General features: G+C 71.7%; 110 protein-coding genes and 4 pseudogenes (1 of these 114 running past the window's edge). 66 read left to right on the plus strand and 48 right to left on the minus strand.

Annotated features, from left to right (window positions below):
* Positions 1 to 44 precede the first annotated feature (44 nt).
* Both FL583_RS18890 and FL583_RS18895 read right to left on the minus strand, forming a co-directional pair.
* On the minus strand, positions 45 to 869 hold the full coding sequence (locus tag FL583_RS18890; RefSeq protein ID WP_142706011.1) for an alpha/beta hydrolase: 825 nt from the start codon (positions 867 to 869) through the stop codon (positions 45 to 47).
* On the minus strand, positions 869 to 1693 hold the full coding sequence (locus FL583_RS18895; RefSeq protein ID WP_142706012.1) for an alpha/beta fold hydrolase: 825 nt from the start codon (positions 1691 to 1693) through the stop codon (positions 869 to 871). Before FL583_RS18895 ends, FL583_RS18890 begins: the two co-directional genes overlap by 1 nt.
* A 126-nt stretch (positions 1694 to 1819) precedes the next feature.
* Between FL583_RS18895 and FL583_RS18900 the strand changes: the two genes are divergently transcribed.
* Entirely contained in the window at positions 1820 to 2683 is an 864-nt protein-coding gene (locus tag FL583_RS18900; RefSeq protein WP_142706013.1) for an alpha/beta fold hydrolase, read from the plus strand.
* Here FL583_RS18900 and FL583_RS18905 read toward each other — a convergent pair.
* The 9 genes and pseudogenes from FL583_RS18905 to FL583_RS18945 all read right to left on the minus strand — a co-directional run bounded on the left by FL583_RS18905 (position 2667) and on the right by FL583_RS18945 (position 14401).
* A complete protein-coding gene (locus FL583_RS18905; protein WP_142706014.1) occupies positions 2667 to 5795 on the minus strand; it encodes an ATP-binding protein in 3129 nt (1042 codons plus the stop codon). The two genes, FL583_RS18900 and FL583_RS18905, sit on opposite strands and share 17 nt — an antisense overlap.
* Positions 5796 to 5933: 138 nt before the next feature.
* Complete coding sequence (locus FL583_RS18910; RefSeq protein ID WP_142706015.1) at positions 5934 to 8297, minus strand: ATP-binding protein; 2364 nt, start codon at positions 8295 to 8297, stop codon at positions 5934 to 5936.
* Positions 8298 to 8306: 9 nt separating this feature from the next.
* A complete protein-coding gene (locus tag FL583_RS18915; RefSeq protein WP_142706016.1) occupies positions 8307 to 9095 on the minus strand; it encodes a sigma-70 family RNA polymerase sigma factor in 789 nt (262 codons plus the stop codon).
* 11 nt (positions 9096 to 9106) lie between these two features.
* The gene (locus FL583_RS18920; protein WP_205752262.1) at positions 9107 to 10126 is read right to left on the minus strand and encodes an alcohol dehydrogenase catalytic domain-containing protein; all 1020 of its coding nucleotides are present in this window, start codon (positions 10124 to 10126) and stop codon (positions 9107 to 9109) included.
* A gap of 35 nt (positions 10127 to 10161) precedes the next feature.
* Entirely contained in the window at positions 10162 to 11190 is a 1029-nt protein-coding gene (locus FL583_RS42995) for an alpha/beta hydrolase family protein (protein WP_205752289.1), read from the minus strand.
* Between the two features lie 37 nt (positions 11191 to 11227).
* Positions 11228 to 12172 carry a fumarylacetoacetate hydrolase family protein gene (locus FL583_RS18930; protein WP_142706017.1) on the minus strand — a complete coding sequence of 315 codons (945 nt, stop codon included), beginning with the start codon at positions 12170 to 12172 and terminating at the stop codon, positions 11228 to 11230.
* Entirely contained in the window at positions 12172 to 13110 is a 939-nt protein-coding gene (locus FL583_RS18935) for a VOC family protein (protein WP_142706018.1), read from the minus strand. The genes FL583_RS18930 and FL583_RS18935 overlap by 1 nt, the downstream gene beginning before the upstream one ends.
* A 20-nt stretch (positions 13111 to 13130) precedes the next feature.
* A pseudogene (locus FL583_RS40975) lies at positions 13131 to 13355 on the minus strand (2-polyprenyl-6-methoxyphenol hydroxylase); the annotation flags it as partial.
* Between the two features lie 80 nt (positions 13356 to 13435).
* On the minus strand, positions 13436 to 14401 hold the full coding sequence (locus FL583_RS18945; protein WP_142706019.1) for a cyclase family protein: 966 nt from the start codon (positions 14399 to 14401) through the stop codon (positions 13436 to 13438).
* Between the two features lie 106 nt (positions 14402 to 14507).
* Between FL583_RS18945 and FL583_RS18950 the strand changes: the two genes are divergently transcribed.
* The 9 genes from FL583_RS18950 (at position 14508) to FL583_RS18990 (ending at position 24462) form a co-directional block, all read left to right on the plus strand.
* A complete protein-coding gene (locus FL583_RS18950; protein WP_142706020.1) occupies positions 14508 to 15452 on the plus strand; it encodes a LysR family transcriptional regulator in 945 nt (314 codons plus the stop codon).
* 165 nt (positions 15453 to 15617) lie between these two features.
* Positions 15618 to 16763: an acyl-CoA dehydrogenase family protein gene (locus FL583_RS18955; RefSeq protein WP_142706021.1), complete on the plus strand. Its 1146-nt coding sequence runs from the start codon at positions 15618 to 15620 to the stop codon at positions 16761 to 16763.
* Positions 16760 to 17689, plus strand: coding sequence for an acyl-CoA dehydrogenase family protein (locus FL583_RS18960; protein ID WP_142706022.1), 930 nt, complete (start codon positions 16760 to 16762; stop codon positions 17687 to 17689). Before FL583_RS18955 ends, FL583_RS18960 begins: the two co-directional genes overlap by 4 nt.
* Positions 17686 to 18471: an enoyl-CoA hydratase/isomerase family protein gene (locus tag FL583_RS18965; protein WP_142706023.1), complete on the plus strand. Its 786-nt coding sequence runs from the start codon at positions 17686 to 17688 to the stop codon at positions 18469 to 18471. Before FL583_RS18960 ends, FL583_RS18965 begins: the two co-directional genes overlap by 4 nt.
* On the plus strand, positions 18468 to 19619 hold the full coding sequence (locus FL583_RS18970; RefSeq protein ID WP_142706024.1) for an acyl-CoA dehydrogenase family protein: 1152 nt from the start codon (positions 18468 to 18470) through the stop codon (positions 19617 to 19619). The genes FL583_RS18965 and FL583_RS18970 overlap by 4 nt, the downstream gene beginning before the upstream one ends.
* Positions 19612 to 20574 carry an acyl-CoA dehydrogenase family protein gene (locus FL583_RS18975; RefSeq protein WP_142706025.1) on the plus strand — a complete coding sequence of 321 codons (963 nt, stop codon included), beginning with the start codon at positions 19612 to 19614 and terminating at the stop codon, positions 20572 to 20574. Before FL583_RS18970 ends, FL583_RS18975 begins: the two co-directional genes overlap by 8 nt.
* A 246-nt stretch (positions 20575 to 20820) precedes the next feature.
* Positions 20821 to 23148: a xanthine dehydrogenase family protein molybdopterin-binding subunit gene (locus tag FL583_RS18980; RefSeq protein WP_205752264.1), complete on the plus strand. Its 2328-nt coding sequence runs from the start codon at positions 20821 to 20823 to the stop codon at positions 23146 to 23148.
* Complete coding sequence (locus FL583_RS18985; RefSeq protein ID WP_142706027.1) at positions 23145 to 23999, plus strand: FAD binding domain-containing protein; 855 nt, start codon at positions 23145 to 23147, stop codon at positions 23997 to 23999. Before FL583_RS18980 ends, FL583_RS18985 begins: the two co-directional genes overlap by 4 nt.
* Positions 23992 to 24462, plus strand: a complete 471-nt coding sequence (locus FL583_RS18990; RefSeq protein ID WP_142706028.1) for a (2Fe-2S)-binding protein — start codon at positions 23992 to 23994, stop codon at positions 24460 to 24462. The genes FL583_RS18985 and FL583_RS18990 overlap by 8 nt, the downstream gene beginning before the upstream one ends.
* A 16-nt stretch (positions 24463 to 24478) precedes the next feature.
* Here the strand turns inward: FL583_RS18990 and FL583_RS18995 are convergent, their stop codons facing one another.
* Genes FL583_RS18995 through acuI form a run of 5 tightly spaced genes read right to left on the minus strand, consistent with a single transcriptional unit; the run spans position 24479 to position 29642 of the window.
* Positions 24479 to 24664, minus strand: a complete 186-nt coding sequence (locus tag FL583_RS18995) for a ferredoxin (RefSeq protein WP_142706029.1) — start codon at positions 24662 to 24664, stop codon at positions 24479 to 24481.
* Positions 24661 to 25917 carry a cytochrome P450 gene (locus FL583_RS19000; RefSeq protein ID WP_142706030.1) on the minus strand — a complete coding sequence of 419 codons (1257 nt, stop codon included), beginning with the start codon at positions 25915 to 25917 and terminating at the stop codon, positions 24661 to 24663. The genes FL583_RS18995 and FL583_RS19000 overlap by 4 nt, the downstream gene beginning before the upstream one ends.
* Positions 25907 to 27505 carry a class I adenylate-forming enzyme family protein gene (locus FL583_RS19005; protein WP_170323740.1) on the minus strand — a complete coding sequence of 533 codons (1599 nt, stop codon included), beginning with the start codon at positions 27503 to 27505 and terminating at the stop codon, positions 25907 to 25909. Before FL583_RS19005 ends, FL583_RS19000 begins: the two co-directional genes overlap by 11 nt.
* On the minus strand, positions 27505 to 28665 hold the full coding sequence (locus FL583_RS19010; protein WP_142706032.1) for an FAS1-like dehydratase domain-containing protein: 1161 nt from the start codon (positions 28663 to 28665) through the stop codon (positions 27505 to 27507). The genes FL583_RS19005 and FL583_RS19010 overlap by 1 nt, the downstream gene beginning before the upstream one ends.
* Positions 28662 to 29642 (minus strand): acrylyl-CoA reductase (NADPH), encoded by a 981-nt coding sequence (acuI, locus tag FL583_RS19015; protein ID WP_142706033.1) that lies wholly within the window; start codon positions 29640 to 29642, stop codon positions 28662 to 28664. Before acuI ends, FL583_RS19010 begins: the two co-directional genes overlap by 4 nt.
* A gap of 169 nt (positions 29643 to 29811) precedes the next feature.
* Here acuI and FL583_RS19020 point away from each other — a divergent pair, with 169 nt between their 5' ends.
* The 8 genes from FL583_RS19020 (at position 29812) to FL583_RS19055 (ending at position 39217) form a co-directional block, all read left to right on the plus strand.
* On the plus strand, positions 29812 to 31407 hold the full coding sequence (locus FL583_RS19020) for an SMP-30/gluconolactonase/LRE family protein (RefSeq protein WP_142706193.1): 1596 nt from the start codon (positions 29812 to 29814) through the stop codon (positions 31405 to 31407).
* A 3-nt stretch (positions 31408 to 31410) separates the two neighbouring features.
* Positions 31411 to 32256, plus strand: a complete 846-nt coding sequence (locus FL583_RS19025) for an SDR family NAD(P)-dependent oxidoreductase (protein ID WP_142706034.1) — start codon at positions 31411 to 31413, stop codon at positions 32254 to 32256.
* Positions 32253 to 33161 carry an SDR family NAD(P)-dependent oxidoreductase gene (locus tag FL583_RS19030; RefSeq protein WP_142706035.1) on the plus strand — a complete coding sequence of 303 codons (909 nt, stop codon included), beginning with the start codon at positions 32253 to 32255 and terminating at the stop codon, positions 33159 to 33161. Before FL583_RS19025 ends, FL583_RS19030 begins: the two co-directional genes overlap by 4 nt.
* Positions 33162 to 34859, plus strand: coding sequence for a thiamine pyrophosphate-binding protein (locus FL583_RS19035; RefSeq protein WP_142706036.1), 1698 nt, complete (start codon positions 33162 to 33164; stop codon positions 34857 to 34859).
* Entirely contained in the window at positions 34859 to 36274 is a 1416-nt protein-coding gene (locus tag FL583_RS19040) for an aldehyde dehydrogenase family protein (protein ID WP_142706037.1), read from the plus strand. Before FL583_RS19035 ends, FL583_RS19040 begins: the two co-directional genes overlap by 1 nt.
* A gap of 74 nt (positions 36275 to 36348) precedes the next feature.
* Positions 36349 to 37080 (plus strand): SDR family NAD(P)-dependent oxidoreductase, encoded by a 732-nt coding sequence (locus tag FL583_RS19045; RefSeq protein WP_142706038.1) that lies wholly within the window; start codon positions 36349 to 36351, stop codon positions 37078 to 37080.
* On the plus strand, positions 37077 to 37646 hold the full coding sequence (locus FL583_RS19050; protein WP_142706039.1) for a carboxymuconolactone decarboxylase family protein: 570 nt from the start codon (positions 37077 to 37079) through the stop codon (positions 37644 to 37646). Before FL583_RS19045 ends, FL583_RS19050 begins: the two co-directional genes overlap by 4 nt.
* A 32-nt stretch (positions 37647 to 37678) precedes the next feature.
* Positions 37679 to 39217, plus strand: a complete 1539-nt coding sequence (locus FL583_RS19055; RefSeq protein WP_142706040.1) for a class I adenylate-forming enzyme family protein — start codon at positions 37679 to 37681, stop codon at positions 39215 to 39217.
* Here the strand turns inward: FL583_RS19055 and FL583_RS19060 are convergent.
* Positions 39214 to 40296 carry a hotdog family protein gene (locus FL583_RS19060; protein ID WP_142706041.1) on the minus strand — a complete coding sequence of 361 codons (1083 nt, stop codon included), beginning with the start codon at positions 40294 to 40296 and terminating at the stop codon, positions 39214 to 39216. The genes FL583_RS19055 and FL583_RS19060 overlap by 4 nt on opposite strands.
* A 119-nt stretch (positions 40297 to 40415) precedes the next feature.
* Between FL583_RS19060 and FL583_RS19065 the strand changes: the two genes are divergently transcribed.
* Both FL583_RS19065 and FL583_RS19070 read left to right on the plus strand, forming a co-directional pair.
* Positions 40416 to 41786, plus strand: coding sequence for an aromatic ring-hydroxylating oxygenase subunit alpha (locus FL583_RS19065; RefSeq protein WP_142706042.1), 1371 nt, complete (start codon positions 40416 to 40418; stop codon positions 41784 to 41786).
* 4 nt (positions 41787 to 41790) lie between these two features.
* Positions 41791 to 43614 carry a flavin-containing monooxygenase gene (locus tag FL583_RS19070; RefSeq protein ID WP_142706194.1) on the plus strand — a complete coding sequence of 608 codons (1824 nt, stop codon included), beginning with the start codon at positions 41791 to 41793 and terminating at the stop codon, positions 43612 to 43614.
* Between the two features lie 64 nt (positions 43615 to 43678).
* Here the strand turns inward: FL583_RS19070 and FL583_RS19075 are convergent, their stop codons facing one another.
* From FL583_RS19075 to FL583_RS19095, 5 genes are read right to left on the minus strand one after another with little or no spacing between them, the layout of a single operon-like run.
* A complete protein-coding gene (locus FL583_RS19075; RefSeq protein ID WP_142706043.1) occupies positions 43679 to 44446 on the minus strand; it encodes an enoyl-CoA hydratase/isomerase family protein in 768 nt (255 codons plus the stop codon).
* On the minus strand, positions 44440 to 45690 hold the full coding sequence (locus FL583_RS19080) for an acetyl-CoA hydrolase/transferase family protein (protein WP_142706044.1): 1251 nt from the start codon (positions 45688 to 45690) through the stop codon (positions 44440 to 44442). The genes FL583_RS19075 and FL583_RS19080 overlap by 7 nt, the downstream gene beginning before the upstream one ends.
* A complete protein-coding gene (locus tag FL583_RS19085) occupies positions 45687 to 46553 on the minus strand; it encodes an HpcH/HpaI aldolase/citrate lyase family protein (protein WP_142706045.1) in 867 nt (288 codons plus the stop codon). Before FL583_RS19085 ends, FL583_RS19080 begins: the two co-directional genes overlap by 4 nt.
* A gap of 11 nt (positions 46554 to 46564) precedes the next feature.
* Entirely contained in the window at positions 46565 to 47731 is a 1167-nt protein-coding gene (locus FL583_RS19090) for an acyl-CoA dehydrogenase family protein (RefSeq protein ID WP_142706046.1), read from the minus strand.
* On the minus strand, positions 47716 to 48849 hold the full coding sequence (locus tag FL583_RS19095; protein WP_142706047.1) for a CaiB/BaiF CoA transferase family protein: 1134 nt from the start codon (positions 48847 to 48849) through the stop codon (positions 47716 to 47718). Before FL583_RS19095 ends, FL583_RS19090 begins: the two co-directional genes overlap by 16 nt.
* A 43-nt stretch (positions 48850 to 48892) precedes the next feature.
* On the opposite strand from FL583_RS19095, the gene FL583_RS19100 reads away from it, so the two are divergent.
* From FL583_RS19100 to FL583_RS19115, 4 genes are read left to right on the plus strand one after another with little or no spacing between them, the layout of a single operon-like run.
* Positions 48893 to 50362, plus strand: coding sequence for a class I adenylate-forming enzyme family protein (locus tag FL583_RS19100; RefSeq protein ID WP_142706048.1), 1470 nt, complete (start codon positions 48893 to 48895; stop codon positions 50360 to 50362).
* A 58-nt stretch (positions 50363 to 50420) separates the two neighbouring features.
* Positions 50421 to 51179 (plus strand): FadR/GntR family transcriptional regulator, encoded by a 759-nt coding sequence (locus FL583_RS19105; RefSeq protein WP_205752269.1) that lies wholly within the window; start codon positions 50421 to 50423, stop codon positions 51177 to 51179.
* Positions 51176 to 51940, plus strand: coding sequence for an SDR family NAD(P)-dependent oxidoreductase (locus tag FL583_RS19110; RefSeq protein ID WP_142706050.1), 765 nt, complete (start codon positions 51176 to 51178; stop codon positions 51938 to 51940). The genes FL583_RS19105 and FL583_RS19110 overlap by 4 nt, the downstream gene beginning before the upstream one ends.
* 34 nt (positions 51941 to 51974) lie before the next feature.
* Positions 51975 to 53006, plus strand: a complete 1032-nt coding sequence (locus FL583_RS19115) for an NAD(P)H-dependent amine dehydrogenase family protein (protein ID WP_142706051.1) — start codon at positions 51975 to 51977, stop codon at positions 53004 to 53006.
* Between the two features lie 14 nt (positions 53007 to 53020).
* On the opposite strand, the gene FL583_RS19120 is transcribed toward FL583_RS19115, so the two are convergent.
* Both FL583_RS19120 and FL583_RS19125 read right to left on the minus strand, forming a co-directional pair.
* Positions 53021 to 53215, minus strand: coding sequence for a ferredoxin (locus FL583_RS19120; RefSeq protein WP_170323741.1), 195 nt, complete (start codon positions 53213 to 53215; stop codon positions 53021 to 53023).
* Positions 53215 to 54411 (minus strand): cytochrome P450, encoded by a 1197-nt coding sequence (locus tag FL583_RS19125; protein ID WP_142706052.1) that lies wholly within the window; start codon positions 54409 to 54411, stop codon positions 53215 to 53217. Before FL583_RS19125 ends, FL583_RS19120 begins: the two co-directional genes overlap by 1 nt.
* Positions 54412 to 54574: 163 nt before the next feature.
* Between FL583_RS19125 and FL583_RS19130 the strand changes: the two genes are divergently transcribed.
* Positions 54575 to 55393: a mycofactocin-coupled SDR family oxidoreductase gene (locus FL583_RS19130; RefSeq protein ID WP_142706053.1), complete on the plus strand. Its 819-nt coding sequence runs from the start codon at positions 54575 to 54577 to the stop codon at positions 55391 to 55393.
* A gap of 6 nt (positions 55394 to 55399) precedes the next feature.
* On the opposite strand, the gene FL583_RS19135 is transcribed toward FL583_RS19130, so the two are convergent.
* From FL583_RS19135 to FL583_RS19185, 12 genes and pseudogenes are all read right to left on the minus strand, one after another.
* Complete coding sequence (locus FL583_RS19135) at positions 55400 to 55945, minus strand: hypothetical protein (protein WP_205752270.1); 546 nt, start codon at positions 55943 to 55945, stop codon at positions 55400 to 55402.
* A gap of 5 nt (positions 55946 to 55950) precedes the next feature.
* The gene (locus tag FL583_RS42465) at positions 55951 to 56085 is read right to left on the minus strand and encodes a hypothetical protein (protein WP_276611631.1); all 135 of its coding nucleotides are present in this window, start codon (positions 56083 to 56085) and stop codon (positions 55951 to 55953) included.
* 67 nt (positions 56086 to 56152) lie between these two features.
* A pseudogene (locus tag FL583_RS43000) lies at positions 56153 to 56329 on the minus strand (ABC transporter permease); the annotation flags it as partial.
* Positions 56330 to 56522: 193 nt separating this feature from the next.
* On the minus strand, positions 56523 to 56930 hold the full coding sequence (locus FL583_RS19150; protein WP_142706054.1) for a hypothetical protein: 408 nt from the start codon (positions 56928 to 56930) through the stop codon (positions 56523 to 56525).
* A gap of 120 nt (positions 56931 to 57050) precedes the next feature.
* Positions 57051 to 57530 carry an EAL domain-containing protein gene (locus FL583_RS43005; protein ID WP_420843166.1) on the minus strand — a complete coding sequence of 160 codons (480 nt, stop codon included), beginning with the start codon at positions 57528 to 57530 and terminating at the stop codon, positions 57051 to 57053.
* 128 nt (positions 57531 to 57658) lie between these two features.
* Positions 57659 to 57904, minus strand: a pseudogene (locus tag FL583_RS43010) (hypothetical protein); the annotation flags it as partial.
* Positions 57905 to 58082: 178 nt separating this feature from the next.
* The gene (locus FL583_RS19160) at positions 58083 to 58718 is read right to left on the minus strand and encodes a DedA family protein (protein ID WP_142706055.1); all 636 of its coding nucleotides are present in this window, start codon (positions 58716 to 58718) and stop codon (positions 58083 to 58085) included.
* 4 nt (positions 58719 to 58722) lie between these two features.
* The gene (locus FL583_RS19165; RefSeq protein WP_170323742.1) at positions 58723 to 59406 is read right to left on the minus strand and encodes a phosphatase PAP2 family protein; all 684 of its coding nucleotides are present in this window, start codon (positions 59404 to 59406) and stop codon (positions 58723 to 58725) included.
* Between the two features lie 746 nt (positions 59407 to 60152).
* The gene (locus FL583_RS19170) at positions 60153 to 60521 is read right to left on the minus strand and encodes a PepSY domain-containing protein (protein ID WP_205752271.1); all 369 of its coding nucleotides are present in this window, start codon (positions 60519 to 60521) and stop codon (positions 60153 to 60155) included.
* A 71-nt stretch (positions 60522 to 60592) separates the two neighbouring features.
* Positions 60593 to 61963, minus strand: a complete 1371-nt coding sequence (locus tag FL583_RS19175; protein WP_142706057.1) for a sensor histidine kinase — start codon at positions 61961 to 61963, stop codon at positions 60593 to 60595.
* A complete protein-coding gene (locus tag FL583_RS19180) occupies positions 61963 to 62634 on the minus strand; it encodes a response regulator transcription factor (RefSeq protein ID WP_142706058.1) in 672 nt (223 codons plus the stop codon). The genes FL583_RS19175 and FL583_RS19180 overlap by 1 nt, the downstream gene beginning before the upstream one ends.
* 17 nt (positions 62635 to 62651) lie before the next feature.
* The gene (locus FL583_RS19185; protein WP_205752272.1) at positions 62652 to 63431 is read right to left on the minus strand and encodes a COG4705 family protein; all 780 of its coding nucleotides are present in this window, start codon (positions 63429 to 63431) and stop codon (positions 62652 to 62654) included.
* 141 nt (positions 63432 to 63572) lie between these two features.
* On the opposite strand from FL583_RS19185, the gene FL583_RS19190 reads away from it, so the two are divergent.
* From FL583_RS19190 to FL583_RS19210, 5 genes are all read left to right on the plus strand, one after another.
* The gene (locus FL583_RS19190; protein ID WP_142706059.1) at positions 63573 to 63893 is read left to right on the plus strand and encodes a PadR family transcriptional regulator; all 321 of its coding nucleotides are present in this window, start codon (positions 63573 to 63575) and stop codon (positions 63891 to 63893) included.
* The gene (locus tag FL583_RS19195) at positions 63890 to 64714 is read left to right on the plus strand and encodes a hypothetical protein (RefSeq protein ID WP_142706060.1); all 825 of its coding nucleotides are present in this window, start codon (positions 63890 to 63892) and stop codon (positions 64712 to 64714) included. Before FL583_RS19190 ends, FL583_RS19195 begins: the two co-directional genes overlap by 4 nt.
* A gap of 4 nt (positions 64715 to 64718) precedes the next feature.
* Positions 64719 to 65441, plus strand: a complete 723-nt coding sequence (locus FL583_RS19200; RefSeq protein WP_142706061.1) for an ABC transporter ATP-binding protein — start codon at positions 64719 to 64721, stop codon at positions 65439 to 65441.
* Positions 65428 to 66225, plus strand: coding sequence for an ABC transporter permease (locus FL583_RS19205; RefSeq protein WP_142706062.1), 798 nt, complete (start codon positions 65428 to 65430; stop codon positions 66223 to 66225). The genes FL583_RS19200 and FL583_RS19205 overlap by 14 nt, the downstream gene beginning before the upstream one ends.
* Before the next feature lie 65 nt (positions 66226 to 66290).
* The gene (locus FL583_RS19210) at positions 66291 to 67175 is read left to right on the plus strand and encodes an undecaprenyl-diphosphate phosphatase (RefSeq protein WP_142706063.1); all 885 of its coding nucleotides are present in this window, start codon (positions 66291 to 66293) and stop codon (positions 67173 to 67175) included.
* Positions 67176 to 67311: 136 nt separating this feature from the next.
* Here the strand turns inward: FL583_RS19210 and FL583_RS19220 are convergent, their stop codons facing one another.
* From FL583_RS19220 to FL583_RS19230, 3 genes are all read right to left on the minus strand, one after another.
* Entirely contained in the window at positions 67312 to 68112 is an 801-nt protein-coding gene (locus FL583_RS19220) for an SAM-dependent methyltransferase (RefSeq protein ID WP_205752273.1), read from the minus strand.
* A 59-nt stretch (positions 68113 to 68171) separates the two neighbouring features.
* Positions 68172 to 68498, minus strand: coding sequence for a hypothetical protein (locus FL583_RS19225; RefSeq protein WP_142706065.1), 327 nt, complete (start codon positions 68496 to 68498; stop codon positions 68172 to 68174).
* 64 nt (positions 68499 to 68562) lie between these two features.
* On the minus strand, positions 68563 to 69384 hold the full coding sequence (locus FL583_RS19230; RefSeq protein ID WP_142706066.1) for a nuclease-related domain-containing protein: 822 nt from the start codon (positions 69382 to 69384) through the stop codon (positions 68563 to 68565).
* 252 nt (positions 69385 to 69636) lie between these two features.
* Here FL583_RS19230 and FL583_RS19235 point away from each other — a divergent pair, with 252 nt between their 5' ends.
* The 8 genes from FL583_RS19235 to FL583_RS19270 all read left to right on the plus strand — a co-directional run bounded on the left by FL583_RS19235 (position 69637) and on the right by FL583_RS19270 (position 77326).
* On the plus strand, positions 69637 to 70464 hold the full coding sequence (locus tag FL583_RS19235) for an alpha/beta hydrolase (protein ID WP_142706067.1): 828 nt from the start codon (positions 69637 to 69639) through the stop codon (positions 70462 to 70464).
* Positions 70461 to 70697 carry a hypothetical protein gene (locus FL583_RS19240; protein ID WP_142706068.1) on the plus strand — a complete coding sequence of 79 codons (237 nt, stop codon included), beginning with the start codon at positions 70461 to 70463 and terminating at the stop codon, positions 70695 to 70697. Before FL583_RS19235 ends, FL583_RS19240 begins: the two co-directional genes overlap by 4 nt.
* Positions 70698 to 70701: 4 nt before the next feature.
* The gene (locus tag FL583_RS19245; protein ID WP_142706069.1) at positions 70702 to 71217 is read left to right on the plus strand and encodes a hypothetical protein; all 516 of its coding nucleotides are present in this window, start codon (positions 70702 to 70704) and stop codon (positions 71215 to 71217) included.
* Positions 71214 to 71753, plus strand: coding sequence for an HdeD family acid-resistance protein (locus tag FL583_RS19250; protein WP_142706070.1), 540 nt, complete (start codon positions 71214 to 71216; stop codon positions 71751 to 71753). Before FL583_RS19245 ends, FL583_RS19250 begins: the two co-directional genes overlap by 4 nt.
* A gap of 18 nt (positions 71754 to 71771) precedes the next feature.
* Positions 71772 to 72968 carry a PucR family transcriptional regulator gene (locus tag FL583_RS19255; RefSeq protein WP_142706071.1) on the plus strand — a complete coding sequence of 399 codons (1197 nt, stop codon included), beginning with the start codon at positions 71772 to 71774 and terminating at the stop codon, positions 72966 to 72968.
* 99 nt (positions 72969 to 73067) lie between these two features.
* Positions 73068 to 75725, plus strand: coding sequence for an MGH1-like glycoside hydrolase domain-containing protein (locus FL583_RS19260; RefSeq protein WP_142706072.1), 2658 nt, complete (start codon positions 73068 to 73070; stop codon positions 75723 to 75725).
* The gene (locus FL583_RS19265; RefSeq protein ID WP_142706073.1) at positions 75722 to 77104 is read left to right on the plus strand and encodes an alpha-amylase family protein; all 1383 of its coding nucleotides are present in this window, start codon (positions 75722 to 75724) and stop codon (positions 77102 to 77104) included. Before FL583_RS19260 ends, FL583_RS19265 begins: the two co-directional genes overlap by 4 nt.
* Before the next feature lie 27 nt (positions 77105 to 77131).
* The gene (locus FL583_RS19270; protein ID WP_142706074.1) at positions 77132 to 77326 is read left to right on the plus strand and encodes a hypothetical protein; all 195 of its coding nucleotides are present in this window, start codon (positions 77132 to 77134) and stop codon (positions 77324 to 77326) included.
* A gap of 30 nt (positions 77327 to 77356) precedes the next feature.
* On the opposite strand, the gene FL583_RS19275 is transcribed toward FL583_RS19270, so the two are convergent.
* Positions 77357 to 78031, minus strand: a complete 675-nt coding sequence (locus FL583_RS19275; RefSeq protein WP_142706075.1) for a hypothetical protein — start codon at positions 78029 to 78031, stop codon at positions 77357 to 77359.
* Positions 78032 to 78051: 20 nt separating this feature from the next.
* Positions 78052 to 79584 (minus strand): PLL family lectin, encoded by a 1533-nt coding sequence (locus tag FL583_RS19280; RefSeq protein ID WP_142706076.1) that lies wholly within the window; start codon positions 79582 to 79584, stop codon positions 78052 to 78054.
* Positions 79585 to 79819: 235 nt separating this feature from the next.
* Between FL583_RS19280 and FL583_RS19285 the strand changes: the two genes are divergently transcribed.
* The 12 genes from FL583_RS19285 to FL583_RS19340 are packed head-to-tail and all read left to right on the plus strand — an operon-like array spanning position 79820 to position 90224.
* A complete protein-coding gene (locus tag FL583_RS19285) occupies positions 79820 to 80521 on the plus strand; it encodes a carboxypeptidase-like regulatory domain-containing protein (protein WP_170323743.1) in 702 nt (233 codons plus the stop codon).
* Positions 80514 to 81680, plus strand: coding sequence for a phage tail sheath family protein (locus tag FL583_RS19290; protein ID WP_142706078.1), 1167 nt, complete (start codon positions 80514 to 80516; stop codon positions 81678 to 81680). Before FL583_RS19285 ends, FL583_RS19290 begins: the two co-directional genes overlap by 8 nt.
* Before the next feature lie 3 nt (positions 81681 to 81683).
* Positions 81684 to 82163, plus strand: coding sequence for a phage tail protein (locus FL583_RS19295; RefSeq protein ID WP_142706079.1), 480 nt, complete (start codon positions 81684 to 81686; stop codon positions 82161 to 82163).
* Positions 82138 to 82971: a hypothetical protein gene (locus tag FL583_RS19300; protein ID WP_142706080.1), complete on the plus strand. Its 834-nt coding sequence runs from the start codon at positions 82138 to 82140 to the stop codon at positions 82969 to 82971. The genes FL583_RS19295 and FL583_RS19300 overlap by 26 nt, the downstream gene beginning before the upstream one ends.
* Complete coding sequence (locus FL583_RS19305; protein WP_142706081.1) at positions 82971 to 83696, plus strand: CIS tube protein; 726 nt, start codon at positions 82971 to 82973, stop codon at positions 83694 to 83696. The genes FL583_RS19300 and FL583_RS19305 overlap by 1 nt, the downstream gene beginning before the upstream one ends.
* Positions 83693 to 85195, plus strand: a complete 1503-nt coding sequence (locus FL583_RS19310; protein ID WP_142706082.1) for a phage baseplate assembly protein V — start codon at positions 83693 to 83695, stop codon at positions 85193 to 85195. Before FL583_RS19305 ends, FL583_RS19310 begins: the two co-directional genes overlap by 4 nt.
* Before the next feature lie 47 nt (positions 85196 to 85242).
* Positions 85243 to 85581 (plus strand): hypothetical protein, encoded by a 339-nt coding sequence (locus FL583_RS19315; RefSeq protein ID WP_142706083.1) that lies wholly within the window; start codon positions 85243 to 85245, stop codon positions 85579 to 85581.
* Complete coding sequence (locus FL583_RS19320) at positions 85578 to 85991, plus strand: GPW/gp25 family protein (RefSeq protein WP_142706084.1); 414 nt, start codon at positions 85578 to 85580, stop codon at positions 85989 to 85991. The genes FL583_RS19315 and FL583_RS19320 overlap by 4 nt, the downstream gene beginning before the upstream one ends.
* Positions 85988 to 88564 (plus strand): putative baseplate assembly protein, encoded by a 2577-nt coding sequence (locus FL583_RS19325; protein ID WP_142706085.1) that lies wholly within the window; start codon positions 85988 to 85990, stop codon positions 88562 to 88564. The genes FL583_RS19320 and FL583_RS19325 overlap by 4 nt, the downstream gene beginning before the upstream one ends.
* On the plus strand, positions 88545 to 89039 hold the full coding sequence (locus FL583_RS19330; protein WP_142706086.1) for a phage tail protein: 495 nt from the start codon (positions 88545 to 88547) through the stop codon (positions 89037 to 89039). The genes FL583_RS19325 and FL583_RS19330 overlap by 20 nt, the downstream gene beginning before the upstream one ends.
* Entirely contained in the window at positions 89036 to 89491 is a 456-nt protein-coding gene (locus FL583_RS19335) for a hypothetical protein (RefSeq protein ID WP_142706087.1), read from the plus strand. The genes FL583_RS19330 and FL583_RS19335 overlap by 4 nt, the downstream gene beginning before the upstream one ends.
* Positions 89484 to 90224, plus strand: coding sequence for a hypothetical protein (locus FL583_RS19340; RefSeq protein ID WP_142706088.1), 741 nt, complete (start codon positions 89484 to 89486; stop codon positions 90222 to 90224). Before FL583_RS19335 ends, FL583_RS19340 begins: the two co-directional genes overlap by 8 nt.
* A 67-nt stretch (positions 90225 to 90291) precedes the next feature.
* Here FL583_RS19340 and FL583_RS19345 read toward each other — a convergent pair whose 3' ends face one another.
* The gene (locus FL583_RS19345; protein ID WP_142706089.1) at positions 90292 to 92061 is read right to left on the minus strand and encodes an FAD-dependent oxidoreductase; all 1770 of its coding nucleotides are present in this window, start codon (positions 92059 to 92061) and stop codon (positions 90292 to 90294) included.
* A gap of 166 nt (positions 92062 to 92227) precedes the next feature.
* Complete coding sequence (locus FL583_RS19350) at positions 92228 to 93022, minus strand: MerR family transcriptional regulator (RefSeq protein WP_142706090.1); 795 nt, start codon at positions 93020 to 93022, stop codon at positions 92228 to 92230.
* 78 nt (positions 93023 to 93100) lie between these two features.
* Here FL583_RS19350 and FL583_RS19355 point away from each other — a divergent pair, with 78 nt between their 5' ends.
* Together FL583_RS19355 and FL583_RS19360 are read left to right on the plus strand one after the other, a co-directional pair.
* Positions 93101 to 93436, plus strand: coding sequence for a nuclear transport factor 2 family protein (locus tag FL583_RS19355; protein ID WP_142706091.1), 336 nt, complete (start codon positions 93101 to 93103; stop codon positions 93434 to 93436).
* Positions 93429 to 94122: pseudogene (locus tag FL583_RS19360) on the plus strand (oxidoreductase). The gene FL583_RS19355 and the pseudogene FL583_RS19360 overlap by 8 nt, the downstream one beginning before the upstream one ends.
* Before the next feature lie 21 nt (positions 94123 to 94143).
* Here the strand turns inward: FL583_RS19360 and FL583_RS19365 are convergent.
* Both FL583_RS19365 and FL583_RS19370 read right to left on the minus strand, forming a co-directional pair.
* Positions 94144 to 94806 (minus strand): GntR family transcriptional regulator, encoded by a 663-nt coding sequence (locus FL583_RS19365; RefSeq protein WP_205752275.1) that lies wholly within the window; start codon positions 94804 to 94806, stop codon positions 94144 to 94146.
* A gap of 5 nt (positions 94807 to 94811) precedes the next feature.
* A complete protein-coding gene (locus FL583_RS19370) occupies positions 94812 to 95306 on the minus strand; it encodes a VOC family protein (RefSeq protein ID WP_142706093.1) in 495 nt (164 codons plus the stop codon).
* 101 nt (positions 95307 to 95407) lie between these two features.
* Between FL583_RS19370 and FL583_RS19375 the strand changes: the two genes are divergently transcribed.
* Together FL583_RS19375 and FL583_RS19380 are read left to right on the plus strand one after the other, a co-directional pair.
* Positions 95408 to 97579, plus strand: coding sequence for an alpha-ketoacid dehydrogenase subunit alpha/beta (locus FL583_RS19375; protein WP_142706094.1), 2172 nt, complete (start codon positions 95408 to 95410; stop codon positions 97577 to 97579).
* Between the two features lie 4 nt (positions 97580 to 97583).
* Positions 97584 to 98837: a dihydrolipoamide acetyltransferase family protein gene (locus tag FL583_RS19380; RefSeq protein ID WP_142706095.1), complete on the plus strand. Its 1254-nt coding sequence runs from the start codon at positions 97584 to 97586 to the stop codon at positions 98835 to 98837.
* A gap of 44 nt (positions 98838 to 98881) precedes the next feature.
* On the opposite strand, the gene FL583_RS19385 is transcribed toward FL583_RS19380, so the two are convergent.
* On the minus strand, positions 98882 to 99739 hold the full coding sequence (locus tag FL583_RS19385) for a mycofactocin-coupled SDR family oxidoreductase (protein WP_142706096.1): 858 nt from the start codon (positions 99737 to 99739) through the stop codon (positions 98882 to 98884).
* A gap of 146 nt (positions 99740 to 99885) precedes the next feature.
* Here FL583_RS19385 and eboE point away from each other — a divergent pair, with 146 nt between their 5' ends.
* The 12 genes from eboE to FL583_RS19445 all read left to right on the plus strand — a co-directional run bounded on the left by eboE (position 99886) and on the right by FL583_RS19445 (position 113260).
* A complete protein-coding gene (gene eboE / locus FL583_RS19390; RefSeq protein WP_142706097.1) occupies positions 99886 to 101091 on the plus strand; it encodes a metabolite traffic protein EboE in 1206 nt (401 codons plus the stop codon).
* A gap of 102 nt (positions 101092 to 101193) precedes the next feature.
* Positions 101194 to 101937 carry a helix-turn-helix domain-containing protein gene (locus FL583_RS19395; RefSeq protein ID WP_142706098.1) on the plus strand — a complete coding sequence of 248 codons (744 nt, stop codon included), beginning with the start codon at positions 101194 to 101196 and terminating at the stop codon, positions 101935 to 101937.
* Between the two features lie 183 nt (positions 101938 to 102120).
* The gene (locus FL583_RS19400) at positions 102121 to 103101 is read left to right on the plus strand and encodes an ABC transporter permease (protein ID WP_142706099.1); all 981 of its coding nucleotides are present in this window, start codon (positions 102121 to 102123) and stop codon (positions 103099 to 103101) included.
* Positions 103098 to 104201 (plus strand): substrate-binding domain-containing protein, encoded by a 1104-nt coding sequence (locus tag FL583_RS19405; RefSeq protein WP_205752276.1) that lies wholly within the window; start codon positions 103098 to 103100, stop codon positions 104199 to 104201. Before FL583_RS19400 ends, FL583_RS19405 begins: the two co-directional genes overlap by 4 nt.
* Position 104202: 1 nt before the next feature.
* The gene (locus FL583_RS19410) at positions 104203 to 106767 is read left to right on the plus strand and encodes an ATP-binding cassette domain-containing protein (protein ID WP_142706100.1); all 2565 of its coding nucleotides are present in this window, start codon (positions 104203 to 104205) and stop codon (positions 106765 to 106767) included.
* Positions 106764 to 107822, plus strand: a complete 1059-nt coding sequence (locus FL583_RS19415; RefSeq protein ID WP_142706101.1) for a 2,3-butanediol dehydrogenase — start codon at positions 106764 to 106766, stop codon at positions 107820 to 107822. The genes FL583_RS19410 and FL583_RS19415 overlap by 4 nt, the downstream gene beginning before the upstream one ends.
* Positions 107819 to 107983 carry a VOC family protein gene (locus tag FL583_RS19420; protein ID WP_142706102.1) on the plus strand — a complete coding sequence of 55 codons (165 nt, stop codon included), beginning with the start codon at positions 107819 to 107821 and terminating at the stop codon, positions 107981 to 107983. The genes FL583_RS19415 and FL583_RS19420 overlap by 4 nt, the downstream gene beginning before the upstream one ends.
* Complete coding sequence (locus FL583_RS19425; RefSeq protein WP_142706103.1) at positions 107976 to 109034, plus strand: SDR family oxidoreductase; 1059 nt, start codon at positions 107976 to 107978, stop codon at positions 109032 to 109034. The genes FL583_RS19420 and FL583_RS19425 overlap by 8 nt, the downstream gene beginning before the upstream one ends.
* Complete coding sequence (locus FL583_RS19430; RefSeq protein ID WP_142706104.1) at positions 109035 to 110003, plus strand: zinc-dependent alcohol dehydrogenase; 969 nt, start codon at positions 109035 to 109037, stop codon at positions 110001 to 110003.
* Complete coding sequence (locus FL583_RS19435) at positions 110000 to 111046, plus strand: zinc-dependent alcohol dehydrogenase (RefSeq protein ID WP_142706105.1); 1047 nt, start codon at positions 110000 to 110002, stop codon at positions 111044 to 111046. Before FL583_RS19430 ends, FL583_RS19435 begins: the two co-directional genes overlap by 4 nt.
* On the plus strand, positions 111043 to 111903 hold the full coding sequence (locus FL583_RS19440) for an NAD(P)-dependent oxidoreductase (protein WP_142706106.1): 861 nt from the start codon (positions 111043 to 111045) through the stop codon (positions 111901 to 111903). Before FL583_RS19435 ends, FL583_RS19440 begins: the two co-directional genes overlap by 4 nt.
* Before the next feature lies 1 nt (position 111904).
* Complete coding sequence (locus tag FL583_RS19445) at positions 111905 to 113260, plus strand: M24 family metallopeptidase (RefSeq protein ID WP_142706107.1); 1356 nt, start codon at positions 111905 to 111907, stop codon at positions 113258 to 113260.
* A 55-nt stretch (positions 113261 to 113315) separates the two neighbouring features.
* On the opposite strand, the gene FL583_RS19450 is transcribed toward FL583_RS19445, so the two are convergent.
* A complete protein-coding gene (locus tag FL583_RS19450) occupies positions 113316 to 113891 on the minus strand; it encodes a hypothetical protein (protein WP_142706108.1) in 576 nt (191 codons plus the stop codon).
* Positions 113891 to 113897: the final stretch of an acetamidase/formamidase family protein gene (locus tag FL583_RS19455; RefSeq protein ID WP_142706109.1), read on the minus strand. The gene runs 1115 nt beyond the window's last position; only the last 7 of its 1122 coding nucleotides appear in the window; its start codon lies beyond the right edge, outside the window; it ends in the stop codon at positions 113891 to 113893. Before FL583_RS19455 ends, FL583_RS19450 begins: the two co-directional genes overlap by 1 nt.

The raw sequence follows: 113897 nt of genomic DNA on the forward strand, positions 1-113897 counted from the left end.
AGGCGACCCGGTTGTGAAGGGTGAGGCTTCACAACCGGGAAGCACTACTTCTGCGGGCTCGGCGCTTCCCTGACCCGCCGCTCGAGCCAGCCCTCGATCCGCCCGGCGACGTCCGCCCATCCGTGGTCGAACACGCACGAGTGCGCCTTCCCGGACAGCTCGAGCAGCTCGGTGACCGCGGGCGAGTCCCGGTACAGCCGGTAGGCCGCACGGGTCACCACGGCCGGCACCGTGTGGTCGTGCTCCGCCGCGACGAACAGCAGCGGAGCTCGGCTCGCGGTCCTGGTGTCGACCGACGCCGGTGACCGGCGGCGCAAGTTGGAGGTGGCCACCTCGAAGATCGGCCGGCCCGGCCCGGGAATGGCGTAGGCCTCGTACAACTCGTCGGACTCGGACCTCGACAACGCGTTCCCGAAGCCGTAGCGGAACTGCTCGACGGTCAGCGCGACCGTCCGCTTCGTGTTGCCCGGGTTCCTCAGGACCGGAAACGACGAGCGGAGCTGCGCCAACGGCAGCGCCCGGACGCCTCTCACCGGCGCGGGGCTGATGACGACGGCCGCACGCAGCGAGGCCAGGCCGTTGAGCTTCTGCACCACCGCCCCACCGACCGAGTGGCCGATCACGATCGGTGGCTCGTCCAGCCCGGCGATGATCCCGGCGTAGTGCGCGGTGATCTCGTCGAGGCCGACGCCCGCCAGCCGGCCCGGGTGGGCGCGGGTCTCCGTGGCCGTCTCGCCGTCCCCCGGCCACCCCGGGGCGATCGGCCGGTAGCCGGCGTTCCGGTAGAGCTCGATCCACGGCGCCCACGAGGAGGCCTGGATCCACAGGCCGTGGACGAAGACGACGGGTATTCCGGCTTCGCTCGTCATCAGGAGCGGAAAAACGACAGCAGATCGGCGTTGATCGTGTCCGCGTGCGTCGTCGGCATGCCGTGCGGATACCCGGGATAGGACTTCAGCGTGCCGTTCTGGAGCAGTTCCACGGCCCGCGGCGCGGTGTTCTCGAACACGACGATCTGGTCGTCCTCCCCGTTCATCACGAGGACGGGGACGCTGATCTTCTGGAGGTCGGCGGTGAAGTCGGCGTGGGCGAACGCGTACACGCCGTCGTAGTGGGCCTGGGCCGAACCGGTCATGCCCTGCCGCCACCAGTTGCGGATGATCGGCTCGGACGGTTCGACGCCCGGCCGGTTGAAGCCGTAGAACGGGCCGGCCGCGACGTCCTGGTAGAACTCCGGGCGGTTGGCGGCCAGCGCGGTCCGGAAGCCCTCGAACACCGAGGCCGGCAGCCCGATCGGGTGGTCCTCGTCCTGCATCACGTACGGGGTCACCGACGAGATCAGGGCCGCTTTCGCGACCCGGGCCTCGCCGTGCCGGCCGAGGTAGCGCGCGACTTCACCGCCGCCGGTGGAGTGGCCGACGTGGATGGCGTCGTGCAGGTCGAGGTGCTCGGTCAGCGCGGCCAGATCGTCGGCGTAGTGGTCCATGTCGTGGCCCTCGCTGCCCTGCGACGAGCGGCCGTGGCCTCGTCGGTCGTGGGCGATCACCCGGTAGCCGTGGTCCAGGAAGAACAGCATCTGGGCGTCCCAGTCGTCGGACGTGAGCGGCCATCCGTGGCTGAAGACGATCGGCTGACCGGTTCCCCAGTCCTTGTAGAAGATCTCGGTGCCGTCGCTCGTGGTTATCGTGGGCATGGGTCCCCTCGCTTCGTTCCGGCTGCTCGGACCCGTGGAGTAGACCCGGCGCGAGGTGACAGGCGCTGGACGCGGCCTTCACTGCTCGTTCAGTAGCCGTCCACTGCGCCGGTCCAGGTTGTTGTCATGGCTGAGATCCACTACCGGTACGCCACCGTCGAGGGCAGGCGGCTGTTCTACCGCGAGGCCGGGCCGCCCGACGGCCCGGTGGTGGTACTGCTCCACGGGTTTCCCTCGAGCTCGTTCATGTTCCGCAACCTGATCCCGCGGCTGGCCGACCGGTGGCGTCTGATCGCCCCCGACCACCTCGGTTTCGGCCATTCCGACGCTCCGCCGGTGAGCGAGTTCGACTACACCTTCGACGCGCTGGCCGACCTCACCCGGGGACTGCTCGGACAGTTGGGTGTCGACCGGTACGGGATGTACGTCCAGGACTTCGGGGCGCCGATCGGATTCCGGCTCGCGCTCCGTGACCCGGCCGCGGTCACGGCGATCATCAGCCAGAACGGCAACGCGTACGAGAAGGGCATGCAGCCCGGCTTCTTCGAGGGCATGCGGGCGTACTGGACGGACCAGAACGCCGAGACCGAGGCCGGTGTGCGCCGGGCGTTGAGCCTCGATGTGACGCGCTGGCAGTACCTGACCGGGGTGGCCGACGAGTCCCTGGTGGACCCGGACACCTGGGAGCACGACTTCGCGTTGCTGTCCCGTCCCGGGATGGACCTGGTGCAGCTGAAGATGGCGTTGGATTACCGAACGAACGTGCCGCTCTATCCGGTCGTGCAGGCGTACTTCCGCGAGTACCAGGTGCCGCTGCTGGCGGTCTGGGGTGCAGGTGACCCGGTCTTCGCTCCGGACGGCGCTCGCGCGTTCGCCGACGACCTCCCGAAGGCCGAGATCCACCTGCTGGCGGGAGGCCACTTCCTGCTGGAGAGCGCCTTGGACGACGTCGTCCCGCTGATTCGTACGTTCCTCACGAACCACCGGTGAGCGCGATGCCTTCTGCGCGTCGTGCGAACACGTGCGTGCCGCGTCGGGCGGTGACTTCTCGGGCCCGTTCCACGGCGGCCCGCACGACCTCCACCGGCTCGCCGCGGGCCTGCAGCAACCGAGCACGCTGCACGAGGACCAAGCCTTCCGGATAGCGCTGGCGGTAGGCCTCGAGGAACTGGTCGGCGCGGTCGAGAGCGTCTGCGGCATCGTCCGGATCACCGGCCGCCAGCCGCATCTCCGCCAGCAGACCGAACCACGTGGCGACGCACGACAGCGGCGGGTCCAGCAGGTAGTCGGAGATGAGGCGTCGCACCTCGGCTGCGGATCCCTCCGGGTCCTGGCCGGTGAGCGCCCTGGCCCAGTGGTAGGCCAGGCGCTGGTAGGCGCCGAGGAAGACGAACGAGAACTCGGGATCCACCGCCATGCCCCGCTCGGCTGCGCGTAGCGCCCAGCCCGGGTCTCCGGCCGTCGCCGCGATCCTGGCCGAGTGCGTCGCCCAGATCGTCGTCCGGTACCGGTCACCGCCCGGGCCGGGGTCCAGCTGGTCCAGGAGCGTCCGAGCCAGGTCGAGGTCGCCGTGGAGTGCCGCGGTCTCGGCGAACTTCCCCAGGCCGAGCCGCAGCAGATCGCGACGGAGCGGATTGTCCTCGCGCCGGACGGCCCCGTTCGCCCGTCGCCGGTCGAACGCGACCAGGAACGGCAGCGCGTCCTCGACGTGGCCGAGCTGCCACTGCTGGTCGCCCCAGGCGAGCAGGCCGTAGGCCTGGATCAGTGGATCGTCGGACGCTTCGCCCTGATCGCGCAGCTCCCGCGCCAGCACGTCGCCCCGGTCGAGATCGAGGGCCTGCACGTGGACGACCCAGCGGGTGAAGAGGAAGTCCGCCGCCTCGGAGTTCCGGTCGAGCTTGCGTGCGAGCTGCTCGGCCCGCTCCAGCCGGTCGAGCGCCGTGACGCCGTACATCGACTTCATCCCGGCCACGGCGATCAGCTGGGAGAGCGCGGCCAGCTCCAGCTCGTCCAGGCCGGCGGCCCGGGCGACCTGCGCGGCGGCCGCCAGTTGCTCCTGCGCGGCGTCCAGCGCGGACTTCGCCGACGCGTTGCGCGCCGTGTTCATCAGTGCGCCCGCCGTCCGGGCCGGGTCGGCGAGGGGACCGGCGGCCCACCGGTGGTGAGCCAGCTGTTCGGCGACGGACTCCTGATCGGGCCGGGAGGACTCGATCGCCTCGGCGATCCGGAGGTGGAGCAGGTGGGCCCGGAGCGGAGGCGTGCTCTCGCTGATCGTCTCGCGGATCAGGTCGTGAGCGAAGCGGTAGGAGTAGGGGTCGTCCGGAACCGGTTCTACGAGCCCGAGCGCCTGCACGGGGTCGAGATGGTGGAGGCAGTCCCTGACCTCGAGGCCGGCCGCGCGGGCGAGCACCAGCAGGTCGATCGTCCGGCCGAGGAGCGCGGCGAGCTGAATGACGTCGCGGGAGCGCTCCGGCAGGCCGGTCAGGCGGTCGCGGACGACATCGCGAACGGTGGCGGGAACGCCGGCGCGCATCACCGCGTCCGGGGTGATCACCCCGCCATCGCCGGAGAGCAGCCGAGCGAGTTCCCGGACGAAGAACGGGTTGCCCGCGGTACGGGCACGGAGCAGACGAACGGCATCGGACGCGGGCAGCCGGCCGGTTCCCCGACGCACGAGCTCGGTGACCTCGTCGTGGTCGAGGGGGCCCAGAACGATGCGACGGTGGCCGATCACCCGGCTGGCCGCGGCCAGCATCCGGGTCAATTCCGATCCGGGAACCGGCGCGTGGGTACGGAGCGCGCCGGCGACGACGGCCCCGGCCGGCAACCGGGACACCAGGTGGCCGAACAGACGCAGCGAATCGGCGTCGGCCCATTGGAGGTCGTCCACGATCAGCAGCACCGGCCGGGTCGCCGCGCTTTCACCGACCAGGGCGACGACGGTCTCGAAGAGCCGGAACTGACCGGTGTCCGGTAGGAGCAGCGACGCGGCGACGGCGTCACGGGGCTCGAGCAGCCGGCCGATCTCACCGGCCAGCCAGTTGTGCCTGGCCCGGTCAGGCAGGTCGGCCAGGAGCGCGCGGACGATCTCCACCCAGGGCCACATCGAGGGTGTTCCGCTGCCCTCGTGACAGCGCCCCCAGACGACGAGGCCGCCGGCGCGATCGGTCTCGATCCCGGCCTGCTCGAGCAGACAGGTCTTGCCCGCTCCCGGCTCTCCCTCGACGAGAACCAGTCCGGTCTGTCCTTCGATCGCCGCGCCGATGCTCCGCCTCAGCGTCGTCAGCTCGGCGGCCCGCCCGATCATATCGGTCGGCGGCGCCTGATCCAGCGCGGAGCGACGAGCCGCATGCAGAGCCCGGCCGGGAGCGATCCCGAGCTCGTCGGAGAGCCGGGCGCGCGCCCGCTCGAACTGTGCGAGCGCTTCGGTCCGGCGTCCGACCCGGGCCAGCGCGACGATCAGCGCCGCCTGCACCGGTTCGTGCAGGGGTGCCATCGACGTGGCCAGCGTGAGGGCCGCCAGGACGTCGGCGCTGCGTCCGGCCGGCGTGGCCAGCTCGGCCGCGGTGACACAGGCCTCGAAGAACTCGCGGTCCAGCGAGGCGAACTCTGCCTTCGCGGCCGGACTGCGGTCGAGGCCCTCGCCGGCCGGGCCGCGCCAGTAGCTCAGGGCGGCCAGGTAGCGGTCGAGCGCGGCGTCGGAGCGTCCCTCGGTCAGCGCCGTCCCGGCCTCGGCCACCAGCTCCCGGAAGGCCGCGAGGTCGAGCACGTCCGGGCCACCGTCGAACTGGTAGCCGTCGTCGACGTGCCGCAGGTACGAGCCGGGCTCGCGGGCCGCGCGGCCCGGCTCGAGCAGCCGGCGGAGTGCGCCGACGGACTGCTGGATCCCGTTCACCGCGGTGGGCGGGGGATCCGCGTCCCAGAGCAGGCCGACGAGCTCGTCGACGCTGACCGACCGGCCCACCCGGGCCAGCAGGATCCCCAGGAGCAGCTCGTGCTGGGGCGGGCCGGGCTTCACCTCGACGCCGTCGCGCTGGATCCGCAACGCGCCCAGGATGCCCAACCGCAGTCCGGTGCCCGTCCGGTCGGACGTCTCAGTCATCAGACGTGGCGGCCCTCGGGCCGACGTCACCGCGCCGGGCGCGCATCGGACTCACCTCCGGCTCCCGGAAGGACTGCCCCGATCGTAATGGGCCGGGGTCGGTTCCGCCGCTCGGGCACGGTGACCCGCGGCTCCCGGTCACCAGGGAGCGCCGTCGATCTCGTCCAGCAGGTCGTCCGCGCGTTGCGCGTAGAGGTACGCCTCCCGCTCGACGGAGAGCGCTCGGGCGCGCTCAGCGGCGACCCGGACGACCGCGGACGCCTGGCCCGACGCCCGGAGCAGCCTCGCGCGCAGCAGCAGGTTCAGCCCCTCGGCATAGCGCTGGCCGAACCGCTCCAGGAAATGATCGGACCGGTCGAGTGCCTCGGTGGCCTCGTCCAGCGCCCCGACGGCCAGCCGCATCTCGGCCAGCAGAGCGTGGGCGCTGCTGATCGACGTGATCGGCGGATCGACGAGGTTCGTGGCGATGATCTGCCGGGCCTCGACGGCGGCGCCGTCCGGGTCCAGCCCGACGACCGCCCGGGCCCAGCAGCCGGCGAGCCGCTGATGGATGCGGTGCCACGCGAACGAGGAAGCCGATTCCACCGCGATGCCCCGCGCCGAGGCGTACAACGCCCACTCCGGCTCGCCCACCAGCGCGGCGGTGCGGGCGGAGAGAGTCGCCCAGGCGGTGATCGCGTGCGGATCGTCGCCCGCCTCGGCCTCCAACTGGTCGAACAGCGTCCGCGCCGCGCCGACCTCGCCGTTCAGCGCGGTCGATTCCGCGATCATCCCGCCCAGAAGAATTCTGAGGTCGTGGCGGATCGGATCGTCCTCCCGTCCCGGGAGGCCCCCGAGGAGGTTCGTCCGCAGCCGGTTCAGATAGCGGCAGGACTCCCCGATGCGGCCGACGGACTGCTGGTGGAGACCCCAGGCGTACCAGCCGTACGCTCGCTCGACGGGGTCGGAGGACTCCTCGGCGCGGCGGCGCAGGCGGAGTGCGACCTCTCCGGCCCGGCCGAGCTCGAGAACGTTGGTGAGCGAGCTCCAGTAGGTGAAGAGGTTGGCGGCGGCCTCGCGCCCCCGGCCGAGGCCGGCCGCCAGGTCGGCCGCCCGCTCCGGGAACTTCAGCTGCTCGACGCTCGCGGCCCACGACGGTTGGACGCCGATCAGTGCTTGGAGATACGTCAGAGCCGACAGCTCGGCCTCGGCCACGTTCGCCGCGCGGGCGAGCCGCACGGCCGACAGCAGCTGCCGTTCGGCGGCCTCGAACGCGGATTTCGCGGCGGCGTTGCGGCCCGCCCGGATCAGTGCGCGGGCGGTGCGGGCCGGATCGGCGAGCGGCCCCGCGGCCCACAGGTGGTGGGCCAGGCGTTCGGCCGGCGGGTCGCCGTCCGGAGCGAGCCGCTCCAGCGCGTCGGCCACCCGGAGGTGCAGGTAGGGCACCCGGTTCGGCGACGCCTCCGCCGCGATCGACTCGCGCACCAGGTCGTGGGTGTACCGGTACGAGTACGGATCACCGGGTACGGGCTCGAGCAGGTCGAGCGCCTCGACCGGCTGCAACCGGTCGAGACACCCGGCGACGTCGAGATCGGCCGCATCGGCCAGCACCCGGACGTCGATCTGCCTACCGATCAACGCGCCGAGCCGGAGCAGGTACCGGGTGTCGTCCGGCAACCCCGCCGTGCGGTCGCGGACGACGTCGCGCACGCTCGACGGCACCCCGACCCGCGCGTCGCGGTCGACGAGGAGCCGGGCGAGCTCCCGCACGAAGAAGGGGTTCCCGGCCGTGCGGGCGTAGACGATCCGGATCAGGTCGGGCGAGGGGGTGCGTCCGATCTCTCGGCGGACGAGTTCGCAGACCTCGTCCGGGTCGAGGGCCTCGAGCCGCAGGCGCCGATGACCGGGCACCCCGCTGGCCGCGGCGAGCGCCCGGGTCAGGTCCGGGACGGGGGCCGGCGCCTGAGTGCGGAGGGCGCCGATCAGCATGGTTCCGGGCGGCAGGCGCTTGACCAGATGCTCCAGCAGGTGGAGCGAAGCCGCGTCGGCCCAGTGCAGATCGTCGATGATCAGCATCAGCGGACGCCGGGCCGCAGCGGCCGCGACGAGCCCGACGATGCGCTCGAAGAGCCGGAACCGGGCGACGCTGTGCGGCAGCGTCGCCGCGTCGAGAGCAGCCCCGTCCGGTGCGAGCAGGCCGCGTAGTTCGGCGGAGTGCTGTTCGTTCCGCACGTGGTCGGGCAGGCCGGCGAGGATCGCGGTGACCGCGTGCACCCAGGGCCACATGGTCGGCGTGCCGTCGCCCTCCAGGCACCGCCCCCAGACGACGAACCGCCCGCCCGCGAGATCGGCGAAGTGGTCGAGCAGGTGGGTCTTGCCGACCCCGGGCGCGCCCTCGACCACGACGAGACCGGTGCCGCCCGACCGCGCGCGGTCCCACTCCGAGCGCAGGACGGTGAGCTCCTCCTCCCGGCCGACGATCTCCGGTGGCTCGCCGGGCATCGCCACGTATCTCGTCGTCACCGGTCCGGCTCAATCGTCGAAGAGGAGACGGTGGCGGAGCCGAGCGAGGATCTTGGCGAGGAGGCGCGAGATCTGCATCTGCGAGACTCCCACGTCGGCGGCGATCTGGGACTGGGTGAGCTCGTGGACGTATCGCAGCCCGAGAATCCGGCGGTCCCGTTCGGGTAGGTCCGCGAGCGCGGCCTCGAGTGACAGCATCTGTTCGACCAGTTGATGCCCCCGGTCGGCCTCCCCGAGCGTCTCGCCGAGCGGCCGACGTCCTCCCTCTCCGCGGGGCGGCGCGTCCAGCGAGGCCGGGGCCCGGGCCGAGGTGATCAGAAGCCCTTCGGCGACGGTGCCGACGGGGACGCCGAGATGGCGTGCCAACGTCCGCGTGGTCGGGCTCTGGCGGCCGCTGCGGTAGAGGTCGGTCATCGCGACGGTGATGTCCTGATGAAGTCGGCGAAGGCGCCGGGGCGGGCGGACCGACCAGGTGACGTCCCGGAAATGGTGCTGGATCGCGCCGGTCATCGAAGGGACGGCGAAACTCAGGAAGGCAGTTCCGCGGTCCGGGTCGAACCGGTCGATCAACCTCACGAGTTCGAGGGACGCCACCTGGACCAGATCGTCGAGCGGCTCGCCGCGCCGGGCGAAGCGGCGCCCCACGTGCTCGGCCAGCGGGAGGTGCAGCAGGATCAGCCGCTCGCGCAGCTCACTCCTCTCCGGACCCGATCCCAGTTCCGCGTAGCGGCGGAACAGCGGTTCGACCTGCGCGTACTCGGAGTAGTCCGGACCCTCCCCGGCGGTCGCGCGGAGCATCGGTGGACCGCTCAGTACTGGATGACCGCCCGGAACCGGAGTTGACCCTGGCGGAGCTTCTGGTAGGCGTCGCCGATCTTCTCCTTCGGGAAAACCTCGATCATCGGCTTCACGGCCCCGCTCGCGACGATCTCCAGCGCCTCGTTCAGGTACTCCGGTGAGTTGTGCGCCGATCCGACGATCTGCAGGCTGTGGGCCGTCATGGCCAGCGCCGGGATCGGGAACTCGTCGTCGGCCGAGATGCCCATGAGGACGAGCTTTCCCCACGGATTCATGCCCTTGATCGCGTCGACGGCCGGGCCGTGCGACGGCGCGGTGTGCAGCACGACGTCCGCACCGCCCACCTTCTTCAGCTCCTCCCCGTTGGCCACGACCTCGTCGGCCCCGAGCTCGCGGGCCAGGTCGTGCTTGGCGGGGGAGTGCGTGATCGCGACGACGCGGTAGCCGGCCGCCTTCGCGAACTGGATGCCCAGGTGTCCCACGCCGCCGATGCCCACCACCGCGACCGTGCCACCGGGCTTGCCGGCCGCCCGGCGGAGCGCGGCCCACACGGTGTAGCCGGCGCACACCGTCGGAGCGGCGTTCTCGTAGGAGAGGTTGTCGGGCAGCAGGATCGTGCCGAGCTCGTCTACGGCGACGTATTCGGCCTGCCCACCGTCGACGTTGACGCCGGTGAGAATCGGCGCCACGCAGTTGTTGGCGGTCACGAAGCTGTAGGGGTGGTTCCCGTGGCAGAACTCGCACCGCCCACAGGGCAGCTGGGTGATCGGCATCCCGACGCGGTCGCCGACCTTCCGGGTGACGACCCCCTCGCCGACGGCCACGATCTCGCCGACCCCCTCGTGGCCGGGGATCAACGGGAAGGGCCGGAAGTTCAGCACGTTCTCGGCGAGCAGGGAGTCGGTGTAGCAGACGCCGCAGGCGTGGACCTTGACCAGGACCTGATGCGGTCCGGCTTCGGGCTTGGGGACGTCCCGGAGCTCCCAGGCAGCGTGCGGTTCGGAAACGACGCCGGCTTTCATCAGGCTCATGCGGTCCTCCTTCGAAGTGTCTCCGGGGGCCGAAGCTAGGGAGCGACTCTGAAGGAGGAGTGGACAGACAGTGGATGTCCGAGCCGCATCGCCGAGGACCTCCACCACGGTCGGGCTACCGCGTGTCGAATCGGTCCGCGACCCAGTCGGCGATGAACGTGCTGACGTGCGGGAGGTGATCCAGCCCAATGTGCTTGGTCGCGCCCTCTTCGAGCGTGAACACCCGCAGCTCCCGCAGCGGCGCGTTGACCGCCTGGTCGTACGACCGGTGCGCGTACTCCAACGGTATCTGCCGGTCCTCGGCCCCACCGCCTCCGTTGCACCGCTCCCCAGTTGTGGTTCGCACCCCAGGCGACGCAGAGCGCGTACCGCTTCTCGAACGCGGCCACCCGAGGTGCGTAATAGCCACCGAGCGACCAGCCGACGATGCCGATGCGGCTGGGGTCCACGTCGGACCTGGTCGACAGGTGGTCCAGCGCAGCGGAGCCCCAGGCCTCGGCGTCGATCCGGGCGGTGAGGCCCTGCAGGCGCAGCGCCTCACCGCTCCCGGGCTGGTCGAGCATCAGGCACGAGATCCCACGGGCGGCCAGCTCCTCCCAGTGCCCGGAGGAGTACTGATGCTCCTTCGTCGAGTCGAGCCCGTTGACCAGCACGATCACCGGGTGCGGCCCGTCGCCGGGAGCGGCGCTGAAGTACGCCGGCAGCGTGGTGCCGAGATAGGGAACGGCCACGCGTTCCACCGAAGCGGGGAACGCCCGCTCCTGCAGCTCCAGCACCCGCCGGTACGTCGGGATCCGGCTCTCGTCGGAGTTGGCGAGCATCCGCTCGGCCTGGCACAGGTAGTTCGTGGCCCGGCGGTAGAGCTGCCGGGCGGTCCGCTCGTGGCCGGCCTTCGACGCGTCCTCGGTCTGGGCGACGAGTTGATCGGTGAGCGCCGTCCACGCCCGCAGGAAGTCGGGCGTCCCGGCGTCCTCGCCCTTGGAGGCGGCCTCGCGAATCGGGCGGCAGGCCCGGTCGACCTCGTCGATCAGGCCGCCGGAGTTCAGCGTCGCGACGACGCCCAGGTTCCAGACTTAGTTGCCGGGAAAGTACTCGAACATCTCAGACGTCCCTTCTGCGGATCCGTGGCCGCGGGCGGGCCGCCTGCACCGGCGGCAGGTCGACGCCGGACACGACCCGGTTGCGGATCGTCCCGATGCCTTCGACGGTCATCTCGACGACGTCCCCGGGCACCAGCGGTGGCACGTCGTGACCGCGGCCCCAGAGCTCGGCCAGGCAGCCTCCGTTGCCGCACGTCCCGGACCCGAGCACGTCACCCGCTCGTACCCAGGTACCACGGGAGGCGTACGCGACCAGCTCCTCGAACGGCCAGCCCATGTTGGACAGCAGGTCCTGTCCGACGAGCGTGTCGTTCACCGACACCCGGAGGTCGAGCGCGAGGAACCCGTCGGCGTCCCGGTAGGGCTCCAGCTCGTCGGCCGTGACGAGCCACGGTCCGAGCGTGGTGGCGGAGTCCTTGCCCTTGGCTGGTCCGAGTCCGACCTTCATCTCCCGGGCCTGGAGGTCGCGCGCCGACCAGTCGTTCATGATCGTGTACCCGAAGATGTCGACGTCCCCGGGCGCCAGCGACGTCCCGTCCCGGCCGACCACGAGCGCCACCTCCAGCTCGAAGTCGAAGCGCTCCGACCCCGGCGGGACCGGGACGTCGTCGAAAGGACCGACCACCGCGTACGGGTTGGTGAAGTAGAAGGTCGGCGCCCGGTACCACTCCGGTGGTACGCCACCGACCCCGTCGATCGACTTCCGGACGCCCTCGACGTGTTCTTCGAACGCGACGTAGTCCCGGACGGTCGGCGGCGTCAGCGGTGCGAGCAGCCGGACGGAGGCCAGCGGGACGGGCGGCCCGGCCAGCGCGGACGAGCCGGCCTCCAGCGCCGCGGGCAGCCCGGAACACACCAGATCGAGGACGGAGACACCGGACGGCAGCGGGTGGAGCCCGGCATCGGACACGACACCCGCCCCGCCGGCCCAGGTGGCGAACCTCATCAGACCGGGGGAGCGAGGTAGAGACCCTTGTCGGGGTCGTTGAACGAACGTTGTGCGACGAACTCGTTCATCTGGTTCGCGATGCCCCACTGGTCGGCGATCTCGGGCTGGGTGAAGTCGTAGAGGTGCGGGTGCCAGGTGTCCTCGTCGATCAGCTCCAGCTCGGTCGTGTACTCCATCGTGTTGCCGGAGGGATCGAGGAAGTAGCTGAACGTGTTGTTGCCCGCGGTGTGGCGGCCGGGGCCCCAGATCTTCTCGACGCCCGCGCGGAGCACCCGGCCGGTGCCGCGCAGGTACTCGTCGATCCCGCGCATCTCGAACGACGCGTGGTGCAGCGACGGGTGCGGGCCGCGGGCGATCGCGACGCTGTGGTGCCAGGCGTTGACCCGCATGAACCACATCATCTTGCCCAGGTGCGGGTGCAGGAGGGTGTCCGACAGCGCGAACCCGAGGTGCTTCTCGTAGAACGCGCGGGTGGCCTCCGGGTCGGCCGAGTTGATCACGACGTGCGACAGCCGCACCGGGATCGACTCGCCTTCCTCGATCGTCCGGTGCTTCCGCACGGCGACGTCGGCGGAGACCTCGACGGTGCGGCCCTCGTTGTCGAAGAACCGGAAGCCGTACCCGCCGCCGGGCGTGTGGAGCGGGCCTGGTTCGGTGATCAGGCGGACGCCGTCGGCGCCCAGCCGCTCGGCGATGACGTCCACGTCGGCGCGGGTCGCGACGCCGAACGCGAGCAGGTCGATGCGCTTGTCCGCGGCGCGGCGCAGCCGCACGGCGTACTGCTCCGGCGAGCCCTCCGCGGCCAGGAACGCCAAGCCGGAGTCGGTGTGCTCGGTGCGGAGTCCCCAGGTGTCGGTGTAGAAGGCCAGCTGGGCGTCGAAGTCCGGTACGGCCAGGTCGACGTGCCGCAGGTGGGTGATCAGACGGTCGGTCATGGAATCGGCTCCGGGGGTCAGGCGGGTGTGCTGACGAGCGCGTGGAACTCGTCCCACAGCGGCTGGTCGACGGCCGGCCGCTCGGTGAGCAGCTCGGCCAGCGAGATCATCGTCGTGAGCTGCTCGTCGGGCGTCAGCGTGGAACGGTCCCGAGCGGCCTCCACGATGTACGCGTAGAGCGAGTCCTCACCGGTGGGGCAGTAGCCGGCGATGAACGACGGCCCGCCGTAGTACAGGTCGGTGCGACGTCGTAGCGCGATCCCGGAGCCCAGCCCGCCGCCGACCACCAGAACCGAGTTCACAGCGGACACGAGAGACTCCTTCGTCACTTGACGGCGAGAGGGTTGACCGGGGCGCCGACGGCCCCGGTCACCGGCAGCGGCGCGGCGGCCAGGAAGAACTCGTGGACGCCGTCGGCCGCGCAGTCGGCCGCCAGCGCGTCGAAATCCCACATCTCACCGATGAACAGGCCCATGTTCGGGATGCACACCTGGTGCAGCGGCTGGAACGCGTCGTCGAACTCGTTCGGACGCACCTCGAATCCCCAGGTGTCGGTCGCGATCCCGGCGATCTCGGTGTCGTGGAGCCACTCGGCGGTGGTGAACGACAGGCCGGGGGACGCTCCGCCCGCGTAGTCGTTCCAGCCTTCCCGGCGGGCCCTGGCCAGCCGTCCGGTGCGGACACACACCAGGTCGCCGCGGCCGACGGTGACGCCGTGGGCCGCGATGGTCGCCTCCAGGTGCTCGGTGGTGATCGCGAACCCGTCGGGCAGCTCGCCGTCCGGACCGACGACCCGCGCGACGTCGAGCAGGACGCCGCGCCCGGCGATGCGGGCGGCGGCGGTCTCGATGCCGGTGACCAGGTCACCGTCGCTGGTCACGACGTCGCCCGCGCGACGGCCGTTCCAGGCGTGACCGTGATCGAAGATGTGGCCGAGGCCGTCCCACTGCGTGGAGGCCTGCAACGGCATGAAGACGACGTCGTCCGCGCCGCCGAGACCGTGCGGGAAGCCCTGGGAGCCGCGCTCGGCGTCGGTGCCGGTGTCGAGCATCGTGTGCACCGGGTTGGTGCGCCGCCGCCAGCCCTTCTGCGGGCCGTTCATGTCGAACGACTGGGCCAGCGAGAACACGGCGCCGCGCCGGATGCAGGCGGCCCCGGCCAGGCGCGCCGACTCGTCGAGGAAGTTGAGCGTGCCGAGCACGTCGTCGGCGCCCCAGCGCCCCCAGTTCGAGCACCGCTTCGCGGCGGCGGCGATCGCGCCTTCCGGATCGGTGCGGTCGAGCGCAGTCATCCGATGGCTCCTTTGCCCTGGCCTGCGCACCACTCTCAGGCATCCAGGAGCCATCGGGAACCCAAATCTAGTGATGCTTGCTATTGGCCATTCCTATGGTGAACGGATGACGGTCGATCGAATGCTGCTGGATCTTGATCTGAATCTGCTGGTCACGCTGGACGCTCTCCTGCGTGAGCGGAACGTCACCCGGGCCGCCGAACTGCTCGGGTGCAGTCAGCCGACGATGAGCACCGGGCTCGGCCGGCTGCGCCGGTACTTTGACGACGAGCTGCTCCACCGCGTCGGCAACCGCTACGAGCTGACGCCGCTGGCCGTGACGCTGGCGGTGCGCACGCCGCCCGCCATCGAGGGTGTGCGGCGGGTGTTCGATCTCCGCAGTGAGTTCGACCCGGCGAAGATCGAGCGCGAGTTCACGATCGTCACGTCCGACTACGCGGCGGCCGTCTTCGGCCCGCTGATGACGAGGCGGGTGGCGGAGCGGGCGCCCGGCGTCCGGCTGCGCTTCCAGCAGACGTCGCCGGCCGCCGTCGACAACGCCCAGGACATGCTGCGCTCGGTCGACGGCATCCTCCTGCCGCACGGGTTCCTCGCCGACGTCCCGCACACCGATCTGTTCGAGGACCGCTGGGTGTGCATCGTCGATCGGGACAACCCCACGATCGGTGACACGATCACGCTCGATCAGCTGCAACAGGCGCCGTGGGTCGTGGTGTTCAACCGGCCGACCGCGTTCGCGCCCGCGACCCAGCAGCTGCGCATGATCGGTGTGGAGCCGCGCGTGGAGGTCGTGGTCGACGGCTTTCTGCAGATGCCGTTCATGGTGGCCGGCACCGCGCGGGTCGCGATGCTGCAGGCGCATCTGGCCTCTCGGCTGGCCGAGGCGGCCGGCGTCCGCGTCGTCGAGTGCGGCTTCGACGTGGTGCCGCTGGCCGAGGCGTTCTGGTGGCATCCGATGTACCGCACCGACGCGGCACACACCTGGCTCCGCGAGCTGCTGGTCGAGACCGCGGGTGAACTGCGCACCGACGTCCCGGACACGTTCCGCTGATTCTTCGATGGGGTGCCCCGTGATGGGCACCCCCATCGCTCCCCGGTGCCGCCTCCCACCGGCTGTGGTCTTCCGACGACGCGGCCTCACGTGGCTGTCGGCGATGTCCGGCGACCGGCTACTCAAAAGCTAGCAATACTTATAAGGATTGATTATCCTCCCCCCATGGATTTCGGGATGGGTAGGGCGGCCGAGGCGCTCCGGTCGGAGTTGCGGCAGTTGGTAACCGATCATCTGCCCGCCGGTTTTCTCGGAGCGTTCACCGACGATCCGGACGATCTGGCCACCGCCCAGCGGTTCTGTGGCGTCCTGGCCGACCGCGGGCTGCTCTGCCCGGCTTGGCCGTCGGAGTTGGGCGGCCGCGGGGCGTCGGTCTGGGAGCAGACCGTGGTGCGCGAGGAGATGTGGGCTCATCACGAACCGCGGGGCGCGCAGTACATGGGCGTCAACTGGGTCGGTCCCACGATCATGCGGCACGGCACCCCGGCCCAGCAGGGCGAACACCTCCCGCCGATCGCCAGCGGCGAGGTCATCTGGTGCCAGGGCTTCAGCGAGCCGGACGCCGGTTCCGACCTGGCGTCGCTCCGGATGGAGGCCAGAGCCGACGGCGACGGCTGGCGTCTGCGGGGCCAGAAGATCTGGACGTCCTACGCGACGATGGCCCAGTGGTGCTTCCTGCTGGCCCGCACGTCCCGCGGTGAGAAGCGCCAGCAGGGCCTGACCGTCTTCCTGACCCCGATGACGACCACCGGCATCGAGGTGCGACCGATCCGCAGCCTGATGGGCCCGCACCACCTCAACGAGGTCTTCTTCGACGACGTCCGGGTCGGGCCGGAGAACGTGCTCGGCGAGGTCGGCGACGGCTGGCGGATAGTCCAGGAGGTGCTGGCGTTCGAGCGGGTCGGCATCGCCCGGTATGCGCGGTGCGAGCGGCTGCTGCAGGAGGCGCCGCTGGTGCTGGGTCCGGCCTGGGACGCGTTGCCGGCCGACCTCCAGGCCCGGTGGGCCCGGATGCTCGTGCACTGCCGCCGGGCGCGGCTGCTCGCGTACCAGGTCGTCTCGGGCCAGGACTCGGGGCGGGTGAAGCCGGTCGACTCCGCGGCCTACCGGATCGCGGTGACCCGGCTCGATCAGGAGAGCGCGGAGGTGCTCCGGGAGATCAGCGCGTCCGCGCCGGCGACCGACGAGGGGCGCTGGTTCGCCGTCGAGGTCGAGGACCACTGGCGCTACTCGCAGGCGTCCACGGTCGCCTCCGGGAGCGTCGAGATCCAGCGCGTGCTGCTGGCCCGGGCCCTGCTGGCGGCCTCGTGAACCTCGAGCTGACCGCGGAGGCGGTCGCGTTCGGCCGCGATGCCCGACAGGCCTTCGGAGCCGCCGGCGGCGATGCGCTGATCCAGGCGGCCGAGGCGGACCCGGCGGGCCGCGAGGCGCTGGTCGAGCCGGTGCTCAAGGAGCTCGGCGCCTGGGAGCTCGCGCCCCGCGCCGACGCCGACGAGCTGGAAGCCGCGGCCGTGCTCTGCCGGAGCGCGGGCTACTGGGGGCTGCCCTACCCGGTGGCCGAACGTCTGGCCCGGCCGACCGACCTCGACGTCGACGGTCTCCTGGTGGTGGCCGACGCGTCACCGAGGGGCGCGGTCTCGGACCTGGAGCTCCGGTGGGCCGCGGTCACGCTGGACGGTGACCGCAGCCTGGCCTGGGCCCGTCCGGCCGCAGCGTCGCCGCGCACCTCGGCGTTCGTCTGCGGGCTCGACCTGCGTCCGGTCGACGACGGACGAGTGGCCGACGTCGCCCTCGCGCTGATCTTGCCCTGCTGGACGCTGCTCGGAATGCTCGATCGGGCCCTCGATCTGGCCCGCGAACACGTCCTGGTCCGGACCCAGTTCGGGCGCCCGCTGGCCGACTTCCAAGGCGTCCAGTTCCCGCTGACCGACGCCGAGGTCGAGCGCAGCGGGCTGGACGTCCTGGCGCGATACGCGCTCTGGAGTGCGCAGAACGGTGGGTCCGAGGCGCTGGTGGACGCGGTCGCGCTGCGGGTCGCCGCGATCGAGGCGGCCGAGCTCGTGTTCCGGGTCGCGCACCAGGTGCACGGCGCGATCGGCTTCTGCGACGAGGTGCCGCTGTCCTGGCTCTCGCGCTACAGCCGCCCGCTGCGCGAGCTGCCGTACGGGGCGTGCGGGTCGCGCGACCGGCTGGCGCGCCTGGCCGCGCGGGACGGCTTCGCCGGGCTGTTCGGATGAAGCCGTACGACTTACCCCGGGGGCTCACCGTCGAGATCGACGGTCCGGTGCGGACCGTGGTGCTCGACCGGCCGGACGCGCTCAACGCGGTGGACGCCGACCTGCACCGAGCCCTGGCCGTGGTGTGGGCGCAGCTGGCCGCCGACCCGGACGCCCGGGTCGTCGTGCTCACCGGGGCCGGGACCGCGTTCTCGGCCGGGGGAGACCTGGACTGGATCACGTCGTTCCTCGACGACCCGGTCGCCCGCGACGACAGCCTGCGCGAAGGCGCCCAGATCATCGACGAGCTGCTGCGGTTCCCGCTGCCGGTCGTCGCCGCGGTCAACGGGCCCGCGGTCGGCCTCGGGTGCAGCCTGGCCGTGCTCTGCGACATCCTGCTGATCTCCGAGACCGCGTTCCTGGCCGACCCGCACGTCAGCGTCGGGCTGGTCGCCGGAGACGGCGGCGCCGCGTTCTGGCCCCTGCTGACGCCGATCCTGCGATCGAGGGAGTACCTGTTCACCGGGCGCCGGATCCCGGCCGCGGTGGCCGTCGAACTGGGGCTGGCGACGCGGACCGTGCCGCCCGCCAACCTGGCCTCGGAGGCGCGTCGCTGCGCCGAGCAGCTTGCCGACCTGCCCCTGGAGGCGCTGCGCGGGACGAAGCGCGTCGTGAACATGTACCTGGCGCAGGCACTGAGTGGCGCCGTGCAGGCCGGGTTCGCGGCCGAGGCGGAGACCATGCGCTCGGCCGGCCACCGCGAACGGCTGCTCGCCCTGCGCACGAAGGCGGGCGGCGCATGAACTGGCCGTCCGAACAGGCGGAGTTCCGAGACGCGGTGCGCGGCTGGTGTTCGGCGCACGTGCCCGCGGACTGGCGGTCCGCGCAGACCGGCGTGCCCGACGAGGAGTTCGTGCGGTTCCAGCAGGACTGGTTCGGGGAGCTGCGGCGGGCCGGGCTCGCGGTGCCGCACTGGCCGGCCGAGTGGGGTGGCGGGCTGTCGGTTGCCCAGCAGGTCGTGCTCTACCAGGAGCTCGCGGCCGCGGACGCACCCCGGCTGGTGCTGGCGTTCGTCGCGATCCACCACGCGGCCGCGACGCTGCTGGCCGCGGGCACGTCCGAGCAGCGGGAACGGCACCTGCCGGCGATCCTCGACGGCGAGATCTGGGTGCAGGGCTTCTCCGAGCCGGGCGCGGGCTCCGATCTGGCGTCGCTGCGCACGTCGGCCCGTCGCGACGGAGATCACTACGTCATCGACGGTCAGAAGCTCTGGGCCAGCGGCGCCGCCCACGCCGACTGGTGCCTGCTGCTGGCCCGCACCGATCCGGCCGCCCCGAAGCGTCGCGGGATCTCGTACTTCCTGCTCGACATGCGCAGCCCCGGCATCGACGTCCGCCCGATCCGGCAGGCCACCGGGGAGTCCCACTTCTGCGAGCTGTTCCTGGACGACGTCGCCGTGCCGGCCGCGAATCTGATCGGGGCCGAGAACGACGGCTGGCGGGTGGCCGGTGCGACGCTCGGGGCCGAGCGCGGTACGACGATGCTGGAGCTGGCCGAGCGGCTGGGCAACGCCGGGTTCCGGTGGCTGGTCGAGGCCTGCCGTCCGCTCGACGATCCGGTGGTGGCCGACCGGCTGGCCCAGTTCGAGACCGAGATCGAGGGGCTGCGGGGGCTCTGCCGATCCGTCGTCGAGGGCTCGCCGGGGCCGGCCGACGCGTCGGTGGTGAAGCTGGTCTACAGCGAGTTGCTACAGCGGCTGATGGACTTCGGCACCGAGGTCGGCGGTCTCGCGACCCACACCGTGCTGCGGAAACCGGCGTCCAGCGGGTGGGAGTCCGGGGCCTGGGCGCTGGACTTCCTGGGCTCGTGGGAGTGGACGATTCCCGGCGGGACCAGCGAGATCCAGCGCACGATCGTCGCCGAGCGCGGGCTGGGGTTGCCCCGTGGGTGAGCTGGCGGAGTTCCACGACGAGTTGCGAGCGGTGGCGCGGGAGCTGCTCGGTAAGCCGGTCGAGTGGCCGGCACTGGCCGCGGCCGGGTGGTGCGGGCTGGAGGTGCCGTCGCGACTGGACGGTGCCGAGGCCACGTTCGCCGAGGTGGCGGTGGTGCTGGCCGAGCTGGGCCGGGCCGCGGCCGGGACGTCGTACTTCGGGACCGCGGTCCTGGGCGTCGGCGCGCTGCTGGAGCTGGAGCCGTCCGCGGAGCGGGACGAGTTGCTCCGCGGGGTGGCCCAGGGCACCCGCCTCGCGGTGGGGGACGGGTTCCGGCTGGAGGGCTCGCGGGTGTCCGGGCGGGCCGAGTTCGTGGCCGACGCCACCGAGGCCGACCACCTGCTGCTGGTAGTCGGCGATCAGGTGGTCGTACCGGCTCCGGGTGCCAGGGTCGAGCCGCAACCGACTCTGGACGCGACCCGACGGTTCGGCGTCGTCGACGTGGACGGCGTTCCCGCTGTTTGGGTGGGGCGCTTCGCGGCCGACGGGGCTGTGCAGCGGCTGCGCGACCGGGCCGCCACCGCGCTGGCCTGTGACAGTCTCGGACTCGCCGAGGCGATGCTGGACGCGACCGTCGCCTACGTCGGTACCCGCGAGCAGTTCGGCGTCCCGGTCGGCTCGTTCCAGGCGGTCAAGCACGCCTGCGCCGACATGCTGGTCCGCGTCGTGATCTCACGCACGCTGGTCGCCGCCGCGACCCGCGACGATGCCGGCTGGGTGGCCGCGGCCCGCGCGAAGTCCTACGTCACCGCGGCCGCCGTCGACGTCGTCGGCAAGGCAATGCAACTGCACGGCGGCATCGGCTACACCTGGGAGAGCGGCCTCCACACGTACCTGAAACGGGCGACGCTGAACCGCGCGCTGTTCGGCTCACCGGCGGCCCATCGTCGCCGCCTGGCCCAGCGGTACCGGTGACCACAGTATGGGCGTACTACGTCTACGCCGCGTACCCGTCCGCGCTGCTGGCGCTGACGCTGGATCTGGGCCGCCTCGCGCGCCGGCCCGAGGTCATGCGTCGTGCGGTGCGCAACTACGTCCGCCCGGTGGCCGCGCTCCGACTTCCACGCCGACATGGTCTCGGTCGTCCTGAACGGACTGGGCGCCGGCGCGGACCCGTCAATGTACCGTTAGACAGTTCTCAATTCATCTATGCTGAGCGGCATGGCCTTGCCCGTCTCGGCTGCCCGCTACGCGGGCGCCCGGGTTCCCCGCGTCGAAGACCTGCGTCTGCTCACCGGCCGCGGCACGTTCGTGGACGACGTCGTGCGGCCGGGCATGCTCCACGTCCACTTCGTCCGCAGCCCGATGGCCCGGGCCCGGATCCTCTCGATCGACGCCTCCGAGGCGCTCGCGCTCGACGGCGTCCACGCGGTGTTCACGGCCGAGGACCTCAACCCCGGCGTGCACGAGCACTGGTACTCGCTGATCGGCCAGGACGTTCCGGACACCCCGCGCCCGCCCCTGGCCCAGGACGAGGTCCGGTTCGTGGGCGATCCGGTGGCGCTCGTCGTCGCCGAGGACCGGTATGTCGCCGAGGACGCGGCCGAGCTCGTCGTCGTCGACCTCGAGCCGCTGGCGCCGGTCGTCGACTACGCGACCGCCACCGCGACGGACGAACGGGTGCACGAGGCGTACCCGGACAACGTCGTCGGCGAGCTCGGCGGCCGGCCGGTCGAGCAGATCGACGAGATCTTCGCGGCCGCCCCGCACGTCGTGCGGGAGACGATCTACCAGCAGGCCTACTCGGCGGTTCCGCTGGAGACCCGCGGGCTGGTCGCCGAGTACTCCGGCCCCACCCGCGAGATGACGATCTGGGCCTCGACCCAGGTGCCGCACGAGATGCGGTTGTTCACGTCCCGGCTGCTCGGGCTGCCCGAGCACCACGTCCGCGTCGTCATGAAGGACACCGGCGGCGGCTTCGGGCAGAAGGCGATGCCGCAGCGCGAGGACATGTGCGTGATGCTGGCCGCGACCAAGGTGCCGGCCGCGCTGAAGTGGATCGAGGACCGGCAGGAGAACCTGATGTCGGCCGGCCAGGGCCGGCACGAGCACGGGACGGCGCGGCTCGCGTTCGACGACGACGGCCGGATCCTGGCCGCCGCGATCGACCACGTCCAGGACGCCGGCGCGTACCCGGTGCCCTGGCCGGTGCAGACGGCGATGGTCGTCGGCCTGCTCTTCCCCGGGCCGTACCGGGTCCCGGACGCGACGTTCAGCTGCCGGTCGGTGTTCTCCAACACGACCGCGCGGACGGCCTACCGCGGCCCCTGGCAGTTCGAGTCGCTGGCCCGGGAGGTGCTGCTCGACATCGCGGCCCGGCAACTGGACGTCGATCCGATCGAGTTACGCCGGAAGAACCTGCTCCGGGCCGACGAGATGCCGGTAGCCAACCCCTGCGGCATGCCGTACAGCGACGTCACGCCGCTGGAGACGTTCGAGCACGCGATCGCGCTACTGGACTACGAGGCGTTCCGCACGGAGCAGGAGCAGGCCCGCAAGTCCGGCCGCTACCTCGGCGTCGGCACCAGCTCCTACATCGAGCCGACGACGAGCGGCATGGGCTTCCTCGGCACCGAGGGCGCAACGATCCGGGTCGAGCCGACCGGCAAGGTCAACGTCTACGTCGCCGGCGGATCGACCGGTAACAGCCTGGAGACGACCGTCGTGCAGCTCACCGCCGACGCGCTGGGCGTCGACATCAGGGACGTCGGCACGATCCAGGGCGACACCGCGGTGACGCCGTTCGGCGGAGGCACCGGCGGCAGCCGGTCGGGGTCGATGATCGCCGGCGCGGTCGCGCGGACGGCCGAGGGCCTGCGGGAGCGGATCGCGACGATCGCCGCGCACCAGCTCGAGGCGAACGTCGACGACATCGAGCTGGCCGGAGGCCGGGCCGGGGTGCGGGGCGCGCCGGACACGGCCGTGACGCTGGCGGAGATCGCCACGATCGCGTACTTCGACACGAACAAGCTGCCGCCCGGCGTGCCGCCCGGGCTGGAGGCCAGCGGCCGGTACCGCGGCCAGGCCCCGATGATCTGGGCCAACGCCACCCACGTCTGCACCTGCGAGGTCGACGTGGTGACCGGTGCGGTGACGCTGCTGCGGTACATCGTGAGCGAGGACTGCGGGCCGATGATCAACCCGAACGTCGTCGAGGGACAGATCGCGGGTGGAACCGTGCAGGGCATCGGGGGCGCGCTCTACGAGCACTCGGCCTACGACGACGCGGGCAACCCGATCGCGACGACGTTCCTGGACTACCTGCTGCCGACCAGCACCGAGGTGCCGACGATCGAGTACGGGCACGTCGAGACGCCGGGCCCGGGGGAGGGCGGCTACAAGGGCGTCGGCGAGGGCGGCGCGATCGGGGCACCACCGGCCGTCGTGAACGCGGTGGCCGACGCACTCGCGCCGCTCGGCGTCCGCATCGCCCGGACGCCGCTGAGCCCGGCGTCGATCGTCGCCCTGATCGAGGAGGCCGGAACGTGAAGGCCGCCGCGTTCGAGTACCACGCGCCGGACACCGTGGACGAAGTCGTCCGGCTTCTCTCCGACCTGGGCGACGACGCGAAGGTCATCGCCGGCGGTCAGAGCCTGGTGCCGATGCTGGCGTTCCGGCTGGCCGTCGTCGAGCACCTCGTCGACCTGCGGAAGCTCACCGCGCTGCGCGGGGTGCGGGAGGTCGGAGACTCCGTGTGGGTCGGCGCCGGGACCACGCAGGCGACGATCCTGCGGTCGTCCGGACTGGCGTCCGCGGTGCCGCTGCTGACCCGGGCCACCCCGCTGATCGGCCATCACGCGATCCGCAACCGCGGGACGCTGGGTGGCTCGCTGGCGCACGCCGACGCAGCCGCCGAGTACCCGGCGGTGGCGGTCGCACTGGGCGCCTTCATCGAGACGACGCGGCGGGTCGTGCCCGCGACCGACTTCTTCACCGGCCTGTGGACCACGGCCCTGGAGCCGGACGAGCTGATCACCGGGGTGACGTTTCCCCGGCGGGGGCCGCGCTCAGGGTTCGCGATCGAGGAGTTCGCCCGGCGCGCGGGCGACTTCGCGCTGGCCGGCGCCGCCGTCGCGATCGAGCTGGACGAGGACGGCCGGATCGCCGGCGGGGGTATCGGGTTGTTCGGGCTCGCGCCCGTGCCACAGCGGGTGCCGTTGGCGATCGGGGACGACCCGGCCGGGCTCGACGCTTCCGCGATCGGGCGCGCCGCGGTCGACCAGCTGCCCTCGATCCGTGCCGACCAGCACGGATCGTCGGGGTACCGCCGCCGGGTCGGCGTCGAGATGGTCGTTCGGGCCTGGACCCGCGCGCTCCGGGAGGCGACGGCGCATGACTGACGTCAGCATTCGGGTTTCGGTGAACGGCATCGCGCGGCGGGCCACCGTGCCGGCGCGGCTCACGCTCGCCGACTTCCTCCGGGTGAACTGTGGCCTGACCGGCACGCACCTGGGGTGCGAGCACGGCGTCTGCGGCGCCTGCACGATCCTGGTCGACGGTGACGCGGTCCGCGCCTGCCTGATGTTCGCGGTGCAGGCCGACGGCGCCGAGGTGACGACGATCGAGGGGATCGGCGAGCCGGACGGCACGCTGTCGCCGGTGCAGGCCGCGTTCCGGGATCACCACGGCCTGCAATGCGGCTTCTGTACGCCCGGCTTCGTCATCTCGGCCACCGCGCTGCTCCGGGAGAACCCCTCGCCGAGCGAGCACGAGATCCGGGACGCGCTGTCGGGGAATCTGTGCCGCTGCACCGGCTACCAGGGAATCCTCGCCGCCGTGCGGGCCGCCGCGTCGGAGTCGTGACCCGCGTCGCCGAGAACTACGTGCTGATCGCGTGCTCCGGGCAGCTGCCTACCGCCGACTTCACCGCGGCCTCGAGCTCCGGCGGGACGCCGCCGGGGGCGGCGACCGCGTAGCCGTCGTCGGTGAGCGTGAACACCTCCGGGCAGATCGTCCAGCAGATCCCGTGGCCCCGGCAGGCCTCGTCGTCGACGTGCGCTTTCACGAATCGAACTCCAGGTTCAGGTGGGTGAGGCCGCGCAGGATGAACGTCGGCAGGTAGGAGTACCGGCGGGCGCCGGCCGGGCCGTGGACCGCCTCGGAGATGCGGATGTCCGACGTGCGGTCCAACAGCCGCTCCAGGCAGGCCCGCGCCTCGGCCCGGGCCAGCGGGGCTCCCGGGCAGGTGTGGATCCCGCGCCCGAACGCCATGTGGTGGCGGGCGTTCGTCCGGTCGAGGTCGAACGTCTCCGGGTCGTCGAAGTGCCGCGGGTCGCGGTTCGCGGCCGCGTTCACGACCATCACGGTCGTGCCGGCCGGGATGTCGACGCCACCGACCGTGGTCGCGGTCCGGGAGACCCGGAAGTCGCCTTTCACCGGGCTCTCGAACCGCAGGGTCTCCTCGATGAACTGCGGGATCCGATCGCGCTCCCGCCGCAGCAGAGCCTGCAGCGGGGCGTCCTCGGCCAGCCGCTGCACGGCCGCACCCAGCAGCCGCACGGTCGTCTCCTGTCCGGCCGCGAAGACGTTCGCGGCGACCCGGACGACCTCGATCACCTCGGGCTGCGACCCGTCCGGGAACGTCGCCGACGCCATGCCGGTGAGCACGTCGTTCCGGGGGTTCTCCCTACGGCCCGCGATGTACGTGCTGAACTGCGAGTACAGGAACTCCAGCGGCGAGTGCTGCATCGAGTCGCCGCCGGTGCCGCCGATGTTGCCGGCCTGGCCCATGCCCCGGCTGAACTCGGTCTGGTCCTCGGCCGGCACGCCGAGCAGGTCGGAGATGACCAGGAAGCTGAACGGCTGGGCGAACCCGCTGATGAACTCCGCTTTGCCGGCGGCCAGCAACGGCTCGAGCAGCCCGTCGGCGAGACGCCAGATCGCCTCCTCGTTCTCTTTGAGCCGCCGGGGCGTGATCAGCCGCATCAGCAGTGCCCGGTGCTTCGCGTGCGTCGGAAGGTCCATCGTGATGATCTGGTCGCTCATCGGGAGCCCGGACCGGTGCTCCTCGATCAGGTCGCTGACGTCGTCGCCCTCCAGCGGAACCGGGAAGCCCGGGAACGGGCCGGTCACCGACGACGCCGAGGAGAACGTGGTGGTGTCCGAGTAGACCGCCATCGCCTCGTCGTACCCGGTCACCATCATGACGTCGTGGTGGGGCTCGCGGAGCACCGGGCAACGGTCCCGCAGTGATCGGTAGTACGGGTACGGGTCTTCGACCAGTTCGTTCCCGAGGAAGAAGTCGTACTCAGTGGTCACGAGAGGTGTCCAATCGCTGAGCGGCCAGGGCCCGCAGGTCGGCGGATTTGATCTTCGCGCTGCCGGTCAGCGCGATCTCGTCCGAACGGAACAACAGCAGGTGCCGGGGAACCTTGTACGCGGCCAGGTGCTCGCGCAGGTACGCCAGCACCTTCTCGGAGTCCAACGAGGATCCGTCGTGCGGCACGACGCACGCGACGACCACCTCGCCGAGCGTGTCGTGCGGCACGCCGACGGTCTGCGCCACCTTCACGCCGGGGTACGAGACGAGCGCCTCGTCGACCTCGAGCGGGGAGACGTTCGCGCCGCCGGTCTTGATGATGTCGGTGAGGCGCCCGGTCCAGAACACCCGGCCCCCGTCGTCGAGGTGGCCGCCGTCGCCGGTGTGGAAGTAGCCGTCCGGGTCGAGCGTCTCGTCGAGCGGGGTGCCGAGGTAGCCGAGCATCAGCGTCGGCCCCTTGACGCAGATCTCGCCGGGCGCACCCCGGGGCAGCACCTCGCCGGAGAGCGCGTCGACGATCTTGAACGTGTTGCCGGGCAGCGGCTCGCCGCTCGAACCCCCCGCCACCTCGGCAGGAGTGTTCGCCGGGTAGCAGGCGCTCAACGTGAACGTCTCGGTGTTGCCGTAGGCGTGCGACGGTTCGTACCAGGTGCCGGAAACCGTGGGGTGCGCCGCCAGCGCGGTGCGGGCGTCCACGAAACGCAGCGCCGACAGGTCGACCGAATCCCAGTTCGGCGCACCGGCCAGCTGGGCCCACTGGTGCGGCCAGGCCAGCGGGAAGTTCACCTTCTCGGCCTGCATCAGCTCGAGCGCTTCGGCCGCGGCGAACGTCCGCTGGAGGACGATCGCCCCGCCGGCCGCGAACGTCGCCCCGATCGCCATCCCGAAGTTGCCCGACCAGAACAGGCCGTTCGCGGGCCAGCAGCGCGGGAGGTCGTCGGGCGTGAACCCGTACATCCGGGAGAAGCGCCACGACTGGATCGACACCGCCCGGTGCGCGCTGAGCACGCCCTTGGGCTTGCTGGTCGACCCGGACGAGAAGAACACGACCGCGGGATCGCTCGGCTCCACCGCGTCGGCCATCGCCTGCACGGCCGACGGGTCCTCTCGGGACCCCAGCCCGACGAAGTCGTCGTCGACCGAGAACCGGTGCCGCAGATACGGCAGCGAGATCCCGCTCAGGATCTCGGCGAAGTCCCGCTTCGGCGCGAACCGCTCGTACAGCAGCACCGACACGCCGGACTTGGCCAGCAGGTACTCCAGCTCCGACGGCGTCGAGAACGTGCTCAGCGTGACCGCGACCCCACCGGCCATCGTGATGCCGAACACCGACGACACCCACTCCGGCCGGTTCGTCATCAGCACGCCCACGCGGGTGCTCTTGCCGACTCCCAGCGCCCGGCACGCCGCCGCCACCTCGACCGACCGCTCCCACAGGTCGGAGTAGGTCCACCGGGCGGACCCCTGCACGAGCGCCTCGCGCGGCCCGAACCGCGTGCAGACCTCGCGCAGGAGCCCCGGCAGCGTCAATGCTCCGAGGCCGGGTTCCGAGGCCAGCGCGGCCCCCGACGCGATAGCGGCACCCATCAGAACGGCAACTCGACTTCAGCGGTGCACGTCACCAGCGTGCCGCCGTCCTGATTGGTGAGCCGGAGCTTCACCTGGACGATCGGCACGCCCCAGCTCGACGTCGCCTCCTTGCCGACGACCTCGGCGTCGAAGTACGTCACGTCGCCCTCGAACGCCGGCCCGCGGAAGTCGGCCTTCGTGTGCCGCACGAGCCCGTCAGCACCGGCCCAGTAGGCCAGGTAGTCCGTGCACCAGGCGCCCATCGTCGCGCCGTAGCCGTACGCCCGGGCCATCCCGACCGCCCCGGCCTTCTCCTCGTCGATGTGCCCGCGCGACGGACCGACGTACAGCCCGTCCCGCTTGCGCGGGTCGATGCGGGCGCCTTCCTCGTCGAACTCGAAGCCCGCGGTCCAGCCCGGGTCCTGGTTGATCCACGGGTCCTCGACGCCCGGGGGAGCCGTCCACCCGAACGTCCCCCAGATGTTGAACAGGAACGCCCGGTACTCGGTCGTGAACGTCGCGATGCTGTGCGGCCCCAGCACCCGCCGAGGCAGCGTGTCGCCGACGGACACGGCGTCGAAGTGCGGCGACACACCGTCCCGCCCCGACAGCAGCCACTCGTGCCGGAGCTTCTCCACCTCGTCGAGCTCGGTGGAACTCCACTTCTTCACCGGCGCGAGCTGGTCGGCGTACATGCCCCGCTTCTCGGCCTCGGCGGCCAGGTACCGGATCGCGGTCGAACGTTCCCGCGCCACCAGCGCCCCGTGCTGGTTCCGATGAACGGTGTCACCGCGGGAGAACATCGTCGGACCGGCGAACTTCGTCTCGGTCACCTTGTAGTCGTGGAAGCGGCGCTCCTGCAGCAGCGTGTCGCCGGGCCGGATCGGCACCCCGTAGAACCACCACTCCTCGCCACCGAAGATCAGGTGGCTGCCCGGGATGTGGCCGACGCAGGCCGGCTGTGCACCGTGCCCGTAGTCCAGCGCCACCGCCATCGACTGCGGGGCCACCAGGCCCCCGAACTGGTCGGCGTACTCCTGGTCCCAGTGCCGCGGGTTCGGGTAGTCCATCGCCATCACCCAGCGGCGGATGTCCGACGTGCTGCACGGGTCCCACAGTTGCCCGCCGCCGACCGGCTTCCCGACGCGGTGGTCGACGTCCGACAAGTCAAGGTTCATGACGTCCTCACAAGCACTCGACCGCGGATCTTTCCGTCCATGAGCTGCTGCGCGGCGGACACCACGTCCGCCAGCGCGACCTCGTCGGCGATCGCGTCGATCACCGACGCGTCCAGATCGCGGGCCAGTCGCTCCCAAGCGGCCACCCGGCGCGCGCGGGACGCCCGGACGCTGTCGATGCCCAGCAGCGACACCCCGCGCAGGATGAACGGCGCGACCGTGCCGGCGAAGTCCATGCCCTGGGCCAGGCCGCAGGCCGCCACCGCGCCGCCGTAGCGCGTCTGCGCGCAGGCGTTCACCAGCGTCGTGCTGCCGACCGAGTCGACGACGCCGGCCCACCGTTCCTTCTGCAACGGCTTCCCGGGCTCGGACAGCTCCGCGCGGTCGATGACCGCCGTTGCTCCCAGCCCCGTCAAGAATGCTTCTTCGGACGTCGACCCGGTGGACGCCGTGACCGAGAAGCCGGCCCGGGCCAGCAGCGCGATCACCACCGTGCCGACGCCCCCGGTCGCGCCGGTCACCAGCACGTCACCCGAGTCACTGGAGACACCGTGGGCGACCAGCGCGTCCACGCAGAGGGCGGCGGTGTACCCGGCCGTGCCGAGCGCCATGGTCTGGCGGGTCGTCAGGCCGGCGGGCAGCGGGATCAGCCAGTCGCCGTTCACCCGGGCCCGCTGCGCGAGCCCGCCCCAGTGCGTCTCACCGACGCCCCAGCCGTTCAGCACGACGACGTCACCGGGCTGCCAGGACGCGTGCGTGCTCGCCGACACCACCCCGGCGAAGTCGATGCCCGGAACCATCGGGTACGTCCGCACGACCGGCGACGTCCCCAGGATGGCCAGGCCGTCCTTGTAGTTCAGCGTCGAGTACTCGACGTCGACCGTCACGTCGCCGTCCGGCAGGTCGCTGTCGTCGAGCGCCGACACGCCGACGGAGCGCCCGTCGTCGTCCTTCTGGATCACCACGGCGGAGAACACGAGGTCGGCATTCCTCTCTAGGAAACTGAGACAGAAAGTATGGAACCGTAGTCCAAACTGCAAGGCTTTCCGTAGGCTTCTATCCAGTGAATCCTTACAAGGATTGTGATATCAAGTCCCTGTGTCAGCACGGACGCTGGACAACGACGAGGTTGCCGGGAGTCGTCAGATGTCGCTGCAGGCCCGCCACACCCCCACCGCCCCGATCGGCCTGGCCGGGGGCTGGAGTCTCGACCGGCTCACCCCGCCCAGCCGGCTGTTCGGCGCCAACGGATTACGCACCGGCCCCGACGGCCGGATCTACATCGCCCAGGTCTCCGGCAGCACGATCAGCGCGCTGGACGTCGAGACCGGCGAACTCGAGACGGTCAGCGCCAAGGGCAGCGCGATCGTCGGCCCGGACGACATCGCGTTCGACGCCGACGGCAACCTCTACGCCACCGAGTACTACCAGGGCCGGGTCACGGTCCTCGATACCCGGGGAAACACCCGCGTCCTGCGTGACGACCTCCCGGGCGCCAACGGGATCACGTTCCACCAGGGACGCCTGTTCGTGAACGAGTGCCGCATCGGCGGTCGCCTGCTCGAGCTGAACACCGCGGGCGAGATCGTCGGCGTCCTCCTCGACGGCCTGATGATGCCCAACGCGATGGAGGTGGGCCCGGACGGCCTGCTCTACTACCCGCTGCTCGGCACCAACGAGATCTGGCGCATCCACCCCGACGGTGGCGAGCCCGAGCGCGTCGCCGCCGACCTGGGCGGCCCGGACGCGGTGAAGTTCGACCCGCAGGGAAACGTCGTCTCCACCCAGTGCGGCACCGGTGACGTGCTCCGGATCGACCCGCGCACCGGTGAGAAGACCGTGCTGGCCACCGTCGGCCCCGGCCTCGACAACCTGACGTTCGTCGGCGACCGGCTGTTCGTCTCCCGCTTCACCGGCGCGATCGTCGAGATCCTCCCCGACGGCACCACCCGGGACGCACTCCCGGCCGGTCTGAACGGCCCGCTCGACGTGGCCGCGAGCTCCGACGGCCGGCTCTACGTCGCCGACGGCGCGTTCTTCTACGGGCTCACGCCGGGTCGCGCACCCGAGGTCGTCGCGATGCTGTTCACCCCCGGCTACCCCGGTTACGTCCGCGGGGTCACCTCACCGGCCGCGGGTGAGTTCCGGGTGACGACCTCGACCGGCCAGGTCTCCCGCTACCGCCCGGCCGACCAGTTCAGCGAGGTGCTGGCCGAGGGCTTCGATCAGCTCTACGGCATCGACGTCGCCCCCGACGGGTCGGTCGCGGTCGCCGACCTGGGCGCCGGCCGTGTGCTCGCGGTGCGCACCACCGGCGTCGAGGAACTGGCTTCCGGGCTCGACCGGCCGCTCGGCGTCGCGTTCGGGCCGGACGGCACGCTCTACGTCTCCGAGTCCGGGGCCGGCCGGATCGTGACGGTGGGACCGGCCGGCGTCGACACGGTCGCCGACGGGTTCGAGCAGCCGCACGGCGTCCTCGTGCGCGACGGTCAGCTGCTCGTCGTCGACGCCGGAGCGAAGGAGCTCGTCGGCGTCGACCTGGGTAGTAAGGCGCGGCAGACGATCGTGGCGAACCTGCCGGTCGGCGTGCCGCCCGGCGTGACGCCGAAGCCGCTCGTCGGGATCGCGCCGTTCTCCGGGCCGGAAGGCCCGTTCGCCGGGATCACCGCCGGTCCCGACGGCGCGCTGTACCTGTCCGCGGACGCCGACGGCAGCGTCCTCGTCCTCCGTCCCGGGAGCTGAGCCGTGGGGTACGACCTGGAGTTGAACGGCCGGATCGTCGTCGTGTCGGGCGCCGCAGGCGGCGGCATCGGCACCACGGTGACCCGGATGGTCGCCGAGGCCGGAGCCACGGTCGTGGCCGTGAGCCGGTCGGCCGACAACCTCGGCAAGCACATCGAGCCGCTGGCCGCCGAGGGTCTCGACGTGGTGCCGGTGGCCGCCGACGCGTCCACCGACGAGGGCATCGCGGCGACGATGGACGCGGTCGCGAGGGCCGACGGACACCTGCACGGCCTGGTCAACGTGGCCGGTGGCATGGAACCGGCCGAGTGGATGCCGGCCACCCGGGTGAACCGGGACGACTGGCGACGGCTGTTCGCCCAGAACCTGGAGACGATGTTCTTCATGAGCCAGGCGGTCGCCGCCCGGCTCCGGCAGGAGGAGCGGCCGGGATCGATCGTGTCGATCTCGTCGATCAGCGGGATGAACACCGCGCCGTTCCACGTCGCCTACGGCACCGCGAAGGCCGGGATGGTGGCGGCGACCCGGACGATGGCCGTCGAGCTGGCCGCCCACGGCATCCGGGTGAACGCGGTCGCGCCCGGCGTCACCGCGACCCCGGCGTCGCTGACCTACGTCGAGGACGACCCGGAGCGCGATCTGCGGGCGATCGCGATGGGGCGGCGGGGCCGTCCCGAGGAGCAGGCCGGAGCGATCCTCTTCCTGCTCTCGGACCTGTCGACCTACATCACCGGTCAGACGATCCTGGTCGACGGCGGTCTGAACCTGAAGTGGACGCACCTGCGCGCCGACAACACGACCCAATTCCTCAAGGACGAGGGATTCCGCGCAGCGATCTCGGCGGAGTGACGATGATGAGGTTCGACGATCGGGTCGCGGTGATCACCGGCGGCGGCCGCGGGCTGGGGCGGTCGTACGCGCTGCTCCTCGCGTCGAAGGGCGCGAAGGTCGTCGTCGACGACACCGGCGCCTCGATCGCCGGGGACGGCGCCGACGCGAGCCCGGCCGAGGACGTGGTCCGCGAGATCGAGAAGGCCGGCGGCGAGGCGGTCGCCTGCACCGAGTCCGTGGCCACGCCGGACGGCGGCCGGGCGATCGTGGAGGCCGCGCTCGACCACTTCGGCCGGATCGACGTCCTGATCCACAACGCCGGCAACAACCGCCGGGCACCGCTGGCCGAGATGACGTCCGAGGACTTCGACGCCGTGCTCGACGTCCACCTGCGGGGCGCGTTCCACGTCGTCCGGCCGGCGTTCGCGCGGATGGTCACGGCCGGCTACGGCCGGATCGTGCTCACGTCCTCGATCGGCGGCCTCTACGGCAACCACCTGGTCGCGAACTACAGCGCGGCGAAGGCCGGCGTGATCGGCCTGTCCCACGTGGCGGCGCTGGAGGGGGCCGACCACGGCGTGCAGTCGAACGTCATCGCGCCCGGGGCCCTCACCCGGCTGGCCGAAGGGCTCGACACCTCGGCGTACCCGCCGATGGACCCCGAACTGACGGCCCCGGTCGTCGGCTGGCTGGCCCACGAGGACTGCTCGATCAGCGGCGAGGTGCTGGTCACGATGGCCGGCCGGGTCGCGCGGGCCTGGGTCGCCGAGAGCCCCGGCGCGTACCGCGCGGAGTGGTCGATCGAGCAGGTCGCCGACGACATCGACACGATCCGCGACACCAGTGATCCGTGGGTGCTGCCGCCCGTCCCGGCGGGCTTCGCCACCCACATCGGCAACAGCTTCTCGATGGCGAGGTCCTAGATGGTGAAGGTCTACGAGCGGATTCTCGACCTCTTCGAGGCCGAGGGCATCACCACGATCTTCGGGATCCCCGACCCGAATTTCGTCCACCTGTTCCACCTGGCCGACGAGCGCGGCTGGAACGTCGTCGCCCCGCACCACGAGGCGTCGGCCGGGTTCATGGCCGAGGCGGTCTCGCGGATGACCGGTAAGCCCGCGGTCTGCATCGGGACGCTCGGCCCGGGCATGGCGAACATGGCGCCGGCGATCCAGTGCGCGCTGGTCGAGAACTCGCCGGTCATCTTCCTCGGCGGCCAGCGGGCCCGGATCACCGAGCAGCGCGTGCGGCGCGGCCGGATCCAGTTCGTGCAGCAGGCGCCGCTGGTCGAGGCCTCGGTGAAGTACTCGGCCAGCATCGAGTACGCCGACCAGACCGACGAGGTCATCCGTCAGGCGCTGCGCGTGACGATGTCCGGCACGCCCGGCCCGGCGTACATCGAGTACCCGTCGCACGTCATCCAGGAGGACCTGGACCGGAAGCCGCCGCTCCCGCCGGAGCGGTACCGGCTGGTGAATCAAACCGCCGGGGCCGACGCGATCGCCCGGGCCGTCGGGCTGATCGCGGCCGCCGAGCACCCGATCCTGCTGGTCGGGCACGGCGTCCACACGGCCCGGGTGGGGGAGTCGGTGCGGGCGCTGGCCGAGAAGCTGGCCTGCCCGGTCATCCAGACCTCGGGCGGCACGTCGTACGTCCAGGGCCTGGAGGACCGCACGTTCCCGTACGGCTTCTCGCCGTCGGCGATCGAGGCCGTCGTGCGGTCCGACCTCTGTCTGGCGCTGGGTACCGAGCTCGGCGAGCCCGTCCACTACGGGCGCGGGCGGCACTGGGTCGCGAACGAGGACAACCGGAAGTGGATCCTCGTCGAGCAGGACCCGGCGGCCATCGGCGTGAACCGTCCGATCGACGTTCCGCTGGTCGGCGACCTGCGGGCCGTCGTCCCCCAGTTGGTCTCCGCCGTGGCGCAGCGGAAGGCCTCCGCGGACCTGCCGGATTGGGTGACGAAAGACGCGGAGCGTCTGGCCGAGCTCGCGGAGACCGCCCCCTCCGGGGGCTCCCCGGTGCACCCGGCGCGGTTGATCGTCGAGGCGACGAAGGTGTTCCCGGCCGACGGGATCATGATCCGCGACGGTGGGGCGACGACGATCTTCAGCTGGACGTATTCGCAGGCCAAACCGCACGACGTGATCTGGAACCAGAATTTCGGCCACCTCGGGACGGGGCTGCCGTACGCGGTCGGCGCGGGCGTCGCCGACGGGGGACAGCGGCCGCTGATGCTGATCACCGGCGACTCGTCGTTCCTGTTCCACGTCGCCGAGCTGGAGACCGCGGCCCGGCTCGGGCTGCCGCTGGTCTGCGTGGTCGGCGTCGACTACTCGTGGGGCCTCGAAGTCGGCGTCTACAAGCGGACGTTCGGCCCGGGCTCGCGGGAGACCGGCACGCACTGGAGCACCACGACGCGGCTCGACAAGGTCGCCGAGGGCTTCGGGTGCTACGGCGAGTACGTCGAGCGCGACGAGGACATCGCGCCGGCGATCAAGCGGGCGTACGCCAGCGGCAAGACCGCGGTGATCCACGTCGTGGTCGACCCGAAGGCGAACTCCGAGGAGATGCCCAGCTACGACGAGTTCCGGACCTGGTACGCCGAAGGGACGCAATGATGCGCGAGGCCCTCAAGTTCTACATCGGCGGCGAGTGGGTGTCGCCGGCCGGCCCCGAGACGCTCGACGTGATCAACCCGGCCACCGAACAGGTCGCGGGCCGGGTCGCGCTGGGGACGGCCGTGGACGTCGACCGGGCCGTCGCCGCCGCCCGGAAGGCATTCAGGGCCTGGTCGGCGACGACCAGAGAGGAGCGGCTGGACGTCCTGCGCGCGATCCTCGACGTCTACCAGAAGCGCACCGGCGACCTCGCGGCCGCGCTGACCGAGGAGATGGGCGCACCGGCCGCCCTGGCCGGCGGTTTCCAGCTGAACCTCGGCCTCGGGCACCTGACCACCACGATCGAACTGCTGGAGAACTACGTCTTCGAGGAGCAGCGCGGGGTCACCCGGGTCGTGAAGGAGCCGATCGGGGTCTGCGGGCTGATCACGCCGTGGAACTGGCCGCTGAACCAGATCGCGGTCAAGGTCTTCCCGGCGCTGGCCACCGGCTGCACGATGGTCCTCAAACCGTCTGAGCAGGCGCCGTTCACCGCGCAGATCTTCGCCGAGGTCCTGGAGACGGCCGGGGTGCCGGTCGGCGTGTTCAACCTCGTCCAGGGCGACGGCCCGGGCGTCGGGGTCCCGCTCTCGGCGCACCCGGACGTGGACCTGATCTCGTTCACCGGGTCCACGCGGGCCGGGATCGAGGTCGCGAAGAACGCGGCGGCGACCGTCAAGCGCGTCACCCAGGAGCTCGGCGGCAAGGGTCCGCACGTCGTCCTGGACGACGAGGCGCTGGCCGAGAACGTCGCCGCGGGTATCGGCGGCGTGATGATGAACTCGGGTCAGACCTGCAGCGCCGCCACCCGCCTGCTGGTGCCGCGGGCCCGGCTGGCCGAGGCCGTGGCCGCCGCTCGCGGGGCCGCCGACGCTACGACGGTGGGCGATCCGACCGGGGACGTCGCGATCGGCCCGGTCGTGAACGCGGCGCAGTTCGCGAAGGTGCAGGGCCTGATCGAGAAGGGCATCGAGGAAGGGGCCACGGTGGTCGCGGGCGGCCCCGGCCGGCCCGAAGGCCTGGAATCCGGCTACTTCGTGAAGCCGACCGTCTTCTCCGACGTCACGAACGACATGACGATCGCCCGCGAGGAGATCTTCGGCCCGGTCGTGGTGATCATCTCCTACGACGACCTCGACGACGCGGTCGCGATCGCCAACGACACCGAGTACGGCCTGGCCGCCAACGTCTCCGGCACCGACCAGGAGCAGGCGCGGGCCGTCGCCCGGCGGATCCGGGCCGGCGCGGTGTACATCAACAACGGGTTCGACTTCGGCGCGCCGTTCGGGGGGTACAAGAAGAGCGGCAACGGCCGCGAGTGGGGCGAGTACGGCTTCGACGACTATCTCGAGATCAAGGGCCTCCTCGGCTACTGAGGGACCTGTCCGTTCGACCGTGAGGAGCCGCGCCGTATGCACCGCACCACCCTGCTCGGGGACGAGGAGATCCGATGAGCACCCGGACCGCGATCGTCACCGGGGGAGCGTCCGGGATCGGCGAGGCGATCAGCCGGCGGCTGGCCGCCGACGGCGCCCAGGTGGCGATCCTCGACCTCAACGCCGACGCGGCCGCCGAGACCGCCGCCTCGATCGGGAAGGCCATCGGTCTCGGCGCGGACGTCTCCGACCGGGACGCGTTGGACGCCGCCGTGGCCGAGGTCCGCGGACGCCTCGGCGCACCGGCGATCCTGGTCAACAACGCCGGCCTGAGCGCCACCGGCCCATTCCTGGACCTGACGCTCGACACCTGGAACCGGGTGCTGAACGTCAACCTCACCGGCACGTTCCACTGCTGCCAGGCCGTACTGCCGGACATGATCGACGCCGGATGGGGCCGCATCGTCAACATCTCGTCGTCGAGCATCCACAGTGGCTCGGCCGGGATGGCGTCCTACGTCGCGGCGAAGTCCGGCGTCGTCGGGCTGACCAAGACGCTGGCGCTGGAGTTCTCGAAGAAGGGCATCACGGTGAACACGATCCCGCCCGGGTTCATCGACACCCCGATGCTCCGGGACACCGTCGACCGCGGATTCGTCGATCTGGACGCCCAGGTGGCCCGGACGCCGGTCGGCCGGGTCGGTCGGCCGGAGGACATCGCGGCCGCGTGCGCGTTCCTGGTCAGCGAGGAGGCCGGGTACGTCACCGGCCAGATCATCGGCGTGAACGGAGGACGGAACACGTGAGCACGCTGACCCCGGTACCACGGGAGGACTGGTCGCCGGACCTGACCGAGTTCATCGCGTCGTTCCGGGCCAACGTCGGCGCCGGGCGCAGCGAGGCCGGCCGGGCCAGCGGCGCCAACCTGCTCGGGACGCTGGCCCACCACCCGGCGCTGACCCAGGCCTTCCTCACGTTCAACGGCCACGTGCTCTACGGCACGACGCTGACGCCCCGCCAGCGCGAGCTGCTCGTGCTGCGGGTGGCGCACCGGCGGCGGAGCGACTACGAGTGGGCGCAGCACGTCCTGCTCGGCCGGGCGGCCGGACTGACCGACGACGAGATCGCGGCGGTGGCGTCCGACCCGGTGTCGCTGGGCGCGCTCGATCGTGTCCTGCTGGTCGCCGCGGACGAACTGCTCGTCGAGGGCGCGCTGAGCGGCGAGACGTGGAAGGCGCTGTCGGCCGACCTCGACGACCGGCAGATCATGGACGTCGTCTTCACGGTCGGCACGTACGCGCTGGTGGCGATGGCGCTGCGGTCGTTCGGCGTCGAACCCGAGCCGGAGCTCGTGCCCCATCTGCCCAGCTGAGCGGATCAGCACTCGGGTCTACGAACGGAGCGATGATGCCTCGGTGGGGCAGCGACGTCGTCCGGGCCGTGGTGGCCGGTCGTCCCGGCCTCGTCTACGCCGACCGTCCACGGCGGATCTCCGAGGTCGTGGAGGCGTCCGGGCGCTGGGACGGCCGGACGTTCCTCGTCCGGGGGAACCGGCGGATGACGTTCGCCGAGCACCGCCGGGCAGTCCGCACGGTGGCGCTCCAGCTGCGGGAACACGGCGTACGCCCGGGGGATCGGGTGGGTCTCTACGCGGCCAACTCGGTCGAGTGGGTCGTGACGTTCTTCGCGGTGCTGGAGCTGGGTGCGGTCGTGGTGCCGTGCAACGGCTGGTGGTCGCCGGACGAGATGCGCCACGCCTGCGCGGTCGTCGACCCGACCGTGGTCGTCTGCGACGAGAAGCGCGCCGAGCGGGTGCCGCCCGGCGTCCGCCGGATCGCGCTGACCGACCTGGTGGCTCCCGGCCCGGAACTCGAGACTCCCCACGACGGCGACGAGAACGACCCGGCGATGGTGTTGTTCACGGCCGGCACCACCGGGTTCCCCAAGGGGGCCGTGCTCTCGCACCGGGCCCTGATCGCCAACCTGCAGACGCTGCTCGTCGTCTCGCGCAAGCTCCCGCACGAGATCGCCGACGACAACCCGGCCGGTGTCACGCTCGTCGGGCTGCCGCTCTTCCACATCGGCGCGATCCAGCTGATCCTCACCCCGCTGATGACCGGCGGCCGGGTCGTGTTCCTCCCCGGCCGTTTCGACCCGGACGTCGTCCTGGGTCTGATCGACGCCGAGGGCGTCACGATGCTCTCGGCCGTGCCGACGATGATGGAGCGGCTGCTGCGGCATCCCGGCCGCGCCGACCACGGCTGTCCCACGCTCCGGACGGTCGTGCTCGGCGGTTCCCCGGTCAGCGACGAACTGCTCGAGCGCGTCTCGACCGCGTTCCCGAACAGCCGGCGCCGGGTCGGCCGCACGTACGGGCTGACCGAGGCCGGTGGCGTCGTGAGCACCGGCGTCGGCGCGCAGATCGCCGCCCACCCGGGCAGCTCCGGACGGCTCGCCCCGGTGGTCGAGGTGCGGGTCGACGACGGCGAGATCCTCGTCCGCTCCCCGGCCGTCATGGACGGCTACTGGGGCCTCCCGGACGATCCGGCGCTGGACGCCGAGGGCTGGCTCCGCACCGGCGACGTCGGCCGGGTCGACGAGGACCGGTTCCTGTACATCACCGGCCGGCGGAAGGACGTCATCATCCGCGGTGGTGAGAACGTCTCGGCGGCCCGCGTCGAGACCGTGCTGCACGAGAACCCCGACGTCGCCGAGGTCGCCGTCCTCGGCCTGCCCGACGCCGACCTGGGCGAGGTGGTGGCCGCCGTGGTGGTGCCCGTGGCGGGCGCCGAACCCACGGAGGCCGGCCTCACCCGGTGGGCGGCCGGGGCGCTGGCGTCGTTCGCGGTCCCGGCCCGGTGGTGGATCCGGGTCGAGCCGCTGCCGACGAACGACGCGGGCAAGGTGGTGAAGCCACGACTCGCGGCCGACTGGCCCGCTTAGCGGGTGGGCAGCACCACCCGCGCGTTGCCCCGGGCGGACTCCAGGCCGTCCTGGTTCACCGCGTAGAGCGAGAGCGTGACCGTGTCGCCCTCGACGCCGGTCACCTCGCCCCCGCACGTGACGAGTTCGCCGAGCACGTTGTGCCGCCGGACCTGGACGTCGAGGTACTGCAGGAACCCGTCGTCGCCCATCCAGTCGGTGACCACGTGACCCATCCACGAGACGCGCTCCGGCCCGTAGTCGTAGGCGCCCGGGACGCCGACGCGCCGGGCCAGGTCGGGATCCCAGTGCACCCGCTCCGGCGGCTCGGGGACGCCCCACTCGTTCGGGATCGCCAGCGCCGGGTGCCGGGTGTAGAGGTCGAACGCGTCCGCGTGCCCCCGGACGTAGAGCCCGCCCCAGCCCAGCAGGTAGGCGATCGCGGTCGTGGCCGTGTAGGGGCCCTTGGTCAGCTCGGGCAGTTGGTCTCCGACGTTGACGTCCCGCGCGTACCGCGGTTCCGCACCCCGGCGGCGTTCCTCTTCGTCGCGGTAGCGCCGGGCGATCTCGTCGATCTGCTCCGGCGTCCAGTCGACCCGGATCTCCTCGTACTTCTTCGCCTCGCGGGCGCTGTCCCGCTCGACGCGGAAGCAGTACGAGTGCCCGGTGCAGACGAGCTCGCCCTCCGGCGTCCGGAACGGCACCCGGTAGATCTGCTGCCAGGACCGCCCGGCGAACCGGCTCGGACGTTCGATGAGCTCGGCCAGCGTGGCGTCGCCGGTGAGGCGGTCACCGACCACGGGCGCCCGCTCGAACTCGAACGTGGCCCCGGCGTACATCGCGTGGATGCCGGGGAGGCCGGTGACGTAGCCGCTGAACACCTTGTCCATCGCGAGCAGCGCGGTGGGCACGGCCAGCGTCCCGGCCGTCCACAGTGGGTTCCGATCGCCGATGCCGTGGGCGTAGTGCCGGACGGCGTCCTCGGTCAGCTGGGTGACGTGGGGACGGTCGCTGCGGATCGGCTGGCCGATCATGTCGCGGAGTTGTTCGACCTGCTGCTCGTCGACCGTCGCGAACTCACGGGTGGCTTCCGTCGTCATCGTGCTCCCGTTCGTCTGGTTCCGCTGACGGGTGCCAGCAGGGTTCACTCTATCCAGTGAATCCTTACAATGATTGTGTTATTAAGAGGATCGAGACCCCAACGGAGTGGGAGGGCGTCATGACCGAAATCCTGGAGAACCCGCTCGAGGCGCTGTCGAAGCCGTACGTGATTCCCGTGGAGGCCTATTACTCGCGTGAGTACGCGCAGCGGGAGAAGGAGAAGCTCTGGTCCAAGGTGTGGCTGAACGTCGCCCGGGTGTCGGAGCTGCCGAAGTTCGGCGACTTCCTCACGTACGCGATCGGTGACGACGAGTTCATCGTCATCCGCACCGGCGACGACACGTTCAAGGCGTACTCCAACGTGTGCTCGCACCGCGGCCGGCCGCTGATCGACACCGAGCCCGGTGAGCACGACGCCCGCGGCCGCCGCAGGCAGTTCGTCTGCGGGTTCCACGGCTGGCGTTACGACACCGAGGGTGCCTGCACGTACGTCGCCGAGGCCGAGGACTGGGGCCCGCAGGGCCCCGACCTGGACCAGTACCACCTACCGCAGGTCACCGTCGACACCTGGGGCGGCTGGATCTGGCTGACGATGAACCCGGACGCCGAGCCGTTACTGGACTACCTGTCGCCCATTCCCGAGCTGCTGGAGCCGTTCCAGCTGGAGAACATGCGCTGCCGGTGGCGCCGCTACCTCGAGTTCGACTGCAACTGGAAAGTCGCGCTGGAAGCGTTCATGGAGACCTACCACGTCCCCCAGACGCACCCCGAGTTCCGCGTGTTCGGCAGCTTCCTCGGCTGGTCGCGGGCCCAGGGCACGCACAGCCACATCGGCTACGACGCGCCCAAGGGCATGGAGGAGAACCAGGCCAAGGTCCGCATCGCCCAGGGCACCGAGGACGCGCGGCTCTCGACCGCGAAGATGCAGAACTTCACCTGGGAAGCGGTCAACACCAACACCACCCAGACACTGGTCGACGCGGCCAACCGGCTGGTCGACGAACTGCCCGAGGACACCCCGGCGCCCGAGGTGCTCAAGCACTGGCTGAGCTCGGCCCGCCGTGACGACGAGGCCCGCGGCGTGATCTGGCCGACCCCGACGCCGGAGCAGTCCGCGGCCAGCGGCACGGCCTGGCAGGTGTTCCCGAACTTCCAGATCGGGCACGGGCTGAACAACGCGCTCTGCTACGGCGCCCGCCCGCTGGGCGACGACCCGAACAAGTGCATCTTCGAGGCCGCGGTGTACGAGATCTACCCGCCCGGCGAGGACCCGCGGGCCCCCTGGATCAACACCCCGGTCGACGACCCGTACTGGGACACGCACATCGTGCTGCCCCAGGACTTCAACAACATGGGCGCGATCCAGAAGGGCATGAAGCGGCACGGCTTCCAGGGCAACAAGCCGAACCCGTACCGCGAGCGCGGCATCGTCAACTTCCACCGCAACCTGGCCCGGTACCTGGGTACGGGGGCGCCCCGTGAGCTCTGAGGCTTTGCAGCAGTGCGCACCGACGCGCACCCCCGACGTCGATCATGACGCTCTGAGAGAGAAGTACCGCGCCGAGCGGGACAAGCGCCTGCGTCCGGAAGGCGGGGAGCAGTACCTGGTGACCGAGGGGGAGTTCGCCGAGTTCTACGAGGCCGACCCCTACACCCCGGTCGTGCCGCGGCTGCCGATCCGGGAGGACGTCGAGGTCGTCGTCCTCGGCGGAGGGTTCTCCGGCCTGCTGGCGGCCGGCCGGATCAAGCAGGCCGGCGTGGACGACGTCCGGATCGTCGAACTCGGCGGCGACTTCGGTGGCGCCTGGTACTGGAACCGGTACCCGGGCATCCAGATCGACACCGACGCCACCGCGTACCTCCCGCTGCTGGAGGAGACCGGCTACCTGCCGACCCAGAAGTACTCGCTGGGTGACGAGGTCTACGAGCACTGCCAGCGGATCGGCAAGCACTTCGGGCTCTACGACGACGCGATCTTCCACACGCTGGTGCGGTCGCTGACCTGGGACGCGTCGATCAGCCGGTGGCGGGTCGCGACGAACCGGGACGACGACATCCGGGCCCGGTTCGTCGTGATGGCGCAGGGGCCGTTCCACCGGCCGAAGCTGCCCGGCATCCCCGGGATCACCGATTTCCAGGGCCACACGTTCCACACCGCACGCTGGGACTACGAGTACACCGGGGGTGGCATCCGGGGTGGGCTGTCCCGGCTCGCCGACAAGCGCGTGGCGATCATCGGCACCGGGTCGAGCGGCGTCCAGACGATCCCGCACCTGGCCGCGGCCGCGGCCCATCTGACGGTCTTCCAGCGCACGCCCTCGTACATCAACGAGCGGGGCAACGTCGAGATCACGTCCGAGTGGGCGGCGACGCTGGAGCCGGGCTGGCAGGAGGAGCGGCGGCGCAACTTCCACACCGCGGCGTTCGAGGCCTTCGCGCCCGGCCAGCCCGACCTGATCTGCGACGGTTGGACCGAGATCTCCCGCAACCTGCAGGCCCACCTGGATGCCACGAACGGCTGGGCCGCGCTCACCGACCCGGTGAAGTTCATGGCACTCCGCGAGGAGATCGACCACCGGTACACCGAGCGGCTGCGGGAGCGGATCGCGTCGATCGTCACCGACCCGGCGACGGCCGAGACGCTGAAGCCGTACTACAACTACATGTGCAAGCGGCCGTGCTTCAACGACGAGTACCTGCCGGCGTTCAACCGTGCGAACGTGACGCTCGTCGACGTCTCCTCGTCGCGCGGGGTGGAGCGGATCACCGCGACCGGGGTCGTCGCCAACGGGGTCGAGCACGAGGTCGACTGCATCATCTTCGCCAGCGGGTTCGAGGCCACGACCGACCTCGACCGCAAGATGGGCGTCAAGCCGTTCGTCGGCCGGGACGGGCTGTCGCTCTACGACCACTGGGCCGACGGCTACCGCACGCTGCACGGTATGACCAGCCACGGGTTCCCGAACCAGTTCTTCGTCGGGTTCATCCAGGGTGGCGTCACCGCGTCGGTCACCGCGGTGTTCGAGCAGCAGGCCGAGCACATCGCGTACGTGATCGCGGAGGCGGTCGAGCGGGGCGCGACCACCGTGGAGCCGTCGGAAGAGGCCCAGGACGAGTGGGTGACCACGCTCCGGGCCTCCGCGTTCGACAACACCGCGTTCGCCCGCGCCTGCACGCCCGGCTACTTCAACGGCGAGGGCGAGCCGCGCCTGCGGTCCCAGTTCGGCGAACCCTACGGCCCGGGCTTCTACGCGATGGGCGACCTGCTGAAGGCCTGGCGCGACGACGGCCGCCTGGAGGGCCTGATTCTCGGGTAGGCCGGTTCCGTTCAGCACCAGATTGCTGTTTCGGCCCTCGCCGAACAGCAATCTGATGCTGAACCTAGCGTCCGGTCCACTCCGGGCGCCGCTTCGCGGCGAAGGCCCGCGGTCCCTCCTGCGCGTCGTCGCTGCGGTAGGCCGATTCGGACGCGTGCCGCGCGGCGGTGAGCGCGGCGGACCGGCCCATCTCGGTGGCGAGCATGACCGTGTCCCGCGCCGCGCGCACCGAGAGCGGGGCGCCCTCCAGGATCTCGGCGGCGAGTTCGAGCGCGGTGCCCAGCACGTCCTCCGGCGCGACGAGCCGATTCACCAGGCCGATCTCGTAGGCCCGGGCCGCGCTGATCGGCTTGCCGGTCAGCAACAACTCCATCATGATCCGCTGCGGGATCATGTGGATCAGCGGCGCCGCCCAGGGTGAGCTGCGGCCCACGCGTACCTCGGTCACCGCGAAGCGCGCGCTCGTGCTGGCGACGCACAGGTCGCAGGCCTGCGCGATCATCCAGCCGCCGGCGAATGCGTCGCCGTTGACCGCGGCGATCGTCGGCTTGGAGAGCTCGACCGTGTCGTAGGGGAGCGGGAACATGTCCCGCGGCGGCACCTGCAGCCCGCTCGCGACCATCTCCTTGAGATCGCCGCCGGCGCAGAACGCCCGGTCGCCGGCGCCGGTCAGGATCGCCACGCGCAGAGCGGGATCCCGCTCGAACCGCTCCCAGGCCGACGCCAGGCCCTGCCGGACGTCCACCGACAGGCAGTTGCGGGTCTCGGGCCGGTTCAGCGTGATGACGGCGATGCCGTCCTCCCGGGCGTCGAACAGGACGGCGTTCAATATCCCCTCCGGGCCAGTACGGACGCTTCGCGTCCCAGCTCCTCACGGAAGTCGGGATGGGCGATCTCGACGAGACGCCGGGCGCGGTCGGCGATCGAGCGGCCGGCCAGTTCGGCCGCGCCGAACTCGGTCACGACGACGTCGACGTCACTCCGCGCGGTCGTGACCGGCCCCTGTAGACGGGCCGTGATCCGGCTGACCGTGCCCCGCCGCGCGGTGGACGGCAGCGCGATCACCGACCGGCCGCCGGGGGACCGCAGCCCGGCCCGGACGAAGTCGACCTGGCCTCCGGTGCCGCCCAGGTAGGCCGTTCCGGTCTGCTCGGCGTTGACCTGCCCGGTCAGGTCGACCTCGACCGCGGAGTTGATCGTCACCAGCCGTTCCAGGCGGGCCAGCACGGTGGCGTCGTGCGTGTAGGTGGCCGGGCACATGCGCAGACCCGGGTTCCGGTCGGCGAAGTCGTAGAGCCGCCGGGTGCCGATCAGCGCGCCGCAGATCGTCACGCCGGTGTCGATCGGCTTCCGGGCATTCGTGACCACACCGGCCTCGACCAGGTCGACCAGCGAGTCACCGACCATCCCGGAGTGGACGCCGAGGTCCCGGCGGCCGCGCAGCAGGCGCAGCACGGCGTCGGGCACCGCACCGACGCCCATCTGCAGCACCGCGCCGTCCTCGACGAACGCGGCGACGTGCTCGCCGATCGCCGCATCGGTCGGGCCGATCCGGCTCGGTTCGACCTCGACCGGAGGCCGGGACACGGGCACCGCATGGTCGATCGCGCTCGCCGGCATCACGGCTCCGTAGGTGAACGGCACCTGGTCGTTCACCTCGGCCACCACGACCCGGGCCGCCGCGACCGCCGCGTGCACGTGGTCGCTGATCAGCCCGAGGCTGTGCTCACCGCGCTCGTTCGCCGGGCTGACCTGGACGAACGCCACGTCGCAGGGCAGCGTCCCGGCGACGATCAGCAGGCCGACCCGGCTGACGTGGGTCGGGATGACGTCGAGCCGGTGCTCGGCCGCGAGCGCCCGTAGCGCCCCGATCGCGCCCATGCTCGACACCGCGAACGACTTCGTCGCGGCCGGGGTGATCAGCCCGGAGAAGCTCGTCGCGATGAACACCGACAGGTCGCCGATCGCAGCGCCCTGCTCGATCAGCGCTTCGATCAGCGTCGTCGGCTCGCCGCAGGCCTGGCCGACGACGATCCGGTCGCCGCGCCGGAGGATGCGGCTCAGATCGACGCTCACCGCTGCGCGTTCGCCAGCAGCGCGCGGGCCCGGTCCAGGTGCGGACGATCGAGCATCGCGCCGTGGTGGGCCAGCGCGCCGACGCCCGGGTGGGCCGCGAACAGGTCGACGACCTCCTGCGCGGCCTTCAGCTCGTGCGGGCTGGGCGTGAACGCGGCGTTGATGACGTCGACCTGGTCGGGGTGGATCGCGAGCATGCCGCGGTAGCCGTCCCGGCGGACCTGCCCGGCCCGCCGGCGCAGGCCGTCGGGGTCGCGGAAGTCGCCGTGGATCGTCTCGATCGGGGCGACCCCGGCGGCCGCCGCACCGAGCAGGCAGAGGCTCCGGGCCAGCTCGTAGGTGAACCCGTAGCCGCCGTCGGGCCCGCGGTTGTCGGTGGCCCCGACCGCGTCGGCCAGGTCCTCGGCTCCCCAGGTCAGTGCGGCGAGCCGGGGCGCGCCGGCGTAGGTGCCGGTGGTGAACATCCCCTCGGCGGTCTCGGTGACCAGCGCGATCACCCGGGTTTTCCGCGTGGTGCCGGAGGCCGCCTCGAACGCCGAGAGGTAGTGGTCGAGCACTTCGACGTCGGCGACGCCCCGGGCCTTCGGGAGCATGATCCCGCCCGGCCGGCCGGGCATCACCGCGGCCAGGTCGGCCAGCGCGTGCGGGCCCTGGAGCGGGTTGATCCGCACCCAGAGCCGCTCGCGGGCCGCCGGGGCGGCGTCCTGCAGGAACTCCGCGACCTGGTGCCGGGCCTTCGGTTTGACGTCCTCGGCGACCGCGTCCTCCAGGTCGAAGAGCACGACGTCGGCCGGTGACGCGTCGGCCTTGACCATCTTTCGCGGGCTGTCGCCGGGGGCGAACAGCCAGGAGCGCATCCGCATGCGGTAACCCCTCAGTACGACTTCGGGAGGCCGAGGACCTTCTCGGCGAGGAAGTTCAAGATCAGGTGCGGGCTGACCGGCGCCGTGCGGGGGATGAGGATCTCCCGCAGGTACCGCTCGACGTGGTACTCCTGCGCGTAGCCCATGCCGCCGAGCGTCAGCATCGCGGTGTGGCAGGCCTCGAACCCGGCCTCGGCGGCGAGGTACTTCCCGGCGTTCGCCTGCACTCCGCAGTCCAGCCCCTGGTCGAAGCGGGTGGCCGCGTTCAGCACCATCAGGTTGGCCGCTTCCAGCTGGGCCCAGCACTTCGCGAGGGGGTGCTGGATGCCTTGGTTCATGCCGATCGGCCGGTCGAACACGACCCGCTCCCGGGCGTAGGCGGCGGCCCGGTCGATCGCCGCCCGGCCCAGGCCGACGGCCTCGGCACCGAGGAGGATCCGCTCCGGGTTGAGCCCGTGCAGGATGATCCGGAATCCGTCGCCTTCGGCGCCGATCCGGTCGGACTCGGGGATCTCCAGGCCGGACAGGTACAGCGTGTTCGAGTCGACGGCGTGGCGGCCCATCTTCTCGATCTTGTGGACGTCGACCCGCGACCGGTCGAGGTCGGTGAAGAACAGCGACAAGCCGTCGGTCCTGCGCCGGACGTCTTCCAGCGGCGTGGTGCGGGCGAGCAGCATCATCTTGTCGGCGACCTGGGCGACCGAGATCCACACCTTCTCGCCGTCGACGACGTAGCCGGTGCCGGTGCGCCGGGCCCGGGTGCGGATCTTCGTGGTGTCGAGGCCGGCGTCGGGCTCGGTGACCGCGAAGCACATCAGCTGCTCGCCGCGCAGGATCGGCGGGATCATCCGCTCGCGTTGCTCGGGGGTGCCGAACTCGACGACCGGCTGCAGGCTGAACACCGGCCCGTGGATGCTGGACGCGGCGCTCATGCCGCCCCCGGACTCGGCGACCGCCTGCATCATCACCGCGGCCTCGGTGATGCCCAGCCCGGCGCCGCCGACCGACTCCGGCATCGCGACGCCGAGCCAGCCGCCCTTGGCCATCGCGGAGTGGAACTCGCGCGGGAACGTGCCCTCGCGGTCGCGGGCCAGCCAGTAGTCGTCGTCGAACTGGGCGCAGTACTCCAGGACGCCGTCGCGGATGCCCTGCTGGTCTTCGTTCAGTCGGAAGTCCACGCCGCCTCCTGGTGCGCGCCGAGCCGGGGAGCGGGGCCGCCGATCTTCCCCGGCGTCCGGGAGAACAGGGCCGGCGGACCCGGGAAACGCACCGGGCCGTACGGGGAGTCGACGGTCTCGAAGAACCCGACGTCGTTGAGGTGCTCGTTGGTGAACAGGTCGTCGAGCGTGCGGACCGGTGCGGCCGGGATCCCCAGCGAGCGCAGCAGGTCGAGCCAGTCCCGCGTGGTTCGTTCCAGGAACGTGCCACCGAGCAGGTCGTAGACCGTCTCGATCTGCTGGGCCCGCTGGGCGAGCGTCGCGAACCGGTCGTCGGCCCACGGGGGCTCGACGGCCTCGACGAACGCGCTCCACTGCTTGTCGTTGTAGACCAGCGCGGACACGTACCCGTCCCTGGTGCGGTACGGACGCCGGTTCGGCGTGAGGGCCCGGGGATAGCCGGCCGGGCCCAGCGGCGGGTCGAACAGCGCCCCGTTCGCGTGCTCGACCAGCATGAACGCGGCCATCGTCTCGAACATCCCGACCTCGACCTCCTGTCCCTCGCCGGTGCGCTCGCGGTGGAAGAGCGCCATCACGGTGGCGTACAGGGCGGTCGTCCCGGCGATCTTGTCGGCCATGATCGTGCCGACGTACCCGGCCGTGCCGGTCAGCTGCTCCTGGACGAACGGCAGCCCGCACTCGGCCTGGATCGTGTCGTCGTACGCGGCCAGATCGGCGTCCGGGCCGCCCCGGCGGTAGCCGTAGCAGTTCGTGTAGACGATCGACGGGTTCAGCGCGGCGACCGCGTCGTAGCCGAAGCCGAGCCGGTCGATCGCGCTGGCCCGCATCGAGTGGACGAACACGTCCCCGCCGGCGACCAGATCCCGTAACCGCCTCCGGCCCTCGTCGGTGCGGAGGTCGAGCACGACGCTGCGCTTGCCCCGGTTGACGTTGACGAACACTCCGCTCATCGCCGGTTCGGGCCCGACCGAGATGTACCGGGTGCTGTCACCGCCCGGCGGCTCGATCTTGATCACGTCGGCGCCGAGGTCGGCCATCATCTGGGTGCAGTACGGGCCCATCACCATCGTGGTCAGGTCGACGACGCGGACGCCCGACAACGGACCGGAACGTGTCATGCAAACCACTCAATCATTACAAGTATTGTGATATCAAGGGGGCGTGCGATCGATCGCCGAAGTGCTCGACGAGGCTCTCGCCCGCAATGCCCACGCCCCCGCCGTGCGGGCCGCGTCGGGCGTCTGGTCCTACGCCGACCTGGACGAGCAGGCGCACCGGGCGGCCGGGGCGCTCTGGTCGCTGGGCGTGCGGCCCGGTGACCGCGTCGCCGCCTGCCTCCCGAACGACCTCGACATCGTCGCCGCGTTCCACGGCACCCAGCGGATCGGCGCGATCTGGGCCGGCGTCGGCGAGGCCCTGGCCGCGGCCGAACAGGCCGAGCTGGCCGGCCTGATCGCGCCGGCGCTGGTGCTGGCCGGTCCGCGCTGCCACCTCGCCGGGGTGGACGTCGCCCGCTGGCGGACGCTGCTCGCCGACGCCGCCCCGGCCCCCCGTCTCGAGCCGGACGTCGACGCGCCGGCCGGGATCGCGTTCACCAGCGGCACGTCCGGCCGTCCGAAGGCGGTCGTGCACAGCCAGCGCAACCTGCTGCTGCCCGGGGCCGCGCTCGTCGCGAGCCGGGGCTGGGGCCCCGACCTGCGCAAGGGCGACAGCTTCCCGTTCACGATCCTCAACCTGATGGTGCTGTCCACGCTGCTCGTACCGCAGGCCGGAGGGTGCGCGGTGGTGATGGACCGCCGGGACGTCGACGGGGTCGCCGAGTGGATCGGCGCCGCCGGGGTCACGGTGTGGAACGGCGCCCCGGCCCAGCTGCACGACCTCGTCCGGCGCCCGGACGCGCCCCTGGGCTCGCTGACCGAGGTCTGGAGCGGTGGCAGCGACACCCCGGACGTCCTGCGGACCGAGTTCGCGCGGGTGCACGGCCTGGTCCCGCGGGCGACCTACGGGCTCACCGAGGCTCCCACCGTCGTCTCGATCGACCCGCCGGGCGACGACTGGCGGCCCGGCACCAGCGGGCGGGTCCTGCCCCACTTCGACGTGGCCGCCTACGACGACGCGGGGCGGCGGTTACCACGCGGCGAGCAGGGCGAACTGCGGTTGTCCGGCCGGGCCGGTGGCCCGTGGACGCCGATGCTCGGTCACTGGGAAGGCCACGGGATCCGCGCCGCCGAACCGGGGCCGGTGCCCACCGGCGACATCGGCGTCGTCGACGGGGACGGCTGGCTGAGCGTCGTCGACCGGAAGAAGCTCGTCATCATCCGCGGCGGCGCCAACGTCTACCCGCTCGAGGTGGAGCGGGTGCTCGCGACGCACCCCGGCGTCGGCCGGGTCGCGGTCTGCGGTGTGCCGGACGAGCGCCTCGGCCAGCGGGTGGTCGCGTTGATCGAAGGAACCGGCGTCGACCGGGAGGCGCTGGCCGCGCTCTGCCGGCGCAACCTCTCGCCGTACAAGGTCCCGGAGGAGTGGATCCAGGTGGACTCGCTACCCGTCAACCCGATGGGGAAAGTGCAGCGTACGGCGCTACCGGACCTGGTCAGCGCCCGCCTCGACGGGGGGCCCGGCCATCGCTGATAACGTTGCAATCATGGAAATTGCAGGAGCTGAACCGACTCGAATCGGGCAGCTGCGTATGGCGGAGCAGGTGGCGTCCGCACTACGCGAACGGATCCTCGCCGGTGGCATCCGCGACGGTTCGACCCTGCCGAAGCAGGACCAGCTGGTGGCCGAGTTCGGCGTCAGCTACCCCTCGGTGCGCGAAGCGCTGCGCATCCTGGAGACCGAAGGCTTCATCACGGTCCGCCGCGGCAACCGGGGCGGGGCCGTCGTGCACGCGCCCGACATCGGCACGGCCGGGTACGCGCTCGGGCTGACGCTGCAGGCGATGCAGGTCAAGGTGCCCGACCTGGGCGGGGCGCTGAGCACGCTCGAGCCGCTGTGCGCGGCGCACTGCGCGCAGCGGGCCGACCGGAAGAAGACGGTCGTTCCGCGCCTGCGTGAGCTGCTCACCCGTAGCGAGGCGGGCATGGACGACGGGGCGGTGTTCACCCGCATCTCCCGCGAGTTCCACGACGCCGTCGTCGAGTTCGACCCCAACGCCACGCTGCGGGTCGTCGTCAAGAGCCTGACGTCGCTGTGGTCGGTGCAGGAGGAGGCCTGGGCCGACACGCAGCTGTCCCGCGGGTCCTACCCGTCGCGCAAGGACCGGGAGGCGGCCCACAACGCGCACGAGCGGCTGCTCGAGGCGATCGAGGCCGGCGACGCGGAGGAGGCCGGCCGCATCACGGCCGAGCACCTCGTCGCGGCCCAGCGGGTCGTCGGCCGGACGTTGAAGAACACGGTGATCGACGCGGCGTCCGACCGCAGCCGCAAGCGCTTCCGTCGCGGATGACCGTCGCCGAGCGGATGCTCGACTTCAGCGGGCGGATCGCGATCGTGACCGGAGCGTCGTCCGGGCTGGGCGCTGCCGCGGCCCGGGAGCTGGCCGGGTCAGGGGCCCGGGTGGCGGTCGTCGGACGCCGGAAAGAGCGGCTGGACGACCTCGTCGCGGAGATCGGCGGGCTGGCCGTGCCGTGCGATCTGTCCGACCCCGGCCGGGTCGGGGCGGTCGTGCCCGCGGTCTCCGAAGGGCTCGGTCCGCCGGAGATCCTGGTCAACGCGGCCGGGGGCATGTTCACCGAGGCCCGCGCGGAAGACGAGCCGACGGCCGCCATCTCGGACACCCTGGCCCTGAACCTGATGGCCCCGTTCCTGCTCGCCCAGGGCGTGTTCCCGCACATGCGGTCCGTCGGCCGCGGCGCGATCGTGAACGTGTCGTCGATCAGCGGCCGGGTGGGGATCCCCGGCATCCCGCAGGCGTCGTACGCGGCCAGCAAGGCCGGGCTGTCCGGGCTGACGGCCGAGCTCGCGGTGCAGTGGGCCCGGCACTCGATCCGGGTGAACACGGTGGCGCCCGGGTTCTTCCGGAGCGAGATCACCGGCCCGCTCTACGAGGGCGAGCGCGGGTCGTCGTATCTGCAGCGCAATACCCCGTTGCCGATCGAAGGCACGCCCGAGGACGTCGTCGGGGCGATCCTCTGGCTCTGCGGAGACGCCGGTCGCTACGTCACCGGCCAGACGATCGTCGTCGACGGCGGCTGGACGGCCCGCTGACCCGTAATCCTTACAATAATAGTAAGGTTTGGGCATGACGCTGCGAGTCGTTCAGTGGAGCTCGGGGAACATCGGGGCGCGGACCTTGCGCGGAGTGATCGAGCACCCCCGGCTCGAGCTGGTCGGGGTGTACGCGCACTCCGCCGCGAAAGCAGGCCGGGACGCGGGTGCGATCGCCGGTCTGGAGGGCGGCCCGGTCGGTGTCCGGGCCACCGCCGACCGGGACGAGATCCTGGCGCTGGGTGCGGACTGCGTGCTCTACACCCCGCTCTGGTGCGACTTCGACGACGTGTGCGCGCTGCTGGAGTCCGGGGCCAACGTCGTCACCACCCGCGCCGAGTTCCTGCGCCCGGCGAGCCTCGATCCGGCGATCCGCGGGCGGGTCGAGGCCGCCTGTGCCCGGGGCAACACGTCGATCCACAGCACGGGCAGCAGCCCCGGCTTCATCACCGAGGCGCTGCCGCTGGTCGTGACGTCGCTCCAGCGCCGGCTCGACGGCCTGCGCATCGACGAATACGCCGACCTCTCCCGGCGCGATTCCCCGGCCCTCCTGTTCGACGTCATGGGGTTCGGCCAGGAGCCGTCGGACTTCGGTGAGCGCCGGCTGAACGCGCTCACCGACAGCTTCGGCCCGTCGCTGCGACTGCTGGCCGACGCGCTCGGAACACCGCTCGAGCAGGTCGACGCCGCGGGCGAGTTCGCGCTGACGAAAGAGCCGCTGACGATCGCCGCCGGCACGTTACCGGCGGGGTCGGTAGCGGGCCAGCGGATCACGATCACGGGCCGGCGGGGTGGGCGTCCGTTCCTGACGTTCCGGGCCAACTGGTTCTGTGGCCGCGAACTGGAGCCGCGCTGGGACCTGCGGGAGACGGGTTGGCGGGTCACGGTCGAGGGTGACGCCCCGCTGAACATCGACCTGGTGTTCCCGGTGCCGTTGGAGCGGATGGCCGCGATGAGTCCCGCGTACACGGCGAACCGGGCGGTGAATGCGATCCCGTACGTGGTCGAGGCGGCGCCGGGCATCCGCACGACGCTCGACCTGCCGCAGATCGTCGCCGCCCTCTGACGCGACGCGCTCGCTCACCCGTCGGCCAGGCGTAGCGCGAGCGTCGGGCAGGCCGCGACCGCTGCCCGCACCGCGTCTGCGTGTCCGGCGTCCACGTCGTCGGCCAGCAGCACGACCAGCCCGTCGTCGTCCACCGCGAAGTAGCCGGGCGCCTCGGCCTCGCAGAGGCCGAGGCCGATGCACTTGTCGCGGTCCGCGGTGATCCTCATCAGCGGACCCGCACCGGGAGCGTTTCCCACCCACGCACGGTCGAGGTGGACGCCAGACGGGCGCGGTCGATGTCGACGGTCCACGTCGGGAACCGGTCGAGCATCTCCTCCAGCACCACCCGGCCCTCCAGGCGGGCCAGGGCGTTGCCCAGGCAGAAGTGGATGCCGCCGCCGAACGTCAGGTGTTGGACGTCCGGGCGCCGGACGTCGAACCGGTCGGGGTCGGCGTAGCGGCGGGGATCCCGGTTGGCCGCGGCCATGATCGCCATCATGATGCTGCCCTGCGGGATCGTCGTGCCGTGCACCTCGACGTCGCGGGTCACCGACCGGCACATGAACGGGCCCGGGGGCTCCAGCCGGAGCACCTCCTCGAGTGCGTTCGGGATCAGCGACCGGTCCGCGGCGAGCGCGGCCCGCTGCTCGGGATGGTCGGCCAGCAGCTTGGTGAACCAGCCGATCAGACGGCCGGTGGTCTCGTTCCCGGCTCCGCCGAGAACGGTGACGTACAGGACGATCTCGTCGCGGGTGAGGTGGCGGACGGTGCCGGTCTCGTCCTCGAACTCGGCTTGGAGCAACTGGGTGATGACGTCGTCGCCCGGGTTGGCCGCGCGCCAGTCGACGTAGGCGCCGAACGCTTCGCCGTCGAGCAGCGTCTGGTCCATCGTCATCGGTTGGTTGCCCTCGGTGCGCAGCGAGTTGTCGACCGCGTCGCGGACCGCCTCCTGCTCGGCCTCGGGTATGCCGAGCAGCAGGCCGATCGCGCGCATCGGGACCTGCGCGCCCACCTCGGCGATGACGTCGAACCCGTCGGACCCCACCAGCGGGTCGAGCGACCGGACGCAGAACTCGCGGATCTGAGGCTCCAGCGACGCGATGCGCTTCGGCGTGAAGACGCGGGAGAGCAGGCGGCGGTGCAGCGGGTGGAGCGGCGGGTCCTCGAAGATCAGCACACCGGACGGGACCTCGATGTCGGCCTGGATGATCTCGAGGATGTCGCCCTTGGCGCTGCTGTAGGTCTCGTGGTCCTGCAGCACCGCGGCGACGTCCGCGTGCCTGCTCACGGCATAGAACCCGAGCTCGCGGTTGTGGTAGAGCGGCGCTTCCTCGCGCAGCCGCGCGAACACCGGGTAGGGGTCGGCGATGATCGCGCTGTCGTACGGACTGAAGCTCACTTCGTCGGTCGTCGTGGCGGTCATGGGAGCCTCCTGATTTCTCCGACAACTGTCGGAGAGGCTCCCATGTGACCCCGGCGGGTGCAACAGGTTCTAGTGGCATTCCCCGCTTTCCCCGACAGATGTCGGAGAAAGCGCTAGCGTTCGGCGCGTGCCTCCGTCGGACCGCTGTGGGTTAGGAGCAGACATGGGAAAGCTAGAGGGCAAAGTCGCCTTCATCACCGGCGCCGCGCAGGGCCAGGGCCGCAGTCACGCGATCACGCTGGCGCGGGAAGGCGCCGACATCATCGCCGTCGACATCTGCGCCCAACTGGAGTCGGTGGCCTACACGATGGGCACAGCCGAGGGACTCGAGGAGACCGTGCGCGAGGTCGAGAAACTCGACCGGCGGATCTTCGCCGCTCGAGCCGACACCCGAGACGCCGCCCAGTTGCGCACGGCCTTCGAGGAAGGCGTGGCCGCGGTCGGTCCGGTCGACATCGTGCTGGCCAATGCCGGGATCGGCGCCGGCGGCGCGCCGGTCGGCGAGGACCAGGAGTGGGACGAGGTCGTCGGCGTGAATCTGAAGGGTGTCTGGAACACCGGCCGGGTCGCGATCCCCTCGATGATCGAACGCGGCAAAGGCGGCGCGATCGTGCTCACCAGCTCCACCGGTGGCCTGATCGGAGCGGGCATCGCCACCGCCGGGTATCTCGGGTACACCGCGGCCAAGCACGGCGTCGTCGGCCTGATGCGCTCCTGGGCCAACTACCTGGCGCCGCACTACATCCGCGTCAACAGCGTCGCGCCCACCACCGTCCGGACACCGATGTCCGGCGACGGCGCCATCATGGACATCGTCAAAGACATCCCCGAACTGGCCGGCGCGCTGACCAACGCGATCCCGGTGCCGTTCGTCGAACCCGAAGACGTCTCCAACGCCATCCTCTACCTCGTCTCCGACGACGCCCGCTACATCACCGGTACCGTCCTGCCCGTCGACGCCGGCTCCTACAACCGCCGCTGAGTTCCCTCAGGCCGAGAGGTCCAGGTCCAGGCCCACGTTCCTCGCGCGGGCCCGGGCGATCAGCAGGTCCGCGGTGACGAGGTCCTGGAGACCGATCCCGACGGAGTTGAACAACGTCACCTCGCGGACGGACGTCCGGCCGGGCGCCAGCCCGGCGATCACCGCGCCGAGCTCGGTTCCGACGTCATCGGGGACGATCGCGTTCTCGGCCAGCGCCAGCACGACTTCGCCGGACTTCGCCAGCGCCGTCTGGACCGAGTCCACGACTACCCGGGCCCGTCGGAGGCCCCCGCCGTCGAGGGTCCCGGCGCCGACCAACCCCAGCACCGACGAGTCGGGCCGGGCGAGGTGGGCGGTGGCGACCGCGCTGGCCGCGGCGGTCCGGACCGCAGTGACCCGCCGACCGTCCAGGACGGCCTGGCACTCGCCGGTGCGGGCCGACGCGACGAGGATCGTCGAGCGCTGGACCGGCAGACCGCAGGCGGCGTTGGCCGGGATGTCGGAGAGCACCTTGACGCCGGCCCGGCCGGTAGCGGTGTCGAGTGCGGCCATCGGGATCACCGCGGTGCCGTCGGCGGCCAGCGCCGGCGGCCCGGCACGATCGCCCGGCCCAGCGCGAGGTCGGCGTGCGCCCGTTCGAGCGCGTTCCGGATCGACACGTGATGCGGATCGTCGGCCAGCAGCCGGGACACGTCGGAATGGCGCCCGCACCTCGGAGAGCGCGAGTTGCGCTCCGGCGAGCCCGGCCAGGACCGAGGTGAGCAGGACGCACAGCGTCCGCAGGCGACGGACCGGAAGACCGGTGCGGTCGGCGGCGACGGCGTCCTCGCCGGTCGCGTCGATCCGCAGCCCCGGACCGGTCCGCAGGGAGAGCAGCAGTGCGGTGACGACGACGACCCCGACGCAGAGGTAGCCGAGCGCGGTCTGCGCGAACAGCGCCGGGCGCCGGCAGTGCGACGAGCACCAGGAGCTCTACGACGCGGTCGCCGCCGGGGACGTCGACCGCGCGGCCCGGTACGCGTTCGACCACGTGACGTCGGGACGGGAAGACAGCATCGCCCAGGCGGCCGGGTGGTCCGGCGGCGACATCTACCCGATCGCCCTCACCCGGACCCGCCGCCGCTGACCGTCAGAATCGCGCGTAGTACGCGCGGCTCTGCCGCGAGGCCACCAACAGCAACAGGGCGACGAACGGCAGCACGGCCGGAAGGAGCGCGGGCCAGTTGTCGGCGAGTTGGCCGGCCGCGTCCTTCGATGAACCGGGGTCGGACGAGGCGTCGTCGTACACCGCGCAGATCTGGAGGATCGTGACGACGACCGCGATGACGTAGGCGCCGTGTCTGCCCTGCCAGACCCCGCGCAGGACGAGGAACCAGAGGGACAGGAAGACCGCGGAGACGACCGCCGCGATCCAGTCGCCGTCGAGAGCACCTTCCCCGGCGGACCACGCCAACCGGATCGGAGCCAGGACGAGCAGCCCGAACGCAATGATGACGGCCGTCGGAGGGCGCCGTGCGGCCAGCTCTGGGGGCGTCACCGGAGACCTGCGTCCGCGACGGTGTGGAGCGGTGTGGCGTTCAAGGAAACCCCTGTGGATGGTCGGGACGGTGATGTCCACAAGGGTCGCGGTCAGCGCCGGGGCGGTTGGTTCCCGCGCTTACACCGCCTCTGTGCCGTCCGCGTCACTCGGCGCCGGCCGGGTCGGTGCACGCCCTACGTGCGGCGTCACTGACCCGCCGCCGCGAACTGGTGGCGAACCAGGGCCACGATCTCGGACGCCGGCAGCGGCGGTACCGAAATCGTCGACCGCCAGCTCGATACCGAGATCACGCAGAGCCTGCAAACGGCCGACGGTCAACGTGTCGGGCCGTAGGATGACGCTCTCGGTGATTTCGAGGGTCAGCCGGTCCGGCGGATACCCGGTCTCGACCAGAATGCTCTCGACGGTTCGAACCAGATCGGCCTGAGCCACCTGTTTCGGTGACAGGTTGACCGACAGCCGCAACTCGTCGGCTCCCGGAATGCCGGCGCGCCAGCCGGCCGCCTCCCGGCAGGCTGCCCGCAGCACCCACGTGCCCAGCGGCACGACCGCGCCGGTCTCCTCAGCCAGGTCGATGAACGCTCCCGGGCCGAGCAGGCCACGGTCCGGATGGTTCCAGCGGACCGGGCCGTGGTGTCCAGGACGTCCGAGTAGAGCTCGAAACGGCCGCGGCCGGCGCGTTTCGCGGCGTACAGAGCGGTGTCGGCCCGCTGCAGGAGAGTGTCGCCGGAGGCCTCCGGATCGTCCCGGACCACCACGCCGATGCTCGCCTCGACCATGAGCACGTGTTCGTCGAAGATCACCGGCGTGCGCAGCGCCTCCACCAGGCGAGCGGCGACGGTTCCGGCGCCCGTGAGCGGGCAGGGCCTGGCCGACCGGGATCGGGTGCGGCGCCGGGCGAGCGTCCACACCGTCGGCGACCCAGAGCGGGTGCACGGACACGTCGGTGAGGAACGCGATCGCCGATGCACGCAGCGCGCTGCGAATCCGCACCTGCCCTGGCAGCGAGGCCGCCCGGGAGCACGTCGAGGAAGTCGTGTCGGTCGACGGTGTACCCGGCCTGGGCGAGTTGCCGGGCGATTTCCCGCGCCGCACCGTCGTGTCCGGCGCCGAAGCTCGCCGAGACCACCGCAATCTTGCCCGGCAGGCTCACGGCGCGTCGTGTTTCGTGGCGGCGCGGCGGCTGCGGGCCCGGCCGCGGAGGAGTTCGACGCCGATGGGTATTACCGAGATGACGACGATCCCGATGAGGATCAGTTCGATGTGGTCGCGGACGACTGCGATCTGGCCGAGGAAGTAGCCGAGGACGGTGACGCCGATCGACCAGAGCGCCCCGCCGATGACGTTGTAGACGACGAACGTGCGGTAGTGCATTCGGGTGGCGCCGGCCACGATCGGGGTGAACGTGCGGACGACCGGGACGAACCGGGCCAGGACGATGGACCGGGCGCCGTATTTGTCGAAGAACTCGCGGGCGCGGTCGAGGTTGTGTCGTTTGAACAGCCGGGAGTCTTCGCGCCGGAACAGTGCGGGCCCGATCCGTCGGCCGAACAGGTAGCCGACCTGGTCTCCGGCGACGGCCGCGGCCGACACGAGTAGGCAGATCAGCCAGAGCGGCTGGCGGAGGTATGTGCCGTCGGCCACGAGCAGCCCGGTGGTGAACAGCAGCGAATCGCCGGGGAGAAAGAACCCGATCAGCAGGCCCGACTCGGCGAACACCACGGTGAGGATGCCGATCAGGCCGAACGTCGAGATCAGGAACTCGGGGTCCAGGTAGTGGGTCACGCGGTCACCGGGTTCTCGTCCGGCTGAAGACCACGAGGAGGGCGGCGAGCCAGGCCGCCCCGAGCAGGTACCCGCCGAGGACGTCGGACGGGTAGTGAACGCCCAGCGCGACCCGGGAGAACCCGATCGCCAGCACCATTCCGACCGCGCCGGCGATCAGCAGGCGCCGCCACCACCCGGCGAGCACCGGGGCGAGCACGAGAACCAGCACTCCGTAGCCGACGATCGCTTCCTGCGCGTGCCCGCTGGGAAAGCTCAAGCCGCCGACGCGCGCGACCGGATCCGGCCACACCGGCCGGACGCGGTCGACGAGTGCTTTCACGCCGACGTTGAGCAGGCCGCTACCGCCGTCCGCGATCACCACGAACAGCGCCGGATAGATCCCCAGCCGACGTACCAGCAGCCAGACCACCAGCCCGGTGCCCATCGCCCAGTAGAACGGGGCCGAGCCGACGAAGCTGAGACCCTTGTTGATCGTCACGAACAGCGGATGGGCGATCGCGACCGCGTGCAGCTCGTCGACGGCCCGGACGTCAAGCGCGAGGAGCGGGCTCCAACGCGCGCGGACGAGCAGGAGGAGCAGTCCGAACGGCACCGCTACCGCGGTGAGGACCGTCGCCGCGACAGCGGCGCGCAATCCCAGCAGGGCGACGGTGTCGGTGCGGGTAGGTGGGTCGGTCAGCAGCACGGACTCGCTTCCGGGCGGTGCGGATGTGGATTCCCAGTCTGGGCCGCCCGACCTGACGACAACCTGACGAGCGCATCGCTCAGACTCGGGTTCCTCAGGCTCGACGCCGCATCGGACCGACGGCTGCTCGATCGGCAGGCCACGCCAGTTCGCGGACATCGCGCGCACGTCAGGTTGCTGTCAGGTTGAGCCCGGGACAGTGGAGGACGTGACCGGTCTTCTCTCTCCGGAATCTCCCATCGTGACGTTCGGACTGCTCGGAACGCGGGTGACCAGGTCGGGCAGGCATTCGGGCGCGGCTCGAACGCGTCCGGCGTGTGTTCGATCGTTAGTGCTCTGGGGACCAGTCTTCCGGTGCCGGCTATCTCCTCGGCCGAGTGAGCTTCCCGCCGGCCCACGCGGAGCGAGGCTGAGCCGGTGGCCACTGTCCGGCGGTAGCCCGGCGGCGCCCCTCCCTGCCAAGCCGCTGGGCTACCGCCCTCTCCAGGGCGCGCGAGATGACGGTGACGATGTCGCGTGGCCGACCCGAGATCCGCGCCGTCGGTGTTCCGGGTTCGAGCGGCGTCTACGCGCCGGACGCGCTCGAACGGCGCTCGACCGAATGCTCGACGCGTTCTGTGGGCGGCCGGTCGGGGCGGCCGGGGGTGCTCCCGGCCGGCCCGAGTCAGCGGCGGCCGCAGGCCTCCGGCGGTTCAGCGGCTCGGTTTCGAGCCGGTCGCCGGACGCCGCCGCTCACCGGGAAAAGGTCAGCCGTCGTTGGTCTCGCCGTCGGACTTGTCGTCCGCGCTGCCGTGATCGTCGTTCGTCTCGGTCTCGGTCTTGGAACCGACGACCGAGAACGACTTGTCCAGCTGGACGTCGACCTGGCTGCCGTCGGGTTTCGTCACCTCGACTTCGTAGGCGTTCCTGCCCTCGTCGCTGGCGTCCGATCCGGTGACCTTGCCGGTTCCGACGAACGTCAGCGCGGCCGCTTCGGCCTTGGCGCGGGCCGGGCCGGTGATCGGCGTGTCCGCCGAGTCGCCGCTGCCGTTGGCCAGCGCGACCCCGCCCGCCGAGAACGCGGCGAGGACGCCACCGGTGGCGACCACGAGGATCCATCGAGTCCGTCGCTTCACTGTGTACTCCTGTTTCGTCGTCTTGCTCTGACGAATCCACAGTGCGGCGGCGAGCCTGACTCCGACCTGAATCAGCCGGGCGGTAGAAGGACCACGAACGCGGCGCCGCCGGGATCGAGTACCACGTCGCCGTTCGCGCCGCGCGCCAGGCGCCGGGCCAGCGGCAGGCCGAGCCCGGCGCCACCGTGACCGCCCTCGCTGAAGCCGGGTTCGAAGACGCGGTCGGCCAGCTCCGGCGGTACACCCGGACCGTCGTCGGAGACCGTGACCGTCACGCTCGTGGCGGTGCGCTCGGCGGTGAGCGTCACGGTGGAGCGGGCGAAGCGCCGGGCGTTGTCGATCAGCGGTGAGAGGATCCGGTCGAGGACGTCGGCGTCGACGCCGGCGGTCAGCGCCGGATCGGGCTCCGGCCGGACGACCAGGCGGACGTCGTGGCCGCGCGCCGTGTCGGCGAGGCCGTGCAGGACCGGCCCGAGCGTGCTGCGGCCCGGGACCGACCGCGCGCGGCCGCGGGCCTCGGTCAGCAGCGTCTCGATCAGCCCGCCCAGCCGACTGATCCCGGCCGCCAGCGACGCGTGGCCGGCCTCCAGTTCGGTGGGGCTGCGGGGGCGGCTGCGCAGGAGGTCGAGTTCGGCGGACATCGCGGCGAGCGGGGTGCGTAGTTCGTGGGAGAGTTCGGCGGTCAGCTGCTGGTCGCTGCGCACCACGGCGGCCTGGCGGGCGAGTAGTTCGTCGAGGATGGTCGCGAGCCGGTCGAGCTCGGCAGGTCGTCGCTGGTCACCGAAGCGGTGCTCGAGGTCGGTCGCGCTCCATTCGGCGGCTTGGCGGGCCATCTGTTCGACCGGCTGCAGGGTGCGGGCGACCATCGCGCGGGAGGTGAGGTAGACCAGCAGGAGGAGGATCCCCGCGACGATCGCCGAGCCGATCAGCGTGACCCGGCGGGCGTCGAGAGAAGCGTCCAGGTCGATCGCGGCGACCACGGTGGCGACCTGAGTACCGTCGATCCGCACGGGTTGGGCGTAGAGACGGGTGAGCGGGTCGTCGTCGGGTGAGGCGAAGCCACCGGTCCGGGCCAGGGACGCGGCCGCATCGTCGAGTTCGTCCTCGTCGGCGGGGCGGTGCAGCACGCGGTCGCCGGCGAAGACCCAGACCCCGCGGTCGATGCCGGAGCCGTCGGCCGGCGCGCGCAGCGACACCTGACCGGTCGCGTCCACCTGCACCAGCGCGGCGACCGCGCCGGTGCGGGTGCGCAGCGTGTCGTCGGCCTGGCTGCCCAGCCGGTTGGCCAGGATCAGGTTGAACGCCGCGGTCAGCAGGATCACCCAGACGGCCGTGACCGCGAGGGCGGCCAGCGAGAGGCCACTACGCAGGCTCTTCGGCGTCAGCCGGCGACGGAGCCAGGCGATGGTCACCATCGTGCGGTGGTCTGCGGCACGCGTCATCATGAAAAGCGGTAGCCGACGCCGCGGACGGTCTCGATCGTGCCCGCGGAACTGATCGCGGCGAGTTTCCGGCGTAGCCGGGTGACGGCCTGATCGATGGAGTTGTCGCTGACGTAGTCGTCGTCGGGCCAGCCGGCCTGGCGGAACTCGCGGCGACGGACCACCGTTCCGGGGGCGGCGAGCAGGCAGCCGAGCAGGCGGTACTCGGTCGGCGTGAGGTCGCTGCGCCCGGTGGGGGAGATCAGCGCGTGCTCGGCCGGGTCGAGGCGCACGTCGTGGGCCGGAGCAGCTCCCGGTTCCGGACGGCGTTTGGCCAGGGCGCGCAGGCGGGCGAGCAGTTCGGCGACGTGGAACGGTTTGGTCAGGTAGTCGTCGCCGCCGGCCGCGAACCCGGTCAGCCGGTCGGAGAGCTCCCCGCGCGCGGTGAGGAACAGCACCGGCGCGGTGAACCCGCGGCCACGGAGGGCCTGGCAGAGGTCCCGCCCGTCGGAGTCGGGCAGGCCGATGTCGAGGACGGCCAGCTCGAACGGATCCAGCCGGGCGACCGTGGCCAGCGCGGACGAGCCGTCGGCGGCGGTGACGACCGTGTAGCCCTCCTCCCGCAGCGCGCGGGCGACGACGTCACGCAACGCGTGGTCGTCCTCCACCACCAAGACCCGCAAATCGGTCATCGGGTCAGTATCGCTGGTCATCGTCGGACGGCCACTCGTTCGGTCCGGTCGACGCGAGTCACCGACAGATAGACGACGGTCGCGACGATCGCGGCCAGGAACAGCAGGCTGGTGAGCAGCGTGCCCAGGCCGGCGCCGCCCTCGGAGCGGTCGCCGGACAGGAAGTCGCCGAGCGAGCCGCCGAGCGGACGGGTGAGCACGTAGGCGATCCAGAACGAGAGCGTCGCGCCGAGCCCGAACCGGTAGGCGACGAACACGACGGCGATCGCGGCCGCGTAGATGAGGACCGCGGCGAGCAGGCCGGTCTGCAGCTGGTCGATCAGCAGGTCGCCGGCGGCGGTGCCGAGCGCGAACGTCACGACGACGACCAGCCAGTAGAACGCCTCCCGCCGGGTGGTGACGATCGAGTGGATCGAGAGCGTGCGCTCGGTGCGGTACCAGACGCCGAAGGTCAGCAGGAGCAGGACGAGGAAGACCCCGGTGCTGATCCAGAGGCTGACGCCGAGGTTGTCGGTCAGGTTGTCGGTGATCAGCGTGCCGACGACGCTGACCAGCGCGACGACGGTCCAGTAGACCGACGGCACATACCGGTCGAGCCGGAACTGGACGACGAGGGCAACTACCAGGAGCACGGCCGTGATCAGGGTGGTCGCGATCAGGCCGACGCCGAGCGTGACGTTGACGTAGTCGGCGGCGCTCTCCCCGATCGTGGTGCACAGGATCTTGATCACCCAGAAGAACGCGGTGATCTCCGGGACCTTGTTGAGCATCTGGCGCGTGGCGGTCGGGCTCGTCATCGGGTCGTCTCTCCAGGTCGGCAGCGTCACTGACGAGAGGAGACTGGCCCGCCCTGTCTGACATTGACCTGACGACGTTCGGGCTGGCGCTATATCGTCTCGCGTAGTACGTTTAACGATATAGCGACGAACGGAGTAGCGATGGTCGACGATCTCGGACGGTGGGCTGAACCGGGCCTGCTGGTCCTGGCCAGCCTGGCCGAGGGGGAGAAGCACGGTTACGCGATCACCGCCGATGTCACCGAGCACGTCGGGGTGACGCTCGGCCCGGGGACGCTCTACGCGGTCCTCGGCCGACTGGAGGAGCGCGGGCTGATCGAAGGGCTACCGGCCGACGGCCGGCGCCGGCCCTACCGGCTGACCGCGGCCGGGGCGGCCGAGCTGTCGGCCCAGGCGACGCGGATGCAGCAGCTGGCGGCGTTGAGCCTGGGCCGCCTCGCGCTCGGGACGGCCACCGCGTGAGCGACCGGGACACGACGCTCGTCCGACTCCTGGTCGCCTGCTACCCGGCCGGCTGGCGTCGTCGCTACGGCGACGAGTACGCCCAACTGCTGACCGACCTGCGCATCCATCGTCGCCCCGCGCTGGTCCTCGACTCACTGCGGGGCGCAGCGCTTGCTCACGGAGGTGTTCTGATGACCGGACGGTCACCGCTCGACCTGGTGGTGTGGGCCACCGGACTGTTCGTCGTGGCCGGCCTGGGTTTCGAGAAGATCGCGGAAGACGTCGCCGGTCACGGTGGACCCCTCTACGCGGTCCTGGGCATCGCCGCCGCGGTGGCCCTGCTCGCGCTGGCCGCCGCCTCGGCCCCGACCGCGATCGCCCTCGTGCGGGGGCGAGACGCCGGGGCGTGGAAATTCGCGGCGGTTCCGGTCGTCGGGGTCTTCTGCTGGCTCAACGTCCTGGCGGCCGCGCGGGTCCTCGCCGCCGGCCACGGGGTGCACTCGGCCGCGAACGTCGGCGCGTTTCTGCTGATCGTCGCCGTCGGAGTGGTCGTGGTGGCGACGACGGCGTGGGCCGCGGTCACGGTGCTGCGCCGGGTCCCGTCCACGGAGCCGGCCTGGCTGCGGACGGCGGCGCTGACGACCGTGGCCGGCGGTATGGCGGCGGCCACCGTCGCGGGCTTGGCCTGGGGGCTCGAGCAGAGCCGGGCTGACGACGGCGGGATCCTGGCGACGCCCTTCCTGCCCAGTTGGGCCGCGGTCGTGCTGGCGCTGGGCACCGCGACCGGGCTGGCGGGCCGGGCCGCGTCACGGCAACTGTCCCGCGCGCGCCGGGCGTGACGCGATGATCGAGGCCGACGCACTGTCCAAGAGTTACCGCCGGAACCGGGCGGTGACGCAGCTGAGCCTCCGGGTCGAGGCCGGCCAGATCTGTGCGCTGCTCGGGCCGAACGGCGCGGGCAAGACCACCACGATGAGGATGCTGGTCGGCCTCACCGAGCCCGACGCGGGCAGTGTCCGCATCGCCGGTTCGCCGGTCCGGCTGGGAGCCGCCGTTCTCGGGCGCGTCGGTGCGCTGATCGACGGGCCGGCCCTCGTGCCGCACCTGAGCGGTATCGCCAACCTGCGACTGCTGTGGGCGGCGTCCCGGCGGGCGTGGCCTCCACCCGCACTGGACGAGGCGGTAGAGCTCGCGGGGCTGGGCCGGGCGATCGACCGGAAGGTCAAGGGATACTCGGCCGGGATGAAGCAGCGGCTCATGCTCGCGCACGCCGTGATGCGTAGCCCGGACGTCTTCGTCCTCGACGAGCCGGCCACCGGACTGGATCCCGCCGAGGTCCGGGCTCTCCGGCAGTACCTGGCCGCTCGATCGGCGGCCGGGGCCGCGGTGCTGATCTCGAGCCACCAACTGGCCGAGGTGCAACTGCTGGCCAGCCACATCGTCGTCGTGGTGGGAGGTCGGCTGGTGATGGCCGGCCCGCTCGACGACCTCCTCGCCGACGGCGACGGTTCGCTGGAGGACGTCTATCTCGCGTTGACCGAGGGATCCGAACATGCTGCGTTTTGAGCTCGTCACTCAGCTGAAACGGCTGCGCACGCTGATCGCGCTGCTGTGCCTGGCCGCGGTGCCGGTCGCGGCCGGCCTGGCCCTGGCCTCGTCGGCGGGCCACCGCAACGGTCGGGAGACCGGCCTGTTCGGGGCATCGCCCTACTCGGCGCTGAACCACACGATGGCCAGTCTCGAGTTCGCCGGGCCACTGCTGCTGCCGATCGTCGTCGGCCTGCTGGCCGCCACGATCGCCTCGGCCGACCGCGATTGGGGCGTTCTCCGCTATCTGTACGTCGCGCCGGTCACCCGGACGCGGCTTCTGCTGGCCAAAGTCGTGACCGTCGAGATCGCGACGGCGACCGCTGTCGGGTCCGTCCTGGCCGCCGGTCTGATCGCCGGATCGGTCATCTACGGCTGGCACCCGTTCCATCGCATCGGTGCGCCGAGTCTCGGCGCCGTCGACACGCTCGTCCGCGTCCTCGTGGCGGTCGGGTACGTCCTGCTGTGCATGTCCGCGATGGCCGCCATCGCGTTCACGCTGGGGCTCCTGCTTCCGCGCGGTGCCGAAGCCCTGGCCGTCGCGATCATCTTCGTCGTCGTCGCCAGTTTTCTGAACGGCCAGGCGAACCTGCACGTGGTCGCCGCGGTTCTGCCGGTGCACTACTGGCAGAGCTGGACCAGGCTGTTCGAGCTCGGACCCACCGGCGGACTGGCGCTGGGCGCGATCGTCCAGTTGGCCACGATCGGCGTCTGCCTCGCGGCCTGCTGGGCGATCCTGGGCCGCCGCGATCCAGCGGCCTGAGGGTATTGGTGCCGCCACCCTGACGGTCAGGTTCTCGTCAGGTCGCGCCCGGCAGGCTGCCGCGCATGTCGATCACGTATCCCGAGGCAATCGTCATCGGCGCGCTCCAGGGCGTCACCGAGCTGTTCCCCGTCTCCAGCCTCGGACACAGCATCCTGGTCCCGGCGATCGTCGGTGGCCGGTGGGCGCGCGATCTGAGCGTGTCGACGCCGGAGTCGCCCTACCTGGCGTTCCTCGTCGGCTTGCACGTGGCGACGGCGCTGGCGTTGCTGCTGTTCTTCTGGCGCGACTGGGTGCGCATCATCGGCGGGTTCTTCTCCTCGATCCGGGATCGCCGGGTCGACTCGTCTGATCAGCGCCTGGCCTGGTTGATCGTCCTGGCCACGATCCCGGTCGGTATCACCGGGTTGCTCCTCGAGCACACGTTCCGGACGGTCCTCGGCAAGCCGGTTCCGGCCGCGATGTTCTTGCTGCTCAACGGCGTCATTCTGTTGATCGGCGAGCGCGTGCGGCGGCGTGCGGCACTCGAGCCGGAGTCCGGCGGTGGAGCTGCGGTCGCGGTCGACCGGCGGCTGTCCCGTGTCGGCTATCGCGAGGGCACGCTGATCGGCTCCGCGCAGATTCTGGCGCTGCTCCCAGGTATCAGCCGGTCCGGTGTGACGATGATCGCCGGCCTGGGCCGGGGCCTCTCGCACACCGACGCGGCCCGGTTCTCGTTTCTGCTGGCGACGCCGGTGATCTTCGCGGCCGGTGTCCTGAAGATTCCGGATCTGTTCGGGCCGCTCGGGAGCGGAATTCACGGCCAGGTGCTGGCCGGGAGCCTCGCGGCCTTCGGCTGCGCGTATCTGGCCGTCCGTTTTCTCACCCGTTATTTCGAGACCCGGACGCTCGTCCCGTTCGGTCTGTACTGCATCGCGGCCGGCGCCGTCGGGCTGGTGCTCGTTGCCTGATACCGCCGGCCGCGGCGCGCTGTCCGCCGGGGAACGCTGATGCGGACGTGGGACGGGAACTGGTTGGGGTCGACGAAAACGCTCGACGTGTACGAGGCCGCGGTCCGCCGCCAGGGTTGGTGGCGGTGGCGAGCGGCTACGGTATGCGGGCGACGGCGCCGTACGCGGAGATTTCTTTGTCCTCGGGCAGGTTCGCGGCGTCGTCGCGGCGCCAGCGGTGGATCAGGGACACGCCCGGCTCGACGAGTTCGAGGCCGTCGAAGAACCGCGCGAACTCTTCGCGGGTGCGGGGCTGGCCCTCGGCGTTGACGGCCGGTTCGAGCAGGCGGCGCTGGTCGGCGTCGTAGTGGTCCCAGCTGTTGTGGCTCATCGCCAGGTAGGAACCGGACGGCAGCGCCTCGATCAGCCGGCGGACCAGCCCGTAGGGGTCCTGGGCGTCCTTGAAGAAGTGCAGGACCGCGATCAGGCTCAGCCCGACCGGCTGGGTCAGGTCGAGGGTCCGGGTCACCTCGTCGCTGCGCAGGATGCTGTCCGGGTCGGACAGATCCGCCTGGAGGTAGGCGGTCTGCCCTTCGGCGCTGCTGATCAGGAGGGCCCGGGCGTGGACGAGGACGAGCGGGTCGTGGTCGACGTACACCACGCGGGCGTCCGGGGCGATGCCTTGCACGACCTCGTGGAGGTTGGGAGACGTCGGGATGCCGGTGCCGACGTCGAGGAACTGCCGGATGCCGGCGGTCGCGAGGTAGGCCGCGGCGCGGTGCATGAACGCCCGGTTCTCCCGGGCCCAGGTTCGCAGGTTCGGCGCGAATCGCAGTGCGGCGTCGGCGGATTCGCGGTCGGCGGCGAAGTTGTCCTTGCCGCCCAGGAGGTAGTCGTAGCGGCGCGCCGCGTGCGGGGTGGAGGTGTCGATGAGGCGTTGCGCGTCGTCGTCCGGCATGGTCCCCTGCTTCTCGCTCGCCCGCCCGTCCATGGCGCGCCCATCGTACTGATCGGTGTTCACCGGCCGGTGGAGGTCCAGCCGCGCAGGACCTGGCCGGCGCGTAGGGGGTGGTCGGCGGTGCATCGGGTCGGGCTCCAGGGGCGCCAGTCGCCCTGCTCGGCCAGATCACCAGATCGGGCCCTCGACGAATGCGGATGGTCTCGTACGGCCATCACTTGGTCGGCGAGCCGGTACCCGGTCGCGGCGAGCCGGGCTGCCCAGCTGACCAGTTCACCGCTGCGACTGACCGATCTGTGCAACTGGGCGCTGAGCGCGCGGGAAGCGATCAGCGCGGCGTGGGCCTGTTCCGCAAGCGCGAGGTAGTGGTGCGGTGGCCCGACCATGCTCGGAGTATGTCGACCGGCCATCCGGGCCGCTGTCCCGCCGGGTCGGCGACACTGAACGGTCTCAGCTGCTACGTCGCTTCTCGTGGTGCCGGTGGTCGCGGAGAATCAACTGAACTGCCCGGGAGCGGACTGCCTCGGACAGTCGTATCCGGTCGTCTTGGATGGCGGCGAGGAGATGCGTGGGGTCGTTGGTGACCAAATCCACTGTGGGCCGCACGCAGTGCGCGATCACCGATCGGTCGTGCGTGAGGACGACCGCGGTTCGAACGGGTGCCTCGACGTGGTTGCGGCGGAGCCACTGACGAAGATCGCCGGCGACCGCGTTGACTTGCTCGGCCCAGGTCCGGCCTCCGCCGTCGACGGCGCTGGCGCGCTCGACGACGTTTCCGTAGCGGTCGTACTTGTCGTACCACCAGTGCTCGCCGTCGACGTGGAGATGGACGTTGCGGAACTTGGCCTCGATGGCCCAGATGCCGTGCGGGCCGACGAGAACGCCGTCGGTCTCGCCGCGGCGGTTGCGGTAGCCGCGCAGCAGAGTCCACTCGTCCGGCAGCGCGCTCAGTGCCGAGGCGACTCGATCCTCACCCAGATTTCCGGCCGCCTGCTGCTGCGCCTGCCGGTTGGCCGAGTGCCACTCATGGTGCGCTCGGACCGTCTGCCCTTCGGCTTGGAGTTCGGCGGCTCGAGCGGCGCGTTCATCGGGGGTCGAGACCGCGAAGACCCGCTTCCACAGGGGCTTCCGCCGTCGGGCGTTGTGCCGGTCCGCGTCCGCCTGACGGCGCACTTCCTCCCACTGGGCGGCTGCGGCTGCGGCTGCTTCCAATCGGATCCGCGTGCGGTCCAGCTGTTCGCCGCCGTGATCGGAGAGAACTTCGACGCGCATACGGGTCCTCACCTCCCGCCATCCGGTGTGGTTGCTCGCCAGGGACCTTGTGTGATCACACGCCCACGTTCGGTTCGAGGTTCATTCATCCGGCCCGTCGAGGCCACGATTCCTGGGGCGAACGTGGCCGAACATCGGGCCGTGATTCTTGGTCTCGCGCACAGGGTGGAAAACGCCGCACGCGCCTAGCCTCGTCGCTGCCGGCCCGGGTGCGGCGCTGCCCCCGACACGCTGCGATGAAGGGACAAACCCGTGACGGCTGCACCGGACACGATCGTTCTGATCCACGGGCTGTGGATGACCCCACTGGCCTGGGAGCACTGGGTGACCCGGTACGAGGCCCGCGGTTTCCGCGTGCTGACGCCCGGTTATCCGGGGATCGGCCAGGGCGAGGAGGGGCTGGCCACACTGAGGTCCGATCCCGACGCCGTGGCCGGCGTCGGCGTCCGCGAGGTGATGGATCACCTGACCGACCTCGTGGGGAACCTGGACTCCGCGCCGATCCTCATGGGCCACTCGTTCGGCGGTACGTTCGCCCAGCTGCTGGTCGGCAACGGCCTCGGCGCGGCCGGAGTCTGCATCGACAGTGCGCCGGTCAAGGGCGTCAACGCGATGCCGCTGTCGGAGATCCGGTCGGTGCTGCCGGTGCTGGACGACCCGGCCAACGTCGGGAAGGCGTCGACCCTCACGCCGAAACAGTTCCACTACGCCTTCACCAACGCGCAGGACGAGGCGGTGTCGCAGCACGCCTACGACCGCTACTCCGCTCCGACGCCGGCCAAGGTGCTGTTCGAGGGCGGCTTCGCGGCCGTGACGCCGCACGCGTCGACGACGTTCGACTTCGCCGACGACGACCGCGCGCCGCTGCTGTTCATCTCCGGCGGAAGCGACCACATCCTGCCTCCGGTCGTCCAGGACCACAACTACCGGAAATGCGCTCGGCATTCGAGCGCCGTCGCCGCGCACACGGTCTTCGCCGGCCGTGACCACTACACCTGCGGTGCGCCCGGCTGGGAGGCCGTCGCGGACCTCGCGCTGGACTGGGCGCTGGACCCGACGGCGGGGGAGCTCGCCCGATGACCGACAGCCACCGCCGGACGCCGTCCTGGCGCGAGATCTACCAGGGCGGCTCCGAAGAGGCCGAGCAGGAGCATTTCCGCGGGCTCGAGGCCGAGTTCGCCGCTCGGCTGGCCACCGCACCGGTGCGGTTCGCGCTGCACCTGCCGAGGTTCGTCAGCGAAGAACTGACGCCGATCGAGGACCGTGCGGTCGAGTGGATGGATCGGGCGTCGGCCGGGCGCGGCGGCGTCTGACGGGATGGCCACCGACTGGCAGAGCTTCGCCGTCATGATCGGAGGGGCCAGCGGCGCCCTGACCGGGCTGCTCTTCGTCGCTGTCTCGCTCAACGCGACCCGGATCGCCGGGCACCGGGGGTTGCGCGCGAGCGCCGTCCAGACCCTCGTGCTGTTCCTCGCGCCGCTGGTCATGGCCGCTGTCCTGCTGGTTCCGGGCCAACCCGGCTGGGTGCTCGGGGCCGAGCTCGTCGCGGCCGGGCTGGGGGCGAGCCTGAGCCTGCTGGTCACGGGGCAGCGCCGGCGCGGGTTGAGCGTCGACGACGAACGGTTGGTCAGCATCTTCGACCGGCGGGACACCAACGTCGTCGTGCTGTTGCTGTTCGTCGTGAGCGGCGTCCTGCTGGTGTGCGGTGTGGACGCGGGCCTCTACCTGCTCCTGCCGGCCTCGCTCGTGGCCTTCCTCAGCGGCGTCCTCAACGCCTGGAACTTCCTGCTTCCCCCGCTGAACCCGCCCACAACAGAGGAGAACCTCAGATGAGGAACCTGACCGGATCGCTCGTGCTCAAAGGGGCCCTGTCCCTGATCATCGGGCTGATAGCGGTGGTGTGGCCGGCCGTCACGATCGAGGCGTTCGTGATCCTCTTCGCCGTCTACGCGTTCATGCTGGCCGGGACGGAGCTGATGCGGGCCTTCGCGTCCCGCGACGCGGGACCGGTGATCGGCCGGATCCTGCTGGCGCTGCTGGACGCGGTGGCCGGCGTCGCCGCCCTGGTCTGGCCCGGCATCACCGCGCTCGCCCTCACGCTGCTGGTCGCGGGATGGGCGTTGGTGGCCGGCGCCGTGGAGTTCGGCCTCGTCTTCGGCGCCGGCCGAACGGCGGGAGAAAGGGCTCTGTGGGGGCTGTCGGGCCTGGTGTCGCTGGCCTTCGGCGTGGTCCTGGTCATCCGACCGGACCTCGGCGCCGTCACCCTGGCCCAGGTGTACGGCCTGTTCAGCATCGTGTCGGGCGTCTCGACGCTCGTGCTGGCCGGCAACGTCGGGACGGTCGCCCGCGAACCAGCCCCGCGCTACTGAGAGCTACCCTCAGCCGACGTGAGCTCCGACGACGCGGTGGCCGCCCTCGCCGCCCGCATGCACGACCGGATCGACCCGCTGCTCGACCAGACCGTCACCGCGCTCCGCGCTCAGGTTCCCGGCTACGGGCCGCACGACGGTCTGACCGACGAGGACGTCCGGGACACCCTGCGCATCTACCTGCTGGACCTGCTCGACGACCTGAGCGGCACCCGGCTCGACAACAGCAGCGCGCTCGACGCGCAGATGCGCCGGCGGGTCGAGCAGGGGATCACGCTGCCCGACCTGCTGCACAGCTACCGCCTGGGCGTCGAGCAACTCTGGCTCACGTTGGCCACGATCGCCCACAAAGACCATGAGGCGACCGACGCCCTGGTGGCCGCCACCCCGATCGTCTTCGAGAGTCTCGACCGCTACTCGCTCCGGGCCAGCCACATCCACCAGGAGGTGGCCCTGCGCCGGGCCCGGCGCGACGAGCAGGTCCGCGCGGCCCTGCTCGACGTCGTTCTCACCCGCGACCCCAGCATCGGCGCCGCGTTCTGGGACGCGGTCGCCCAGCTCGGCGTCCCCCGCGACGGCCGGTTCCTGGCCGTCGAGATCCGCGACACCGGGGACGACCGCACCGAACCTCCGCCCGACATCGAGGCCGGCATCGTGCGGCTGCCCGGGGTCGACGGAGCCTGGTTCCGGGTCGGGCCGCGCTCCCAGACCGCCCTGCTGTCGGTGCGACGCACGACGCCCACCGACACCGACGCCGCCCTGTGGACGACGATCCTCGAGCGGGACCATCTCGTCGCCGGCATCAGCGCCGAGTACCCGTCGATCGCCGGGACACCCCGGGCCTCCGCCCAGGCTCACGTCGCCGCCGCCGCGGTGTCCCGCCGTCGGCGACTCGTCCGCTACGACCGCGATCTGCTGCCGGTGCTGCTGGCCAGCGCACCGAACGCGGCCGACGTCCTCGTCCGGGAGACGATCGGCCCGGTACTCGACCAACCGGCCGACCGCCGTGACGCCCTGCTCGACACGGTGCGCGTCTGGCTGGAGACCGGCCAGTCGCTCGCCGCCAGCGCCCGGCGCCTGCACTGCCATCGCAACACCGTGACGTACCGGCTGAACCGATTCCAACAGCTCACCGGCCGCCAGCTCACCGACAACGTCTGGCTCACGCAGGTCGTGCTGGCCCTCGAGGCCGCTGAGACGCGCTCGCCCGACTGACCGCTGTCCACAGGCCATTGCCAACGCGTCACCGCGTGATCGACAGTGGGTGGCGCGAGATCGCCGACCCGGCCCTCAACCCCGGAGGTTCACCAGCTGATGAGCGCGGAGCGGGAGCGGGTAGCCGGATTCGGACGGCTGGACCTCGGGCTGCGGCAGGCGAGCGACTGGTACCTGTGGGGGCCGTATCTCTCCGAACGCCAGTGGGGCACGGTCCGGGAGGACTACAGCGCCGACGGCCAGGCCTGGACGTACCTGCCGCACGACCACGCCCGCTCCCGCGCCTACCGCTGGGGCGAAGACGGCCTGGCCGGCTTCAGCGACGTCGAGCAGCGGCTCTGTCTCGGGCTGGCCCTGTGGAACGAGCGCGACCCGATCCTCAAGGAGCGGATCTACGGGCTGACCGGCGCGGAAGGCAACCACGGCGAGGACGCCAAGGAGTACTGGTGGTTCCTCGACGCGCTGCCCAGCCACGCCTGGAACCGCTGGCGCTACCACTACCCGCAGGCCGCCTTCCCGTACGAGGACCTGCGCTCGACCAACGCCTCCCGCGGGCGGCACGACCCGGAGTACGAACTGCTCGACACCGGGGTGTTCGACGACGACCGGTACTGGGTCGTCGAGGTCGACTACGCCAAGGCCGACCCCACCGACCTGCTGATGACGATCCGGGTCACGAACGCCGGCCCCGACACCGCCCCGCTGCACGTGCTGCCGCAGCTCTGGTACCGCAACACCTGGTCCTGGCGCGGCCGCGAGCCGGAGGTCCTGGAGGCCGACGGGAACGTCGTCCGCACGACCCACCCCTTCCTCGGCGACCTGGTGTTCGTTCCCGAGGGCGCCCCGGAGCTGCTGTTCTGCGACAACGAGACCAACACCCAGCGCCTCTACGGCACGAAGGGCCCGGACTTCCCCAAGGACGGCATCGGCGACCACGTCATCCACGGCGACGACTCGGTCAACCCGCAGCGCCGGGGTAGCCGCTGCGCGGCCTGGTACAGGTTGTCGGTCCCGGGCGGGGAGACCGTCGAGCTCCGGCTCCGCCTCCGCCCCGCGGAGGCCGCACCCGGAGATTTCGACGACGTCCGGCGCGCCCGCCGAGCCGAGGCCGACGAGTTCCACGCCGAACTGGCCCCCGACACCGCCGACGCCGACGAGGCGGCCGTCCTCCGCCAGGCCGTCGCCGGGCTGTTGTGGAGCAAGCAGTTCTACGCCTACGACGTGGCCCGCTGGCTCGACGGCGACCCGGCCCAGCCGCCGCCACCGCTGGAGCGCCGTGGCGGCCGCAATGCCCGCTGGCGCACGTTCCAGGCGTTCGACATCATGTCGATGCCCGACACCTGGGAGTACCCCTGGTTCGCGGCCTGGGATCTGGCCTTCCAGTGCGTGGCGCTGGCCCACGTCGATCCGGCGTTCGCCAAGTACCAGCTGAGCCTGCTCTGCCGGGAGTGGTTCCAGCACCCCGACGGCGCGCTGCCCGCCTACGAGTGGGACTTCGGCGATGTCAACCCGCCGGTGCAGGCCTGGGCCGTGCTCGAGGTGTTCGCGCTGGACGGCGGCACCGACCTGGACTTCCTCTCCCGGGTCTTCGACAAGCTGCTGGTCAACTTCACCTGGTGGATCAACCGGCAGGACACCGACGGAGACACGCTGTTCGGCGGCGGGTTCATGGGCCTGGACAACATCGGCCCGATCGACCGCTCGCACCTGCCGCCGGGCTGGATCCTCGAGCAGGCCGACAGCACCGGCTGGATGGCCTCCTACGCCGCTGCCATGGCGACGATCGCCGCGGTTCTCGACCGGGCGGCGTCCCGGCCCGCGCTCGACCTCGTCCAGAAGTTCCTCGAGCACTTCGCCCAGATCCGCGAGGCGCTCGACGGCGCTGAACTCTGGGACGAGGAGACGGGCCTGTTCAACGACCGGCTCACGCTCCCCGACGGCCGCTCGACCTGGGTCCAGGTCCGCTCGATGGTGTCGATGATCCCGATGCTGGCCGTGGGCGTCGTCAGCGAGGAGGCGCTCGGGCGGTCCGTCGCGGTCGGCAAGCGGTTCGCCCGCTTCCTGGCCCGGCGCGGGATCGCCGGGCCCGACGATCTCGTCGAGACCGGCCTGCTGCGCGGCGAGGCCGGGCACCGCAGCCTGCTCGTCGGCGTCGTCTCCGTCGATCGCGTGCAGCGGATGCTGCAGATCCTGTTCGACGAGTCGGAGTTCCTGTCCCCGCACGGGCTGCGGTCCCTGTCCGCCCGCCACCGCGACCAGCCGGCCGTGCTGGATTTCGCGGGCATCCGGGCGAACGTCGACTACGAGCCGGCGGAGTCGACGATCGGCATGTTCGGCGGCAACTCGAACTGGCGGGGGCCGGTCTGGTTCCCGGTCAACCACCTGGTCGTCTCCGCGCTGGAGCGCTACTACCGCTTCTACGGCGACGACGTGCGGATCGAGTACCCGACCGGCTCCGGCCACACCGCGACGCTGAACGAGGTCGCCGCCGACCTCCGCGGGCGTCTGGTGGGGACGTTCCTCCGCGGTGCGGACGGGAGCCGGCCGTGCTTCGGCGGCACGACCCGCCTGCAGACCGATCCGCGCTGGCGAGACAACATCCTGTTCCACGAGTACTTCCACGGCGACAACGGCGCCGGCCTCGGCGCGACCCACCAGACCGGCTGGACCGGCCTGGTCGTCGACCTGATCCGGCGCCGCCACGGCGCGGTCACGCCGACCGCCGACGTCGTCCAGCGTCTGATCACCGGCTCATGACCGTCGTCTACGAGATCAACACCGCCGTGTGGCTGACCGAGCTCGGCGGCGTCGGCCTCGGCGAGGTCCCCGCTCAGGTCTGGGACGCGATCGCCGCGCCCGGGATCGACGCGGTGTGGCTGATGGGCGTGTGGGAACGCAGCCCGGCCGGCCGGACGATCGCCCTGCGCAACGAGGACCTGGTGGCGAGCTTCCGGGCCGCGCTTCCCGACCTGCGAGACGACGACGTCTTCGGCTCGCCCTACTGCGTCCGGGACTACGTCGTCGACGACCGCCTCGGCGGCCCCGACGGGCTGGCCGCCGCCCGGCGGGCGCTCGCCGCCCGGGGCGTCAAGCTGATCCTGGACTACGTCCCCAACCACGTCGCCCCCGATCATCGCTGGCTCACCGAGCACCCCGAGTACCTGATGCCCGGCGACGGCATCGTGGTCGGCGATCACGGCTTCGCGCTGGGCCGTGACCCGTTCTTCCCGCCGTGGCCGGACGTCGTCCAGCTCGACGCGTTCTCCCCGGGCCTGCGGTCGGCCGCAGCCGAGACCCTGACCTCGATCGGCGCCCAGTGCGACGGGGTCCGCTGCGACATGGCGATGCTGTTCCTCAACGACGTCTTCGCGCGCACCTGGAACCTCCCGGCTCCGGCCGAGGAGTTCTGGCCGGAGGTCATCGGCCGGGTCCGCGCCGACCATCCGGACATGCTGTTCCTGGCCGAGGCCTACTGGGGTACCGAGCCCGCGCTGCTCGCCCAGGGCTTCGACCACTGCTACGACAAGACGCTCTACGACCATCTGGTGCACGCCGATCCGCGCGCGGTACGCGTCCACCTCGGTAGTGCGGGGACCGGCACCGTTCGCTTCCTGGAGAACCACGACGAACCCCGGGCCGCGGCCGTGCTGCCCGAAGGGCAGGAGCGCGCCGCGGCCATCGCGACCGCGACGCTTCCCGGCGTGACCCTGTGGCACGAGGGTCAGTTCACCGGCCGGCGCGTCCACGTCCCGGTGTTCCTCTCCCGACGTCCGGACGAACCGCCCTCCGAGTCGCTGCGCGGCTTCTACGCCGGCCTGCTCGCCGCGGTCGACCGCCGCGGCGAGTGGCAGCTGCTGGCCTGCGAGGGCTGGCCCGACAATCCCAGCGCCGAGCAACTGCTGGCCTGGAGCTGGACGGCTTCCGACGTGCGTCAGCTGGTCGTCGTCAACTATGCGGACGCCCCGGCGCAGGGCCGCGTCCGGCCGGCGTGGGGTGATCTGGCGGGGACGTCGTGGACGCTGCGGGAGCGGCTGTCGGACACCGAGTACGTCCGAGACGGAGACACGCTCACCAGCGACGGCCTGTACGTCGCGCTCCCGGGCTGGGGCTTCCACTGGCTCACCGTGTCGCGCTGACCGCCTCGACGAACCTCAGTTGGGCGGGTGGCTCCGGGACCAGGCCGCCCGGTCGCCGAGGGCCTGGTGGAGCCGCAGGCCGGCCTCGGCGGCCCCGACACGGCCATCTTCCGGAAGGCCGACGCGGCCTCCCGAGCCGCGCTCGAGAGCGCCGGTCCGGCCACGGTGGCCCTCTACCACCGGCAACTGGCCGCCATCGCGAAGGCCGCGGCCACGCATTAACTCGCCCCGCCGTCGCTCTTCGGCGTCCGGTCACCAACTGCTGGTGTCGACCAGCTGGTTCAATGGCGTCCCGCCGTGGAAGGTACCCATTCCCACCACGCCGTTCAGCGGCATGAACACGCCATGGGCTCCGGCCAGCGGGGTGGCTTGAACGGCGTCCGGGTAGTCCCACCGCCACCACACGTTCAACGTCACCGGGCCGCCGGGGGCGATGGCGGCCGCGAACGGATTGGGGACGCCCCCACCGGCGCCGGCCAGCCAGTTCTGACAGTTGATACACGGGGTGAGCTCGACGAACAGGGCGGCCTGAGCCGGGGCGGCGGGCGGCGAGTAGAGCGCGGCGCCCAGTGGTGCGACCGTCAGAGCCGCCCGTTCGGCATGGCCTCCGACCACCGGGTTCTGGACGAGCCCGGCGGCCATCTGAGAATTCCCGAACACCACGGCGTACTGCTGAGCCGCCGCGGCCGGGACCGGGCCGAGAACCGGCCCCTGCTGCTCGTCGTAGCCGACCACCGGCCCCACGGCGCCGTGACCGTCGATCGGAGTGATCGCGACCGCGGCGCAGCAGGAATCCGAGCCGACCCCGGCTTGCGTGTGCCGGACCGCGCCGAATTGCGCGACGCACTGCTGGGCCAGTTCCTTCGCCAACGAATAGGTGGGCAGATGGGCGTTCGCGGGACTGAGCTGCCGGTAGACGACGGGCATGGAACACCTTCCCGGGATGGTCAGGGGGCTGGGGTGTGGTGCCACTGGGGTGTCGTGGTGGCGGGCGCGAAGGGGCGGGTGAACCAGACGTCGCCGGTGGCGCTCCGGGCGAACAGGACCACCTGGTTCGGGGCGGTCGACGTTACGGCGCCGCCGTCGGTGGCGAGCGGGCCGGAACCCGAAATCTTCTGGTCGATCCAGCGCCAGGACTGCGTCTGAGCGTCCCAGCGGTTGAGCCACACCTGGTTCTGCCCGGTCTGGACGAACAGCAGCAGGTCGTCGCCGGGGCCCGGGAGCGCACCCAGGGCACCGCCGATCGTGGCGCCGGCCGTGGGCGGCCGGCCCTGGAGCTGCCAGTTCCACGAGGTGCCGTTCCAGCGACGCACCCAGACGTTGCCGTCGGAGGCCCGGACGAACTCGTGCGGCAGCCGGTCACCCTGGGCGGTGCCGCCCAGCAACAGTTCCACCCGCGTGCCGGGCGGCGCGCCGAGACCTTCCCAGCGCCACTTGCCGGCGAAGAACGGGTGCCGGAGCGTGCCGTCGGCGCCGATCACGAAGATGTGGGTATTGGCGCCACCCTCGTTCGAGAACACCGAACCGGCGGACGCGATCGTGGTGCTGCCCGGCTGTCCGAGATCTCCCCACCCGGCGGTCCGCCGCTGGTACAGGTGCTCGTCGCGACCGCGGACGAAGACCGAGGCGATGTTGCCCGGCTCGGCCAGCGCACCGACCGGCCCGGCGATCGGAACGCCGTCCGGGCCGCCGAGGTCCGACCACGACCACGACGAGCCGAGGCCCTCGCCGGCCCAGACGTGCTCGCCGGCCAGGACGTAGGCCCGCGCCCGGGAGCCGCCGTCGAGCGCGATGACCCCGACGCCCGCGGTGATCGGCCTGCCGTCCGGGTGCTTGACGTTCGTCCAGGTGCCGGCGCCGCCGTCGGCGGTGAACTGCCAGAGATCGCCGGCGGCACTTCGGACGAAGTACGTGGCCCGGCCTCCGCCGGTGGCCACCGCGCCGAGCGTCTCGGCGAACCTCGTCGTCGGCGCGGGCGACCCGCCGGGGGACCGGGACGGGCCGGGAGTCGCCGTGTCCTCCGACGAGTCCGGCCGCAGCACCAGGAACGCCACCGTGGACAGCACGACCGCGAGCACGACGGCGGCGATCGCGTAGGGCACCCACCGGCGCTTCGGCGGCACGACCGTGGCCGGGACGACGAACGTGACCCGTCCGCTGGACCGCATCGTGTCCTCGGGTGCGGTGTCGGTGTTCGTGGAATAGACCCGGCCGGTGAGGTCGTACTGCCCGGGCGGGGTGCCCGGCGGGATCGCCACCCGGACGAGGAACACGACCGTGCCGTTCTGGCCGGGCACGAGCCGCTGCGGCTGCTCGACGCTGAACCAGGACTTGTCGGCACCCGGCCCGGGGACGGCGTCGAACCGCACGGTGTCGTCGACCACCCCGGTGTTCGTGACCGTGAACGTCGACTCGCCCCGGAGGGTCGCGTCGATCGGGATCTGGGCCGCACCGGCGTCGACGGTCCACGTCGTCGTCACGCTGCGGCCGATCCGGAAGCGTCGAACCAGGACGTCATGAGGACCTCGATCCTGCGACAGAAATGGGTCCGGGCACGCCGGTGGCGACTCTCCGGCCGGGCCATGGTACGGCTGACGATGATCCAACACCATGGCCATCTACCTGGCCTTTCACTTCAGCCACAGTGGACACAATGGGTGTCCTACCCGGACTCGCCGTGCTACAACTCGCTCCGGGCCCGGAGGGGGTGAGGCTGTGACGCCTGCGGACGAAGGACCGATCCGATCGGCGGTGGAGGAGCTCGCGGGCTGGCTCGGCGCCATCTCCGGCAAGCCCGTGCAGGTCCGGACGCCGCCGCCCGCCCCCGAGGAGGACGACGTCACGCTGTGGGCGATCGAGCTCCGGTCCCGGCGCCGGACGGCCGGCACCGGTGAGCGGCATCCGTACCGGTTCGTGATCCGCTGTCTGGTGACCGCCGAGCTCTCGGTGCTGGACCGGATCCTGACCGCGGCCGTCGTCGACGGACGGCCGATCAGCCCGGAGCCGCTCGACCTCGGCGTGTGGGCCGCGCTGGGCACGGTGCCCCGTCCCGGACTGCTCCTCGAGGTCCCCGCCGTCGTCGCCTACCCGCGCCCCGCGGTCCCGCTGGTCCACGACCCGCTGACGTTGCGGACCGCCGACGCCCGGGCGGTGGACGGCACCGTTCTCGGCGCCGGCGATCGTCCGCTCGCCGCCCTGCGGATCGAGGCCGTCGGCTCCGGGCGCAGCACGCACACCGACGCCCGCGGCCGGTTCCGGCTGGCCGGCCTGCCCGCCGACGGCTCGCTACGCATCCGGATCGGCGGTCGCGGCCGGCAGTTCGTCGCGGTCGTGTCGCCCGTCCTCGGCGAGCCGCTGGTCATCCGGTGCCCGATCGGGAACGTCCCGTCCACTTCCGCAGGAGGAGCGCATGCCTAGCTACTTCTCGCCCGGGATCTACGTCGAGGAGGTTGCCGGTGGCGCCCGTCCTATCGGCGCCGTCGGCACCAGCACCGCGGGCTTCGTCGGCGTCGCACCGGATCCCGAGGCCCGGGTCGACGAGGCGGTCGCGATCGGGAGCTGGACCGAGTTCCTCCGGATCTTCGCCTCGATCGACGATGCCCCGAGCACCGTGCTCGCCCGGGCCGTGTTCGGCTTCCTCGACAACGGCGGCTCGCGCTGTTACGTCGTCAACACCGGCGAGTCCGCCGAGCTGGCCGGCACCGGGAATCGTCGCACCGGTCTGCAGCTCCTCGAAGCGGTGGACGAGATCGCGATCGTCGCCGCGCCGGGCCAGTCCGACCCGGCGTCCTACGAGGCGCTGCTGACGCACTGCGAGCAGCTCCGCGACCGGGTGGCGATCCTCGATCCGCCCGAGTCGGCGTCGGACGTCAGCGCGCTCACCCAGGTGGCCCTGATCGGCGAGGAGGAGGCACTGCGTCCGCGGCAGTCCGACTACGGCGCGCTGTACTTCCCGTGGCTCCAGGTTCGCGATCCGCTCACCGGGGAGGTCGTCGCCACGCCCCCCAGCGGGCACCTGGCCGGGATCTGGGCCCGCAACGACGCGACCCGGGGCGTCCACAAGGCACCGGCGAACGAACCGGTGCGCGGTGCCATCGGACTCACCCAGCTGGTGACGCGGGCCGAACAGGACGTCCTCAACCCGGCCGGGGTCAACTGCATCCGCGCCTTCGGTGCGGAAGGCATCCGCGTGTGGGGTGCCCGGACGCTGGCGGCCGAGGCGAGCGAGTGGCGCTACGTCAACGTGCGCCGGCTGTTCAACATGCTGGAGGAGTCGATCGCCGAGGGCACCCGGTGGATGGTGTTCGAGCCGAACGACTCGTCGCTGTGGCGGTCGATCCGCCGCGACATCGTGGCGTTCCTCACCCGCGTCTGGCGGGACGGGGCACTGCTGGGACGCACCCCCGCGGAGGCGTTCTTCGTCCAGTGCGACGAGGAGACCAACCCGCCGGACGTCCGCGATCAAGGGCAGGTGGTCGCGGTGATCGGCGTGGCCGTGGTGAAGCCGGCCGAGTTCGTCGTCTTCCGGCTCAGCCAGTGGGCCGGTGGCGCAGCCACCGAGACGTTGGGGAGCTGACCGATGGACGTCGCCGCGCAGCCGGGGACCTGGGTCGACCCGTACCGGGCCTACCATTTCAAGCTCGTCCTCAACGGGGTCGACAACGGGCACTTCACCGAGGTCTCCGGGCTCGGCGTGCGGGTCGAGCGGATCGCCTACCGGGAGGCCGGCGCGAACAGCGTGGTCCGGGCGATACCGGGCCGGGTGACGTATTCGCCGGTCGTCCTGCGGTACGGGCTGACCAGTTCCGGTGAGCTCTGGGACTGGCTGATGACCGCGGTCACCGGCCGGGTGAACCGGCGGAACGTGTCGATCGCGGTGCTGGATCCGACCGGCGCCGACGAGGTGCTGCGGTGGAACCTGCTGAACGCCTGGCCGCAGGAGTGGCTGGGGGCGCCGCTGGACGCGATGACGCAGGAGCTGGCGGTCGAGACGTTGGTGCTGGCCCACGAGGGGTTGGAGCGGGAGGTCAGCGGTGGCGCGTCGGTTCCGTCCGCGTAGTGCGCTGGCGAGTGGCCTGCGCCGGCTCGGGTCCGCCGCCTACCGGGCCGCGGCCCTCGCCGAGCCGTCGCCGGAGCGGACTTCGGCGGGCGGGCTCCCATCGGGCGGGTCCACGGACGGCGGGGTGCCGGCGCACTGGGCGGAGGTGGTTGCGGCTCGGGCGCCGGGGCTGCTCGCCGGCGTGGGTGTCGGTACCGGTCGCGGCCGGGTCCGTGCCGCGGCGAGGCCCCCGTCGGCCGACGGTGATCCGGTCGCGATACCGGCGCCCGGTGGCGGCGAGGCCCGGCCGGTGCGGCGTCCGCGGGAGGCCGCGGCCCGGCCGGCGTCCGGCGAACCGCGCACGCCGGTCCGTCTGATCGCCGAGGGCGACGGCGCGCGGCGCGCGCTTCCCGATCCGACCGCCTCCCCGACCGTCGACCGGCGATCCGACGCCGCTTACGCCGACGTGACGAAGCCCGGCGCGGAGCACACGGGCGCCGGGCGGCCCGTAGTAAAGCGGCCCGGCGCGGAACAGGCGGCTACGCCGTGGCCCCGCCCGATCGTCACCGGCCGCCCGACCGCGCCTCCGGCCGGCCGACGCCGGCCACCGTCGGACGTCGTCCGGCCGGACGCGCCCGGAACCGCGACCGCGCCGTGGCCGGTACCACCCCCGACCGACCCGATCGCGCCCGGCGTCCCGGCCGATGCCCTCGAAGGCCACTGGCCCGACCTCCCCGACGACTCGGCGCTCTGGACCCCGGCCCCCGACCCCGCCCCGGCCGCTCCCGCCCGCCTCGCGCGGCTGGCCCGGGAACAGGCTCGGCGCTGATGGAACGCGTCGCCTTCCTCATCGACGCCACCGGCGAGCGGATCGACTGCCTGCTCAACCCGGAGACCGTCGAGGTCACCCGGCTGGCCGGGGTACGGCCCCGGAGCGCCGACGGCCTGCTCCTGGTGGGCGCCGACCTGGCCGACGACCCACTGCTGTTCACCGGCGGCGGCCGCACCGAGATCGTCCTCGACCTGCTGTTCGACGTCGACTTCGTCGAGACGCCGATCCGCCCGGACGACGTGCGGACGCTGACCCGTCGGCTGTGGGCGCTGGCCGAGAACTCGGTCCGCGAGCGGGGCCGGGTCCGGCCGCCGCGCGTCCGGCTGGTCTGGGGCAAGAGCTGGAACGTGCCGGGAGTGATCGTCGCGATCGCCGAGCGCTTCGACGCGTTCGCGGTCGGGGGGGCCGCCCGCCGGTCCTGGCTGCGCCTCAAGCTGGTGCGGGTCGCGGAGCCCGAGCGGCCCGCGCCGGTCGGGTTCGAGCAGGGCCTCCGCGCGCCGGGCGTCCCGACCGTGGCGCCGGGCGGTGCGGTGGTCGCGATCGGCGACGGGGCCGCCGTACCCGGCTACTCCGGAGTCCGGCTCGACCAGGCCGCGGCGCAAGCCCTCGGTTCGCCCCTGCGCTGGCGCGAGCTGGCCGACCACAACGGTGTCGCCGACCCGTTCGCGGTGACGCCCGGCACGGCGCTCACCGTCCCGCCCTCTCCGGGAGCGCCCCGATGACCGCCCCGTCCACCGCCAGGCCCGCCGGTCCCGCCGTGCCCGCCGGGCCCGCTGGGCCCGGCGTGTCGGTCGAGCTCGGCGGCCGGCTCCTGGCCGGTCCCGCGCGGATCCTCGCGGTGCGGGTCGCGCAACGGCTCAATCAGCCGTCGCAGTGCGAGCTGACCCTCACCGAGGCCCCGCCGTTCCCGCTCGGGCCGGGCACCGGCCTCGTCCTGCGCATCGAGGGCACGACCACCCCGCTCTTCGACGGCGAGACCACCACGGCCGAGTTCGAGGCCGGTCCGGACGGCGCGGTCCTGGTCCGCCTCCGCGGCTACGACCGCCTTCATCGCCTCCGGCAGCGTCAGCAGCAGCGCGTCCTCCCGCCGTCGACGCCGGCCGCTCTCGCCCGCCTGCTCGCCGAACCGGTCGGCCTGACCGTCGACGCCCCGGCCGACGGCCCGAGCCTGGACGGCCTTCTCCAGCACCGGCAGACCGACCTCGGCCTGCTCCTGCAGGTCTGCGAACGGACCGGCCGGTACCTCACGGTCGACGGGTCCACCCTGCGCGTGATCACGCTGGCCGGTCACGGCATCCCGATCGCGCTGGAGCTCGGGGGCAACCTCGGACAGCTGAGCGTGGAGGAGAACCTCGACGCCCCGCTACCGGGTGACACCGCGCTGGGCTGGAACGCCCAGCGCGCCGAAACCCACGTCGGCACCGCCGAGCCGGCCCGGACCCAGGACCCCGGGAACGTCCGTACCCTGGTCAATCAGCTCGCCGGCACCCCCGAGGAGATCGGCGCGGTCGCCGCGGCCGTCCACGACGTCCGGACCGCGTCCGTCCTGGTGGCGACCGGCGTCGCGGACGGTGACCCGAACCTCCGGGCCGGCGCCCGGGTCACGGTCCGCGGCGCGCCGGTGACCGTCCCCGGCCCGCTGACCCTCACCGAGGTCACCCACACGATCGACGCCCGCGGCTACCTCTGCGCGTTCACCACCCGGCCGCCCGAGCGTCCCGACCGTCCGGAACCCGCGAGCGTCACGCTGGGAGCGGTGACCGACGTCCAGGATCCGGACGGCCTGGTCCGCGTCCGCGTCCGGCTACCGGCCTTCGGCGATCTGGACGCCGGGTGGCTCCCCGTCGTGTGCCCGGGCGCGGGCGGCGGACGGGGGATCGTCGCACTGCCCGACGTGGGCGACACGGTGCTGGTCGTGCTTCCGGGCGGCGAACCGTCCGCCGGCCTGGTCCTCGGCTCGCTGTTCGGATCGCTCCGGCCGCCCGACCCGGGGATCCGGGACGGACGGGTCGCCCGGTGGTCGCTGACGACGGCGACCGGCCAGTCGGTCGTCCTGGACGACGCCGACGGGTCGCTGCGGCTGGACACCGGCGCGGGCAGCTACCTGCAGCTGGGGCCGGACCGATCGATCCTGCACGCCGCGACCGACCTGGTGCTCGAGGCGCCCGGCCACGGGATGACGATCCGGGCCGGCACCGTCGACTTCGAGCACGCCCCCTAGCGACCGAGATCAGCGACCGTCATCAGCCACCGAAGGGCGGTACCACCGTGCAACTGCTGACCCGTGAGTCGGCCGTCCGCTGTGACCACGACGGACGCATAGCGTCGATCGCGTCACAGACCTGGGTGACGGTCGCCGGGGTGCCGGTGCTCGTCGGGGACGATCCGGTGGGCCGGACGATCGACGGCTGCCCGCACGCCGGCCCGACGATCAAACCCTGCGCCCGGACGCTCGAGGTCTCGACCGGCCACAGCGCGCTGGTCCGGGTCGACGGCGCGCCGGTGGTCCTCGACGTGCTGGCCGGCCTGACCGACGGCACGCCGCCGGGTCTCGTCCGCTACACCGTCCGGAAGGTAGGGCAGGCGTTCGTGAGCGCGGACCGATGACGTCCGGATTGCGGTTCCTCGGCGCGGGGTTCGACGGCGGCGGACCGGGCGGGCTCGCGCTGACCTCGGCCGGCCGGCTGGCCACGGTGGACGGCGCCGCCGCCGTCCGGCAGGCGCTCCTGATGCTGCTCTCCACCCGCCCCGGCGAACGGCTGCTGCGCCCGACGTACGGCTGCCGGCTGCCCCGGCTGGTCTTCGCGCCGAACGACGACACCACGGCCGGGCTGGCGATCCATTACGTCCGGGAAGCCGTCGCCGAGTGGGAGCCCCGGGTCGAGGTGCTCGACGTGGACGCCGGCCCGGACCCGGACGCGCCGTCCCGTCTGCTCGTCCGGCTCGACTACCTGATCCGGGAGAGCCGGACCAGAGACGGGCTGACGCTCGGCGTCGAACTGAGGGCGGACGCATGACGCTGCCGATCCCCGACCTCGACGACCGCGACTTCGCGGACCTGGTCCTGGCCGCCCGCGAACGGATCCGGCAGACGCAGGCCGAGTGGACGGACCTGTCGGTGCACGACCCCGGCCTGGCGCTGATCGAGACGTTCGCCTACCTGACCGAGGTGCTGATCTACCGCCTGAACCGACTGCCGGAGAAGGCCTACCTGGCGTTCCTGAACCTGCTCGGGGTCAGCCCCCGCCCGCCCTCGGCGGCCTGGGCCGACGTGGTCTTCACCCGGACCGGGGGCGACGCGTCGGCGGTGCTGAGGATTCCGGCGGGCACCCGGGTCGCCGCCACCCGGGGTACCGACCCGGTGCCGGTGGTGTTCGTGACCACCGCCTCGGCCGAGATCCCGGCCGGTGCGAGGCAGCAGACCGTCCGGATGGTCCACGGCGAGCTGGTCCACGGCGAGCTGCTCGGCGCCGGTACCGGACGACCCGGCCAGGTGCTGCGGACGGCCGCCGCCCCGCTGGTGACCACGGCCGAGCCGATCGACCTGCTGCTGGGCGTCGAGGCCACGCCGGGAAGCGTGGACCTCGGAGCCGCGGCCCGCGAGTTCGACGGCGTCACGTACGAGATCTGGCAACCGGTGACGTCGTTCGCCGACCAGCCGCCCGGGGCGAAGGTGTACGTCGTCGACCGCACGACCGGCACCTTCACGTTCGCTCCGGCCGTCGACCGGGCCGGAGACCCGGCCACGCCGGTGGCCGTCGTGCCGGCCGAGGGACGTCAGATCCGGACCTGGTACCGGACCGGCGGCGGTCCGGCCGGCAACGTGTCCGCCGGTTCGCTCACCGGCCTCCGGGATCCGCTCCCAGGCGTCTCCGTCCGCAACCCAGCACCCGCGCAAGGCGGCCGGGCCGCGGAAACGCTGGAGTCCGCGATACTGCGCGGGCCGTACGAATTCTTCTCGATCGACCGCGCGGTCACCGCCCGCGACTACGAGATCCTGGCGACCGCCCGGTCGTCGGCGATCGCCAGGGCCCGGGCGTTCACCGGAGCCGAGGTCTACACCTACGCCCGGCCGGGCGAGGTCGAGGTGGTCCTGGTCCCGTACGTGCCCGAGGAGTCGCGGCCGGGCGGGCGTCTGCCCGCTGACCTGCTGCGCGCCCACGAGCTGGAGGAGACCCGCCGGCGCACCGAGGCCGAGCTCGACCGGCGGCGCCCGCTGGGCACCGCGTGCCACGCCGGGTGGGCCCGGTACAAGCCGGTCTCGGTGCAGGCCACCGTCGTCGTCCGCCCGGAGGAGGACGCCGACGCGGTGAGCCGGCGCGTGCACGACCGGGTCTACCAGACGCTGAGCCCGCTGCCGACGCCGTTGTCGCCGGACGGCTGGCCGTTCGGCGAGCCGCTGCGGGCCTCGAACGTCTACCGGCTGCTCGAGCAGGCCGAGCCGGGCGTCCGCTACGTCGACGACGTCCGGTTCGTGCTGGAGGAGGCCCCGGACCACGACGTCCGGGCCGTCGCGATCGACGCCTACCAGCCGGGTACCTGGTACGCGGGGAGCGGCGAGGTGCTGTTCCGCTCCGGCAACGCCGGCCTGGGTTGGGAGCCGGTCGGCCGGTTCCCGGGGGAGACGGTCACGCGGATCGTGCCCGCTCCCGGTCCGTTGCGTCCGTCGATCGGCGTCCGGGCCGGGTCGGTCGCGCTGGTCACCCGGCGGACGGACGGTTCCGGGTCCCGGTTGTACGTCACCACCGACCTCGGCGAGACCTGGACGCCCCGCGTCGACCTGGAGCCGGGGATCAACGACGTCGCCTGGCTCGACCGGGACGGCGCGGGCGTGCTGCTGCTCGCCACCGACAGCGGCCTGTTCGAGGTGTCGCTGCTCCCCGGCGCGGTTCCCCAGCAGACGCTGGTCGACCTCTCCGACGCCGACCGCGGCTTCCACTCCGTCCGCGCGTTCGTCTCCGAGCGCGGTCTCCCGGGCGTCGCGGTGGCCTCCCAGGGGCAGTTCGGCGTCCACCTCTCGATCGCCGGGGGCCGCCGCGGGACGTTCGGGCACATCGGACTGTCCAACACGGACGTCCGGACGCTCGCCGTCCAGTACGACGGGGCGGCCACCTGGCTGTTCGCCGGCGTCGCCGAACCGGACCCGGCGCAGCCGGGGACCGGTTGCTACCGGACCCGTCTCTTCGAGACCGACGTCCGCTGGCAGACGTTGTCGTCCGGCTGGACCGGCGGAACCTGCCGCTCGCTCGCCGTCGTCGGCACCACGATCCTGGCCGGGACGCAGAGCGGTGGCGCGTTGCGGCTGGACGCGTCCACGCCGACGCCCGCCTGGCAGGGCGTGGCGGTCACCAGCGGGCTGCCGCTCCGGGACCGGGCCCGGTTCGAGGCGGTGGAGACCGTCGCCGCGAGCTCCGGGCAACTGCTGGCCGGCGGCGCGTCCGGCGTCTACCGGAGCGACACCGGCACCCAGTGGACGGCCAGCGCGAACCAGGCCGACCTGGAGCTGGTCACGGTCCCCGACACCTGGTTGCTCTGCTCCGGCGAGCACCGGATCACGGTGGTGCGCGGCGATGCGACGCCGGGCGATTGAGCGGCTGCTCCCCGCGGCGTACCAGCGCGCCGCGGTGGACGGCAGCGTGCTGGCGGCGCTGCTCGACGTCATGGAGGCACTGCACGAGCCGGACGAAGCACTGATCGACGACGTCGACCGGCTCTTCACGCCGTACCTCACCACCGACGACCTGGTGCCGTTCCTGGCCCGGTGGGTCGCGCTGGATCACCTGGTCGCGAGTTCGGGAGCGCTCGTGCCGCTCGGCCGGCTGCGCAACCTGCTCGCGGAGAGCGCCGCGCTGGCTCGGGTCCGCGGTACCCCGGCCGGCCTGCAGCGTTTCCTCGTCCTGGCGACCGGGGTCGACGGGATCGTCGTGGAGGAGCCGTCGACCCGGGCGTTCCACTTCCGCGTCCGGGTGCCCGGCGCGGCGGTCGGGCAGCTCGCGCTCGTCAACCGGCTGGTGCGCGCGGAGAAGCCGGCCGCGACGACGTGCGAGGTCGTGGTCGACCCGTGAGCCCGCGACAGCGCCTCGGGCTGGCCGCGGCCGGAGTCCTGGTGGTGGTGGCGCTGGCCGTGGCCGGCGTCCAGCGGCCCGGCACCGGCGATCCGGCCGGTCGCCCGGCGTTCGTCTCGTGGCTGGCCCGGACGTTCGGCGGCCTTCCCGACGTGCCGGCGGCCGACGTCACGGCCGGCTGCCCGGCCGCCGGGAACGGCGGCGGCCTGCAGGTCGACGGATCGTGCGAGCTGACCGTGCGCGACCCCGGCACGACGAAGCGCCTGCGGCTGCGCTCCACGGCGCCGCTGCGGGTGTCCGCGCCCGGACCGGACGGCTCGGACCGCCGGATCGAGGCCGACGTCGCCGTGGGGAAGACGGGTGTCGCCGAGACGAGCATCGCGCTGGACGGGCCGGGCGTCGTGATCGTCCGGTGTTCGTGCGTGCTCCGGGTCGGGGGTGGCGATGACTGAGCTGCGCAAGCCGTTCCTGCTGCTGGCCGGGGTGTTCGCCGTGCTCACGGTCGCGCTGGAGACCGGGTCGGCGCTGCTCACCGCGCACGCCGACACGGCCGGCCTGACCACCGCCACGAAGGGGCTTGGCATGGAGACCGGTGGCTTCGAGGACGTCCGAGGTCTGGCGACGCCCTATCTCGCGCTGATCGACGTCATCGTGATCTTCACGCTGGGCCTGTATCTGCTGAGCCTGCTGCTGCCGCGCAGCGCGGTGGGCCGGGCGTCGGGCGCGGTCACCGTCGTCGGGGCGGTGCTGCTCCTGATTCTCGCGATCGGTCTGCTGATCGCGGCCGTCCGCGACCTGATCCTGATGGTCACGCTGTTCGTCGCCGCCCCGTTCGGCACGATCGTGTACCTGATCCGCTGGGGCGCGTTCCCGCTGGACGACGCCGTGCTCCTGCTGCGGTTGCTGATCTTCCTCAAGGTCGTCGTGTTCGCGATGCTGCTGCTCGCGCAGCCGCGGTTCCTGCAGAACAAGGGCCTGGTCGCGTTGCTCGCGACGACCGGCCTGGCGACGCTCGCGGTGACGCTCGTCTACGGCTTCGTGCCGACGATTCTCGTCAGCATCGTCGACGCGGCGGCCGCGGTCGTGATCGCCGCGGTGGCCGCGATCTGGGCGTCGATCCTGGCGCTGGGTTCGCTGCCCGCCGTGGTCGAGGCGATCCGAGCGTCCCGGTCGTCGGTGCGGTAGCGCCGGCTGTCGTCGGCTCGGGGACCGTCGGCCGCTCCGGCGCGGAACGGCCGACCGGCGATCGCCGCTAGCGCGTTCCCAGTACGCGCTCGAGTGCGTCGGTGAGGAACGTGGCGGCGGCCCGTGCGTCCTCCGGGGCGTGGACGTGCCGCGCCGCGATGTACAGGTCGGGGCGGACGAGGAGCACCCCGCCGTCGTTGATCTCGCGCAGGTCCGCCCAGGTGCCGTACGGGTCCTCGATCGCCTGGCCCGGACCGACGACGACCGGCCGGATCGCTACGCCGAGGCTCGCCGACAGCGCCGCGGCCGCGTCCACCCAGGCCTGGCCGCCGATACCGGTCCACAGGCTGAACTCGCCGCCGCCGGCCAGGTCGAGCGTCGAGATCCGGTGCCCGGCGCGGGTCACCCAGGTGTGCGGGAGCTTGGCGCCGGGGTACGTGGTCGGATGCGCGTACAGCTCGGGGTCGCGTGCGTAGTCCGGCATCGGAGTGCCGTCCGGAACGACGGCTGCCGACGCGTAGCGCTGGTTGTGCTCGACGCCGTGCGCGTTGAACTCGAACGACTTGTAGGCGATGGCCTCCCGCAGAGCCGTCCGGATCTTCTCGCCTTCCGGCCCGGGCGCCTCCCGCAGCGCGAGCTGCTGCTCCAGCCGTTCGACGTTGCTGGTGTCGTCCACGTCGAGCGCCGCGATGATCCGGCCGGTGTCGGCGATGCTCTGGTTGGCCCGCTCGACGACCTGCCTGGCGATCGGCGCCCGCTCGGCGTCGTAGGACTCCAGAAGCGACGGTCGGGCGAGCCCGCGGACGACGTGGTGCAGCTTCCAGGCCAGGTTGTACGAGTCCTGAATCGACGTGTTGGAGCCCAGCCCGTTCGTCGGGGGGTGCCGGTGCACGGCGTCCCCGACGCAGAACACGCGCCCGTCGGCCAGCCGGGTGGCGAACTGGTGGTTGACCGTCCAGGGCGAGCTCGACTTGATCCGCATCTCGAAGTCGTCGGTGCCGACGAGCTGGACGGCGAGCCGGCGGATGAAGTCGTCGGTCAGGTCCGGCGGCCCGGCGGCGACCTCGTAGCCCCACATGAGCATCCACTCGGTCCAGGGCTTGATCATCCGCAGGACGCCGAGCCCGACGCCTTCCTTGTCGGCCCCGGGTTGCAGCATCCAATACAGGACCGAGGGCCGGTGGGCCACGAAGCGGGTCAGGTCGGCCTCGATGATGATGTTGAGCGCCCCGGCCACCGCCCCGGGGCCTTCGAAGGGCAGGTCGACGTCGGCGGCGACCTTGCTGCGGGCCCCGTCGGCCCCGACCAGGTAGAGCGACCGGACCGCGTACTCCGCCCCGGTCAGCCGGTCGCGGACCCGCGTCGTGACGCCGTCGGCGTCCTGGACGTGGGAGAGGTACTCGGTGTCGAACCGCACCCGCGCGCCCCGGTCCTGCGCCGCCTGCATGAGCACCGGCTCGGTGATCGTCTGCGGGGCGTCGAGCATCGTGCAGGGGCTGGCCAGCCGGTAGTCGGCGTTGCGACGGATGTCGGTGCCCCACGAGGCCACCCGGCCGAGCTCGGCCCCGGCGAGGCTGGTGCAGAACGTGGTGTTGCCCATGAACTCCCACGGCGTGGCCTCACGCATCAGGCGCTCTTCCAGGCCCATGTCCCGCAGGGCCTCCATCGTGCGCTGGTTGGTGATGTGCGCCCGCGGGGTCTCGGAGAGCCGCCCGTACTTGGTCAGCACCAGAACGCGGGTGCCGTAGGTGGCCAGGAACAGGGCGGCCGCAGCTCCGGCCGGACCGGACCCGATCACCAGCACCTCGGTCTCGACCGTGGGAATGTCCGTCGTCATCAGCTCCGCCTTCGCCGTCGAAGTGCCTGGTGAGGGGCATGTCCGCAGGCCGACCGCTCTGCGGACATCTGTCCGACATCGTTCGCTCAGGCTCGGGTCGGTGTCAATAGGCGAGAAAGCTCGCCGAGTCCGGGTTCGTCGAGGCGAGATCGCCGCCGGGTCCGCGTCAGGTGACGCGGAAGACCGGCCAGCCGATCTCGGTGCGCCAGGCGGCGGGATCCCGCGTGTCGCGCGGGCCGACGAGGTAGACCTCGCGCACGGGCCCGGCCACCGACATCGCGTTCTGCACGACCCAGGTCCCCAGCTCGCCGTACGTGACCTCGACCCCGTCGTGCTCGCCGACGTGGGTCGCGACGGCCAGCTCGGCTGCCGGCAGCGTCACCGGATGCACGCGTCCGACGCGCCGCGGAGCGTTCGTCGGCAGGTACACCAGCGCGCGACCCCGCTCCTGTTCGAACAGCACGTTCTCGTAGTTGCCGCCCGGCGGTCCGGTCACGGCGTCGCCGACGGCGGCCTCCAGCTCGGCCATCGCGCCGGCGAACCAGGCCTCGACGTCACCGCTCTCGACCACGGCCTCCACCGCCGCGACCGTCCGGGCCGGCTCGGCCCGCAGCTCCACCCGGATCGGCGCCGGCTCCGGCTCGAGCAGACGACGCAGTGACACGACCGCGGCCCGGGTGCGGTCGAGGACGTCTTCCAGGCGTTGCAGATGCTCGGCCACCAGGGCCGACCGGACCCCGGGGTCGGGCGTGCGCAGGATCCGCTGCACGTCGCCCAGCGGGACGTCGAGCTCGCGGAGCCGGTGGATGACCTGGGCGATCGGGATCTGGTCGACGCTGTAGTAGCGGTAACCGGTGCCCTGGTCGACGACGGCGGGTTCGAGGAGCGCGGCGTCGTGATAGCGACGCAGGGTCCGCACGCTCAGGTGGGTCAGGCGCGAGAACTCCCCGATGGTCAGCACCCTCGCAGTCTGAACCCTCTCCCGGGGAGAGAGTCCACGGCTTGACTCTCCCGTCCCGTCAGGTCGCACGGTGCACTCATGACACAGCTACCGACCATCGTCAGCGACTTCCTCGCCGCACACATCGCCCGCGACGCCGACACCGCCTCGAAGCTCCTCACCGAGGACGTGGTGGCCGTCGACCAGGGCGAGACCTTCCGCGGCCGCGACCAGGTCCACGCGTTCCTGCGCGACGCCGGCTCCGAGTTCGAATACACCACCGAGCAGATCGGCGCGCACCGCATCGACGACACCCACTCCGTGGCGACCGTCCGGCTGGAGGGCACGTTCCCCGGCGGCGTCGCCGAGCTCGACTACCGATTCACGCTGCGCGACGACCTGATCGCCGAGATCGTCATCGCCAACCATGTCTGACCGGGACCGCGACCGTCTCGACGGTCGGCGCGCGCTGGTCACGGGCGGCTCGAAGGGCTCGGGCAAGGCGGTCGTCGACCGGCTGCGGGAGCTCGGCGCCGACGTGTACGTGACGGCCCGCACGATGCCGCCCGGCTACGAGCGTCCCGATCGGTTCATCGAGGCGGACACGTCGACGGTCGACGGCGCCGACGCGGTGGCCGCTCGAATCGCCTCGGGCGGCGCCCTCGACATCCTGGTGCACGTCGTCGGAGGATCGTCGACGCCACCCGGCGGCTTCGCGGCCATCACCGAAGCGCAGTGGCTCACCGAGTTGAACCTCAATCTCCTGGGAGCCGTGCGACTCGATCGGGCGCTTCTCCCCGCGATGATCGAGTCCGGGTCGGCGACGGTGCTGCACTTCACCTCGATCCAGCGCGAAATGCCTCTGCACGACGCGACCCTGGCGTACGCCGCCGCGAAGGCCGCGCTGCGCACGTACAGCAAGGGACTCGCCAACGAGCTCGCGCCGCGCGGCGTACGGGTCAACGCGATCAGCCCCGGCGGGATCGCGACGGAAGCCTCCGAGAAGTTCGTGGACCGGCTCGCCGACGGCAACGGACTCACCCGCGAGCAAGCCAGGCAGACGATCGGCGATCGTCGGCGCCGAGTACGTCATCGACGGCGGAACCGTCCCGACCGTCTGACCCGGCCCGGCGCGTCCCGGGTCAGCTGAAGACCTCGGGATGTTTCAGCAGCTCGATCCGGGTGCGCCGGATGTGCATCTCGAGCACCCGCTGCGCGATGTCGACGTTCGAATCCCGGACCGCTTCGATCAGCAGCCGGTGCTCGGAGTTGATCGTCCAGCGGTGCTCGGCCCACGCCCGCTGGCTGAAGGCGCGTCGGTAGTGCTGGGTGGTGTCCCACAGCCGCGCGACGATCTGGGCCAGCTGCGGCGCGTCGTGATTCCGATAGGTGGCCCAGTGCAGTTGCCGGTCGAGCACCAGGAACGTCTCGACGTCGTCGGTGGCCTCGATGCGTTCCTGGAGCTCGACCAGCTCGCCGACGTCGGCCGGGGTCGTCGCGCGCATGCTCTCGGCCAGGAGCAGCGGCTCGATGCGCTCGCGGATCTTGTAGTTCAGCTCGCACTCGCGCTGGTCGAGCTGGGTGACCCAGGCGCCACGATTCGACTTCAGCGTGATCAGGCCGCTGGACTCCAGGATGCGCAGCGCCTCGCGGACCGGAAGCCGGCTGGCGTTGAGCTCCTCGGCCAGGTCGTCCTGCCGGATCCGCGCGCCCGGCGGGAGCGTCCCGTCCAGAATGCGTTCGCGCACCTGGTCGGCGATCCGCTGACTCGCGACCGAGGCGCCGACCGACCCCCCGTCGAGCACCGCGGTCACCTCTTTCCCCGATCGAAAGCCTTCCCGTCCGGGTAGGAGACTAGCTCCAGCTGCAGTCCCCACGGCGCGAGGAAGTAGATCCACCGCTGGCCCTCGGAGGGGCCCCGGCTGGCGGTCGGGTCGCCGAACACGGTCAGGCCGCGCCCCCGGAGATCGGCGACGGCCGCGTCGAGGTCGTCGACGTAGAGCGCGACGTGGTGGCCGCCGACGTCGCTGTTGCGCGGCGGCGTCGTGCGCTGGTCACGGGCCTCGTACTCGAAGATCTCGAAGATCGCCCGGCCACCGAGCCGGTAGAAGCGCAGCCGGCGCATCACGGTGTCGTCGGCGACGTTCAGGTGCTCGCTCATCCAGCTGTCCCGGTGCTCGAACGGCCCGAGCTCGTACAGGTACTCGCACCCGAGCACGTCGACGAAGAAGTCGTGGGCCTCGTCGAGGTCGGGAACCGTGAGCCCGATGTGGTCGACGTGGGTCAGGCCAGGGATCGGCGACATCAGCACCTCCTTGTCGATGGATCCATTCATAGCCTACGGTGGCCCGAAAGCCGCCGACGTTCGGCAAATTCAGCTTCGATTGGATCCAATGGAGGTCGCCGATGCCCATCCACCAGGAGCTCACCGCGGCCCACCCCTGGGTGGCGCTGACGGTCACCGACGACGACTGGGACGAGGCCGACCCGGATCTCGTCCGGCGCCTGCTCAGCGAGACGCTGTGGATCCGGGTGTTCGAGGAGTACGTGCTCGAACTGGCCGCCGACGGGCTGGTGCACGGCCCGGCCCATTCGAGCATCGGGCAGGAGGGCGGCGCCGTCGGCTCGATCGCCGGCCTGACGAGCGCGGACATGATCGTCGGCTCGCACCGCGGGCACCATCAGTTCCTCGCCAAGGCGTTCGGCCACGCGCTGCCCCGCGTCACCGGCGCACTCCCACGCGTGACCGGTGAACTGACGACCGTGCTGCGGCGCACGCTCGCGGAGATCTGCGGGCTCGCCGAGGGCTACTGCCGGGGCCGCGGCGGCTCGATGCACCTGCAGTGGCCCGAGGCCGGTGCGATGGGCACGAACGCGATCGTCGGCGGGGGAGTTCCGCAGGCGCTCGGCTACGCGTTCAACCAGCGCCGCTCCGGCACCGATGCGGTCAGCGTCGCCTACTTCGGCGACGGGGCGATCAACATCGGCTCGGTGCTGGAATCGTTCAACCTGGCCGCCGCGTGGAGTCTGCCGGTCTGCTTCTTCGTCGAGAACAACAAGTACGCGGTCTCGACGGACGTCGAGCGCGCGACCGGTGAGGCGCGGGTGTCGGCGCGCGGACCGGGCTTCGGCCTACCGAGCTGGCGCGTCGACGGGATGGATCCACTCGCCGTGCACCTGGCGATGGCCGAGGCGCTCGACCACATGCGCGGCGGAGGCGGGCCGACGCTGATCGAAGCCGAGGTCTACCGGTTCTTCCACCAGAACGGCCCGTTCCCGGGCAGCGCGTTCGGCTACCGCACGAAGGACGAGGAGACCGCCTGGCGGAACCGCGACCCGCTGACCGTGCTCGAACGGCAGGCGCTGCGCCGCGAACTCGTCACCGACGTCGAGCTCAAAGAGGCGCGGGAGGAGATCACGGCCCAGCTGCGGGCGATCGGCGCCGAACTTCTCGAACCGGTGGCCGGCGGGAAGCCGGGCCAGCGCCGGATCCGCCCGGACCGCTGGCCCGACCCCGGCTTCGTCGACGTCGGGATCCGCGGTGACCTCTCCGAGCTGGACGGCAGTCGCTACGAGTTCCAGGGGCGCCTGACCGATCGCCGCTTCATCGACGTCGTCAGCGACGTGATGGCCCGGCGGATGGAGGAGGATCCACGCATCGTCGTCCTCGGGGAGGACGTCGACGGGCTCAAGGGCGGCACCAACGGCGCCACCCGGGCCGCGCTGGAGCGGTTCCCCGAGCGGGTTCTCGGCACCCCGATCAGCGAGAACGCGTTCACCGGAATGGCCGGCGGGATGGCGATGGACGGCCGGTTCCGCCCGGTCGTCGAGTTCATGTACGCGGACTTCATGTGGGTGGCCGCCGACCAGCTGTTCAACCAGGTGGCCAAGGCCCGGCACATGTTCGGTGGCGACCACCCGGTGCCGCTGGTGCTGCGCAGCAAGCTCGCCGCGGGCACCGGCTACGGATCGCAACACTCGATGGACCCGGCCGGGGTACTGACGACCGCCGCCGGGCTGCGGGTCGTCGCGCCGTCGAACCCGTTCGACTACGTGGGCCTGATGAACACGGCGCTGGCCTGCGACGACCCGGTCGTGGTGCTGGAGCACACCGACCTGTACGGCACGGTGGCGCCCGGGCCGGCCGACGACCTCGACTACCGGTTACCGGTCGGGAAGGCCGCGCTGCGGAGCGAGGGCGAGGACGTCACGGTGATCTCGTACCTGTCGATGGTGGGGCGGTGCCTGGAGGCCCTCGAACAGGTCCCCGAGGTGCGGGCCGACGTCGTCGACCTGCGGTGGCTCGACCGGGCGAGCCTGGACTGGGACACGATCGGTGCCAGCGTGCGCAAGACCGGCCGGGTGCTGATCGTCGAACAGGGAGCCTGGGGGACCTCCTACGGTGGGCGGCTCGCCGACGAGATCCAGCGGAAGCTGTTCGACTGGCTCGACGCTCCGGTGGCCCGGGTGACCGGCGGAGAGGCGTCGCCGAGCATCAGCAAGGTGCTCGAGCAGGCGGCGCTGGCCCAGGTGGCGGACGTCGTCGCCGCCCTGCGTGACCTGGCGAAGGAGCTCTGACGAGATGGCCAAGCTGCTGCGCGTCCCCGAGGTCGCGGCCGGCGCGACGGAGGTGATCGTCGCCGACTGGCTCGTCGCCGAGCAGGCGTCCGTCAGTGCGGGCCAGCCGCTGGTGACGATCGAGACCGAGAAGGCGGTCGTCGACGTGCCGGCCGACGCCGACGCGGTCCTGCTCAAGACGCTCGTGGCGTCCGGAGCCTCGGTCGAGGTCGGGGCCCCGATGGCGTTGATCGGTGACGACGCCGAGAAGGACGCCGACGTCGCCGACCTGCTCGCCGGGCTGGGCGTCGGCGCTCCCGCGCCGACCTCCCGCCCGGCCGCCCCCGAGCCCGAGACCGCCCCCGAACCCGCCCCGGAGGCCGTCACCGCGGATGCCGGCGGCCGGGGGCGGATCTTCATCACGCCGCTCGCGCGGCGGATGCTGGCCGACGCCGGCCACGGTCCCGAGGCCGTGTCCGGCACCGGCCCGAACGGCCGCATCCTCCGCCGTGACGTCGCCGAGTTCCTCGACCGGGAGCGGTCCGCCCCCGATCCGGCCCCACCCGCGGAGACCACCGCGGGGCCGGCCGCGACGAACGGGGGATACGAGGAGATTCCGCACACCCGGCTCCGGCGGGCGGTGGCGTCGCGGCTGACCGCCAGCAAGCAGACGATCCCGCACTTCTACGTGAAGCGAACCGCCCGGCTGGACTCGCTGCTGGCCCTGCGCGCGCAGCTCAACGCGGTCTCGTCGCAGAGGATCTCGGTCAACGACCTGCTGATCCTGGCCGTCGGCCGGGCCTACCGGCACGTCCCCGACGCCAACGTCGTCTACACCGAGGACAGCCTCCACCGGTACGCCACCGTCGACGTCTCGGTCGCGATCGCGAGCGAGCGCGGGCTCGTCACCCCGGTGGTGCGAGGGGTCGAGGCCCTCGCGCCCAGTGCCGTCGCCGGCCAGGTCAAGCAGTACGCGGCCGACGCGGACGCCGGACGCCTGCGGCAGCACGACCTCGACGGCGGGGTGATCTCGATCAGCAACCTCGGGATGTACGGCGTCGAGGAGTTCTCGGCGATCATCAACCCGCCCCAGTCGGCGATCCTCGCGGTCGGCGCCGGCGCACCCGGTCCGGCCGTCGTCGACGGGGAGCTCGCCGTGGCGACGCTGCTGCCGCTGGTCCTGAGCGTCGATCACCGCGCGATCGACGGCGCGCTGGCCGCGCAGTGGATGGCCGCCCTGGTCGAGGCGATCGAGGAACCGCTCCGGCTACTCACCTGACGCATCTTGTGGTGGCCCTCCGCGCGAAGGGCCACCACAAGACGCTACGGACGGACGGGGGAGGGGTTGTGGCCGGGCAGGACGCCGTGACCGCCGTCCACCGGGAGCGCGACGCCGGTGATGTCGCGGGCCGCGTCGGAGGCCAGGAACACCACGGCCGGGCTGATCGAGGCCGGGTCCAGCAGCCCCCGGCCGGCCAGCACCGACCAGTGGTACGCGTTGCGCTCGCGGTCCTCGGGCATGCCGCCGGTGCCCCCGGCGATGAAGTCGTACGAGCCGGGCCAGTCGTTCATCTTCGTGTCGACGATGCCCGGACATACCGCGTTGCAGCGCACGTTGTGGGGTCCGAGCTCGATCGCCGCGTTTCTCACCAGGCCGATCACGCCGTGTTTGGCCGCGACGTAGTGCCCCATGCCCGCACCGGGCTCGAGGCCGTTCACCGAGGAGGTCACCACGATCGAACCGCTGCCCTGCGCGATCATCGTCGGCGCGACGGCCTTGATCGATCGCCACGCTCCGCTGAGATTGACGTCGATCATGTCGTTCCACTGGTTCTCGGTGAGCTCCCAGAGCGCTCCGAGAGCCCAGATGCCGGCGTTGGCCACCAGGACGTCGAGCCGCCCGAACTCGGCGAGCGCCTGCTGCACGGCGCCGTCGAGATCGGCCTGGGAGCGGACGTCGGCCTCGACGGTCACCACCCGGCGGTCGAGCGCCTCGACCGCCTCGGCGGTCTCCGCCAGGTCCGCGGGACGGCTCAGCGGGTAGGGCGCCAGCTCGAGGTCGTGGCAGACGTCGACGACCACGACGTCGGCACCGGCGGCCGCTAACGCGAGCGCGTGCGCCCGCCCCTGTCCCCGTGCGGCTCCGGTCACCAGGGCCACCTGTCCGGTCAAATCGGTCATCGAGTCCTCCGCATCGTCGCGATGTTCACTCTCACTAACGATCTGACCACAGTGACCCGCTTGACAACAGCCACACTGAACGATTGAGTACCGACTACACATCTGACCCGACGGAGTGTGCAGATGACTTCATCCAGGAAACGCTGATGGACCTCGGGGCCGGGCGCGGCCACCTGAGCTACTCGACCCTCGTGCACGCCGGAGACACCTGGGCCGAGATGGACGCGAGCCTCCGGACCCACGTCCCGGCGGTCAAGGCGGCGGTGAGCCCGGACCAGCCGTTCGCGGTCTCGCTCCGGCTGTCGGCCGCCTCGGTCGGGACCCTGATCGGCGACCCGCGCGAACGCGGCCGGCTCAAGAGCTACCTCGACGCGAACGACCTGTACGTCTACACGGTCAACGCGTTCCCGTACGGCCCGTTCAAGGGCGGGCCGGTGAAGGAGCGCGTGTACGAGCCCGACTGGACCACCGACGACCGCGCGCGCTACACGATGGGCGTCGCCGACATCCTGGCCGAGATCAGCCCGCCGTCCGTCCACCCGAGCATCCAGACCGCTCCGCTGGCCTACCGCCCGAACGTCACCGGCGAGGCCTACGTCGACGCCTGCACCCGCCAGGTGTTACGGGTCGTCGCTCACCTCGTCGGGCTGGAGCGGCGTACCGGACGCCGGGTGACGCTGGCGATCGAGCCCGAACCGCACTGCTATCTCGAGACCACCGACGAGACCGTCACGTACTTCACCGAGCGGCTGTACCCGGCCGCTCCCGAACTGGCGCGGCTCGCCGGGATACCGGTGTCCGAGGCGATCGGCGCACTGCGCAGGCACGTCGGCGTCGTCTTCGACATCGGCCACCAGGCCGTCGGTTTCGAGGACATCCCGGACTCGCTCCGGAAGCTGGTCGCGGCCGGGATCCCGATCTTCAAACTGCAGGCCGCCGCCGCGCTGTGGATCTCCCGGGTGACCGCCGAGGCGGTCGAGGCGGCCCGGGCGTTCACCGACACGATCTACCTCAGCCAGACCGTCGAACGGCGGGACGGCCGCACCACCCGCTATCTCGACCTCGAGGACGCGCTCTACGCCTGGGAGAAAGACCCCGGCGACCGCGAACTGCGGACGCACTTCCACGTGCCGGTCTTCCTCGACGACCTGGGACCGTTCCGCACGACTCGCTTCGCCGTCGAGGAGGCCTTCCGGATGCACCGGGAGACGCCGCTCTCGGAGCACCTGGAGATCGAGACCTACACCTGGGACGTCCTTCCGCCGGGGCTCAAGCACGGCGGAATCGACGACTACGTCCGACGCGAACTCGATTTCGTCCGGGGCCTCGTCCTCGGCGACGGAGCGGTGTGATCCTGAACGCCGCCCTCGGGCGGCCGTTCAGTTTCGATGTACAGTTCACCACCGAACACCAGGTGTTCACGGTTCGTCGACGGGCGGGGAGACTGAGCGGTGATGGACCCGAACGCACGGGGGCTCCTCCGCGCCGCGCGCAAGAACCGGGGGCTGAGCCTGCGCGAGCTCGCCCGCCGGGTCGGCGTGTCCGCGAGCCTGCTCTCCCAGATCGAGAACGGGCACAGCGACCCGTCGGTCTCGACGCTGTACGCCCTGGTGGCCGAACTCGAGTTGTCGCTGGACTCGCTGCTGGAGCCGAGCGAGGCGGCGGCGGATCGCGCCGGCGTCACGGCGGCGACCGCGGCCGCGGCCACCGGCACCGAGGCGGCGGTCGCGGTCGAGGCCACGCCGGACGGCGCGAGCGGGCCGATCATCCGCCCGCGCGAACGCCGGGTCCTGCACATGGACTCCGGCGTGACGTGGGAGCGGCTGACCCGCGGCCCCAGCGACGTCGACGCGTTGCTGGTGACGTACGAGCCGGGCGGTTCGTCGTCGTCCACGGGCAAGCTCATGACGCACAACGACATCGAGTTCGCGTACCTGCTCGAGGGCGAGCTCACCCTGCAGCTCGGGTTCGACACCCACGTGCTGGGGGCCGGGGACTCGCTCGAGTTCGATTCGGCCGAGCCGCACCTGTTCTACAACGCGGGCCCGGTGGCGGCGCGGGGCATCTGGTACGTCCTGCGCAAGGAGACCATCGCGACGCAGCAACCGCTGCGCACCCTCATGGGCGCCGCCGTTCCCGAAGCGCCGACCGCCTTCACCTCCGCGGTGCAGGTCCTGGAGTCGTTCCGGCAGCACTGAACGCGTTCACCCCCGCTTGATCGCCGGCCGCTGACCGCCTCGTACCCACCGCTCGTCGCTCGACCGGTGGCTCCTCGCGCTGCCAGTTTTCACTTCGGAAACAAAGTCGTTCACCACCATTGACAGCATCTCTCGTCCGGTGTTCAGTTTCACCAAACAGAGACCGCAACGGAGCGTTGATCGATGTCTCAGCCGTTGACTTCCAAGCTCGGCTCGGCCACCCCGATTCTGGCCGCCACCGTGCTGCTGTTCCTGGTCAGCCTGGTCTTACAACCCGAGAGCCTGAGCTCGTCGTCGGTGCTGGGCATGCTGCCGTTCGCCGCGGTGGCCGCGATCGTCGCGGTCGGGCAGACGCTCGTGATCCAGCAGGGTGGCATCGACCTCTCGGTGCCGGGCTTCCTCTCGCTGACCGTCGTGCTCGTCACCCACTATCCGGACGGCGACAGCGCCCGCCTGGCGCCCTGGATCCTGGTCGCGTTCGTCGTCTCGGCCGTCGCCGGCCTGGCCAGCGGCCTGCTGGTCAGCCGGGTCGGCGTCACCTCGATCGTCGCCACGCTGGGCATGAACGCGCTGCTGTTCGGCGCGGTGCTGGCGGTCTCGGGCGGCACGCCGACCAGCACGACCGCGGCGCTGCGCGACTTCGCGACGCTCCGGCCGCTCGGCGTCCCGATGACGGTCGTGCTGACCGTCGTCGTGACCGCGGTGGTGGGCGTGATCGTGAAGTACACCGCGGCCGGGCGCCGATTCGAGGCGATCGGCTCCAGCAACCGGGCCGCCCGGGCGCTCGGGCTCCCGGTGAACCGGCACGTGCTCGGCGCCTACGTCGCGGCCGCGGTGCTGTACTGCGCGGCCGGCGTCCTGCTGGCCGGCATCGTCTCGGCCCCCAGCGCGTTCCAGGGCAACTCGTACCTGCTGCCCTCGGTCGCCGCGGTCGTGCTCGGCGGCACCTCGCTGCTCGGCGGCCGCGGCAACGTCGTGGCCAGCGCCGTCGCGGCGCTGTTCCTCAGCCAGCTCTCCCAGGTGCTGCTCACCTCCGGGGTGAACAGCGCCGTCCGCAGCCTGGTCGAAGCGTTCGCGCTCGCGGTAGGCGTCGCCGTCTACAGCGTCGACTGGGGGCGGGTCGTGGCATTCCGACACTCGATGATGAGAAGGGCCCACCCGTGAGACTGAAATTAGCCCCGGTGATCGCCGCCGCTCTCGTGCTCGGCCTCGCCGCCTGTGGCTCGGCCACCGGAGACTCCAAGTCCGACACCGCCGAGGGCAAGCCGCTCAACAGCAGCGTCCCGACCTGGTGCGGCAGCAAGAAGATCACGCTCGCGCTGGCCGACGGCTTCGGCGGCAACGCCTGGCGCCAGGTCACCCGGGCCGAGGCCCAGGACGAGGTGTCGAAGTGCCCGAGCGTCACCTCCTACCTCTACGCGGACGGGCAGGGCAACACGCAGAAGGCGATCTCTGACATCCAGGGCTTCACGGCCAAGGGCGTGGACGCGATGGTCGTCTTCCCCGACGCCGGCAAGGCGATGCTCCCGGCGCTGCGGTCGGCCTACAAGGCCGGCGTCGTCACGGTCCCGTACCGGGTGAGCCCCGGCGGTGAGGCCGGCAAGGACTACGACTACTTCGTCGACACCGACTTCAAAGAAGCTGGCGTCCTCTGGGCGAACTGGCTGGTCAAGGCCCTCCCGAACGGCGGCAACGTCGTCAACCTGGGTGGACCGCCGGCCAACTCGCAGAGCCAGGACGAGTACACCGGCATGATGAGCGTCCTGAAGGACCACCCGAACATCAAGTTCGTCGGCCAGACGCCGTACAACGTGACGAACTGGGACCCGGCCGAGACGCAGAAGGTCGTCACCGCGCTGCTGGCCAAGTACCCGAAGATCGACGCGATCACGACCGACTACGGCAACGCGCTGGCCAGCTCGTTCTCCGCGTTCCAGCAGGCCGGGCGGAAGATCCCGCCGATCGCCACCGAGGACGCCAACCTGCTCGGCTGCGAGTTCCAGAAGGCCAAGAGCGCCGGCTCCGGCTGGGGGCTGTTCACGGTCTCGTCGCAGAACTGGATGTCCCGCCTCGCGGTGGACGTCGCCGTGGCCAAGGCGACCGGCGGCGTGATCCCGACGAACATGACCGCGCCGCAGGAGGCGTTCGAGGACTCGCTCACCGGCCAGCCGAACCAGGTCAAGTGCGACCCGTCGCTGCCCGGTGACGCGTTCCTCTCCAGCAAGCTGACCCCCACTCAGCAGCAGGCTGCTCTGAAGGGCTGAGATGACGACCGCGACCACACAGGTGACCACCGAACCGCTGCGGCTCGCCGGTATCAGCAAGCACTATGCCGGCGTCCGCGCCTTGCAAGGCGTCGACCTGCGGCTGACCTCCGGCGAGGTGCACGCGCTTCTCGGCGAGAACGGCGCGGGCAAGTCGACGCTGATGGGCATCGCGTCGGGCTCGACCGTGCCCGACGAGGGCGGCGAGATCGTCATCGACGGCGAGCCCGTCGCGCAGTACACGCCGGCCGTCGCCACGGCGGCCGGCATCGCGATCGTCCACCAGCACCCGGCGGTGCTGCCGGACCTGACCGTCGCCGAGAACATGCTGATCGCGGTACCGAAGCAGCACCGCCACGGCGAGCGCTGGATGCAGGCGTTGCTCGACCGCGTCGGCTGCACGGCCGACCTCAAGGTCCGCGTCGAGACGCTCGGCGTCGCCGACCGGCAGCTGCTCGAGCTGGCCAAGGCGCTGGCGCTCGAACCGCGGGTCCTCATCCTCGACGAGCCGACCGCCGCGCTCGGCGCCGACGCCGTCGAGGTGCTGTTCGCCGAGGTCAGACGGGCGGCCGAGGTGGGCACGGCGGTCGTCTACATCACCCACCGGCTGGCCGAGGTCCGGCAGCTGGCCGACCGGGTCACGGTGCTGCGGGACGGCACGGTGCAAGGCTCGGAACGGGTCGACGACATCACCGACGACGAGATCCTCCGGATGATCGTCGGGCGCGCGGTCGAGTCGACGTTCCCGCCCAAGCGCGCCTACCGCCCCGACGCGTCACCGGTACTGACGGTGGAGCGGCTGGCCGGCCCGGGCTTCGACGACGTCTCGTTCACCGTGCGGCCGGGCGAGATCGTCGGGCTGGCCGGGATCGTCGGCAACGGGCAGGCCGAGGTGCTGCGCGCGCTGGCCGGCCTGCTGCCGGCTCACGGCACCGCCCGGCTGATCAACAGTGACGTCCCGCTGGGTGACCCGGTCGCGGCCCGCAGAACCGGAGTCGCGTACCTGCCCGCCGACCGGCACGGCGAGGGTCTGCTCATGCGGCTGTCGGTGCGGGAGAACGCCGCGATCGGGGCGCTGCGACGCTTCGTCCGCAACGGCCTGGTCTCCGGCTCGGCCGAGCGGACGGCCGTCGCCGAGCAGAGCCGGGACCTCGACATCCGGACGCCGTCGGCCGAGGCCCCGGTCTCGGCCCTGTCCGGCGGCAACCAGCAGAAGGTCGCGCTGGCCCGCGCCCTGCTCAGCGAGCCCGCGCTGGTGCTGGCCGACGAACCCACCCAGGGCGTCGACGTCGGCGCCCGGGCCGAGATCTACCGGATCCTGCGCGATGTCGCCGAGAGCGGCGTCCCGGTGCTGGTGGTCTCGTCCGACGGCAAGGAGCTCGAGGGGCTCTGCGACCGCGTGCTCGTGCTCTCCCGCGGACACCTGCTCACCGAGCTGACCGGCGACGAGGTCACCGAGGAGCGGATGACCGGCGCGATCGTCACCTCGACGACGCACCGGGTCGAGGAGAGGCCCGGCACCACCAGCCGGATCCCGGCGCCGATCCGGCGGTTCGTGGTCGGCGACTACGGGCCGCCGGTGATCCTCGCGCTGGTCATCGCGCTGCTGGCGCTGTACACCAGCACCCGCAGCGACCGGTACTTCTCCCAGTTCAACATCGCCTCGGTGCTCCTGCTGCTGGCCGCGCTCGGCTTCATCGCGATGGGCCAGCTGGTCGTGGTGATGACCGGCGGCATCGACCTGTCGGTCGGGCCGCTGGCCGGGTTCCTGGTCGTGATCTCGTCGTTCTTCGTCAACGACGGGAAATCGGCCGGGACGATGGTCCTCGGCCTGGTGCTGATGCTGCTGGCCGCGCTGGCGTCGGGGCTGGTCGCGGGCGTGCTGGTGCGGTTCGCCGGGTTCACGCCGGTGGCCGCCACACTGGCGCTGTACATCGCGCTGCAGGGGTTCTCGCTGCTGCTGCGCCCGTTCCAAGGCGGCTACATCAGCGGTTCGGTGTCCGACGCGCTCGGCCAGGGGCTCGGCCCGATCCCGGTGACGTTCCTGGCGCTGGTCGTCGTCGCCGTGGCGCTCGAGTTCGCGCTGCGGCGGACCCGCTGGGGGCTGCACCTGCGGGCCACCGGGTCGAACGAGGAGTCCGCTCACCGGCTCGGCATCCGGGTGACCCGGACCGTCGTCCTCGCCTACGTCGTCTCGGGCGCGCTGACGTTCTTCGGCGCGATCCTGCTGATGGCCCAGATCGGCGTCGGCGACCCGGCCCAGGGCGTCAACTACACGTTGACCAGCGTGACCGCCGTCGTGCTGGGCGGCGCCAGCCTGCTGGGCGGGCGGGGATCGTTCGTCGGCGCGTTGCTCGGCGCGGCGCTGATCCAGCAGATACTCAACGCGACGATCTTCCTCGACCTCAGTCAGTCCTGGCAGTACTTCTTCCAGGGCCTGCTGGTGCTGGCCGCCGCCGCGGTCTACAGCCAGGCCGGTCGTCCGGCCCGCCGTCGCAGCCGCGCCGCCGGGAACTCGGCGGCCGGTGGAGGCCTGTCCGCCGCTCCTGAAGGGCTACAACCATGAAAGCTGCGGTGTTCCACGCCGCCCGCGACATCCGGGTCGAAGACGTCCCGGAGCCGGTCACGCACGCCCCCGACGAGGTGCTCGTCGAGGTCGCCTGGTGCGGCATCTGCGGCACGGACCTGCACGAATACACCGACGGGCCGATCGTCACGCCGGTGGCGCCGCACCCGCTGACCGGCGCGACCCTGCCCCAGGTGCTCGGCCACGAGTTCTCCGCGCGGGTGGTGGAGGCCGGGCCAGAGGTGACCGACGTCGCCGTCGGCGACCGGGTCGCGATCATGCCGGCGATCGTCTGCAACCGGTGCCGGATGTGCCGCCGGGGGATGGGCCACCTCTGCGAGCGGTTCGCCTGCACCGGGCTGTCGGCCGAGACCGGAGGCCTGTCCCGCTTCGCGGTCCTGAAGGAGTACCAGGTCGCGAAGCTCCCGGATGCTCTGTCGGACGAGGCCGGCGCGCTGATCGAGCCCGCCGCGGTGGCGGCCTACGGCGTCGACCGGGCGGGCGTCGACGGTGGGGACATCGTGCTGGTCACCGGGGCCGGGCCGGTCGGCGGGCTCTCGGCCCTGTACGCGAACGCGGTCGGCGCCGGGCTGGTCATCATCGCCGAGCCCAACCCCAACCGGGCCAAGCTCGCCCGCGGCCTCGACGTCGGCCCGGTCCTCGACCCCACCGCGTCGACGTTCGCCGAGGAGCTGGCCGACCTGACCGACGGCGCCGGCGTCGACGTGGGCGTCGAGTGCTCCGGCACCACCCCCGGCCTCGGCACCCAGATCACCGCGGTGCGCCGGGCCGGGCGGGTCGTCCAGACCGGCCTGCACACCAAGCCCGCGACGCTCGACGCGATGGCGCTGGCCGAGAAGGACCTGTCGCTGTTCGGCAGCTGGTGCTACCGGCTCACCGACTGGCCGCGGATCATCCGCCTGGCCGCGACCGGCCGCTACCCGGTCGAGAAGGTCCTCACCAACCGGATCTCGCTCGACGCGGTCGTCCCGCAGGGCTTCGACGCGCTCGTCGACCCGCTCTCCCAGGACCTGAAGGTGCTGGTGCGTCCATGACGATCCACCGCGATCTGCACCACGTCGGCATCACGGTCCGCGACCTCGACGAGAGCCTGGCCTGGTACGAGCACGTCTTCGGCCTCCGGCCGGCGTTCGTCTACTTCACCGACCCCAACGGGGTGACCCTCGAACTGTTCCAGGAGAACCGGCATGGCTGACCGCAGAGCGCTGATCATCGGGGCCACCGGTATCACCGGAGGCAACACCGCGGCCCGGCTGCTGGCCTCCGGGTGGGAGGTGCTCGGCGTCTCCCGGAGCACGCCGGTCGGGATCCCGCACGTCCGGGCCGACGTTCTCGATGCGGACGCCACTCGCGCAGCGCTGAGCGGCCTCGGTGCCACTCACGTGTTCTTCTGCACCTGGTCGCGGCAACCCACCGAGGCCGAGAACATCGACGTGAACGGCGCGATGCTGCGTAACGTCCTCGGGGCCGTCGGCGCGGTGGAGCACGTCGCGCTGGTGACCGGGCTCAAGCACTACCTCGGCCCGTTCGAGGCCTACGCGCAGAACCCGGCCAAGCCCCCCTACCGGGAGAGCCAGGGCCGCCTGGAACACCCGAACTTCTACTACGAGCAGGAAGACATCCTGTTCGAGGCGGCCGCCCGGCAGGGGTACTCCTGGTCGGTGCACCGTCCGCACACGGTAATCGGCTACGCGCTCGGCAACGCGATGAACATGGGCGTCACGCTCGCGGTGTACGGGACGATCTGCCGCCTGACCGGGCGTCCGTTCGTGTTCCCGGGCTCGGTCGAGCAGTACACCGGCACCACCGACCTCACCGACGCCCGGCTGCTCGCCGCCCAGCTCGAATGGGCCGCGACCGCACCGGCCGCCCGCAACGAGGCGTTCAACATCGTCAACGGCGACACGTTCGCCTGGCGCGAGATGTGGCCGACCGTCGCGGCCGGCCTGGGCGTGACCCCGGCCGAGTACCCCGGGCACCCGACGCCACTGGTCGACCAGATGGCCGACGCGGGACCGGTCTGGAAGCAGATCGCCGACGACCACGGCCTGGTCGAGTCCGACGTCACCCGGCTGGCGCCCTGGTGGCACACCGACGGCGACCTCGGTCGCACGGTCGAGACCCACGCCGACATGGCCAAGAGCCGGGCCGCCGGGTTCACCGCCGCGCAGGACAGCCACCGCTCGTTCCTCGACCTCTTCGACCGCCTTCGGGCCGAGGCCGTGATCCCCCCGCTGGAGGCCTGAATGAAAGCCGTGCAGTTCACCGGCGTCGGCGACCTCGGTCTGTTCGACTTACCCACACCGACGCCCGGCGACGACGAGGTGCTGATCGCCCTGCGGGCGGTCGGGATCTGCCACTCGGACTTCGAGCTGCTCGACGGGCGCTACATCATCCCGTTCGAATACCCGCTGATCCCGGGCCACGAGTGGTCCGGCGTGATCGCCGGGGTCGGGCGGGACGTCCGCGGGTTCGCGGCCGGCGACCGGGTGCTCGGCGAGTGCGTGATCGGCGACGACCACTTCGGCTTCAGCATCTCCGGGGCCGCGGCCGAGTACTTCCTGGCCCGTCCGGAGTGGCTGCACCGGGTGCCGGACGAGCTGACCGACACCCAGGCCGCGCTGGTCGAGCCGTTCAGCTGCGCGTACTACGCGGCGATGAAGGCCGGCAACGTCAACGGCAGCGACACCGCGGTGGTGTTCGGGGCCGGGCCGATCGGGCTGGGCTGCGTCGCCGTGGCCGCGACGCTCGGCGCGCGGGTGATCGCGGCCGAGCCCTCGGCCGAGCGGGGAGCGCTGGCCCGGCAGCTGGGGGCCGACGAGGTCGTGGACCCGACGTCCCCGGACTTCCTCGACCGGGTCGCGTCGCTGACCGACGGCCGGGGTGCGTCGGTGGTGATGGAGGCGTCCGGCAAGCCCGCGGCGATGGCCGCCGCCCTGGAGGTCGCCGGGTTCGACGCCCGGCTGGTCAACATCGGCATCGACGTCGGCGGCAGCGCGCCGGCGAAGCTCGGGCTGATCCAGTCCAAGCGGCTGCGGATCCAGGGCACGATCGGATCGCCCGGCGTCTGGCCGGAGACCCTGCGATTCCTGGCCCGGACCGGGCTCGACCTGTCGGCGATGGTCACCGAGACGTTCGGGCTGGCCGACGCGCCCAAGGCCTACGAGGCCGCACCGCGCAACATCAAGGTGCACATCACCGGGGCGTCCTCGTGAAGGCGCTGGTCCTGCACGCGGCCGGCGACGCCCGGCTCGAGGAGCGGCCCGAGCCACCGGCCCCGCGCTCCGACGAGGTGACGCTGCGGATCGTCCGGGCCGGTCTGTGCGGCACCGACGGCAGCGAGTTCGCCGCCGGTCCGATCATGACGCCGCTGGAGAAGCCGCACCCGGCCACCGGCGTGCACGGGCCGGTGGTGCTCGGGCACGAGTTCATCGGCGAGGTGGTGACCGCCGGCACCGATTCGCCGTTCGCGGTCGGCGACCGCGTCGCCGCCGGCGCCGGGGTCTGGTGCGGGGACTGCCGGTGGTGCCAGGACGGGCGCCCCAACCTCTGCGCCCGCTACTGGACGTTCGGGCTGTCGACCGACGGCGGGCTGACCGAGCGGGTCACGGTGCCGTCGCGGATGCTGCACCCGATCGCCGACCACGTCAGCGACGACAACGCGGCGCTGGCCCAGCCGCTGGCCGTCGGGTTGCACGGCGTATCCCGGAGCCGGATCCGGTCCGGGGACCTCGTCGTCGTCAACGGTGCCGGAGCGATCGGGTCGTTCCTGATCGCCGGGGCGGTCGCGGCCGGTGCCGCGGCGGTGCTCGCGGTCGACGTCGACCCCGACCGGCTGGCCACCGCGGTCCAGCTGGGCGCGACCCACACCGCCCACGCCGACGACGCCGACGACGCCGTGCGGGAGCTGTCCGGCGGCGACCTGGCCGACGTGACGATCGAGGCCAGCGGCGTGGCGACCGGGATGGCGACCGTTCAATCCCTGACCCGCCGGGGTGGAACGGTGCTGCTCGTCGGGTTACCCAAGAAGCCGGTCACCTTCCCGGCCGTCGACCTGATCCTGCGCGAGATCGACGTGGCCACGACCGTGGCGCACGTGTGTGACGAGAACCTGCCGGCCGCGCTGGACCTGCTGGCCTCGCGCGATCTGGCGAGCCTGCTGGTGGAGAAGGTCGTCGGGCTGGACGACGCGATCGAGGGCGCACTCGCCCCGCTCTCCCGGGGCGAGGCCCGCGGCAAGCTGCTGGTGGCGCCGTGAGCACGTTCGTCGCAGTGTGCGGGTCGGGACGGATGGGAGCGCAGCTCGCCCGGCGGATCGCCGGGGGCGGGTTCCCGCTCACGGTCTGGAACCGCACGGCGAGCACCGCCGAGGCGCTCGCCGCCGAGCTCGGGATCGACGCGGCCGCGAAGCCGCCGGCCGCGGACCTGGTGATCGTGATGGTCACCGACGGCAACGCGCTGCACGCGGTGCTCGACGATCTGCTGCCGGTGCTGGCGCCGGGTGCGCTCGTCGTGGACTGCTCGACCAGCGGGGTCCTGGCGACCCGGCGGGCGGCCCGGCGCTGCGCCGACGTCGGCGTGGCCTTCGTCGACTGTCCGGTCAGCGGCAGCACGGCCGTCGCCGGTCGCGGCGAGCTCGGCCTGATGGCCGGCGGGTCGGTCACCGACGTCGAACGGGCCACCCCGGTCCTGCGGACGTTCGGCCGGACGCTGGTCCACGTCGGACCGGTCGGGGCCGGCGCGGCGGCGAAAGTCGCCGTGAACGGACTGCTGCACACGTTCAACACCGCGCTGGCCGAGGTGCTCGTCGCGGCCGAGCGGCAGGGCGTCGACCGGACCGCGCTCTACGAGGTGCTGGCCGGCAGCGTGCTGTGGAACACCTACCTGAGCTACAAGCGCGACGCCTACCTGAGCCCGTCCGAGGAGGTCGCGTTCGACCTGGCGACGGCGGCCAAGGATCTCGGGCTGGCCGTCGACGCCGCGGCCGGGCTCCCGGGCTCGGTGACCGGCCGCGCGCACGAGATCCACCGCGACGCCGTGGCCGCCGGATACGGCGACCGCGACATCGCCGCGCTGGCCGGCTGGTTCGCCGGCGCTTCAACGGAGAGGAACTGACGTGGGCATTCACACCTACGGGACCAACGCGGTCGACTGGGAGCAGCGGATCGACTACGACCGGCTGCGCGACGCGCGGCTGGCCAAGCTGCGGGCCCAGCTGGAACAGTCCTCGCTCGGAGCCGTGCTGGCGTTCGACTTCACCAACATCCGGTACATGACCTCGACGCACATCGGTACCTGGGCGGTGGACAAGCTCATCCGCTTCTCCCTGCTGGTGCGCGGCGGCGAGCCGATCATCTGGGACTTCGGGTCGGCGGCCCGGCACCACCAGCTCTACAACCCCTGGCTGTCGGCGTCGTCCGAGGACCCGCACGCGCCGCACCACGACGCGTCGACCGGACGCGCGCGGGCCGGCATCTCCACCCTGCGAGGGGCGTTCCATCCCGACACCGGCGTGGCCGACGAGGTGGCCCGCAAGATCAGGACCGAGCTCGAGGCGGCCGGGTTGCTCGGCGAGCCGCTCGGCGTCGACGTCATCGAGCTGCCGATCCTGTTCGCCCTGCAGCGGGCCGGCATCCAGGTCGTCGACGGCCAGCAGGTGTTCATGGAGGCCCGCCGGATCAAGACCCGGGACGAGATCAGCCTGCTCACCCAGGCCGCGTCCATGGTGGACGCCGCCTACGACCGGCTCTACGAGTTCCTCCGCCCCGGCGTGAAGGAGAACGAGTGCGTCGGCCTGGTCAGCAAGACGCTCTACGACCTCGGGTCGGAGTTCGTCGAAGGGGTCAACGCGATCTCCGGCGAGCGGTGCGCTCCGCACCCGCACGTCTATTCCGACCGCATCGTGCGCCCGGGCGACCCGGCGTTCTTCGACATCCTGCACAGCTTCAACGGCTACCGGACCTGCTACTACCGCACGTTCGCGGTCGGCTCGGCCAGCCCGGCGCTGCGTGACGCCTACGTGCGCTGCCGGGAGTACATGGACAACGCGATCTCGCTGGTGCGACCGGGCGCGACGACCGCGGACATCGTGTCGGTGTGGCCGACCGCGCCGGAGTTCGGGTTCGCCGACGAGGAGGCCGCGTTCGCGCTGCAGTACGGGCACGGCGTCGGGCTCTCGATCTGGGAGAAGCCGATCTTCTCCCGGCTGGTCTCGCTCGACCACCCGGAGGTGCTGGAGGAGGGGATGGTCTTCGCGCTGGAGACCTACTGGCCGGCCTCCGACGGCTGGTCGGCGGCGCGGATCGAGGAGGAACTGGTGGTCACGGCCGACGGCTGTGAGGTCATCACGAAGTTCCCGGCCGAGGACCTGCTGGTGGCCGGCCAGCGGTACTTCGCGGTCGACGGTCCGCTGCCCACGACCCGGGAGTCGCAGTCGCACCTGAACACGAAGGCCGGCACGGCGGGACGCTGACCGGACCGCGGTCCGCGAGCCCACCGGGACGGTCCCGGTGGACTCGCGGCCGCCGCTATCCGGGGGGCGAGATCAACCCGCCGGCGAAGAACAGGAAATAGAGCGTGCCGACGAACGCGGCCATGATCGCACCACCGACCACTCTGCCGCCGATCCGCCCGTGCGTGCCGGCCCAGATCGCCAGGCCGGCCACCGCGAACGCACCGAGCACGATCTCCTGCAGCACGATGTGGGTCGTCGACATCCCCGCCGCGTCGGCGAAGCGGGCCAGCAGAATCATCTCGACGAGTTGAATCGGCACGGTGAGCAGCGCGAAGTTGCCCAGCGGCCGTGGGTCGTAGCCCTTGAGCTGCACGATCGTCGTGGCCAGGAACTGCAGGCCGTACATTGCGGTGATCGCCGAGAACAGCAGCTGCAGCCGGACCGGCGGACCCTCGGCTCCCAGCGGAGCGGCGACGATCAGGTGGGCCGCCATGAACAACAGCGTGACGGCACCGAGAAGACTGGCGGAGACGGCGACCGCCTTGGTCGCGGTCTCGGAGTCCTGATCCACTCCCAGGTTGGCCAGGCCGTTGCCCCACAGCGCGAAGGCCAGCCCGACCATGCCGAGCGTGACCGGTGCGAGTCCCATCAGATG

The sequence above is a fragment of the Cryptosporangium phraense genome, from assembly GCF_006912135.1.
Lineage (GTDB): Bacteria > Actinomycetota > Actinomycetes > Mycobacteriales > Cryptosporangiaceae > Cryptosporangium > Cryptosporangium phraense.

Coding starts and splice junctions, on each gene's coding strand:
- FL583_RS18890 (WP_142706011.1), bottom strand. CDS start 869: ATGACGAGCGAAGCCGGAATACCCGTCGTCTTCGTCCACGGCCTGTGG.
- FL583_RS18895 (WP_142706012.1), bottom strand. CDS start 1,693: ATGCCCACGATAACCACGAGCGACGGCACCGAGATCTTCTACAAGGAC.
- FL583_RS18900 (WP_142706013.1), top strand. CDS start 1,820: ATGGCTGAGATCCACTACCGGTACGCCACCGTCGAGGGCAGGCGGCTG.
- FL583_RS18905 (WP_142706014.1), bottom strand. CDS start 5,795: ATGACTGAGACGTCCGACCGGACGGGCACCGGACTGCGGTTGGGCATC.
- FL583_RS18915 (WP_142706016.1), bottom strand. CDS start 9,095: ATGCTCCGCGCGACCGCCGGGGAGGGTCCGGACTACTCCGAGTACGCG.
- FL583_RS18920 (WP_205752262.1), bottom strand. CDS start 10,126: ATGAGCCTGATGAAAGCCGGCGTCGTTTCCGAACCGCACGCTGCCTGG.
- FL583_RS18930 (WP_142706017.1), bottom strand. CDS start 12,172: ATGAGGTTCGCCACCTGGGCCGGCGGGGCGGGTGTCGTGTCCGATGCC.
- FL583_RS18935 (WP_142706018.1), bottom strand. CDS start 13,110: ATGACCGACCGTCTGATCACCCACCTGCGGCACGTCGACCTGGCCGTA.
- FL583_RS18945 (WP_142706019.1), bottom strand. CDS start 14,401: ATGACTGCGCTCGACCGCACCGATCCGGAAGGCGCGATCGCCGCCGCC.
- FL583_RS18950 (WP_142706020.1), top strand. CDS start 14,508: ATGACGGTCGATCGAATGCTGCTGGATCTTGATCTGAATCTGCTGGTC.
- FL583_RS18955 (WP_142706021.1), top strand. CDS start 15,618: ATGGATTTCGGGATGGGTAGGGCGGCCGAGGCGCTCCGGTCGGAGTTG.
- FL583_RS18965 (WP_142706023.1), top strand. CDS start 17,686: ATGAAGCCGTACGACTTACCCCGGGGGCTCACCGTCGAGATCGACGGT.
- FL583_RS18970 (WP_142706024.1), top strand. CDS start 18,468: ATGAACTGGCCGTCCGAACAGGCGGAGTTCCGAGACGCGGTGCGCGGC.
- FL583_RS18980 (WP_205752264.1), top strand. CDS start 20,821: ATGGCCTTGCCCGTCTCGGCTGCCCGCTACGCGGGCGCCCGGGTTCCC.
- FL583_RS18990 (WP_142706028.1), top strand. CDS start 23,992: ATGACTGACGTCAGCATTCGGGTTTCGGTGAACGGCATCGCGCGGCGG.
- FL583_RS19005 (WP_170323740.1), bottom strand. CDS start 27,505: ATGGGTGCCGCTATCGCGTCGGGGGCCGCGCTGGCCTCGGAACCCGGC.
- FL583_RS19010 (WP_142706032.1), bottom strand. CDS start 28,665: ATGAACCTTGACTTGTCGGACGTCGACCACCGCGTCGGGAAGCCGGTC.
- FL583_RS19020 (WP_142706193.1), top strand. CDS start 29,812: ATGTCGCTGCAGGCCCGCCACACCCCCACCGCCCCGATCGGCCTGGCC.
- FL583_RS19035 (WP_142706036.1), top strand. CDS start 33,162: ATGGTGAAGGTCTACGAGCGGATTCTCGACCTCTTCGAGGCCGAGGGC.
- FL583_RS19040 (WP_142706037.1), top strand. CDS start 34,859: ATGCGCGAGGCCCTCAAGTTCTACATCGGCGGCGAGTGGGTGTCGCCG.
- FL583_RS19045 (WP_142706038.1), top strand. CDS start 36,349: ATGAGCACCCGGACCGCGATCGTCACCGGGGGAGCGTCCGGGATCGGC.
- FL583_RS19055 (WP_142706040.1), top strand. CDS start 37,679: ATGATGCCTCGGTGGGGCAGCGACGTCGTCCGGGCCGTGGTGGCCGGT.
- FL583_RS19060 (WP_142706041.1), bottom strand. CDS start 40,296: ATGACGACGGAAGCCACCCGTGAGTTCGCGACGGTCGACGAGCAGCAG.
- FL583_RS19065 (WP_142706042.1), top strand. CDS start 40,416: ATGACCGAAATCCTGGAGAACCCGCTCGAGGCGCTGTCGAAGCCGTAC.
- FL583_RS19085 (WP_142706045.1), bottom strand. CDS start 46,553: ATGCGGATGCGCTCCTGGCTGTTCGCCCCCGGCGACAGCCCGCGAAAG.
- FL583_RS19095 (WP_142706047.1), bottom strand. CDS start 48,849: ATGACACGTTCCGGTCCGTTGTCGGGCGTCCGCGTCGTCGACCTGACC.
- FL583_RS19105 (WP_205752269.1), top strand. CDS start 50,421: ATGGCGGAGCAGGTGGCGTCCGCACTACGCGAACGGATCCTCGCCGGT.
- FL583_RS19110 (WP_142706050.1), top strand. CDS start 51,176: ATGACCGTCGCCGAGCGGATGCTCGACTTCAGCGGGCGGATCGCGATC.
- FL583_RS19115 (WP_142706051.1), top strand. CDS start 51,975: ATGACGCTGCGAGTCGTTCAGTGGAGCTCGGGGAACATCGGGGCGCGG.
- FL583_RS19120 (WP_170323741.1), bottom strand. CDS start 53,215: ATGAGGATCACCGCGGACCGCGACAAGTGCATCGGCCTCGGCCTCTGC.
- FL583_RS19125 (WP_142706052.1), bottom strand. CDS start 54,411: ATGACCGCCACGACGACCGACGAAGTGAGCTTCAGTCCGTACGACAGC.
- FL583_RS19130 (WP_142706053.1), top strand. CDS start 54,575: ATGGGAAAGCTAGAGGGCAAAGTCGCCTTCATCACCGGCGCCGCGCAG.
- FL583_RS19135 (WP_205752270.1), bottom strand. CDS start 55,945: ATGGCCGCACTCGACACCGCTACCGGCCGGGCCGGCGTCAAGGTGCTC.
- FL583_RS19175 (WP_142706057.1), bottom strand. CDS start 61,963: ATGACGCGTGCCGCAGACCACCGCACGATGGTGACCATCGCCTGGCTC.
- FL583_RS19180 (WP_142706058.1), bottom strand. CDS start 62,634: ATGACCGATTTGCGGGTCTTGGTGGTGGAGGACGACCACGCGTTGCGT.
- FL583_RS19185 (WP_205752272.1), bottom strand. CDS start 63,431: ATGACGAGCCCGACCGCCACGCGCCAGATGCTCAACAAGGTCCCGGAG.
- FL583_RS19190 (WP_142706059.1), top strand. CDS start 63,573: ATGGTCGACGATCTCGGACGGTGGGCTGAACCGGGCCTGCTGGTCCTG.
- FL583_RS19200 (WP_142706061.1), top strand. CDS start 64,719: ATGATCGAGGCCGACGCACTGTCCAAGAGTTACCGCCGGAACCGGGCG.
- FL583_RS19205 (WP_142706062.1), top strand. CDS start 65,428: ATGCTGCGTTTTGAGCTCGTCACTCAGCTGAAACGGCTGCGCACGCTG.
- FL583_RS19210 (WP_142706063.1), top strand. CDS start 66,291: ATGTCGATCACGTATCCCGAGGCAATCGTCATCGGCGCGCTCCAGGGC.
- FL583_RS19220 (WP_205752273.1), bottom strand. CDS start 68,112: ATGCCGGACGACGACGCGCAACGCCTCATCGACACCTCCACCCCGCAC.
- FL583_RS19225 (WP_142706065.1), bottom strand. CDS start 68,498: ATGGTCGGGCCACCGCACCACTACCTCGCGCTTGCGGAACAGGCCCAC.
- FL583_RS19230 (WP_142706066.1), bottom strand. CDS start 69,384: ATGCGCGTCGAAGTTCTCTCCGATCACGGCGGCGAACAGCTGGACCGC.
- FL583_RS19240 (WP_142706068.1), top strand. CDS start 70,461: ATGACCGACAGCCACCGCCGGACGCCGTCCTGGCGCGAGATCTACCAG.
- FL583_RS19245 (WP_142706069.1), top strand. CDS start 70,702: ATGGCCACCGACTGGCAGAGCTTCGCCGTCATGATCGGAGGGGCCAGC.
- FL583_RS19250 (WP_142706070.1), top strand. CDS start 71,214: ATGAGGAACCTGACCGGATCGCTCGTGCTCAAAGGGGCCCTGTCCCTG.
- FL583_RS19260 (WP_142706072.1), top strand. CDS start 73,068: ATGAGCGCGGAGCGGGAGCGGGTAGCCGGATTCGGACGGCTGGACCTC.
- FL583_RS19265 (WP_142706073.1), top strand. CDS start 75,722: ATGACCGTCGTCTACGAGATCAACACCGCCGTGTGGCTGACCGAGCTC.
- FL583_RS19275 (WP_142706075.1), bottom strand. CDS start 78,031: ATGCCCGTCGTCTACCGGCAGCTCAGTCCCGCGAACGCCCATCTGCCC.
- FL583_RS19290 (WP_142706078.1), top strand. CDS start 80,514: ATGCCTAGCTACTTCTCGCCCGGGATCTACGTCGAGGAGGTTGCCGGT.
- FL583_RS19295 (WP_142706079.1), top strand. CDS start 81,684: ATGGACGTCGCCGCGCAGCCGGGGACCTGGGTCGACCCGTACCGGGCC.
- FL583_RS19305 (WP_142706081.1), top strand. CDS start 82,971: ATGGAACGCGTCGCCTTCCTCATCGACGCCACCGGCGAGCGGATCGAC.
- FL583_RS19310 (WP_142706082.1), top strand. CDS start 83,693: ATGACCGCCCCGTCCACCGCCAGGCCCGCCGGTCCCGCCGTGCCCGCC.
- FL583_RS19320 (WP_142706084.1), top strand. CDS start 85,578: ATGACGTCCGGATTGCGGTTCCTCGGCGCGGGGTTCGACGGCGGCGGA.
- FL583_RS19325 (WP_142706085.1), top strand. CDS start 85,988: ATGACGCTGCCGATCCCCGACCTCGACGACCGCGACTTCGCGGACCTG.
- FL583_RS19330 (WP_142706086.1), top strand. CDS start 88,545: ATGCGACGCCGGGCGATTGAGCGGCTGCTCCCCGCGGCGTACCAGCGC.
- FL583_RS19340 (WP_142706088.1), top strand. CDS start 89,484: ATGACTGAGCTGCGCAAGCCGTTCCTGCTGCTGGCCGGGGTGTTCGCC.
- FL583_RS19345 (WP_142706089.1), bottom strand. CDS start 92,061: ATGACGACGGACATTCCCACGGTCGAGACCGAGGTGCTGGTGATCGGG.
- FL583_RS19355 (WP_142706091.1), top strand. CDS start 93,101: ATGACACAGCTACCGACCATCGTCAGCGACTTCCTCGCCGCACACATC.
- FL583_RS19370 (WP_142706093.1), bottom strand. CDS start 95,306: ATGTCGCCGATCCCTGGCCTGACCCACGTCGACCACATCGGGCTCACG.
- FL583_RS19375 (WP_142706094.1), top strand. CDS start 95,408: ATGCCCATCCACCAGGAGCTCACCGCGGCCCACCCCTGGGTGGCGCTG.
- FL583_RS19380 (WP_142706095.1), top strand. CDS start 97,584: ATGGCCAAGCTGCTGCGCGTCCCCGAGGTCGCGGCCGGCGCGACGGAG.
- FL583_RS19385 (WP_142706096.1), bottom strand. CDS start 99,739: ATGACCGATTTGACCGGACAGGTGGCCCTGGTGACCGGAGCCGCACGG.
- eboE (WP_142706097.1), top strand. CDS start 99,886: ATGGACCTCGGGGCCGGGCGCGGCCACCTGAGCTACTCGACCCTCGTG.
- FL583_RS19395 (WP_142706098.1), top strand. CDS start 101,194: ATGGACCCGAACGCACGGGGGCTCCTCCGCGCCGCGCGCAAGAACCGG.
- FL583_RS19400 (WP_142706099.1), top strand. CDS start 102,121: ATGTCTCAGCCGTTGACTTCCAAGCTCGGCTCGGCCACCCCGATTCTG.
- FL583_RS19410 (WP_142706100.1), top strand. CDS start 104,203: ATGACGACCGCGACCACACAGGTGACCACCGAACCGCTGCGGCTCGCC.
- FL583_RS19415 (WP_142706101.1), top strand. CDS start 106,764: ATGAAAGCTGCGGTGTTCCACGCCGCCCGCGACATCCGGGTCGAAGAC.
- FL583_RS19420 (WP_142706102.1), top strand. CDS start 107,819: ATGACGATCCACCGCGATCTGCACCACGTCGGCATCACGGTCCGCGAC.
- FL583_RS19425 (WP_142706103.1), top strand. CDS start 107,976: ATGGCTGACCGCAGAGCGCTGATCATCGGGGCCACCGGTATCACCGGA.
- FL583_RS19430 (WP_142706104.1), top strand. CDS start 109,035: ATGAAAGCCGTGCAGTTCACCGGCGTCGGCGACCTCGGTCTGTTCGAC.
- FL583_RS19450 (WP_142706108.1), bottom strand. CDS start 113,891: ATGGGACTCGCACCGGTCACGCTCGGCATGGTCGGGCTGGCCTTCGCG.